The sequence below is a fragment of the Anaerosphaera aminiphila DSM 21120 genome (assembly GCF_900129925.1).
Classification (GTDB): Bacteria; Bacillota; Clostridia; order Tissierellales; family Peptoniphilaceae; genus Anaerosphaera; species Anaerosphaera aminiphila.
This window is the reverse complement of sequence record NZ_FQXI01000004.1, coordinates 1-115,343: the sequence shown is the minus strand read 5'-3', so window position 1 is coordinate 115,343 and position 115,343 is coordinate 1. Positions and strand designations below refer to the sequence as shown.

The window sequence follows — 115,343 nt, the reverse complement described above, 5'->3', positions numbered from 1 at the left end:
AATACTTGTAAAAGATGTGAAAGATTCCTATGATACAGAGCCCTTAATTGACGATGGAATGAAGACTACCGTAGACGAGGATATGGAAGTTTTAAATGACTATTATTCAATGGCTAAGAGTATGAACATATCAAATGTAGATAAAGAAGATGCAGCCAGAATTACTGCAGCAATTGCCAACGCACAGTATATAAAAATAAAATCTGATGTAGTGCAATCTGAAATATCTGATGCAATTGAAAAATTAAACATTGGAATTAAAGAAATTAGAGTGCCAATTATGAACGGTCGAGCTAAAGATAAATTTGGACCTAAAGAAGAAATGAAGAGATCAGAAGTGGCAAGTGTATTTGCAAAAATTTATGCAGGTGAAGAATCTACCGGAACATATTCCAGCTTTAAAGATGTGAAACAGACAGCATGGTATGCAGATGCAGTTGGATTTATGGAAAAAAATGAATTTATTGCGGGCTATAAAGACGGAGAATTTAAACCTGATAAATCTATTACTCGTGCAGAATTTGCAAGTGTCTTAGTTAAAGTGGCAGATTTAGAAAGAGAATCAAGTGCGGTTATATTTAAGGACATAAAGTCTAACTTCTGGGGAAAAGATGCAATAGACATAGTGACTTCTAACGGACTTATGAATGGGAGAAGTAAAGACAAATTTGCTCCAAATGAGCCTATTAACAGAGCAGAAGTGGCAACTGTACTAAATAAGTTGCTAGATAGAGAGCCTAATAAGGAGTTTATAGATAAATACAGCAAGAATCCTTTTAAAGACGTTGCCAAGACGTTCTGGGCATACTATGAAATAATGGAAGTTACAGGAAATTAAAAATATCTTAAAGAATTCTTAATATTTTAAAAACAATTAATTAATAAGTTTAGTGTATATTATATTTAAGGTGATAGTTGTGAAAGTTAAAGATTTCAAATTTATTAAAAGTAGCACAATTATAAATATAATTACTATTATTGGTTTGTTTTTATCTATATTTTTAATGTTTTGGGGATATAAAGCTGGACTCTTTACGTCTCAAGAAAGGCTTAATGCGTTTTTATTAAATCTTGGAACATTTGGACCCTTGATTTTTATATTGCTTCAAGTAGTTCAAGTGGTAATACCTGTAATACCCGGAGGTGTTTCCAGTATTGCCGGGGTTTTAATATTTGGACCCTTTAGAGGAACGATATATAACTATGTTGGAATAGTGACAGGCTCTTTTATAAATTATTTTTTAGCTAGATACTACGGAAGAGGTTTTGTTACAAATATAATTGGAAGTAAAAAAATGGATTCTTATACAAAGTATTTGTCAAAGGGAAAGAAATTTGATAACTTTTTTGCACTGGCTATATTTTTACCCATAGCACCTGATGATGTACTGTGCCTATTTGCAGGACTTTTAAACATGAATATAGTTAAATTTACATTGATAATATTGTTTTTAAAACCATGGAGTTTGTTAATTTACACTTTAGGTGGTAAATATTTTTTAACGAAATTTTTATTTAATTAAAGTAGGTTTACTTATTTGTTAAAAATGGTGTAAATAATTGGATAAGGGGTAACAATATAGAGTAAATAAAGATATGTAATATATAAATTTGGGAGGTATAAAATTGAAAAAAATAACTGAAACTGTACAAGCAGGAGATTGGAAAAACGAAAAACACGTACCTGTAATTCATGCAGAAAATGCAGGAGAAGAATTGGTAATTAAAGCTATGGTAGGTGAAGAAATAGAACATCCAAATACATTAGAGCATCATATTGGTTGGATAAAATTATTTTTCCAACCAGAGGGAGCAAAATTTCCAATAGAAGTGGGATCTTTTGACTTCAAAGCTCATGGTGAAGAAGAACTATTTACAAAACCTGAAGTAGAAGCACATATAAAGACAAATAAAAAAGGCACTGTATATGCAATAAGCTATTGCAATATTCATGGTCTTTGGGAAAATTCTCTGGAAATTTAATAAAACTTTAAATTATAAGAGCATAGAGTACTTATGTTAAAGTATTTATAAACCTTGCAAAAATTTGCAGGGTTTATTTTTTTTTAATATTTTACTGTTCTTTGTTTGATTATCATAAAATAATATTATTTTTAATGTGTCTCTGTAGCAAAGCTAATTTACTAAAAGTAAAAAAAATGATATAATAAAACGTCGAATGGTTAAAATTATTTAAGGAGTTTTAAATCTTTGATAAAATTTAGAAGTTTGTTAAATGATTCTTAATTATTATGCTGTATAATTGATTATTATAATTGAGGTATACATAATTTAACGGGAGGCTAAGAGTGGAGAAAGTAAAAAGTGTATTAGGAAAAGTTAAAGGATTCATAATTAGAAATAAAAAGAAAATAATAATAGTAGCCATAGTTTTAATTGCAGTTTGGTTTTTATTTTTTAGATCAAAGGGGAAAAGTGACTATACAGTAGTTTCCAAATCAGATACAGTTTCACTTACAAGAGAAGATTTTACAAGCTCAGTTAGTGAAACAGGAAAAGTAAAAAGTGAAAAATCAAATCCGATTTATCCGGAGAAGGCATTGCCAATTTCTGAAATAAACGTAAAGGTCGGAGATGTTGTAAGTGAAGGAGATGTTATTGCAAGACTTGATGACTCTACAATAAGACAACAAATTGCTCAAACACAAGCAACTATTGGAGCAACTAGTAAAAGTGCAGGAGCTCAAATAGACAGTGCAAAAACCCAACTAGATGGAGCACTAAAAAACAGAGAAAAGGGAACAGATGCTGCTATATCAGGAGCAGATAGTAGTGTTGACAGTGCCTATGATGCATGGCAATCTGCTGAAAAAACCTACCAAGATTTTAGAAAATCTTTAGATGAAAGATATAATGACGCATTAATTGCAGCAGAATCGTCAGAAGAAACAACAAATAGCGGAGTGCAGAGTGCAGAGTTAAACTACACACAAGCTCAAGAAGAACTAAGAGAAACACAAGACACAGCAAGTAAGAACAGAGAATGGGCTAGAGATGAACAAAGAACAGTAGATAGATTAGATGATGAAATTAAAAGTTTAGGAATGCAAGCTAAGAATACTAATACTGGTAGTGGTAATGTTGCAACTGGAGCTTTAGAAAGTGATGTTCCAACTTCTGGTACTAGATTAACAGATGCACAGACCGAATTAACAGAAGCTAAAAGTAAATTAGCAAAATATGAAGCAGCAGCAGAAGCGGCTGAAAATTCAATATCAACTTATGAGAGAAAAGTTGAACAAATGAGACTTGCACTAGAAACTGCAAGAAAAACTGAAGAAACAGATAAAAATAAGACAGAGAGAAATGAAAAGTCCAGAGAAGATCAACTTGAAACATATAGAAAAGCTGCTGAAAGCGCAAAGAATTCCTATGACAATGCACTTAAGAACTTAGAAGTTACAAGAGTTAGTTCTGAAGATCAAGTAAAGGCCTTGGAAAACAGTTTAAAAATTGCACAGGCAAGTGGAGATACTTCAACGAGCCAAGTAAGTCTTAAATATCTATATGAAGATCTTGATAAGACAGTAATAAGAGCACCTATCTCAGGTACTGTTACAGCAGAAAATATGGAGTTAGGACAAACTCCTACTGGTTCTCTATGTACCATTGAAACTGTAGATGATCAAGTTATTGAAAGTAGTGTAAAAGAATTTGACTTAAATAGCGTTAAAGTTGGAATGAAAGTTATAGTTACAAGTGATGCTCTTGGAAAGTCAAAACCTTTTGAAGGTAGAGTTATTTCAGTTGATCCAGCACCGGCACCAGCAGAAACTCTACCAACAGGAACTTCAGCCGGAAGTGCTAAAAATGTAACTTACAATACTAAGATAAAATTAGATACTCATTCAGAAGAGCTTAAACCGGGAATGACTATCAGAGCAAAATATATACTGGAAGAACAAAAAAATGTTTACTCAATTCCTACTACTGCTATTTATGAAAAAAATGGAAAAGACTTTATATTAGCAGCAACTACAAATAAAAAGGGAACTAAGTTAAAAGAAATAGAAGTAATAACCGGACTGGAAAATGACGTAGAGATAATTATTCAATCTGATAAATTAAAAGATGGAATGGTTGTAATAACTTCTCCGGATAAGTACAGCAGTGAACAGGAAGTTGAATTTGTAGATGATACACAAGTAGATATTTAAGCTTAGTAAAAAAAGCACTGGAGGTATAAATGAGTAAAGTCATTGAGATGAAAGACATAGTAAAAAGGTTTTATATTGGCCAACCAAATGAGCTTGAAATTCTACATGGAATTAACCTAACTGTAAATGATGGAGAATTTATATCTATAGTTGGAGCATCAGGTTCCGGAAAGTCTACTTTTATGAATATAATAGGTGTTTTAGATAGAGCTACTTCTGGTCATTATGAGCTGGCAGGTGTAAATGTGGCAGAGGCTAAAGACAGTGAACTCTCCCAAATTAGAAATAAAAAAATAGGATTTGTATTTCAAAGTTTTAATTTAATACCAAGGTCGAATGCTCAAAAAAATGTGGAACTCCCAATGATTTACGGCAAAGTTCCGGCAAAGGAAAGACATGAAAGATCTATGGAGCTTTTAAAACTTGTTGAAATGGACGACAGAGCTCACCATCAACCTAATGAGCTCTCAGGAGGTCAAAAACAAAGAGTTGCCATAGCAAGGGCAATGGCAACCAACCCTGATATAATCTTGGCAGATGAGCCTACAGGAGCTCTAGATAGTAAGACTGGTAGGGTTGTAATGGATCTATTTCACAGATTAAATGAAAATCAAAAAAAGACTATTATACTAATAACTCACAACAGAGAACTTGCTGATGAAACTGGAAGAATATTAACTATGAGAGATGGATATTTAGAGGAAGATTAATGGATATATTCGAGAGTATAAAGCTTTCAATAGAGGGCTTAAAGACAAATAAAATGCGTTCATTTCTTACAATGCTTGGCATTATAATAGGTATCGCTTCTGTTATTGGGATTATGACTATTGGAGATGCTATGAGTAACTTTGTAAATAGTGAGTTTTCTTCAATGAGTAATCAGTTTGTGATGCTGGTAAGTGAAAAAAATGATTCAGGTGGTACTACTAAAGAGTCAGACTTAATAAATGATACTATGATTGAAAATATTAAAACTAAATTTGGAAATAGAATAAGCGGAATAGAAATTTCCGGACCAACTTTTTCAGGGGAAATAAAAGATGAAAAAAAAGATGCACCTGTTAGAATTAACTCTTCAAGTGAAGGTGCTATGTCAATGAACAACTTAAAAATGCAAGCCGGAAGATTTTTAACTGAAGACGATGTATTAGAAGAAAAAGGCGTTGCAGTAATTTCCTCTGAAGTTGTAAAGGAAATCTTCGGTGGAGACTATGGAAAAGCTATAGGGAGTGAAATAGACGTAGATACTGACAGCAATGGGCTTCAAGTTTTTTCTGTAGTAGGTATTTATAAATATGAAACCAGTACAATGGAAAGCATGATGGGTGGGTCGGCTGATAAGCCAACTACTAATGTGTATATACCTGTTAGTACGGGAAATAGAATTAGTCCCCCTGAAATGGAAGGGTATCAAAGTGTAATGATGTCTGCAAAGGATAGTGGTGATGTAGCAGCTCTTTCGGAAGAAATAGAAAATTATTTAAATGAAAATTACTATGCTGAAAATGAAAACTACAACATAATGATTATGACAGCTGAATCACAACTTAGCAGTATAAACCAAGTAATGGGCACTATGAATATTGCAATAGGTGCTATAGCTGCAATATCTCTTCTAGTTGGAGGAATTGGAGTTATGAATATACTTCTCGTGTCAGTTACTGAGAGAACGAGAGAAATTGGAGTTAGAAAGGCACTTGGAGCTACTAACAGTAACATTAGAAGTCAATTTATTGTAGAGAGTATAATTTTATGTATAATTGGTGGAGCAATTGGAGTTATACTTGGAGGAGGGCTTGGATATGTGGGAAGTTCCCTATTCAAAGCTCCAACAACACCTTCAGTAACGGCAATAATGGTAGCAGTAGGATTTTCTACATTTATCGGGGTGTTCTTTGGATACTACCCTGCAAACAAAGCGGCAAAGTTAAATCCTATAGATGCACTTAGATATGAATAGTTTTATAAATGGACTGTGGTTTTATTTCACGGTCCTTTTATTATAAATTTCATCTAAATATTTGAAATGAACTAAAAATGTCAGATTTTTAAAAACTGTAAAGCAGAAATAAAATTTATTTAGTTTATTTGATAACAATGTGTTAAAGAAATAAATAACACTGTTTAAAGATGAAAATTTTGGAGGAAGATTAATGGATATATTCGAGAGTATAAAGCTTTCAATAGAGGGCTTAAAGACAAATAAAATGCGTTCATTTCTTACAATGCTTGGCATTATAATAGGTATAGCTTCGGTTATAGGTATTATGACAATAGGTGATGCAATGACAAACTTTGTAAACGATGAATTTTCTTCAATGAGTAACCAGTTTCAATTAATGGTAAATCCAAAGGGTGAATCTAATGAGTATAATCCTCAAGAATCAGATATGGTAAGTGATACTATGATTGAAAATATAGAGGAAAAATTTGGAAGTAGATTAGAGGCTATAGTTATTTCAGGACCAAGCTTTAGCGGAGAAGTAAAAGACGACAGGAAAGATGCTCCTATTAGAATTAATTCTACAAGTGAAGGCACTAAGTTAATTAACAATGTAAAAATGCAAGCCGGAAGATTTTTAACTGAAGACGACATATTAGAAGAAAAGGGCGTTGCAGTGATTTCCTCTGAAGTTGTAAAGGAAATATTTGGTGGAGACTACGGAAAGGCACTGGGAAGTGAAATAGACGTAGATACAGACGGCAACGGACTTCAAGTTTTTTCTGTAGTGGGTATTTATAAATATGAAACCAGCACTATGGAAAGTATGATGGGTGGAAATGCTGACAAACCAACAACTAATATATACATACCATATACTGTGGGAAATAGAATTAGTCCTCCGGAAAAAGAAGGCTATGAATACTTAATGATGTCTGCAAAAGACAGTAGTGATGTAGCAGCTCTTTCAAGTGAAATCGTAAAATATTTAAATTCAAATTACTATGCTGAAAATGATAACTATGAAACAACTGTATATACAGCGGAGTCAGAGCTTAGTACCATAAATCAAATGATGAGTACTATGAATATTGCAATAGGAGCTATAGCTGCAATCTCTCTTTTAGTTGGGGGAATTGGAGTTATGAATATACTTCTTGTTTCAGTTACTGAGAGAACGAGAGAAATTGGAGTTAGAAAAGCACTTGGAGCTACTAACAGTAACATTAGAAGTCAATTTATAGTAGAGAGTATAATTTTATGTATAATCGGAGGAGCAATTGGAGTTATACTTGGAGGAGGGCTTGGATATGTGGGAAGTTCCCTATTCAAAGCTCCAACGACACCTTCAATGACAGCAATAATGGTAGCAGTAGGATTTTCTACATTTATTGGTGTGTTCTTTGGATACTACCCTGCAAACAAAGCAGCAAAGTTAAATCCTATAGATGCACTTAGATATGAATAATTTTTAAAATTGGACTGTGAATTTGCTTTCACAGTCTTTTTATTTTTGGTGTATTAAAAAAGATTTCATTGTATAATATTTTAGAGGTGTAAAGATGGATGAAATAAAAATAATAATAACTGTAAACTTTGGGCTTGAAGCCGTTGTCAAAAGAGAACTTTTAAATTTGGGATATGACAACTTGACTGTAGAAGATGGTAGAGTTGAACTTGTTGGAACTCTTAGAGATATAGCTATTTTAAATTTAAGACTTAGAACTGCAGAGAGAATTTTAATAAAACTTGCTTCTTTTGAGGCGCTTACTTTTGAAGAATTATTTGATAAAACTTTTGAGTTGGACTGGAGAGAAATTATATCTAAAGATGGTAATTTTTTAGTTCAAGGTAGAAGTGCAAAGTCAAAATTATTTTCTGTTTCAGATTCTCAGAGAATTGTTGAAAAGGCAATAATTAAAAAACTTCAAACTAAGTACGATATAGAAACTTTTTCAAAAAGCGAAGAGAGATACAAGCTTGAAGTTGCACTTTACAAAGATATAGCAACTATAACATTGGACACCTCTGGAGACGGACTGCACAAGAGGGGATATAGAGAGATGGCTTATAAAGCTCCCATATCAGAGACTATTGCAGCATCTATGGTAATGCTCTCTTATTGGAATGACGAAAGAATGCTATGTGACCCGTTTTGTGGAAGTGGAACTATTCCAATAGAGGCAGCTATGATTGCAAAAAATATTGCCCCGGGAATTACCAGACACTTTGACAGTGAAAAATTTATGTTTATGGACGAAAATATATATAAAGAAGAGAGAGCCAAGTGTTATTCTGAAATAGACTATGATAAAAAACTACAAATTTTTGCAAGTGATATATCTTATAGAGCTATAAGTGTTGCAAAGGCAAATGCCGAAATTTTAGGACTGGAAGAGGACATAAACTTTTTTGTAAAAGACATTAGAGAATTGGATTTGCCAGATGACTATGGCGTTATAATTACAAACCCACCTTACGGAGTTAGAATTGGTGGCGATGAAACTGAAGAACTGGAAGTGGAGCTGGGAAAACTCTATAAGAGCATTCCAACTTGGTCACTTTATGCAATTTCTTCAGATGAGTCTTTTGAGAGAAATTTCGGGAAAAAATCAAATAGAAATAGGAAATTATACAATGGTAGAATAAAAACTTATTACTATCAGTACTATGGACCTAGACCATTAAAAGATTAAATAGGACAGGTTAATTTAAAAATTTTAAAATATGTTTAATCTACAATAAGTAAAATCCATATGTTATAATTTGTTAAAGGAGTTGATGATATGAGTTTTGTTTATAAAGAAGATATTTTTAACAATGCTAAACTTAATTCTCAAGCATTAAATAGCATAGCTGATTTGATAAGGGTTTTAAATGCTAATAATGAAGTTATTTTTGTAAACAAGGCCATGGACGAAGCTCTAAATTGCGAAGTGGGAAAATTTGGAGATTTTACTATAAGCTCTGATATTACTAGAAGAACTATAGAGACAGCAGAGATAATTCAAAGAGAAGAACTACTTTGTGGCAACTACTTTTCAGTGAAGTGTTCTCCAATATTTGGTGAATATGGAGAAATAGTAGGAGCGGTGGAAGTCTTTAGAAATATAACAATGCAAAAAAGTCTTCAAAAAGAAATTGTAGATAAAAATAAAGAACTGACAGAGGAAATGATAAGTGCTCAGAAAATTCAAAATTCTCTACTACCTGAACGAGGTTTTTTTAATAATATAAGCGTGGATTATTTTTATAAGCCATCAAATATTTTAAGTGGAGATATGTTTGATATTTTTAAAATAAATGAGGACAATATTGGAATATATATGGCGGATTCTGTTGGACACGGTTTCGCAGCATCAATGATTACAATGTTTATTAGGATTATTATTAGAAATATCTCCAGTTACAAATTACTGTCTCCTTCAAAGACACTTTCAGAGGTAGCAAAAAAATTTGCGACTTTAAATTTGGACATTGAACTTTATTTTACTTGTTTTTATGGAGTATATAATAAAAAATTGTCTAAATTTACTTTTTCAAATGCAGGGCATTTTCCGGCGCCAATTTTATTTCAGGAAGATGGAGAAATTGAATTGGAGTCTAGCGGATACCCTATAACCAGATATTTTAAAAATGTAAAATATGAAGATAATTCTGTAAAAATAGATAATTTTGACAAAATACTGTTAATGACAGACGGGGTTGTAGATGCACAAAACAAAAGGAAAAAAAACTATGGCTCAGATCAGGTTTTAAATATTATTAGGGACAATTCAATTGATGAATTAAAAATATTAGAAGATGACATAGATAATTTTATTAAGGGAAAGCAAAAAGATGATATGACAGCTTTGCTTTTAAAGGTGTGGTAAGGTGTTAACATTTATAGATGACTATTTAGACGAAGAATTACTAAGAAAAAATAAGGAATTTGTGAAAGAATCTGTAGATAAATTATTAAAAGACTATGAGGGCTTTTTAGGGTGGGTTGATCCTATAAAGCCTAATTTAAACATAGAGGAAGTTTTAAAAGTTACAGAGGAAATTAAAAAAGAGTATGACTGCGTTTTAGTTTGTGCAATAGGTGGTTCTTTTTTGGGCTCTAAGGCAATGATAGATGCCATTTATGGAGAGCTATATAATTTTAAAATAAGTCCGAAGATTATATTTATTGGAAATTCGCTATCTTCAGGTTATGTGGAAGAAGTATTTAAGATAATAAAAGGATACAATACTTGTATGGTGGTAATTTCAAAGTCCGGCACTACCATTGAAACCTCTCTTAACTTTAAAATATTTAAAGATTATTTTTTAAAAGAGTATGGGAACTATAAGGACAGAATATATGTAGTTACCAGTGAACACAAGGGATATCTTAGAAAGGCCACAGATGAAGAAGGATATAAGAGCTTTTTAATTCCCGAAGATGTTGGCGGCAGGTATTCCGTACTTACAAATGCAGGCTTAATACCAATGGCAATAAGTGGATTGGATATAAAAGAAGTCTTAAGGGGAGCAAATGACTTATACAATAAAATAAAAGATGTGAAATATGAAGAAAATCCCTGCGTGAGATATGCTCTGTGCAGATATTTACTCTATAGAGAAGATAAAAATATTGAAATACTCTGTTGTTATGATTCTAAATTTGAATATTTTTCAAAGTGGTATGTTCAACTTTTTGGAGAATCTGAGGGAAAGTCAAAAAATGCAATATTTCCAAGCTACTTAACTTACACTCAGGACTTACACTCTATGGGACAGTACATACAGGAAGGGCCTCAAAATATATTTGAAACAACTATAGATGTAGTATCTTATGAAAGTGATGTAGATGTAAATTTAATAAGTAAAGACTACACGGAGTTAAATGAGTGCAGTTTTAATAAATTAAATAAATTGGTAATGAAAGCTACTAATCTTGCTCACGAAGAGAATGAAGTTAAAAACTTAACAGTGCAAATAGATAGAGTAGATGAGTACAATATGGGACAGCTCTTTTATTTTTTTATGTTTAGTTGTGCAGTTTCGGCAACTTTATTTGGCGTTAATCCATTTAACCAACCTGGAGTTGAAAAATACAAAGATATATTAGAAGAGTTAGTGAGATAGAGTAGATATAAAATTAAAACTTAGAATACAAAAATCTTTTATTATAGAAAGATTTTTTTGTTTTTAGAGAAAATTTAATTATAAAAGTATTTAACTTATAAAAGAATGCTTGAATAAATTGCAACAAGTGGTATAATTAATTTTATGGCATGTTATTTTATTAACATTCTTTTGAAACTGAATTACCAAAAATGTAAGGGGGATTTTAAATGGATTTTATGATGGATAAGGAACACCTTCTACTAAAACAAATGTATGAAGCATTTGCAGAAACGGAAGTAAAACCTGTAGCTCAAGAAACTGACGCAACAGAACAAGTTCCTATGGATAATGTTAGAAAAATGGCTAAATACGGATTTTTCGGTATTCCATTTCCAAAGGAATACGGCGGACAAGGTGCTGACTACATTGCATATGCAATGGCAGTAGAGGAATTATCAAAAAAAGACGCTACAACTGGTGTTATAGTATCAGCTCATACATCACTTTGTGCAGCTCCTATTTATGAAAATGGAACAGAAGAACAAAAGCAAAAGTTTTTACCTGCACTACTAAAGGGAGAAAAAATAGGCGCTTTTGGATTAACTGAACCTGGTGCGGGAACAGATGCTGCAGGACAACAGACAATTGCTACATTAGATGGCGATGAGTACGTACTTAATGGAACAAAAATATTTATAACAAATGCTGGTATTGCAGATATATTTATAATAATAGCTATGACAGATAAAACTAAGGGAACAAGAGGAATTTCAGCATTTATCGTTGAAAAGGGAACTCCTGGATTTAAAGTTGGAGAACCAGAAGACAAAATGGGTATTAGAGGAAGTTCAACTTGTGAATTAATATTTGAAAACTGTAGAATTCCAAAAGAAAATTTACTGGGACGTGAAGGTAAAGGATATGGAATAGCTATGAAGACTCTTGATGGTGGACGTATCGGTATTGCTGCTCAAGCTCTAGGAATTGCTGAGGGAGCTATTGATGAAACTGTTCAATATGTTAAAGAGAGAAAACAATTTGGAAAGAGAATTTCTCAATTCCAAAACACTCAATTTGAACTAGCTGATATGAAAACAAATGCTGAAGCTGCACAACTATTGGTTTACAGAGCTGCTGATATGAAATTTAAGAAACAACCTTATGCACATGCAGCTGCAATGGCTAAGTTATTTGCTTCAGAAACAGCTTCTGATGTTACAAGACGTTGTCTACAATTATTTGGAGGATATGGATACACTAGAGATTATCCAATTGAAAGAATGATGAGAGACGCAAAAATTACAGAAATCTATGAAGGAACTTCCGAAGTAATGAAAATGGTAGTTTCATCATGGATGGGTGTAAATTAATCGGAGGTAGAGAATTATGAAAATAGTTGTTTGTATAAAACAAGTTCCTGATACAAATGAAGTAAGACTTGACCCTGTTACTAATACTCTTATTAGGGAAGGGGTTCCAAGTATTATAAATCCTGATGATAAAGCTGGACTAGAAGCAGCTCTTCAATTAAAAGATAAAGATCCTGAAAACACAACAATTACTGTTGTTTCAATGGGACCACCACAAGCAGATTTAGCTTTGAGAGAAGCACTTGCTATGGGAGCAGATGATGCTATTCTTGTAACTGATAGAGCATTTGGTGGAGCTGACACATGGGCTACTTCATGTACAATTGCAGGAGCACTTGAGCACTTAGAATATGATTTAGTAATTACTGGACGTCAAGCAATTGATGGAGATACTGCTCAAGTAGGACCACAAATTGCTGAACACTTGGGAATTCCGCAAGTAACTTATGCTGAAGACATTAAAGTTGAAGGCGACAGTGTAATAGTTAAAAGACAATATGAAGATAGATATCACATTATAGAAGTAAAAATGCCTTGCGTTGTTACTGCTATAACTGAGCTTGCACCTCCAAGATATATGTCAGTAGGTGGAGTTTTTGACGCATATCAAAAAGAAGTTACAGTTTGGGGTCTTGAAGATATTAAAGACAAACTAGACCTTGCTAACATTGGACTTAAAGGATCACCTACAAAAGTTAAAAAATCTTTCCCTAAACAAGGAAAAGGTGAAGGTGTAATTTTAACAGACTTAACTGCTGATGATGCGGCAAAGGCGATAGTAACTAAGCTTCAAGAGAAGTATATTATCTAATAAGGGAGCGTGTGATAAATGAGCAAAGATGTATTTGTATTTATAGAACAAAGAGATAATGTTCTACAAAAAGTAGGAATAGAACTATTGGGAAAAGCAAGAGAGCTTGCTGATGATCTTGGCCAAAATGTAGTTGCAATGCTTCTAGGTGAAAATATTAAAGATGAAGCTAAAGTTTTAATTAGCCACGGAGCAGATAGAGTTATCTATGTTGAAGATCCAATGCTTAAAGAATATGCTACAGAACCATATGCTAAGGCAACTTATGAAATTATTAAGGACAATGATCCTGAGATAGTTATTTACGGAGCAACGTCAATAGGACGTGACTTAGCTCCACGTTTAGCTGCAAGAATCCACACAGGACTTACAGCTGACTGTACAAAACTAGAAATAGACCCAGAGAGCAAAAATCTTTTGATGACTCGTCCAGCATTTGGTGGTAACTTAATGGCTACTATACTATGTGAAGACTTCAGACCTCAAATGGCAACAGTAAGACCTGGTGTTATGCAATCACTTGACAATGATGCTTCACGTAAAGGTGAAATAGTTGAAAAGAAGGTTGAATTTAAACCTGAAGACATGAACATTAAAATTAGAGAAATCTTAAAAATAGAATCAAAGAAAAAAGATATTACAGAAGCGAATATCTTAGTTTCCGGTGGACGTGGAATGGGTGGACCAGAAGGATTCCAACCTCTTGAAAAACTTGCAAAAGTTCTTGGTGCAGAAGTTTCTTCTTCAAGAGCTGCAGTTGATGCAGGATGGATAACTAAAGATCACCAAGTAGGACAAACAGGAAAGACAGTAAGACCTGAAGTGTACTTTGCAATGGGTATTTCAGGAGCTATTCAGCATTTAGCTGGTATGGAAGAATCTGACTTAATTATTGCAGTAAACAAAACTGAAGATGCACCTATTTTTGGAGTAGCAGACTTAGGTATTGTTGGAGATGTAAATGCAATAGTTCCAAAACTTACTGATGCAATTGAAAAAGAAAAAGCTGCTAAAGCTGAAATCTAAAACTTATAATTTAAGAGGGGAGAAATCCTCTCTTTTTTTATGGAAATAAATAGTATTTACAAAAGAATTGTAATGTATAATGTACTTGAGGGATGTTATGGAAGAAATAAAATTATCAGTTCACTCACTAATAGATTTTGTAATGAGAAGTGGAGATATAGACAACACTTTTACAGGAACTAGCAGAATGAGAGAAGGTCAGAAAATTCATCAAAAACTTCAAAGAGAATATGGAAAACACTATGAAAGTGAAGTAGTTTTAAAAAATGAGACAGATTATAAAGAGGTACACTTTGTAGTGGAAGGCAGAGCAGATGGAATTTACCATGGAGAAAATGAAGTTCTAATTGATGAAATAAAATCTACAACTAGGGATTTAAATGATTTAAAATACAACTCAAATCCACTGCACTGGGCTCAAGCTAAATGCTATGGATATTTTTACTGTGTAAAAAATTATATAACTGAAATAAAAATACAACTTACATACTACCAAGTGGAGACAAAGGAAATAAAGAAAATAGTAGAGAGCTTTAAAGTTGAAGAGTTAAAGGATTTTTACGAAGAACTGTTGGACTTGTACTTAGATTTTAGTATTATGATATTAAAATTTAAAAAGTTAAGAGATGAACATATTGAAGATTTAAAATTTCCCTTTAAAGAGTATAGACGTGGGCAGAGAAATATGGCAGTTGGAGTTTATAGGACAATTGAAGAGGGAAAAGAGCTGTTTGTTGAAGCGCCAACGGGAATTGGAAAGACAATGTCTACAATATTTCCTGCAATAAAGGCAATTTCCAGAGGACTAACTGATAAAATATTTTATTTGACAGCCAGATCAACTACCAAAGAAGCTGCAAGTAGTGCAATAACTAGATTATCTGAAAATGGACTTCAAATAAAGACGGTAGTCATAACTGCAAAGGATAAGATTTGTATAAATGATGAAGTAAAATGTAATCCAGTGGACTGTATTTATGCAAAGGGACACTTTGACAGAGTAAATAAAGCAATTATAGACATATATGAAAATGAAAACATAATAGATTTAGAGACTATTATAGAGTATTCAAAAAAACATAGAGTATGTCCAATGGAATTTCAATTGGATATGGCAATATATTCAGATATTGTAATTTGTGATTATAACTATGTATTTGATCCCGTGGTTTACTTAAGGAGATTTTTTGAAGGAACAGTTGAAAAATACACATTTTTAGTAGATGAAAGTCATAACTTAGTAGATAGAGGTAGAGATATGTACAGCTATGAGCTGTCTACTAATAAAATTGAAAACATAATAAAATTATTAGTTGAAAATAACTTTAAAATAGGCGATAGGCTTATAAAAATATCTGATGAGATAAGTGAACTATATAAACTTTCAAAGGGTAAAGACTTTTATATTCAAAATTATTTAAGTGAAGAGTTTTTAGATGAAATAATTGTTGCTATGAGGCTTATGGAGAGATTTTTGACTAGCAAAAAAGACAGTGACTTCTATGATGAAATGCTTGAACTATATTTTGACTTTTCAAAGTTTATAAAAATATCTGACTACTATGCAGAAAACTATGTAACTTTAGTTTTAGAAAGAGATGGAGACATTATTTTGAAAATGGTCTGTTTAGATACGGCGCCAATATTTAAATATATTTTAAAAAGAGCGGAGTCCTCTATTTTCTTTTCAGCTACACTTTCTCCAATTTCATTTTATGCAGAAGTATTGGGAGCAAAGGACTACTATGAATTGGTTCTTAGTTCGCCCTTTGATCCAAGTAATTTAAGTGTTGGGATAGTGCCAATATCTACAAGGTATCAGGACAGAGAAAAAAATTACAATAGAATTGCAAATGTGTTGGAAAACTACACAGCTAAAAGTGGGAATTATATGCTGTTTTTTCCCTCCTATAAATTTCTTGAGGAAGTTTACAACAGATTTAATAGAGAAGATAAAAATATATTAAAACAGGATTCAAGCTTAAGTGAAGTAGAGCGAGAAGAATTTTTAAGTAAATTTAAAGAGGGTTCAAATTTAACTGCCTTTGTAGTTTTAGGAGGAGTTTTTTCTGAGGGAATAGACTTAGTTGGAGAGAGATTAAATGGAGTTGCAGTGGTTTCGGTAGGTCTTCCGGGACTTTCAATAGAGAGAAATTTAATTAAAAAGTACTATGATGAAAGAGAAGAAAAGGGATTTGAATACAGCTATATATATCCGGGGATGAATAAAGTTTCTCAAGCTGCAGGCAGAGTTATTCGCAGTAAAGAAGACAAGGGTTCAGTGCTTTTAATAGACGATAGATTTTTAAAATTTCCCTATAGAAATTTATTGCCAAAGAGTTGGGGAAATATAAGTATTTTAAATTATTAGAGTTTTATAAGGAGGACATCATTGAAATTAAATAGAATGTTTGAAATGCTATATATACTCCTCTATAGAGAAGTTGTATCTGCAGCAGAATTTGCAGAGTACTTTAATGTTTCCACAAGGACAATATATAGATATGTAGATGAGTTGTCCCTTGCAAATATTCCGATTTATATGAAGAAGGGCAAAAATGGAGGAATATCTCTCCTGCCGGACTACACTTTAAATAAAGTATTTTTATCTGATGATGAAAAAAGTGAAATAGTGGCATCTTTAAGAGCATTTACAAATTTACAAAATGAGAAGAACAGTCAATCTACTATTAACAAACTGTTAGGGCTTTTTAAAAGTACCCAAGCTGATTGGTTGGAAGTGGACTTTTCAAGGTGGAAAGATAGAAAAATTTCAAAGGACACATTTGATTTAATTAAGTCAGCTATTATTTTTTCTGAAAAGTTAAAGTTAGACTACTATAATTTAAAAAATCAGAGAATAGTTAGAGTTGTAAGACCTATAAAATTGCTTTATAAGTCAATGGATTGGTACTTATATGGATATTGTGAAACCAGAGAGGACTATAGATTTTTTAAATTAAAGAGAATGAAAAGTGTAAGTATGACTGGAGAAAAATTCGAGAACAATCTAAAAGATACACTGCCTTTAAATTTAGATTATAGTGAAAACAAAGATGAAAAAATTGAAGTTATATTGGAAATAGATAGTGCACTGTCTTTTTATGTAGTGGAGGAATATGAAAACTATGAGCAAAACTCCAAGGGGAACTACATAGTATCTTTAAAGATTGGAGTTGATGAACTACTGTCTAATATTTTATCCTATGGAAGTTTTTGTAAGGTTCTATCTCCTGAATTTGTAGTGGACTTAGTGAGAGAAGAACTTAAAAATAATTTAAATAAGTATTTATAATATGACATTCTACTGTCTTAACACAATGATATATTTAACATAAATTAAATAAGGAGGCAGTAAAGTGAAATATGAAATTGTAAATTTAGAAGGTAAAACTGTAGTGGGGATAAGTGAAAAGACAGGGAACTCAGATCCAAGAGCAAGTGAGGTAATAGGAGGACTTTGGAGTAGGTTTATAGAAGAGGGAATTTATAAAAATATAGTAGAAAAGAAAAGCGAATATCCAATTTGTCTATATTCTAACTATAAAAACACAGACGTGTCAGGTGAAAAATTGGAATATGACTTTACTATTGGGTATGATGCGCCAAGTGAAAAAAATTTAAACTTTATTTCAAAAGTAATTCCAAGTGGAAAATATGCCAGATTTTTAGTTAGGGGAAATATGTCAACTGCAGTTTCAAAAGCATGGAGTGAAATTTGGCAAATGGACCTTGAAAGAAGCTATACAGGAGATTTTGAAGAGTATTTAAATGAGAGTATGGACAGTGCGGAAATAGCAATTTATGTGGCTTTAAAATAAGTTATAAAAACGCAAAAAATAAAAAAATAGAAACGTTGTCAAAAATAAAACTTTGAAATAATGCTTTACAGTGTGAAATAATTATAGTATAATAACTCCTAATTACCATAAAGCAACGGGAAAACCGGTATTTTTAAAAGTTTGTAGAGAGTCTCTGTTTGGTGAAAGGGGACAACTAAAAAAAATACGACTCATTTTCTCGCTTCATCTCTGAAGTCTATTAGGAGGTGACGGCTAATAACCGTTATAAAATTAAGAGCGATTGAAATTTATTTCAATAATGTGGGTGGTACCGCGATAATTCGTCCCAGAGAATACTAATTCTCTGGGCTTTTTTATTAGGAGGGAAGAATTAATGATAAAGATTTTTGACACTACTTTGAGAGATGGTGAGCAATCACCGGGTTGTTCCATGAATTTAAATGAAAAAATTCAAATGGCAAGACAACTGGAAAGACTTGGAGTGGATATTATTGAAGCAGGATTTGCCAGTTCTTCTCCGGGGGATTTTAAATCAGTTGAAGAATTATCCAAAGCCATAAAAAATTCCACAGTTGCATCTTTGGCAAGATGTGTAAAGAATGATATTGATGTTGCTTATGATGCTGTAAAATTTGCTGCAAAACCAAGATTGCACATATTTTTAGCAACTAGCGAAATTCACATGAAGTACAAACTTCAAATGAGTGAAGAAGAAGTTTTAGAAAAAGTAAAAAAGTATGTAAGCTATGCAAAAAGTAAGTGTGACGACATAGAATTTTCAGCTGAAGATGCCACTAGAAGCGATGTTGAATTTTTATGTAAAGTCTTTGCAGTAGCTATAGAGGCGGGAGCTACTACGATTAACATTCCAGATACTGTTGGCTACATTACGCCAAATGAATATGCTGACATTATAAAAAGAGTTAAAGAGGGAACTAAGGGGATTGAAAATATAGACATTTCAGTTCACTGTCACAATGACTTGGGACTTGCAGTGGCAAATTCACTTTCTGCAATAGAAGCCGGAGCAACGCAAGTTGAATGTACGGTAAATGGAATTGGAGAAAGAGCTGGAAATACAGCCTTGGAAGAACTGGTCATGGCACTAAAAACTAGAAGGGACTACTATAAAAAAGATACAAATATAGTAACTGAAGAAATTATGAACGCTTCAAACTTACTTGCACAAATAACAGGAGTGAAAATTAGTCCTAATAAACCAATAGTTGGAAAAAATGCATTTGCACATGAGTCGGGGATTCATCAACATGGAGTACTTAAAGAGAGAACAACTTATGAAATTATGGATCCAAAGTCTATAGGTTTAAATAAAAATTCTATAGTACTTGGAAAACACTCAGGTAAACACGCCCTTAAAGACAAGTTAAATGAACTGGGATATGAAGTAACGAGCGATGAACTGGAAAAATTATTTATTAAATTTAAAGAGTTGTCAGATTTAAAGAAAACTGTATTTGATGAGGACATTCGAGCAATAATGGTGCGAGAACTTCAAAATGTTGAAGATGGATATGAACTAGTAGACTACAATGCCTTTACCAGTGATGGAAAAGATTCAAAGACAGTTATTAAAGTAAAGAAAAAAGACGAGATAATTGAAATGGTGGGTTCAGGTAAGGGACCTATAGATGCAGCTTTTGACTGTATGGCAAAAATTACAGGTTCTGAAATAAAGTTAAAAGAATTTTCGATTTACTCAGTTACTCAGGGCAAAGACGCTCTAGGAGAAACAATTATAAAAGTTGAAAACAACGGAAGAACTTATGCAGGAAAGGGAATTAGCAGTGACATAATAAAATCGGGAATCCTTGCCTATATAAGTGCTGTAAATCAATTTAATGGAGGTGAAGTAAGTGAAGACGTTATTTGATAAAATTTGGGATGAACACGTTATTGTATCTAAAGATGAAAAAGACTTGTTGTATATAGATCTTCATTTAATTCATGAAGTTACATCACCTCAAGCTTTTGAAGGATTGAGGTTGAAAAATAGAAAACTTAGAAGACCGGATAGGACATTTGCTACAATGGACCATAACACTCCCACTATAAAAGAACACAGAAGTAATATTGGAGATGAACTGTCAGTTGAGCAACTCGACAGTTTGGAGAGAAATTGTAAGCAGTACGGAATTGAACTATATGATATGGACAGTGAGTATAATGGCATAGTTCACATGGTAGGTCCGGAAATGGGACTTAGTATTCCGGGAAAAACTATAGTATGCGGCGACAGTCACACGGCTACACATGGAGCTATGGGAGCAATTGCCTTTGGAATTGGAACCAGCGAAGTTGAAGAAGTATTTGCAACGCAGTGTCTGTGGCAAAAAAGACCAAAGACTATGGGAATTAAAATTACGGGAAAGCTTTCTGACAATGTATCTGCAAAAGATGTAATTTTACACCTTATAAAAAAATACTCAACTTCTTTTGGAACAGGTTATGCTCTTGAATTTTATGGAGACACTATAGAAAATATGGAAGTGGAAGACAGACTTACACTTTGTAATATGGCAATAGAAGCAGGTGCTAAATTTGGAATTATCAAACCTGATGAAAAGACTATAGACTATATAAAAAATAGAAAATACACACCAAAGGGAGCGGACTTCGAAAAGTATTTAGAATATGTAAATACACTTTTTACAGACAGTGAAGAATTATACGATGAGATTAAGGAAGTAGACGTTACAAATTTAAAACCTCAAGTGAGTTTTGGAACTAATCCTTCAATGACAGTTTCCATTGATGAAAAGTTTCCTGAAATTACAAGTGAAGAGCTTAAAAAAGCTTATGACTACATGGATTTAAAACCGAATATGACGGTGGAAGATGTACCAATTGAAGTTGTATTTATAGGATCTTGTACAAATGGAAGAATGCAAGATATGAGAATAGCAGCTGAGATTTTAAAGGGAAAAAAGGTTCATAAAAATATAAAGTGTATAGTAGTTCCCGGGTCAATGCCCGTTAAAAAACAGTGTGAAGCAGAGGGACTGGACAAGATATTTTTAGATGCGGGATGTGAATTTAGAATGCCGGGTTGTTCTTACTGTTTAGCTATGAATGAAGATAAAATTGAAGAGAAAGTTCACTGTGCTTCAACTTCAAATAGAAACTTTGAAGGAAGACAGGGACACTTGTCCAGAACACATTTAATGTCTCCATATATGGCAGCAAAGTGTGCAGTTGCGGGGAGGGTGGAAATTGAATAAAAAAATTAATACTGTAAAGTCAAAGGCAAGTGTAATTTTTAAAGACAACATTGACACAGACATACTAATCCCCAAAAACTTTTTAAAGACTACAAAGCGCACGGGATTTGAAGATGCACTATTTTTTCCTTGGAGATATGATGAATCCGGAATGGAAATAGAAGATTTTGAACTAAATAAAAAAGATAAAAAAGATAATTTAATTTTAATAGCAGGTGAAAACTTTGGCTGTGGTTCATCTAGAGAACATGCAGCATGGGCGCTACAAGACTATGGATTTAAAGTAGTAATAGCGGGCAGCTACTCTCCAATATTTTACATGAACTGGATTAATAATTTAAATCTTCCAATTGTATTAAGTAGAGAAGATAGAATTAAATTAATAGAAGAAGTAAATAAGGGAGAAGAAGTTACAGTAGATCTTGCCGAGGGAAGTGTAGCTTGTGGAGATGTAAAATTTCAATTTGATTTTGAAGAGGCATTTAGAGAAAAACTTTTAAAAGGTGAAGACAGTATAGAAGAAATATTGACACATCTTGATAAAATTGAAGAATATGAGGAGAAACACCGCCTATGAAAAAGAAAATAGCTGTATTAAAAGGGGATGGAATAGGTCCTGAAGTTGTAGATTGCGGCATTGAAGTCCTAAATAAAATTGAAGAAATTTCAAATGTGGAATTTGAATACAACTTTGCAAAAGTTGGAGGAGATGCCATTGACAACTATGACGATCCATTTCCAAGAGAAACTGAAGAAATTTGTAAAAGTTCAGACGCAATTTTACTGGGAGCAGTAGGCGGAAAGAAGTGGGATGAAATTGAATCGGAAAAAAGACCTGAAAAGGGACTTTTAAGACTTAGAAAATCTCTTGAAGTATATGCCAATTTAAGACCTTGTAAAATATACGACTCTTTAAAAGACAATTCTCCTTTAAAACCTGAGTACATTAAAGATGTGGACATTGTAATAGTAAGGGAACTAATGGGTGGAATATACTTTGGAAAGAGAGATACACTTATAGAAAATGGAATAAAAACGGCTTATGATGAAGAGAGATACAATGAAGTTGAAATAGAGAGAATTGCCAGATATGCCTTTGAAATGAGCAGACTTAGAAGAAAAAAAGTCACCTTAGTTGACAAGGCAAATGTACTGGACTCTTCAAAGCTTTGGAGAGAGGTAGTTCAAAAGGTTGCAGCAGAGTATAGTGATGTAGAGCTGGACTTTATGTATGTGGACAATGCTGCAATGCAATTAGTCAGAAATCCGTCATCTTTTGACTGTATCCTTACAAACAACATATTTGGAGACATACTATCAGATGAGGCAAGTCAAATTTCAGGATCTATTGGACTTTTACCTTCGGCAAGTCTGGGAGAAAAACTTGGACTTTACGAGCCGATTCACGGTTCAGCACCTGACATTGCCGGGAAAAATTTGGCAAATCCACTTGCTACAATACTATCTTGTGCAATGATGCTTAGGTACTCTTTTAAAATGGAAAGAGAAGCACTTATTATTGAAAGAGCAGTGGAAGAAGTGTTAGAAGAGGGATTTAGAACTTTTGACTTAGACAGTGAAAACTACTTGGGAACAAAAGAAATTACAAGAGAAGTGATTAAGAGAATAAAATGATTGAATATAAAAATGTATCATTTATTAGAGATGATAGGAAGATAATAGACAATGTGAGTTTTAAATTAAACAGTGGTGAAAACTGGGCAATACTTGGACCAAACGGCTCGGGAAAGTCTACACTTTTTTCAATGTTAATGGCATATACAGTACCCTCAAGGGGAAGCGTAAGTGCTTTTGGAACAGAGTTTGGAAGGGGAAATTGGAACACTGTAAAGAGTCAAATAGGAATAGTATCTTCTACAATGGACAGATTTGACGAGGTGTTAAATAAACAAAGTGTCTTTGACATAGTTCTGTCAGGGATAAAAAAGACCATAGGAATTTATGACGAAGTAAGAGAATTTGAATTTGAAAAAACTGTTGGCTATATTAAAAAATTTTCTCTAGGGAACTTGTCAGATAAAAAATATGGAAATTTATCACAGGGGGAGAGAAAAAAAGTACTGGTTGTGAGAAGTTTAATTTCAAATCCAAGAGTACTAATACTGGATGAACCCTGTGCATCACTTGATTTATATCAAAGAGAAAATTTGCTTAGAACTTTGGAAAAAATAGATGAGCAAACAAATTTAATTTATATAACTCATGACATTAATGAAATTATGGAATTTATAACAAATGTAATGCTGATAAAAGATGGGAAAATTTACAAATCAGGATTAAAAGAAGATGTTTTGACAAGTGAAAATCTGTCAGGACTCTATGATTTAAAGGTAGAGCTGGAATGGAACGGGAAAAGAGCTTGGGTTAAAGTAGAAGAATAATTTAGTAAGTGCTTAAGGAAGGTGATTGTGTGGAATATAAAGGAGCAGATATAATAATAAAAACACTTATAGACGAGGGTGTTGAAACTATTTTCGGATATCCAGGTGGTGCCGTAATAGATATATACAATGCTCTTTATGATTATAGAGATGAGATTAATCATATATTGACATGTGATGAAAGCGGAGCTGCACATGCTGCAGACGGCTATGGACGAAGCACGGGTAAAACCGGAGTAGCTTTGGCAACCAGTGGACCGGGAGCTACAAATCTTGTCACGGGAATTGCAACTGCCTTCATGGATAGTATTCCAATGGTGTGCATTACAGGAAATGTACCAACAAGTTTAATTGGAAAAGACAGTTTTCAAGAAATTTACATCACCGGAATAACAATGCCAATAACAAAGCACAATTTTGTAGTAAGAGACATAAGTGAACTACAAGATACTATAAGAAGAGCTTTTAAAATTGCAAATACGGGAAGAAAAGGACCGGTTCTTGTAGATGTTCCAAAGGATATAATCCTTAGCTATACAGAGTATGAGCCAAAAGAGAGATTGGAAATTCAAAAAAATGAAAGTTTTGATGAAGGTGAGTTGGAAAAACTTGCTGAACTTATAAATAAATCAGAGAGGCCGTTTATATACTGTGGTGGTGGGGTTACAAATTCAGAGAGCTATAAAGAGCTTAGAGATTTAATTAATAAAAATAAAATCCCTGCCTGTAATACACTTATGGCAATAGGTGTACTTGGATATGAAGATGAACTCAACTTTGGAATGGTTGGAATGCATGGCAGAGTTAGCAGTAATTATGCAATGGAAAATGCAGACTTAGTACTTGCCATAGGAGCAAGATTTTCAGATAGAGTTGCATTAAATACTAAACACTTTGCTCCCAATGCCAAAATTGTCCAAATTGACATAGACAAAAGTGAAATAGATAAAAATGTACTTGTTGACTTTGGAATAGTTGGAGATATAAAAGTAATTTTAAAGAATTTACTTCCTCTAATTGAAGAGAGAAACAGAAGTGAGTGGTTAGCCACTCTTAGAAAGTACAAAGAAAAAGACTATGTTCCCGAAGACAGCGAAGATGAAATAAAACCTCACCAAGTTATGAAGTACGTATCTGAAGTGCTGGGAGAGGACTTTATTATAGTTACAGACGTAGGACAACATCAAATGTGGGCAGCTCAGTACTGTGGAAAGACAAATCCAAGAAGTTTCCTTACAAGTGCGGGGCTTGGAACTATGGGATTTGGATATGGAGCTTCAATTGGAGCTAAACTTGCAAATCCAAATAGACCTGTAGTTTTAATAACGGGAGATGGATCTTTTCACATGAATATGAATGAAGTTACCACTGCTGTAAAGTATGGAATAAAAATTATAACTATTGTAATGAACAACAATAAACTGGGAATGGTTAGACAGTGGCAACACTTTTTATATAGTGACAGATATAGTCAGACAGACTATGACAAACAAACTGACTACGTTAAATTAGCTGATGCCTTTGGGGCCAAGGGGTATAGTTGCAGTAACATTGAAGAATTTAGAAATAGCTTTGATGATAGTGTAAAACAAAATGGTCCAACAATAATAGAAGTTAAGATAAATGAAGATGAAGTAGTTTTACCTATGATACCAGCAGGTGGAACTGTAGAAGACTTAATATTGGGGTGGTGAGATGGCTAGTTTTGAAGTTATAAGCATATTAGTAGAAAATAACGCAGGGATATTGGCGAGAATCTCTTCACTGTTTGCCCGAAGGGGATTTAACATAGAGACACTTACAGTATCGGCAACAGATGATCCGGATTTTTCAAGAATAACTTTAACAGTTATTGTAGAGAAAAATGAACTGCACCAAATTGTATCTCAAACTGATAAATTAGAAGAAGTTAGAGATATAGAAGTGCTGGATCAAAGAGAGTGTGTATTTAGAGAAATTGTACTTGTAAAGGTAAAGACAGACGAAACTAACAGAGCAGAGATTGCAGAAATTGCAAAGATATACAAGGCAAGTGTGGTAGACTTATCGCCAAGCAGTATGATAATTGAGTTGACAGGTAAACCTGTAAAAATCAATGCCTTTTTAAAAGTACTGGAAGAAGATTATGAGATAGTGGAAATTTGCAGAACCGGCGTAACTGGTATGAAGAGAATTTAGGGGGATATAAAAATGGTAAATAAATATTATGATAAAGATTGTAACTTAGAGATGTTGGCAAATAAGACAGTGGCAATAATGGGATTTGGAAGTCAAGGACATGCTCATGCACTGAACTTAAAGGAAAGTGGAGTTAATGTTATAGTTGGACTTGGTGAAAACAGCAAATCAAGAAAAGTTGCAGAAGAATTTGGAATAAAAGTATATAACGTAGAAGAAGCTGCAAAAAAAGCTGACATGGTTATGATGCTTGTACCAGATGAAATATCAGCAGACCTATATCATGAAAAAATAGAGCCAAATATGGAAAAGGGAAATACATTAATGTATGCTCACGGATTTAACATACATTATAATTTAGTAACTCCTCAAGAGGACATAGATGTAATAATGGTAGCACCAAAGGGACCTGGACATACTGTAAGAAGTCAGTATGAGTTAGGTCATGGAGTTCCTTCACTAATTGCAGTTTACCAAGATGCCACAGGACAGGCAAAGGAAAAAGCACTGGCATATGCATCCGGAATCGGAGCTGGAAGAGCTGGAATTCTTGAAACTACATTTAAAGAAGAAACTGAGACAGATTTATTTGGAGAGCAAGCTGTACTTTGCGGTGGCGTTACGGAACTTATGAAAGTTGGATTTGAAACTCTTGTAGAAGCCGGATATGAACCTGAAATGGCATATTTTGAATGTATACATGAAATGAAGCTAATAGTTGACATGATCAACGAAGGTGGATTTGCAGGAATGAGATACTCTATATCAAATACAGCTGAATATGGCGACTATGTAGCTGGAAAGAGAGTTATCACTGATGAGACAAAACAAAATATGAAAGAAGTTTTAAATGACATTCAAACAGGAAAATTTGCAAGTGACTTTATGACAGAGTTCTCATCTGGAAGAAAAATCAACTTCTTAACTACAAGAAGAAAAGAAAGTGAACATCAACTTGAAGAAGTTGGAAAAGAACTAAGAGATATGATGAGCTGGTTAAAAAAATAAAGGTTAAAAAATAGGGGAGTATTTATGAACTTAAGAAGTGATGATGTAATAAGAGGGGTAGAGAGAGCGCCTAACAGGAGTTTATTTTACGCCATGGGATATGTCAAAGAACAACTTGATAGACCCTTAGTGGGTGTAATAAGTGCCTTTAGTGAGATAGTTCCGGGACACGTCAACCTAGATAAAATGGTTGAAAGTGTAAAGACGGGAGTTTTAATGAATGGCGGAACTCCAATAATGATTCCATCAATAGGTGTATGTGATGGAATTGCAATGGGACATATTGGAATGAAGTACTCCCTTCCAAGTAGAGAATTAATAGCAGACAGCCTTGAATCAATGGCAATTGCCCACGGATTAGATGCACTGGTACTGGTTCCAAACTGCGACAAAATAGTTCCGGGAATGATTATGGGTGCACTTAGGTTGAATTTACCAACAGTACTTGTAAGTGGAGGACCGATGTTGGCGGGTTTAAATGGAGGAGATGAAATAAGTTTGTCTTCTATGTTTGAAGCTGTGGGAAGTTTTAAAGCGGGAATGATTACTGAAGAAAAACTATCTGAATTTGAACACAATTCCTGTCCAACTTGTGGAAGTTGCGCCGGAATGTACACAGCAAACAGTATGAACTGTCTTTCTGAGGCAATAGGCCTTGCACTTCCAGGAAATGGAACTGTTCCGGCAGTTTATTCTGAAAGACTTGCACTTGCAAAGAAAAGTGGAATGGCTGTAATGGATTTATTAAGAGAAGATATAAAAATAAGGGATATTATAAATGACAAGTCAGTTAAAAATGCTCTAGTTTGTGATATGGCTTTGGGCTGTTCAACAAATACTGTGCTTCATCTATTGGCTATAGCTCACGAGGCTGAAGTGCCACTGGACTTAAATTTAATAAATGAAGTAAGTGAAAGAGTTCCAAATCTCTGTCACCTTGCACCGGCAGGACCTACTCATATGCAAGAGCTATATTTTGCAGGTGGAATAGGAGCAGTGCAAAAAGAACTGACTAAGAGGGAATTACTTGACACCAGTTTAATAACTGCATCGGGAAAATCAGTAGGAGAAAATATTAAAAATTCTTTTATAAGGGATACTAATATTATAAGACCTATAGATAATCCATACAGTGAAACAGGTGGCTTGGCAATTTTATGGGGGAACATAGCAAAAAAAGGTGCAGTAGTTAAGAGAAGTGCCGTAGCAGATGAAATGCTTGTACACGAGGGACCGGCTAGAGTTTTTGACTGTGAAGAATTCGCCATTAAGGCAATTTACAGTGGAGAAATAAAAGCCGGTGATGTAGTGGTAATTAGGTATGAAGGTCCAAAGGGCGGCCCTGGAATGAGAGAGATGTTAAATCCGACAAGTGCCCTTGCCGGAATGAAATTGGACAAATCTGTAGCACTTATTACAGATGGAAGATTTTCAGGTGCATCAAGAGGAGCGTCAATTGGACACGTATCTCCTGAGGCAAGCGCCGGAGGAGAAATAGGAATAATAAAAGAAGGCGACATTATTGAAATAGACATTCCAAATTATTCCTTAAACTTAAAAATAACTGACGATGAACTAAATGCCAGAATGAAAACTTTTATTCCAAAGGAAAGAGAACCTATAAAAGGTTGGCTTGGAAGGTATCAAAAACTGGTTACCAGCTCTGACAAGGGAGCAGTATTGGAATAGTTTAATTAAAATATAATTTATTACCACTACTGTTTTAGAGACAATAGTGGTAATAGCTATATGATGGTAGTTAAATTATGTTGTGGCAACGTGCTAAAGGTGCTATAATTTATGATTAAGAAAAGTGGCGTAAAATTATTTACTTAAAAATGGAGGGGAATATGGATATTAGGTTTGAGAAGAGTTTAAAACTCAAAGAAAAAATTAAAGATGAAAACAAACTTGGATTTGGAACGTATTTTACAGATTATATGTTTCTTATGGACTATGATGAAAAAAACGGATGGAATGATCCAAGAATTGTCCCCTACGGAAATATAGAGATTCAACCTTCAGCAATGGGGCTTCACTATGGACAGACAATATTTGAAGGATTAAAAGCTTATAAAAATGATGGAAAAGTATATTTGTTTAGAGCAGATGAAAACTTTAAGAGAATGAATGAGTCAAATGATAGACTTTGTATTCCGCCAGTAGATGAAGAATTTATGATGGAAGCTTTAAAAAAATTAATAGATATTGAAAGAGATTGGGTTCCGGATTCAAAGGAAGCGTCGCTTTATATAAGACCTTTTATAATAGCTACAGAGCCAAAACTTGGAGTTCATCCAAGTGATTCATACTTGCTTATGATAATTTTAAGCCCAAGTGGACCGTACTACAAAGATGGTTTGGCACCAATGAAAATTTACGTTGAGGACAAGTATGTTCGTGCTGTAAAAGGTGGAATTGGAACTGCAAAGGCCGGAGGAAATTACGCAGCAAGTTTAAAGAGTCAAATTGAAGCTGAAGAAAATGGATATTTTCAAGTTTTGTGGATTGATGGTGTAGATAGAAAATACGTTGAAGAAGTTGGTTCAATGAATATATTTTTTGTAACTGACGATGGAATAATAACACCTGAATTAAACGGAAGTATACTTTCGGGAATAACCAGAAAGTCCATAATAGAACTCTTAAAAGCTGAAGGACAAAAAGTAGTTGAAAAGAAAATAGCAATAGATGAAATAATGGACCTTCACAAAAAAGGGAAGTTGCTAGAAGTATTTGGAACGGGAACTGCAGCGGTAGTAAGTCCTGTAGGAGAACTTTTTTACAACGGCGAAAAAGTAGTTATAAATAATGGAGAAATTGGAAAAGTGAGCCAACACCTATATGATGAGCTTACAGATATTCAATGGGCTAGAAAAAAAGGACCAGAGGGTTGGCAAATAGAAGTTTAAAAAAACGTGCTGAAAATTCAGCACGTTTTTTATGGATTTAATCATATGTAAATCCTTCGCCTTCTACTTCTGAGACCGGATATATAAACATAAAAGCTTTTTCGTCAATTGACCTTACAAATTCACGAAGTACAATATAGTCTTTTCTATCTACAACTGTTGTTAAAATTTTCTTAGGAGCACTTGAATAGCCTCCTTCAGCAGAGTAAATAGTACTGCCCCTAGTAATGTCGTTTAATATAAACTTATTTATTACATCTACATTATCTGAAATTATAGTTATATTGTACTTTGAGTTAAAGCCCTGTAACATTTTGTCAATAATTAAAGAGTTCATTGCAACCCCAAGTAAAGCATACATTCCCACTGTAGGTCCAAATCTAAGTATTGCCCCTATAGTTATAAATCCGTCTATTATTGCCAAACTCGTTCCAAAGGACAATCTTGTGTACTTTTCAATAATTTTTCCAAGGACGTCTGTTCCACCTGTTGAGGCCCCAGTATTTATTACCAATCCTACTCCTACGCCCTGTAGTAAAATTCCAAAAATTAAATTTATAAACAAGTCATCAGAAATTGGACTTGTAATTGGGATAAAAACTTCAAAAATTCTTAAAAATAGGGAGAGAATCACTGAAGCATAAATAGTATAGGCTCCAAATTCTCTGCCAATAAATATTATTCCGGTTACATTTAAAATTATATTTAAGAGTAAAATTATTAAACTAATGGGCAATTTTTTCAGGAAGGAAGAAATTAAAATTGCAAAGCCAGTAGCTCCTCCTGCAGCTAAGTTATTGGGAATCATAAAGAAGTACAACCCAAGACTTATAATAAAAACGCCCACTGTTATAATTAGAATTTTTTTTAAATTGTTAATAGAAAGAATATTTTTCGCTTTTTTTCTGTTCATAAAATCACCTATCTCTAATTATATTTCTATATTTGATTTTAAACAAGGTGCCAAAAAAATAAATATAGTAATTTAACACTTTAAAGGCGTGTTAAATATTTAAAACCCTGCTTATCTCCATAAACAGGGTTTGTATTAATGTTAAAAGATATTTTAATAGCACTTAAATTTTAAAATTATTTATTTTTATAAAATCCCAGTAAAAATACTAACAGACATACAATTAAATATACTCCAATGTAAAGTGGTGAGGAAATAATTCCACCAAAGAGTATAATAAGTGAGCCGATAATTGCAAATATTGGAGCAATAAGACCTCTTAGCTTACTTTCAATTTCACCGCTTTTATAAAAATTTAAAACTTTTAAATAGAGTAATATGTTTACGGCATTTCCAAATACTATGGCTATTTCTGAAACATCTCTTTCATTTAGCAAATTTAACTTTTGAGTTATATAGTGTATAAACATCCAGACAGTACAAATAAGTGCAAATATTATTGAAGATTTAATTGAAAGTCCATACTTCTCATCAACTTTTGCCACGCTTTTATTAAAGCAAATATTTTTTTCAGCAAGAGCTTGAGGCATTCTAATTCCCCCAAGTAGTACACCATTTACAACGCCCATAATGGCAATGGTTATAAATGTAATCATAATTTTAGCACCAAGATCTCCAAATATTAACTCTGAGACTTTGTATACGGAGTAGTCCTGCATAGTCATAATATAAGTGGGACCACATATTTTTGTAATTCCATAAAAGTAGAGTAAATAGGATATTAAAATTAAAATTGGAGCAGTTACCAGAGCCTTTGGCATAGTCTTTTGCGGATTTTTAACTTCTTGAGAAATAGAAGTTGCTATTGGCCAACCGTCAAAGGAAAATGCAATTGGTGCAAGGGAAGTAATCCAACTTATCCCCACAGACTTAGGTAGCACAAGTGGCACGCCTTGTGGAATTTCAGGAGGTGATCCCTTAAAAAATATTCCAACTATTGCAATAGTAAATAGCGGTATTAATTTTATTACTGTTGAAACATTTTGAAAGTATCCTCCCAATCTCTTTGAAACTGTATTTGTAAAAATTAATGTTATTAGCAGTAAATATGCAATTAAAAGCTGTACTTCTAAAGAAAGTGACACATTAAAAATCATAGAGCCAAATATAATACTTGCCCAAGATACTACAACTGCAATTGAAGGATAGTATATAAATGTTTGAAAGTATCCAAATCCCGAAGCGGTTTTTGAACTTATAAATTCCTCAAAATACCCTACAAAACCTCCCGTAGAAGTACTTCTAAATGCAAATTCAGAAAGGGATAGAGATCCAAAGATTATTGCTGTAGCGCCAATTAAAAGCACTAATAATCCCAATTTAACATTGCCTCCAGTGGCAATTAAAATATCATCGGCTTTAAAAAATATTCCAGAGCCGATTACGATTCCCACAATCATAGCTATAGCTGTGGGCAATCCGTAAGTCGTTTTATTCTTTTCCATATAGTACCCCTTAAAATTTAGTCTTATTAATTATATTCCTAAGAGTTTATAATATCAAATAATTGTTAAAAATTTTAAAAGTAAAAGTTGGTTTAGTGTTGAAATTTGAAGTTTCCAGAGTTACAGTATCTTTCTAAGCTTTGAATTACACCTCTATTTATGTTATATTTGAATAGATTAAAAAGATTGTGCGAAAGTGAGGCGAATGCAAATCCATGGAATATCAAGAATATAAAGAGTATAGAGAATATTTTAAAGACTTAATTGATAAAAAAGAAATAAAAGAATTAAAAGAATCTGTCTCAGAATTAAAAAATGTTGTAGATATAGCTGAAATAATTGAAGACATGGAAGATAAGGACATGCTCTTAGTGTTTAGGATGCTTCCTAAAGAAAAAAGTGCAGAAGTATTTTCATATATGGAGCTAAATGACCAACTTAGAATAGTAACTTCTATTACAGAGCCCGAACTTAACTCAATAATAGAAGAATTGAACTTTGACGACAGAATTGACATATTGGAAGAAATGCCGGCTAACGTTGTGACGAAAGTTTTAAAGAATACGCCAGCCAGCGAAAGAAAATTAATAAATGAATTTTTAAGATATCCTGAAGACTCCGCCGGCTCGATAATGACTATAGAGTATGTGAACTTTACAGAAGATATGACTGTTAAAGAGGCAATGGAGCACATAAAAGAAGTTGGAATGGACAAGGAGACCATCTATACCTGTTACGTTGAAAATGAATATAAAATGTTAATAGGGTTTGTGTCTCTTAGAACTATTGTAATATCTGATGAAGATAAGAAGATAAAAGATATAATGATAGAAGACGTAGTAAGTGTAAATACATTAGATGACAGAGAAGAAGTAGCAGATGCTTTTATAAAATATGGGTATATTGCACTTCCCGTAGTAGATGGCGAGCATAGACTGTGTGGAATTATAACATTTGACGATATAATGGATGTAGTTGAAGCGGAGACAACTGAGGACTTTCACAAGATGGCTGCAATTAATCCATCTGAAGATGAATACTTAGACCAAACACCTTGGCAACTTTCAAAAAACAGAATTCCTTGGCTGTTAATTTTAATGATTTCTGCTACATTTACAGGTGGAATAATTAATAGGTACAATTATATTTTAGTGGAGTATATGATTTTAAATACATTTATTCCAATGATGACTGACACAGGAGGGAATTCCGGTTCTCAATCTTCAACTACAGTTATTCGTGCACTGGCAACAGGGGAAATCGGACTTTCAGATTCAGTTAAAGTTATGCTTAAGGAAGTTGAAGTCGGACTTATTTGCGGTTCAATACTTAGTTTTGTAAACTTTTTAAGACTTATATTTATTGCAAAAACACCTGTAGTAATTGCAATATTAGTTTCATTTACAATGTTAATTACAGTAGTGTTGTCAAAGTTTTTGGGAGCTACACTTCCAATGCTTGTAAAGAGAGTAAATTTAGACCCTGCAATAATGGCTTCTGCACTTATTACTACTATAATTGACTCAGTAGTACTGTTAATATACTTTGGACTGGCATCAAAATTTTTACCGTTGTAATAAAAAATGAGGTGTAAATTATGAAAAAAATTAAAAAAAGTGAATTTATAACTACAGACTGGAGTGGCGGAACAACATCTGAAATTTATATTAGCCCAGCTGACGCCAGTGTTTCAAAGAGAAATTTTGACTATAGAATTTCTTCGGCAACTTGTGATTTAGATAAGAGTGTATTTACTGACTACAGTGGATTTACCAGATATATAACTCCCCTAGATGGAGATATGAAGATGATGAATTCAGAAGATGAAATCAACTTAAAACCCTATGAAGTCTATGAATTTAAAGGCTCAGATAGCGTAACAGGATATAGTAAAGTTAGGGACTATAACTTAATTATTAAAAGTGAGCTAGATGGAGATATGTACTCTCTTAAAGTAAACGGAATAAGAGAAGTTGAAAATAATTCTAAAGAAATGATAATATTTAACTTTAATTCAAAATTAATGGCAAATGGAAGTGCATTTGAAGAGTTTAGCGCTATATTAATCCAAAGTGAAGAAAAAGTAGAGTTAAGTGGAAGTGGAGATATTTTAATTTGTGAAATAAACTAAAAGACCAGCTTATAAGCTGGTCTTTTTTAAAAATTCTATTATATCATTTGACTCGTAAAGTGGTTTGTCACCTGCAAATAGGCAGGGAACTTGTCTTTTTCCGCCATGTTCAACTAAAAAGTTTCTAGCTTCTACATCAGTGTCAATATTTACAATGTCCACATTTTTAATATTATTTTCTTCCATAAATCTTTCAACTTTTACACAAAATGGACAAAATGTTCCAACAAATAATTTCAAATTTTCCATGTATTCCTCCAGCTTAAATATAAATTATTCTTTTACAAAATTTCTATATAGGTAGTTAATTATATCATTTGATTCATAGAGAGGTTTTTCTCCAATGAACAGACAGGGTGTTTGGCTTCTACCCCCAACTCTATTGAGGTAGTCTCTAGCTTCTTTGTCCTTATTGATGTCAACTATTTCTATATTTTGTAAATTGTGATCTTTTATAAAAAAAGTTACTCTTCTAGAGTATGGACAGTAAGTAGCAATATAAAGTCTTAATTTTTCCACAAAAATCCTCCTAACAATAATATAAATTATTTACCCACATTGATTTAGTTGAAACATTTAAAAAATAGCAATTCTTTGATATAATAAGAAAGATTAGAGGTGAAATTTATGTCTTTATTAGATAATTTATCTGAGAATTTGGATAATTTAAGAGAAAATGTAGGCGAAGTAGCTAAAAAAATACAATTTAACTCAAAAGAATTAAAGGAACAAACTCTCTTAAGGCTTGAAATTTCAAAAGAAGAGAGAAAACTTTCAGATTTATATAGAAATATAGGAGAAGCTTTTTATAGTGAGCACAACAAGCTGAGCAATTATACCAACAGCTATATTGAAGATGAGATATTGGAAATAGATAGGGTAGTTGCTAAAATAGAAGCTTTGAAAATAAAACTTGGCAGTGGCAGCACTGTTGAAAAGACAGAAGATTTTGAAAAAAGAGATACAGATAATATAGTATATATAGATGAAGAAGATTTGAAAAAATAATCTTTTGGAGGAAAAATGGAGAAGAGTAAGATAAAAGTTTTATCTACTGAACTTAGTTATATAGAACAGGGGGAGGGAGAACCCCTAGTAATACTCCATGGGTGGGGAGCAAATATAGAGTCTATTATGCCTATTGTAAATACTGCTCCAAAAAAATATAAGATTTACGCTTATGATGCTCCCGGATTTGGAGATAGTGATGAACCTGATGAAGTTCTTTCAACTTATGACTATGAAAAATATCTAGTTGAGTTTTTAAGGTTAAAAAATATATCGAAGGCAACGTTTATAGGACATTCCTTCGGTGGAAAAACTTTAAGTGTTTTTGCAGCAAATCATCCTGAGATGGTGGAAAAGTTAATACTAATAGATGCATCAGGTATAATACCAAAGAGAACTTTTAGTTATTATTTAAAGGTGTATTCTTTTAAATTACTTAGATTTATATATACTAAGTTATTTTTTTGGAATAGTAACACTGAGGGAATAAAGAAGTTCTATGAAAAATTTGGCTCAGATGACTATCAAAACTCTGATGGAATAATGAGAAAGACTTTTGTAAAGGTAGTAAATGAATCGACGAGAGAGCACTTTAAAGAAATAAAGGCTCCAACACTTATAGTTTGGGGCGAAAAAGACGAAGATGTGCCTCTATATATGGCGAAAATTTTTGAAAAAGAAATAAAGGATAGTGGACTTGTAGTGCTAAAAAATGCAGGACACTATAGTTATATAGATGATTATGGAACTTTCAGTGCAGTTATGAGTTCCTTCTTAGGATAGGAGAAGACATGGTAAAAATATATATAGCTGAGTTTATAGTATTTTGTATTACGTATTATTTTGGAGTAATAAGAAGTAATTACCCTTTGCATATGTTGCAACTTGAAGGATATGACAATACAGCTTATAAAAATTGGATAAGAGAAAACAAGGATAAAGTAAATAAATTTTGGTACAAAATAAATTTATCAGAAGGTGAGAGTCTTTTAAAATTAAAAAACCATTTGGCAAAGGTAAACACTGAAGAAAAGACTCCTCTTGTATGGACAGATAGGGCAAAGAGACTTTTTAAAATTCACAGAATACTAAATATTGTAATTTTAGTATTTATAGCGCTTATTACAAATATTACCTATGAAGCAACTAATAATTTTATCTTAACAGTATTAGTGTTAATTGCATTAGGAGTTTTATTATATTATTTTGAATACAGAGTAATTATACTTTCAAATAAGATTTCAATTCCAAGAGAAGAAAAAATTAATATGGGATTTTATACTTCAGCACAGGAGAAAATTAAAGGTTTAAAAAAAGAGTCAGGCTTAAAAGTCTTGGGTATTACTGGTTCTTTTGGAAAGACCTCAACGAAGGTAATTGCCGATGTAATTTTATCAGAGGGACTGAGAGTAAAAAATACCCCTTCTTCTTACAACACTCCAATGGGACTTTCAAAGGTAATAAACAATGAACTCACAGAGGAGAGCGAAGTTTTTATTGCAGAACTTGGTGCTTACAAAAAAGGTGAAATAGATGAAGTTGCAAGGCTTGTTCAACCTGACATAGGTATAATTACGGCAATTGGACCAACCCATATGCACTTATTTAAGACTATAGAGAACATAATGGCAACAAAGTATGAATTAATAGAAGACTTACCGGAAGACGGAGTTGCAATATTTAACTATGACAATGAATATGTAAGGGAATTGGCAGATAAAACTGAAAAGAAAACTATTAGATATGGAACTAAGGACATTGAAAAATTGGATGTCTATGCAAAAGACATTGAGGTAAGTGAAAAGGGCTCAAGTTTTACATTGGTAATAAGAGAGCTAGGAGAAGTGGCTTGTGAAAGTAAGTTGTTGGGAGTTCACAATATTTCAAATTTACTTGCAGCAGCTTGTGCAGCTTACGTACTTGGACTTAGCTTGGAGCAAATAGCATCTGGAGTAAAAAAGGTAGAACCTGTGGAGCACAGACTAAATATAGTAGATGGCGGAACAGGTGTAATAGTAATAGATGATGCTTTTAATTCAAATCCTGTTGGATTCAGAGCAGCTCTGGATGTAGTTAACGAGTTTAAAAATGGAAATAAGATAATAATAACTCCGGGAATGGTAGAGCTTGGAGATATGGAAGAAGAAGAAAACTATAAAATAGGTTTTGAAATTTCAAAAGTTTGCGATTTTGTAATACTGGTTGGCAAAAAGAGAACAGAGCCAATATATAGGGGACTGTCAGATTCAAAATACAATATGAAAAACGTATTTGTAGTTAACAGTTTAGCCGAGGCTACGTCAGTATCAGCTCACTTGACAAAAGTTGGAGATGTAGTGTTAATTGAAAATGACTTGCCTGATAACTACAGTGAGGATTAAGGAGAGTATATGGAAAATATAGCAGTTGTATTTGGGGGTAGAAGTGTAGAGCATGAAGTTTCTGTAATTACAGGAATGCAAATAATGGAAAATATGGACAAGACAAAGTATAATCCGATTCCACTATACATTACAAAAGATGGAAAATTTCTATCAGGAGAATCTCTAAAAGATTTTTCAAATTTTAAAAACAGTGATTTTTCTCAAGCTGTGGAAGTATTTTTTAAGGGCTATAATGGAGATAATAATTTATATACAGTGGCTTCTAAAAAATCAGGATTGTTTGGAAAAGAAAGTGAAGGATTGGAAGTTTATTCAAAGATAGATATTGTATTTCCAGCACTTCATGGAACTTATGGAGAAGACGGATGTTTTCAAGGGCTACTTGAACTAATATCTCTTCCCTATGTGGGATGTTCTGTAATGCCTGCAGCAGTGGGAATGGACAAGGTAATAATGAAAAAAGTATTTCAATCAGAGAATATTCCAATGACAGATTATTTTTACTTCTATAGGGAAGATTGGGAAGACAGGGAAAGAATAATAAATAAGGCAGAAGAACTGGGCTATAATTTATTTGTAAAACCGGCGAACCTTGGCTCATCTGTGGGAATAAACAAGGCTAAAAACAGAGAGAGCTTTATCGAGGCTGTGGAAGTTGCAATAAGATACGACAGAAAAGTATTAGTTGAAAAAGCTGTAGAAAATCCAAGAGAGATAAATGCGGCAGTTTTAGGCTATGAAAATGAAGTTATCGTATCTGCTTGTGAAGAGCCAATAGGTTGGAAAGACTTACTTAAATATGAAGATAAATACGTTTCAGGTGCAAAGGGCTCAAAGGGAATGAAAAATCAAAAGAAAAATCTTCCTGCAGATATCTCAGATGAACTTAGATTAAAAATTGAAGAATATGCAAAACTTGCATTTAGAGCAATTGATGCAATGGGAGATGCCAGAATAGACTTTTTATTAGATGGGGATAATATCTATGTAAATGAAATAAACACTCTTCCCGGTTCTTTGGCGTTTTACCTATGGGAAGAAAGTGGAATTTCCTTTAAAGAGCTAATTACAAAATTAATTGAACTTTCAAAAATTAGATATAACCAAAAATCTGAAAATATTACTTCATATGATTCCGACTTATTTAAAAATACTTCATATGGGGCAAAACTATAATGATAAAAGAGAAAATTTTTGAATCAATAAAGGATTTAGCTCCTATGACTAGAGAGCAAATCATGAAAAAATTTAATATTAAAAACAAAGAAAAATTAGATTTCAACAAGTTACTTAGAGAATTGGAAAAAAGTGGAGATCTTTATTTTGACGGGAAAAAATACATTCCAATTGACAACAAAAATTACCGAAAGGGAATAGTACAGGGTAATAAAAGAGGGTTTGGATTTTTACTTCAAGAAGATGAAGATATATTTATATCAAGTGATAATATGCGCTCTGCACTAGATGGCGATGAAGTTATTGTCAAAATGTCAGAAAATAAAAAAGGCGACAGTGCAGAAGCAGTAGTAATTGCTGTAGTAAAAAGAGCAAACGAAAAATTAGTTGGAACATTTCAAGATAAAAAGAGTTTTGGATTTGTAATTCCCGATGAAGATAAGTTTTCCTATGATGTATTTATTCCAAAGAAAGAAATGTCCGGTGCAAGAGACGGGCAAAAAGTAATAATAAAAATAGAAAAGTGGCCTGAAAAGAATAAAAAACCGGAGGGCAAAGTAATACAAGTCCTTGGATATGCAGATGAAAGAGGAGTGGACATACTAAGTATTGCAGCCAGTTTAGACTTGCCAATGGAATTTGACAAGAGAACTCTTAAGTTAGCTTCAAATATTCCAAATTCTGTAGTAGAAAGTGACTTAGAAGGAAGAGAAGATTTAAGAGCATTAAAGACATTTACAATTGATGGAAGAGATTCAAAGGACTTTGACGATGCAGTTTCTATAGAAAAACTGGACAATGGAAATTTAAGTTTGGGAGTTCACATTGCAGATGTATCTCACTATGTAAAAGAGGCCGATGAAATAGACAATGAGGCTTATAGAAGAGGAAACTCCATATACTTAGTAGACAAAGTAGTGCCAATGCTTCCTGAAGAACTGTCAAATGGAATATGTTCTTTAAATGAAGGCCTTGACAGACTTACACTCTCTGTAATTATGGAAATAGACAAAAAGGGAAAAGTGGTTAACAATAAGATAGTTGAAAGTGTAATTTGTTCTAATAAGAGACTTATATATGATGATGTGTCTGACTTTATTGAAGGTATTAGAGTTGATGAAAGTGTTCTTGGTTTAGAAGAAGAACTTAAGAGTATGGATGAACTTGCCAATATTTTGAGAAAAAAGAGAATGGACCGTGGAGCAATAGACTTTGACTTTCCTGAGGCTGAAATAATAGTAGATGAAAATGGCAGACCTGTGGAAATAAACAGGGAAGAACGAAGAGTTGCAAATAAATTAATAGAAGAGTTTATGTTAGTGTGCAATGAAACTGTTGCAGAGCAATATTTTTGGATGGAAATTCCCTTTTTATATAGAATTCACGAAGAACCGGAAGAGGAAAAAATAACTACACTAAATGCAGTTATACGACACTTGGGATATAAACTAAACACTCAAAATTTAGATTCAAAGAGCTTTCAAGAATTAATAGATGAAGTAAAGGGAAAAGACGAGAGTATTTTTGTAAGTACACTGGTACTTAGAAGTCTTAAAAAAGCCAGGTATTCCGAGGTTAGAGAAATTCACTTTGGACTTGCTGCCAAGTACTATTCTCACTTTACAGCTCCAATAAGAAGATATTCAGATTTGACAATACACAGAATAATAAAAGATGTTTTAAATAATAAGTTAACTGATGGTAGAGTTGACTATTTAAATTCAGTTTTACCTGAAGTAGCAAAACATGTATCTGCCACAGAGCGTACTGCACAAGAGGCAGAGAGAATGGTTGAATCTGTTAAGATGGCAGAATATATGGAAAGTAAAATTGGAGAGGAGTATCCTGCATTTATTTCTTCAATTACAAGTTTTGGAATGTTTGCTCAACTTGACAACACTATAGAGGGTTTAATTAGCTATCAGAGAATGAGCGAGTACTATGAGTTTAATGAAAATGAATATACGGCCGTTAGTAGAGACACAGGGAAAGTTTACAAAATAGGGGATAGAGTCAAAGTAAAAGTTGTAAATACAAATACGACTAGAGGTACTATAGACTTTGAAATAGCAGGTGATTAAATGGCTAAAAAAGTAGAAGGTGCTCTTGCCACAAATAGAAAGGCAAGACATGATTATTATATAGAAGATACAATTGAAGCAGGTATTGAACTAAAGGGAACAGAGGTTAAATCTCTGAGAAAGGGAAAGGCAAACATTGCTGATTCCTATGCAGAGATAAAAAACGGAGAAGTCTTTGTTGAAAATATGCATATAAGTCCCTATGAACAGGGAAATATATACAATGTAGATCCTCTTAGAAAAAGGAAGTTGCTACTTCATAAAGATGAAATAAGACGACTTGAAAGAGATATAATGACTAAGGGATATACTCTAATACCACTAAAACTCTACTTAAATAGGGGTAGAGTAAAAGTTCAACTAGCTGTGGCAAGAGGTAAAAAACTATATGACAAGAGAGAGGCTATTGCCAAAAAAGATTCAGAGAGAAGAATTAGGCAAGCTTTAAGAGATAACTAGAGTTGATTATATCAACTCTTTTTAAATATAGGCATTTAAGGGTATTAATAAAATAAGCATAAAAAATGACTATACTTATTACTATAGGAGGTAGCCTATGAATTTAATGGATACATATTTAAGCAGCTTAAACAATCAAGTAATGTTGGTTTTTTTAATATTGGCACTGGGATTTTTAGTTGGAAGAATTAAAATAGCAGGTGTTCAGTTGGGTGTTTCAGGGGTTTTAGTAGTTGCTCTGGTAGCCGGACACTTAGGCTTTACTATGCCAAGTGTAGTGGGAGATGTGGGAATAGTTTTATTTTTGGGCTGTGTTGGATTAGTTGCAGGCTCATCTTTTTTTAAAAATTTAAAGAGAAACTTTTTGGCCTTTGTTTGTACATCCCTGGGAGTTGTAATTTTAGGTGGAATAATGGTAGTACTTACAGTTAAAATTACAGGTATGCCCACTTCTCTGGCACTGGGAATATCTTCAGGAGCTCTCACATCTACCTCTTCTCTAGGCTCAACTATAGAGATAACAGGTGATGCAATAGCAAGTGTAGGTTATGGTATAACTTATATTTTTGGAACACTTTCAATAGTGTTATTTGTTCAGATAATACCAAAGTTATTTAAAGTAGATACTTCCAAAGAGTTAGAAAAACTAAGAGAATTTAACTTTGAGAGCAATAAAAAAGATACTTTAAACAAATTAATACTAATAGATAAAACCGGCATTTTTGTAGTCTGTCTTACAGTTGTTTTGGGGGCACTAATAGGAGGAATAGAGCTAAAACTTGGGCCAACATCTACATTTTCACTTAGAAATTCAGGAGGAGCATTAATTGCAGGACTTTTAATATCAAATGCAGGACATATTGGAAGAATATCTCTAGAAGCTCCGGTTCAAACACTAAAGGCACTAAGAGATTTAGGTATTTCGCTATTTTTAGCATACAATGGATTAAATGCAGGTCATGGATTTTTAGAAATTTTAAGTAAGTATGGATTTGTTATATTTATTATAGGGGCGATTATGAGTGTGGCAACTATAACGGTGGCATTTATAATTTCCAGATATATATTTAAGTTACCACTATTTGCAGCCCTAGGAGCGACCACAGGGGCGATGACGTCGGCGCCGTCACTAAATGTATTGGTGTCTATATCTGACGACAGCGTTACACCATACTACGCAGTCTGTCAGCCTATTGCAACTATAGCTCTAATACTGTTGCCGGAAATTGTAGTTTATATACTCAGCTAAAATATAGTTTTTTTAAAGGATTAAAGTAATGAAAATTTAATAAAAAAATGATTGACTTTGAATTCATTTGATAGTAAAATATATTGCTTGATTTTTAAAATTAAACATGTTATACTATTCAAGTAAATATTATCTGTATTTGGATCTAGAAGGGATAGGGATATGCCTATGAATGAAATGTTGTTAATCAAGAACGAATTAGAAGAAAACTTGGGTAAAAAAGTAATTGTTAAAGCTAACAAGGGAAGAAAAAAGTACATTACACAATACGGAGTACTTAAAGCAGTATATCCTAGTTTATTCTCTATTGACTTAGAAAACGGAGACGAAATGGCGACATCAACTTTTACTTATTCTGATGTGTTGACAAAAACAGTAAGAGTATTAATTCTGGAAGATGATGTTGAATATAAAGATGTAAAAAAGATTTCATAAGAAGGCCATAGGGCCTTTTTTTATTTAAGAATTTTTAAGCAGTTTAAATTTATAATTTGATTTGTTTTATCTTATGTTATAATTATTTTGAGGTATATTATGAAGACGAGATCATATGCAAAGATAAACTTATCTCTTGATGTAGTAAATAAAAGAGAAGATGGATATCACAATATAAAGACAATAATGCAAAAAGTTTCACTATATGATGAATTGGAATTTAACATAATAAAAAGTGGATTTGTATTAAATTCAGATTTAAAGGTTCCAGTTGAAGACAATTTGATTTACAAGTCTTGGAAGGTCATGTGTAATTTTGTGGGAAGAGAACTTCCAATAGAGATTACACTTAAAAAAAATATTCCAATGGCAGCAGGACTTGCAGGTGGGACGGGAAATGGAGCAGTAACACTTAAAGCCCTTAATAAGATATACAATTTAAATTTAAGTTTAGAAGATTTAAAAGAGATGTCTTTAAGCTTGGGGGCTGATTTTCCATATATGCTACAAGGTGGAACGGTACTGGCTGAGGGAATAGGTGAAGAATTTACAGAGCTTGCGCCTTTTGAAGGAGTAAGTGTTTTAATAGTAAACCCGGGATATGAAATTTCAACAAAAGTTGTATATGAAAATTTAAAAATTGATGAAAACAGAATTGATTTTAAGGGTATAGTTAACTGTATGGAAAATAAATCTATACTGAGTTTAAAGTCGCTTTTAGAAAATAAAATGCAGGACTATGTGTTTAAAGTGCATCCTGATATTAAAATTATAGTAGAAGAACTTTCAAAGTTGGGGGCGGTTTCGCTAATGAGTGGAACGGGAGCTTCAGTTTTTGGATTGTTTAACAACTGTGAAGATATGAAATATGCACATAGTATACTTGCAAAGAGGTATAAATATGCCTTTATGACTTGTACTGTTGGAGGATATGATGAAGTTTAGCAATGTGGGATTTATAGATGACTCCATTGGTGGAATATCTATATTAAACAGTATTGAATCTAAATTCAATGAAAATTACATAGTGATTTCTGACAATAAGAACTTTCCATATTCAATTAGAAGTTGGAAGGTTAAAGAGATGAGCTTAAAACTTCAAAGTGCAGTTGAAAAGAGATATATTAAAATTTTAGTGTCTACTAATCCTGCAATATCTCTAAATTTAAATAGGCAAGTAGACTATGAAATTATAGACGGCATAGGTGAAATGATGCACTTAATTAAAGAAGAAAATTCTAAGAACAAAGTGGTTCTTTCAAATAAGTATGTACTTAATTATTTAAAGGGTGAGGATATTGAAAATGTTCTGGACTCACAAATTTTAATAAATTCAATTCACGATGGAGATTTAAATACCTATATTACATCTACTTTAATTAGAGAATATGTAGGAGACAGTGAAGTGGTATTTGTAATGGATACTAATTTAAGTGTATTAAAATACAGATTTTTAGAATTGTATCCCAATGTTAAATTTTTCTTTTTAAGTGACTTTATATTAAGACAGTTAAAAGAAAAATTAGTAGAAGGCGATGAAAATGAAATCAAATGTTTTATAACAGACTATAGAATAGGATTTTATTCGGTATGTCGAAATTTATTTGGAATAGATGATATTAGAATGAGGAAAATAAAACTGTAAGTATATAAATTTATTTTAAGTAGCAGAGTCGTTATGGTATAATTGTTCGGAAAGTAATTAAAATTGCTGTGAAATTAATTTTGGCAATGATAAAGAGTCAAATTAAAAGTTTGAGCGGCAATAGCTGCTTTTTTTATAGGTGGATAGTAAATGGAATTAGATAGATGGGAAGAATTTGAAGATATTTTAAATGAGTTATATGATGAACTTCCGGAGAATATATTGTCAGGATTAAATGGAGGCGTTAGAATAGTTGACGAAGTGAACTATCATCCAGAAGATCCGGAAAACTTAGTTTGCCTAGGTGGATACAGGCGAGATATTTTGGGGAAGAGCATTTTAATATACTATGGCTCTTTTATGCAATTATATGGAAACTTTTCAAGAGAGGCATTAAAAGATAAATTAAGAGAAACACTACACCACGAGATTACACATCATCTGGAATTTCTGGCAGGTGAAAAAGACCTGGAAATAGAAGATGAGGAATTTTTAAGGAATTACAAGAGGAGAAAGAATGAATAAAATTCTAGGATATTTTTATAAAATACTGGGAACTGTTATAGATTATGTACTAAGAGCTGTGATATATGTTGTTAATATTTTAGTGACAGTATTTTCATCTTTTAGACAAGTATTTGGATTAATACTTTCAATGGGTGGATGTTTGTTTATTATGGTATTAATGAACCCGTGGTTTTTAGGGGCGCTACTGTCTAATCCTGTAATACTCAGTTTAATTGTGTTATCAATAGTAATTCCATTTATAGGAAAAATTGCTGAATCTTATTTAAAGTATATACACTTTATGGCAACGGAGTTCTTTTATGACAAAGCAGACTACCACTTATTGGGAAGAAAAGCTTCTTATGAAAAGATGGAAGACTATGGAGAAAAATACAGAAGAGACAGAGAAAGAGAAAGACAGAAAAAAGAAGAAGAGAGAATAAAAAGAGAAGAAGAAAAGCGAAAAGCTCAAGAAGAAGAGTGGAGAAAGAGGAATGAAAACAGTGGTGGGAGCTATTGGAGCTTTGGAGATTTTTCCGATTTTGAAGACTTCTTTAGACAGAGCCAAGGTGGATACTACAATCAAGGGCAGAATCAAAATCAAGGAAGCGGAGGCTATACTAGCCCATCGTCCTTTAAAGTACAATATGAAGAGGCCTGTGATATATTGGGAGTGCCATATACATCAGATAAGTATGAGATAAAACTTGCATACAAGAAAATGGCTAAAATGTACCATCCCGACATAAATAAAGATCCTGGAGCTACTGAAATGTTTCAAAAAATAAATAATGCCTATGAATTTTTAAGTGATTCAAATATTCAAAGGTATAAAAGTAATGTAAATAGCAATTAAAAAAACAGCCTAAGCTGTTTTTTTAATTGCTATTTATTTATATACTTGCAAAGTTATCAAAATATCCTTGGATGAAAACTACAGGAGTACCTTTATCTCCGGAGCCGGAAGTTAAATCACATAGAGAACCTAAAAGGTCTGTAATTTGTCTTGGAGTAGTTCCCAGTGTTTCACTTGTTCCAGTTAAGTCATTGTCTTTATTAGAAATTTTTTCTTTTAAAATTTCCTGTGCAGTTTCATCATCTACGTCTGATAGCTCAGTATCTGCAATATATTTTATTTTAATTTCATTTGGAGTGCCCTTTAAGCCTTCAGTATATGCTGGAGATACTACAGGATCTGCAAGTTCCCAAATTTTTCCAACAGGATCTTTAAAAGCTCCATCTCCATAAATCATAACTTCTATTTGTTTATTTGAGTAATCACATAATTTTTTTTGTAGAGCTTCTACAAAGGGTTGGCCATCTCTTGGAAATAATTTTATTGAATGGTCACTGGATAGGTTACTTCCAAGTAGACCATATTCACTATTATATCCGGAGCCGTCAACTGATTCTGTTAGAATTTCGTCAAGGCCATATACTTTATTTGCCCCTGCATCGATAAGTTCTTGCTTTACCATCTTTCTAGAGTGTACGGAACACACTAAAATATCCTTAGTGAATTTTAAAATTGTCTTAGGATTATTTGAAAAATGGATTTCGCAATTAGGTGCAATTTCTTTGTATAAATTTACATAATCAATTCCTGTAAATCTATGTTTTACTTCTTTTCCAAATAGTTCTGTGTACTCTTCTTCACTTAGAACTTCAGAATATGGATTTATGTCTTTTTGATATAGTATTCTCTCATCCATTAAACAGTTTCCCATTTCATCTGAGGGATAGGAAAGCAAAATGTGTATTTTTTTATTAGTTTGTGCAATAGCTCTTAATATTACAGAAAATCTATTTCTGCTTAGAATTGGAAATACTAAACCTATATCAGAATCAAATTTAGAATTTATGTCTTTAGCTATTTGATCTGTATCTGCATAATTTCCTTGACTTCTTGCAACGAGCGATTCAGTTACAGCAACTACATCTTGATCTCTCATTTGAATATTTTCAGATTCAAGTGCATCAAGCATCGAATTAAATACCACTTCAACGAGATCATCCCCACTTTTAACTATTGGAGTTCTTATTCCTCTAACAACAGTACCTATATACCTTTTCATTAGTACTTACTTCCTCCTAGTGTGCAAATTTATTTCAGATAGAAAAAAATCTATTTGAATATCATATTCTTCATGTGGCAATTTATCGACGAATTGTTCTTCAAATCCTATTCCAAGTTTTGGAATATCTCTTTGCAATGAGTCAAAAAATTTATCATAAAATCCGCCACCATAACCTATTCTATATCCACTTTTATCAAAGGCAAGCCCAGGAGTTATAATTAAATCTAAAATTTCTGGATTTGAAATATTTAATTCAGATTCTCTTGGTTCAAGTATTCCCATATAATTTTCACTTAGTTGTGAAAAATTATCAAGTTTGGAAATTTGCATTGTCTTTGTTTTCTTATCAACTACTGGAATATAGATGTTTTTTCCATCGGATATGGCTTTTTTTATAAAATCGTGGGTGTCTACTTCAGACTTATAGCTGACAAACACAAAAATATTTGTACTGTTCTTATACAAATCAAGATTTAGTAAATTTTCAGTTATTTTTCTTGAAGCATCTGTTATAAAAGCTTCGCTTAGACTGTCTCTTTTCTTTATGAGTTCTCTTCTAAGTTCTTTTTTATTCATTATCATCACCCCAACCAATAACATTATACACTACTTTTAAAAAAAATTAAAAAAAATATGAAAAAAACTGAGGAAACATTGAAAAAACAATGAAAAAAGCCTTAAAAACAACTGAATATAGAGCAAATTGTGAATTTATGTTGTAATTTGTAACTCTTTTGTAATATAATATGTAGTTGATAATTACAGTTAAAAATGGAAAGGAAATGTTATGATTGAATTTGAAAATGTGTACAAAGAATATTCAAATGGTGTAATGGCACTTTCAAATATTAATATATCAGTACCGAGAGGTGACTTTGTATTTTTAGTGGGAAATAGTGGAGCTGGTAAATCTACTATGATTAAACTGCTAATAAGAGAAGAAAAAGTAACTAGAGGAAAAATTCTAATAGGTGGAACTGATATAACAAAACTTAGAAAAAAAGACATTCCAAAATTGAGAAGAAATATATCTGTTGTATTTCAGGACTTTAGACTTTTAGATAAAAAAACTATATTTGAAAATGTAGCTTATGCCCTTGAAATTCAAGGTGCAAGCAAAAAAGAAATAAAAAAGAGTGTAAATGAGTCTCTTGAGATTGTGGGATTGTCTAATAGGGCACTTTCATATCCCGACGAGCTATCAGGTGGAGAATCTCAAAGGGTATCTATAGCAAGAGCAATAGTTAACAATGCTCCCATATTAGTTTGTGACGAGCCCACAGGAAATCTAGATACAGATACTGCATGGGAAATTATGAACGCTTTAATAAAAATAAATGAGAGAGGGACTACTGTTATAATGGCAACACATGCAGTAGGTATTGTAGATAAAATGCAAAAGCATGTAATTAAAATTGCCAATGGCTGTATTGCAACTGATGTTGAAAAGGGTGGCTATTATGAAAATAATTAGACAGGCTTTTAATATTATCAAGGAGAGCATTAAGGGACTTAGGAGAAATATGACTATGGCCTTGGCATCAACTGTATCTGTAGCTGCAATGTTGACACTTTTTGGTTTTGTATTTTTGTTAATATTAAATATAAATGGGGCAGTATATCACTTAGGAGGAGAACTGGATAAAGTTGTAGTTTACTTAGATGATGGACTTCCTGCAAATGACGTAAACAGTTTAATAAGTGAAATTGGATCAGATGAAAGAGTTAAAAAAATTCAATATACTTCAAAAGATCAAGCTTTGGATTCCTTTAAAGAGGGATTGGGAGAAAAGGCCTATATACTTGATTCGCTTCCTGAAAATACCTTGCCGGCTTCTCTAGTAGTGACATTAAAAGATCTGTCCTATGCAAGTGAAATGGCAAGTGAAATAAAAGAACATGAGGGAATTGAAAGAGTGGATTATCACTATGAACTAGTTCAAAAAATGATGGTATTTGAAAAGGGAATTAAGTATATTGGATATGCAATAGTACTAATACTACTACTGGTTTCCGTACTCATAATACACAACACTATAAAAATTGCCGTAACCAACAGGGAGCGGGAAATAAACATAATGAAGTATGTAGGTGCGACAAATTCCTATATTAAAGGTCCATTTTTAATAGAGGGCGTAATATTTGGAGTGGTAGGGGCACTGATTGCCTTTTTAATAGTTTACTATGGATATGAATTTTTATATGGAGAAGTAAATGTTAAAATTCAAAATTTATTTGGAATGAGTATTTCCACACCTGATAAAATCAGAAGCAACCTATCAGTAATATTTATATGTATAGGTGCTGGAATAGGTTACTTGGGTTCACTAGTGTCCACAGAGAGATTTTTAGATGTTTAGGAGTAAGTAAATGAAGAAATATAAAGTGCCTTTAGTTGTAGGCTTAAGTTTATTATTAGCGACACAAAGCGTATTTGCATCAAGTCAACTTGAAAAACAAAAAGAACAAAAACAACAAAAAAAGGAAGAAGTGACTAAAGAGCTAAATGAAAACAAAAAAAACATTGAAGAAAATAAAAAAACTGTAAAAAATGTTCAAAGTGAAATAGCTGATTTAGATGGAAAAATAATAGAACTCAGTTCAAGCATTTCCAGTTTGGAGTCAGAAATTGCAGTTTTAAATGAAGAAATTGAAAAAACTCAAGCAGAGCTTGTGCAAGCTGAAGAAAAATTAAAAGAAAAACAGGAAATCTTTGGTGAAAGAGTTCGTGCAATGTACATGGACGGAAAAGTGTCTTACTTAGAGGTTCTGTTAAATTCAAGAAGTATGGAGGATTTAATTAGAAACAATGAGATAATTTCAACAATAGCAAAGACAGATAAAGAACTTGTAGACTATATTGAAGAGCAGGTAAATATAATTCAACAGGCAAAGGAAAAATTAGATAGAGATAGGGAAACTCTAGTTGTATCTAAAAATAATCTCCAATCACAAAAAAACAGCTATGAAGAAGTTAGTAGCCAAAAGCAAACATATATGGCCTCTTTAGAAGCGGATATAGATGCCTATCAAAAAGCTTACGATGCAGCTCAAGCAGAAAGTGCTGCTCTTGAAAGTGAAATATTAAGACTTCAACAGGAAATAACCAGATCCAGTTCGGGGTCTTCACAAAATATTGATGTAAAGATGAATCCGGGAGCGAGATTGGCTTGGCCACTTCCAGGATATCACAGTTTATCATCTCAATATGGGACTAGACTTCACCCAATACTAAAGACATATAAAACTCATGATGGAATAGATATTCCGGCCCCAGGTGGAACACCAGTAGTTGCTGCACAAGATGGAACGGTAATAATGTCTAAAAGCATGAGTGGACTTGGAAATGTAGTAATGGTTGACCATGGGGACATAGTCACAGTTTATGGACACAATAGCGTTTTAAAAGCTAAAGTTGGGCAAAGTGTTAAAAAGGGCGATGTAATTTCTCTAGTGGGTTCAACTGGGATGTCTACGGGAAATCACCTTCACTTTGAAGTTAGAGTCAACGGGAAGACAACAAATCCACAAAACTATTTATAAAAAGAGGATTTTATGAAAGAAAAAAAGAAAATCAGTTTAATATTTGCCGTAATACTTTTAATTATAACTAATGTGGCAACTTTTGGATTAACGACTTTTGGAACTTCAATAGTAAGTGAAAATAAATACGTTAAACTAGATAATTTGGAGAGTATAGTAAAAGAAAACTACTTATACCCAGTCACAGATGAAGAATTAAAAGAAGGGGAGTTAAAGGGAGTACTTGCAGGATTAAAAGACCCTTACTCATACTATATGACTGCTGCAGAATATGAAAATACAACTCAGAGCTTAACAGGTAAATTCTATGGAATTGGAGTTGAAATTACAGCAGGAGAAGACAATTTAATAACAGTAATATCTCCGATAAAGGGCTCACCTGCAGAAAAAGCAGGGATAAAGTCAGGAGATAAAATAATAAATATAGAGGGAAATGACTACACTGCTGATAAGATAAACGATGCAGTAACTGCAATGAAGGGAAAAGAAGGAACAGAAGTTTCAATTAAGTTACTTAGACCCTTAGAAAACAAAGTCTTTGATGTAAAGATAAAAAGAGCAGAAATAAAAGATCCTACAATAATTTCTAAAAACATAGATGGAATAGGTTATATTGGAATTACACAATTTAAAGAAGAAACTGCAAATGACTTTAAAGAAAACTTAAATAGCTTAGAAAGTGAAAATATAAAGGGACTTGTAATTGACTTAAGGGGAAATCCCGGAGGGATAGTAGATCCTGCTGTAGAAATAGCAGATGCATTACTTCCAGAGGGAACTATTGTCTATGCGGAAAACAATAAAAAAGAAAGAGTCTTTGACTATAAATCAGATGCAGAGCACACAGAAGTTCCAATAGTAGTTTTAATAAACGAAGCAAGCGCATCAGCCTCAGAAATACTATCAGGAGCAATACAAGACCATAATAGGGGAACTATTATTGGGAAAAATTCCTTTGGAAAGGGAATAGGACAAAGTCAAATACCGTTTTTTAATGGAGATGGTATAGTTCTTACTACATTTGAATATTTTTTACCTAATGGAGAAAATATTCACGGCATAGGAATAAAACCTGATATAGAAGTTTCAGAGCCGGAGGAAATAGTGGGAATAGGTGTTGATTACTTGGGTACAGATACTCAACTTCAAAAGGCTTTAGACATTTTAAGTGAAGATAAAGAATAAAAGATAAATATTATACAAATTTAGAAATTGTTTATAGTTGAAATCAAACTGTAAACAATTTTTTTGTTTACATAATAAAAAAATTGGAATGATAAGAAACATTTTAAAATAGATTGACCTCCTTTAATTAGTTTGGTATTATGTATATGGTATACCAAACTAATTAAAGGAGGTTATTATGAAAATTTCAATTATTCAGTGTAGTTTAGTTTTTGGAGATGTAGAAAAAAATTTTGCGTTGATAGAAAAGAAAATTGTTGAAGCTGCAGGTGAAACTCCAGATGTAATTGTATTACCAGAGATGTGGAATACTTCTTTTTTCCCAAATAATGTAAAAGAAATAGCAGATATTGAAGGGAAAAGATCAAAAGATCTACTATCCAAGCTTTCAAAACAATTTAATGTAAATATAATTGGTGGATCCGTTGCAAATACAATAGATGGAGAGTTGTATAATACAAGTTATGTATATGATAGGGAAGGTAAAGAGATAGCTAGTTATAATAAAGTGCATTTATTTTCTCCATCAGGCGAAAATAAATACTTTAAATCGGGATCTGAACTTTGTATTTTCAAAATGGATGGTATTAAATGTGGCTTGAGTATTTGTTATGATGTGAGATTTCCTGAATGGATTAGAAAATCAGCACTAGAAGATATAGAAATATTATTTTTACCAGCTGCTTGGCCCGAAGTTAGAAATATGCATTGGGATACATTAAATAGAGCGAGAGCAATTGAAAATCAAATGTTTGTTGTTTGTGTTAATAGCTTGGGAATGACAGAGAATTCAAAATTTGGAGGACATAGTGCCATAATTGATCCTTGGGGTGAGTACATATTACATCCTGACGATGTTGAGGAAGTAAAAATAGGTGCTATTAATTTAAAAGTTATTGAAAATATTAGAAGTAGCATTAATGTATTTAGAGATAGAAGAAAAGATTTATACACTTTATAGGAGGTACTTTAATTTTGGAATTAAAAAATTTTAATTTAGATAGTGAAGTTATAGAATTTGGCTATGACAAGGTTTATATTATAGGATACGCTGGTAGAGATATTAAAAAGACTCAAGAACACATTGATGAACTTGAAAGGGAGCTAGGTGTTAAACCACCTAAAAAAATTCCTACTATATTTGAGTGCTCTAAAGAACTTGTAACTCAAAATATAGATTTAAAATTTGTAGATGATATGACTTCTGGAGAGTGTGAATACGTTATCTTAAAGAAAAATAATTCTATTTATATAGCATTAGGTTCTGATCACACAGATAGAAAACTTGAAAGTGTCAGTGTTCCAAAGTCTAAACAAGTTTGTTTAAAACCTATATCAAAAGATGTTTGGAACTATGATCACATAAAAGATCATTGGGATGAAATAGAGTTGAGATCTTATGTGACTATAGATGATAAAGAAATAGAATACCAGGCTGGAACGTTAAAAGATATATTGCCCGTAGAGACTATCCTTAGTGAATTAGAAAATAGAATAGGAAATGTTGATAATGCAATAATATTTTCAGGGACTGTGCCTTTAAAAAATAATTTTGTATATGGTTCTAGATTTAGGTCTGAGATGATAGATAAAAAATTAAACAAAAAAATAGATTTAAATTATAAAATTTCTGTAATTAGCGAGGAGGAAAGATAATGAAAAAAAATATACTTAAGATAATTGCTGTATGTACGATGGTTATTTCACTAGTAGGGTGTGGGAATAAAAATAGCAATACTTCTAAAACGGTAGACAAACAAAGTGGCTCAGAAGGAAATAAAATTGAGATTAAAATTGCCTGTGTCGGAAATGAAGAGCATCAATCCACAATAGCTGCAAACTTATTTAAAGAATTAGTTGAAAAAGAGTCTTCTGATTTTAAAATTGATGTATATCCAAATGCATCTCTAGGCGGAGAAAGAGAAGCGGCAGAAGGAGTTAAATTTGGAACAATACAAATGACAGTAGCTACATCAGACGGGACATTACCTGCATGGGTACCAGAAGTTCAAATTCTTTCAATTCCTTATTTATTTGAAAATTCTGATGAAGCATATAGAGCTTTGGACGGAATTATATCAGAAAAATTAAACCCACAATTTGAAGAAGCTGGCTTTAAACATTTAGCATTTGGAGAATTAGGTTTTAGACATTTTACAAATTCTAAAAAAGAAATAAAAAATGTTTCAGATATGGCTGGTTTATCAATTAGAGTTCAAGAAGCACCAATTTGGTTTGCCTTAATGGAAAGTTTAAATGCATCTGCAGTTCCTGTTTCATTCAATGAATTATATACTGCACTTCAACAAGGAATGGTAGATGGACAAGAGAATCCTATAGCAAGTATAGCAACTTCAAAATTTTATGAAGTACAAAAATATTTATGTTTAGATGGTCATACCTATGGCGCAGTAAGTATGATAATGAATCTAGATTTCTTTAACAAATTAACTGATGAACAGCAAAAAGTAATAGAAACCGCTTCAAAGGAAGCTGCTATAAAACAAAGAGAAGTTGTATCAGAACAAGAAGAAGGTTATTTACAAGAAATAAAAGATAATGGAATGGTTGTTACTGAACCTGAAAAGGCATCTTTTGTAGAAGCAACAAATGATATTTATAAAAAACCAGAGGTTGCAAAAATAGTTTCTCCAGAGTTTGTTGAAGAAGTTAGAGAATTTCTGAAGAAATAGGAGGAAGTCATGAAAATTTTAGAAAAAATTTTAAAGTTTGCTATGATAATAAGTACAGCAGTATTAGGTATAGTAACATTTCTTCAAGTTGTAATGAGATTTTTATTTAATAATCCTGTTGCTTGGGGGCAAGATGTAATACGATTAAGTTTTGTTTATTTAGTATTTTTGGGAGCTGCCTATTGTTTGAAAACTGGAGATCACCTTAATATTGATATAATTTTTAGCTTTCTTTCTAAAAAAGCAAGTATGTACTTAGAATTATTAATAAATATTATTTTATTATTATTTTTTATATTCCTAGTATATTTCGGTATAAAATTTACTCAAACAGGGTCAACACAATTAGCACCATATATTGGTATTCCAATGACATACTATTATATGGCTATACCAATTAGTGCAGTTTATTTAGTATTATATGATTTAGAAATAATAAAAAACAATGTTCTAAATATAAGAAAAGAAAGTAAGGAGGACTAATAAATGATTATTTTGATTTTATTTATATCGTTTTTATTAGGCCTACCTATAGCTTTTTCATTGGGAATAGTATCTTTAGGTCAAATTGCAGCAGATGGGTATCCTTTACTGGTAGTTGTGCAGAGAATGTTTACTGGTGTAGATAGTATTGCTTTAACTGCAATACCGCTATTTATCCTATCAGGAGGGTTAATGCTCAAAGGTGGAATGAGTGATAGACTTGTAAATTTTGCGGATTTGCTAATAGGTCATTTTCCAAGTGGGTTAGCTATGGTAAGTGTCTTGGCGTGTATGTTCTTTGCGGCTATAACAGGTTCTGCTATTGCAGCAACTGCAGCAATAGGAGGAATAATGATTCCTATTATGATAGAGAAAGGGTATGATAAAGAATTTTGTGCACCTCTCTTAGCCACAGGAGGTTCAATAGGCCCTATAATACCACCAAGTATTCCTTTGTTACTATATGGTGTTATGGCAAATGTCAGTGTGGCGAAGTTGTTTATAGGAGGATTTGTTCCTGGAATTTTAATGGGAATTGGCCTGATGGTTTACTCTTACTTCTTAGGGAAGAAGAAAAACTATATAGGAAGAGAAGAAAGAGCTCCATTAAAAGATATTTTAATTGCAGGAAAAGATGCAATATTAGCTTTAATTATGCCCATAATTATAATTGGCGGTATAATGACTGGATTTTTCAGCCCTACTGAGTCAGCAACTGTTGCAACATTTTATGCTTTGATAGTTGGTGTATTCGTATATAAAGAGCTAAAGCTAAAAGATTTGCCTGCAATACTATTAGATGCAGCTAAGTCAACAGGACAAGTGTTGTTGGTTGTGGCATTTGCTTCTTTATTTACTTGGGTAATTACTGTGAATAATATACCTCAATCAGTTGGAGCTTTTTTAAGTGATAATGTGAATTCGAAATTTATACTATTATTAGTTATTAATATAATATTGTTAATAGCTGGAACATTTATAGATACAACAAGTGCCATTGTAATATTTACTCCTTTGTTTTTACCACTTGCTGCTGCATTTGGGATTGATTTAATACACTTTGGATTAGTAATGGTTGTAAACTTGACAATAGGCATGTGTACGCCTCCGTTAGGTGTGTGTTTGTTTGTTTCAGGGTCTATAGCAAAGGTATCTTTAAAAGATCAATTAAGATATTTAATTCCAATGCTTATAGTTTTAATAATTGTTTTATTAATAGTAACTTATATACCTCAAACTGTATTATTTTTACCTAATTTATTTAGCTAATATAAAAGGAACATCAATCATAGGATTGTATATAACTCTTTGATTGGTGTTCTTTTAATGATATAATCAGTAATAATAATGTGGAATGGAGTTTTAAAATGCTAATCAAGCCAAAATCATATAAAGATATTGCATATGAAAAAATAAAAGAAAATATAATTACGGGAAATTATAAGCCTAATGAGGTTTTAAATGAAAGAGATTTATCTGAGAGTTTTGGTATAAGTAGAACGCCAATAAGAGAAGCTTTTCAACAACTGTCATATGAAGGGTGGATAATAAATGAGCCTTATAAAAAAAATGTAGTTAGAGAATTTACACTGGACTATATAATTCAAACTCAAAAAGTAAGAAGCTCTCTTGAAATATTGGCAGTGATGGAATGCATAGATAAACTAGATGATAGTGATATAGAAAAATTGGAAAAAATTGTCGAAAATCAAAAGAAAATAATAATAGAAGACAATTTTAATAAATATATACAGTTAGATAGAAAGTTTCATGAATATCTTTATTACTTGTCTGGAAATACAGTGCTTGTAAAAATTTCAAAAAATCTTAACGATGTAATTAGATATTTTGGATTAATCGCTCTTAATTATCCCAAGCGACAAGAAAGAACAATAAATGAGCACAACGCCATTATAAAAGCATTAAAGAACAGAGATGCTGATGGCGCAAGAAAAGCAATGGGACAACATATGACGAATACATTAAATGCAATAGAGTATAACTATAAAAAATAATAATAAAATGATGGACTTGGGATTTACAAGTCTGTTTTTTGTTGGTTAGAAAATAAAAGTGGTTGAGTAAAATAAAAGTGATGGTTATAATATAAATAGTAAATTGTAAAGAGGTGTGATTTTTTTAATGAAAGTTTCTATAATTCTTGCAGCCGGAGAGGGAACAAGAATGAAATCAAGTACTCCTAAAGTGCTACACAAAATTTTGGGAATACCTATGCTAGGATATGTAATTAACAGTGCGAAAGATTCCGATGTAGAAAAGATAAGTGTAATCATTGGACACGGTAAGGAAAAAATAAATGAGTATTTTCAAAATGATGACATAATTTTTAGAACACAGCCAATGGGGGAAAAAATTCCATATGGAACTGGATTTGCAGTTATGCAAGCTGATTTAGACTACAATGATGAAGATACAGTTCTAATATTAAATGGGGATACTCCTTTAATAAAATCTAAAACCTTGGACGGATTTATAAAATATCATGAACAAGGTAAGTTTTCATGTACAATTTTAACAGCTGATCTTGAAAATCCCTATGGATATGGACGCATAGTCAGAGATGGCGATGCACAGATATATAAGATTGTAGAGCAAAAAGATGCAAGTGAAAAAGAAAAGCTGATAAGAGAAATCAACTCTGGAATATTTGCCTTTAAAGGTTCAGATTTAAGAGAGGCACTTAGGTCTTTAAATACTGACAATGCACAGGGAGAACTTTACTTAACAGATATAATAAAGACACTATTTGATGAGGAAAAGAGAATTGGAGGATATAGACTTAGAGATAATAGAGAAATATTCGGTGTAAACTCCAGAGATCATCTTTCAATATGCACTGAAATAATGAAGGAAAGAGTAAATAGACAGTATATGCTAGATGGAGTCAGTATGATTAATCCGGATAGCGTAATTATTGAGCCCACAGTAAAAATTGGAAGAGATACTATAATATACCCAGGTGCAATAATACAAGGGGATACAAGTATTGGAGAAAATTGTACTCTATATGGCAATACTAGAATAGTAAATTCTAAAATTGGAGATGGAGTTACTGTAGACAACGCTCTAATAGAGGAGTCGGTTGTTGGCGACAATACTACGATTGGGCCTTTTGCTCACTTAAGACCTAATGCAAATGTAGGTGAAAATGTAAAAATAGGAAATTTTGTAGAAGTTAAAAACTCTAATTTTGGCAACGGTTCTAAAGCGGGGCACTTGGCATATGTTGGAGATGCAGATGTAGGTGAAAATGTAAATGTTGGCTGTGGCGTAGTATTTGTAAATTATGATGGGAAAAACAAACACAGAAGTGAAGTTGGAGATCATGCATTTATAGGTTCTAATGCCAATTTAGTTGCGCCGGTAAAAGTAGAGGACTACGGCTATATAGCAGCAGGTTCAACTATAACAAAAGATGTTTACGAGGGGCAGTTGTCTGTAGAGAGAGCAAAACAAATTAACATAGATGGATGGGTAGAGAAAAAAGGTTTTAAGTAATTTTCAGGAGGAATATTATGAATTCGTGTTTTGGAGATATTATTGTAGTTACAGGAAATTCAAATCCTAAGTTAGTAGATGATATTTGTAGTCATTTGGGAATTGAAAAGGGAGTATGTGATGTAAGAACTTTTTCAGATGGAGAAATTGCCATTGACATTGCAGAGACAGTTAGAGGGAAAGATGTATTTTTAATTCAATCTACATCAAGTCCTGTGAACAATAACTTAATGGAGAGTTTAATTTTACTAGATGCACTTAAAAGAGCTTCTGCGGGAAGAATAAACGCTGTTATTCCATATTATGGATATGCAAGACAAGATAGAAAGACCAGAGCCAGAGAACCTATAACAGCAAAGCTAATAGCGGATTTATTGACAGTTGCCGGAGCTGATAGAGTTGTAGCAATGGATTTACACGCTGGTCAAATTCAAGGGTATTTTAATATTCCAGTAGACCATTTAACAGCTGTGCCATATTTGGCGAGATATTTTAAAGAAATAGTAAAAGATGAAGAGTTTGTAATAGTATCTCCTGATTTAGGTGGAGTTACAAGAACTAGAACCTTTGCAAACGAATTAAATTTACCGATTGCAATTATAGAAAAGAGAAGACCTAAACCAAATGTTTCAGAGGTTATGAATATTATTGGAGACATTGAGGGCAAGAGCTGTATTTTAATAGATGACATAGTAGACACTGCGGGAACTATTTGTCAAGCTGCAAAAGCATTAGTAGAACATGGTGCAAAAAAAGTCTATGGATGTGCTACTCATGGAGTTTTATCAGGACCTGCCTTTGAAAGAATAGAAAACAGTGTAATGGAAAAATTCATTATAACAGATACAATTGCAATTGACAGAGAAGCGGCAGGAAGTAAAATTGAAGTAGTAAGTGTTGCTCCAATTTTTGCAAGTGCTATAAGAAGAATAAATGCAAACACTTCTGTAAGCGAAATGTTTGACAAGTAAAAGGTGATAGATTGTATATTATAGCTGGACTGGGAAATCCCGGTTCAAATTATGAAGGAACTAGACACAATGTGGGATTTTCTGCAATAGATGAGCTTGCCAGAAGATTAAATATAAGTGTAAATAGAATAAAATTTAAGGGCCTTGTAGGTGAGGGGAAAGTTGGCAGTGAAAAAGTCTACTTAATAAAACCTCAGACTTATATGAATAAAAGTGGAGAGTCAATTAGGGAAATATGTAATTTCTACAAGGTAGAGCCAAATAATTTAATAGTGTTAGTAGATGATATAGACATTGAATTTGCAAGTGTAAAAATAAAGAAAAGGGGTTCAGCCGGAACCCACAATGGACTTAAATCTATTATAAGCCAACTTCAAAGTGATGACTTTCCGAGAATTAAAATCGGAGTAGGCAGACAAAACACCAATGAAGATTTGGCAAGTTTTGTGTTAAGCGGATTTTCAAAGCAAGATAGAGAGAAGATAGACGAGACAATAGAAACTGCTGTAGATGGTGCAATTGAAATTATTGAAAATGGCATAGATTCAGCAATGAATAAATACAATAAAAAAGTATCAAAATAATTTATATAAATCGGGAAATTAGTTTGCTAAGTTCCCGATTTTAAAATTAAAGTGAGGTGGAGCAGTGGACTTTTTAGTAGATGTAATGCAAAATATGAAAAGTTATAGAGAAATTTTAGAGTTTATATCTAATAGACAGTATCCTATTTCAGTTTTTGGAATGACCGAAAGTGAAATAGGACATTTTTCCTATTGCATTAACAAAAATTTAAATAGACCTCTTTTAATTATTACTTCAAATGGACTTAAGGTTAGAAAAATATATGAAGATATAAAGAGCTTGGGAATTGAAGAAGTGTCAATATATCCTAAGCGAGAAGTGTTTTTATATGACAGGGACTTTAAAAGTTTTGACACTATGAAAACTAGAATAAAGACACTTTCAGACCTTAGTATGAATAGAAATAAAGTTACAGTTACTACTATAGATGCCCTGAGAGATAGAGTTTCAGATGTAAATTTGTTTAGAGACTATATATTAAATATAAGCCAGTCTGATGAATTAGACTTAAAGGACCTGGAGTCAAAATTAATTTTAATGGGTTATGAGAGATACTCACAGGTTGAAGGAGTGGGGCAGTTTTCCATAAGAGGTTCAATTGTAGATATATACACTCCGGAAAGTCCATATAGGCTGGAGCTATTTGATGTGGAAGTGGACTCCATAAGATCTTTTGACATAAGCACTCAAAGGTCGATTGAAAATTTAAAGTCCATAGAAGTAACTCCAGTAAGTGACATTATTTTAAGGGAAGAGTATAGAAAAGAAATAAGCAAGAATTTAAAAAGTGCATTAAAATCGTCAAAACTCAAGGGAGAGTATAAAGATAGACTGGAAGAAAAGTTTGGAAAGTATATTGATGCCCTAGAAGAAAATATGACAATAGCGAATCAAGATTTAATTTTACCTTTTTTAAATAATGAGTATTTAAATGGACTTTTAAATTACTTTCAAGAAGAGCCATTAATTTTAATAGAAGATCCCAATATATGTATTGACGGATTAAAGACCTTGGCTATTGAGCAAAAAGAAAATTTAATTGAGATGATAAGTCGTGGAGAAGCTCTAAAAGAACATGAAAATATAGAGTACTCTGTGGAAAAAGTTTTAGATATTGTACAAACTTCAAATACTATTACACTTAACAGTCTTACAATTGCACCTAGAGGATTTGAGTCCAAGGGAATTACAACACTGAGCATGAAGTCCGTAACGAATTATAGGGGCAAAATGAAGCTCTTTATAGAAGACTTGAAGAATTACATGTATAGAGGCTATAAAGTGGTTATTTTAGGTGGAAATGAGAGCAGAGCCGGTAGACTCTTTGACACCTTAGTGGAATTTGAAATACCTGCCAGATTTGAACTTAATAGAGACAGTAAAATAAAGAGTTCTGAGGTAGTAGTTACAACTGGAACTTTAAACGATGGATTTGAAATAGCAGATATAAAACTTGTAGTAATAAATTATTCTGAAATCTATGGTGAAAAAAAGGAAAAGAAAAAAACTTCTAAAAAGGCAAAAACTTTAAATTTTGAAGATTTAAGTGTGGGAGATTATGTAGTACATGAAAGTCATGGAATAGGTAAGTACATTGGAACACAGAGACTTGAAGTACAGGGGATAAAAAAAGACTATGTAGTAATAGAATATAAAGGTGAAGATAAACTGTTTTTGCCAATGGAGAGTTTGGACTTAATATATAAATATGTGGGTTCAGAGAGCAAAGCTCCAAAAGTAAATAAATTAAACAGTCTCGAGTGGAAGAAGACAAAGGCAAAGGCAAAGAAAAACGTAGAAGATATGGCAGAGGACTTAATTAAGCTCTATGCCAAAAGACAAGAAGCCAAGGGATTTGCCTTTAGTGAAGATACTGAGTGGCAAAGGGAATTTGAAGATGCCTTTGAATATGAAGAGACAGAAGGCCAGTTGAGATCTTCCGGTGAAATAAAAAAAGATATGGAAGAGCCCAGACCTATGGACAGGTTACTCTGTGCAGATGTGGGCTATGGTAAAACTGAAGTTGCAATTAGAGCAGCCTTTAAAGCTGTAATTGATGGTAAGCAAGTTGCCTTTTTAGTTCCAACTACAATACTTGCTCAGCAGCATTACAATACTCTTGTAGAGAGGTTTAAAGACTTTCCAATAAAAATTGCAATACTCAGCAGATTTAGGACCAAAGCTGAACAGAAAAAAGATATTGAAGATTTAAAAAAGGGATTTGTAGACATAGTAATTGGAACTCACAGACTTCTATCAGAAGACGTTAAGTTTAAAGATTTAGGGCTTTTAATTATTGATGAGGAGCAGAGATTTGGAGTAAGACACAAAGAGAAATTAAAGATGTTAAAGGAAAACTTAGACACCTTGACACTTACAGCTACACCAATACCTAGAACACTTCAAATGTCTATGATTGGAATTCGTGATATGTCAGTAATAGAAGAACCTCCGGAAGAGAGGTTTCCCGTTCAAACCTATGTATTGGAATACAATGACTTAATGGTCAGAGAGGCAATACTAAAGGAAATTGAACGAGGCGGGCAAGTTTACTTTGTCTACAATAGAGTGCAAAATATGGAGCATAAATTACAGGAGTTAAGACAGTTAGTTCCGGAAGCTACCTTTAATATGGCTCATGGTCAAATGAGTGAAAGACAGTTAGAAGATACAATGATATCTTTTATAAATAATGAATTTAATGTGTTACTTTGCTCTACAATAATTGAAACTGGAATGGACGTGCAGAATGCCAATACTATGGTAGTTTCAGATGCTAATAGACTGGGACTTTCTCAACTTTACCAATTAAGGGGTAGAATAGGGCGCTCAAATAAAATAGCCTATGCTTATTTTACCTATGAGCGAGATATTTCTCTAACTGAGATTGCTCAAAAGAGATTAAAGGCAATTAAAGAATTTACTGAATTCGGCTCCGGATATAAGTTGGCACTTAGAGACTTGGAAATAAGAGGCTCAGGAAGCATTCTTGGCTCTAGACAACATGGGCACATAGATTCCATAGGCTATGACTTGTATATTAAGTATTTAAAAGATGCAGTTTCAAGATTAAAAGGTGAAGATGTAGTTGAAGAGGATGATACTACAATAGATATTAAGCTGGATTCCTATATACCTAAGCTCTATATTACCAATGAAATGCAGAGGTTGGAAGTATACAAAAAAATTGCCGTAATTGAAAGTGAAGAGGACTATTCAGATTTGGTAGATGAACTAATAGATAGATTCTCCGACATACCTATGGCAGTGTCAAACTTAATGGACATATCTCTTTTAAGGCACAATGCCAAAGATGCAGGGATAACTTCTATTACCCAGAAGAACAACAACTATGAATTTAAAATATCAAAAAATTTAAATTTGGGAATAATAAATGAACTTCAAGATAACTTTAAGGATATTGTATTAGACTTGGGAAAAGAGCATGGATTTACAATTTCAAACTTAAAATATCCAATAGAAGATTTGAAAAAAGCCGTCAATATTATTAAATTACACAAAAAACTCACATCAAAAAAATGAAAGTAGTGTATAATAATATGAGCGTAAATTAAGGAAGGATGATATTTTGAAAATTTTTAATAAGAAAATAATAGCTTCACTGTCTTTAGGACTATTAATGTTTACTACTGCTTGTGGTAAGGGACCTGAGGGAGTAGCTGCAACAGTTAATGGAGTAGAAATACCAGAAGAAAAATATGTAGAGCTTTATGCAATGCAAAGAAATCAATATGTGCAAATGGCAGGTTCAGAAGATATTTTAAAGGAAGCGTATCCAAACGATGAATCAAAGACTATTGATGAAGCCATTAAAGAAACTGCTTTAAACAGTTTAGTGGAAATGGAAGTAATAAAACAAGATGCAGAGAAAAAGGGAATTAAAGTTGACGAAGCAAAAGTAAATGAAGCAGTAGAAAGTGTAAAGTCACAATATGGAAGTGAAGAAGAATTTAACAAAGCTCTAGAAGAAGCCGGACTTACTTTAAACTTCTTTAAAGAAGATATTGCAAATTCACTTTTATCAAATGATTATGCAACAAAAATTACAGAAGAAGTAAAACCTACTGAAGAAGAAATTAAAAAATACTATGATGACAATAAAGATAGTTTCTTTAAAGCCAAAGCAGCTCATATTTTAGTTGCAACTAAAGATGAAGCTACAAAGCTTAAAAAAGAACTTGATAAAGGCGCAGACTTTGCAAAATTAGCTAAGGAAAATTCAACTGATGAAAGTAATGCAGCTTCAGGTGGGGACCTTGGAGAATTTACAAATGGAACCATGGTTGAACAATTTGACAGCGCTGTAAAAGTAATGAAAGATGGAGAAATTTCCGATCCAGTACAAACAGATTTTGGATATCACATAATTAAATTGGAAAGTAAAACTCCTAGAACTTTTGAAGAAGCTAAATCTGAAGTAGAGCAAACAGTTGCTGAAGAAAAGTTTACAAATTACATTAACGACTTGCAAAAAGCTGCAAAAGTTAAAAAATATGTAAAGCCAACTGATGAAGTTGTAATTCCTGAAGAACTTCAACTAAAAGCGACACCAGCTACTGAAGAACCAGCTGAAGAAGCAAAAAATGAAGCGACAAATAAAGCAGAAAACAAACCTGCAAACGAAGTAAAAAATGAAACAGCTAACAAAACAGAAAATGCTGCAAATAAAAACACAGAAAAAAAATAAAATATTTAAATGTAGGCAGGCAAATTTATTTGTCTGCTTTTTTAATGTAATAAATTTAAAATAATAAATTTATTTTTGTAAAACTGCTTACTTTTATAATAATTATCTATATAGTATAATTCTAAAAGAGGTGTGTTATGGAAAAATTTAAAAACTATGGCGAAGTTCTTTATGATGAGCCTTTAAAAAAATATACTAGCTTTAAAACCGGTGGACCTGCAAATGTATTGTTAATTCCCAAAACTGAAAGTGATTTAATAGAGTCTATTAAAATTTGCAGAGAAAAGTCTTTAAAATACGTAGTTCTTGGAAATTGTACAAATGTATTAGTAGATGACAACGGATTTGACGGAATAGTGATAATGTTAAAAAATACTTTAAATGATATAAAGATAGAAGATAATTACCTGACTGCTCAATCCGGAGCAACTTTAAAACAAATTGCCAATAGAGCCTGTGAAAAATCTCTAACGGGACTTGAATTTGCCCATGGAATTCCCGGCTCAGTTGGTGGCGGAGTAATTATGAATGCAGGAGCATATGACGGGGAAATAAAGGACGTAGTTGAAAGTGTGAGAATGCTCGACGATAATTTAAATATAATAGAGTTAAAAAACAGTGAGATGAACTTTGGCTATAGAAAAAGTATAGCTCAAGAAAATAACTATATAATTTTAAGTGCAAAGTTTAAGTTAAAAGAAGGCAGCAGTGATGAGATAGTAAGTAAAATGGAAGAACTATCCAAAAGACGTGCAGAAAAACAACCGCTGGAACTTCCCAGTGCAGGCTCTACATTTAGAAGACCTGAGGGCTACTACGCAGGGAAACTCATAGACGACAGCGGACTTAGAGGATTTACTCATGGAGGAGCGGGAATCAGTGAAAAACACTGTGGTTTCGTAGTAAATAAAAACAATGCAACTTCTAAAGAAATTAAGGAAACTATAGAGATAGTTCAAAAAGTAGTCTATGATAATTTTAAAGTAAAGCTTGTAAGAGAAGTAAAATATATTTAAAAACTTAATAGAACAAAAATAGAAACTACTTAAAATAGTTTCTATTTTTAGTTTAAGTAGAGAAGTTGTTTTAAAATTTTATTGTCAATAAAATTCTGTGTTATATAATAGTAATAAGATTTACTAATAGGAGAATATATATGGAAATACTCGTAATTACAGGAATGAGTGGGGCTGGGAAGTCTCAAGCTTTAAATGTACTAGAAGACTTAGGATATTTTGCAATGGACAATCTTCCTCCGGCGTTGATTCCAAAGTTTGCGGAAATTGCCTCAGTTGCAAATTATGTAAGCAAGGTATGTGTCGTAGTAGACGTTAGAAGTGGGAAATTTTTTGACGACTTACTGTCCTCGCTTGCGAAATTAGAAGAAATGAATATAGATTATAAAGTAATGTTTTTAGAGGCAAGAGAAGATGTAGTAATAAAGAGATATAAGGAGCTTAGAAGGCCCCACCCTTTAAATCAATCTATAGTAAAGGGATACAAGGAAGAAAAGCAAATTTTAAAGAATATAAAGTCGAGGGCTGACTATTTAATAGACACCTCAGATTTAAGTAATCAAGAATTAAAAAAAGCTATTAGAGAAATATTAAAAATAGATAAAGAAGATGCTTTAAAAATATCTATTTGCTCCTTTGGCTTTAAAAATGGAATATTAAAAGATGCAGATTTAGTATTTGATGTTAGATTTTTGCCGAATCCATTTTATATTCCGGAATTAAAACATTTAGATGGAGAAAGTGAAGAGACAAAAAAATACGTTATGAGCTATGATGTTACAAAGGAATTTATAAATAAATGTGTAGATATGTTGACTTTTTTAATTCCAAACTACTTAAAAGAGGGAAAAACCGTGCTTGTAGTGGGAATTGGATGTACTGGTGGTTTTCACAGGTCTGTAGTAATTGCAAATGAAATTGGAAGAGTATTAAAGGCGCTTGGCAATAACGTAACGGTGACGCATAGGGACAAAGGTTGATATTATGGAAAAAAATCTTGTTGTAATAGGCGGAGGAACTGGAATTTCCGCATTGCTAAAGGGCATAAAAAAGTACACTTCAAAAATAACTGCAATAGTTACAATGACAGATGATGGAGGAGGTTCCGGAGTACTTAGAAAGGACCTGGGAATGCTTCCACCTGGAGATGTGAGAAACTGTTTAATAGCTCTTGCAAACACAGAGCCTGTTATGGAAAAATTGCTGCAGTACAGATTTGAAATGGGAAATTTAGAAGGTCAAAACTTTGGAAATCTTTTAATAGCTGCTCTTTGTGAAATATACGGCGGATTTGACAACGCTCTAATAGAACTGGAAAATGTGCTTAGAATTACAGGAAAAGTGGCACCTGTTACCTTCGAAAATGTTCACTTAGTAGCTGAATTTGAAAATGGAGATAAGTGTATTGGGGAGTCGACTATTCCAAAAATGTGTTCAAAACTAAACACTAAAATAAAAAATATGAGTTTGTTTCCAAATATTCCAAAGGCAAATTCCAAGGCCCTTGATGCACTTAATGGTGCAGATGTAATATTATTTGGACCTGGAAGTCTATACACTTCTATTATTCCAAATTTAATAGTAGATGGAGTAGTTGATACATTAAAAAGTGCTAAGGCAAAAAAAGTCTATATTTCCAATGTAATGACTCAAAGGGGAGAGACGGACGACTATACTATTAAAATGCATATAGAGGCTATAGAAGCTCACAGCTATAAGGGGATTTTCGACATGTGTATAGTAAACAGTGACAGTCCTGAAAAAGTTCTGTTGGAAAACTACTTGCACCAAGACGATTCTTCAAAAATAGATATAAAAGAAGAAGATGTAAAATTTTTAAATGAGAGATCAATTGAGCTGATAAAAGGAGATTTTTTAGAGTCAGATAACAACTATATCCGCCATAGTGGTTACAAGGTTGGAGAGGCACTTAAAAAATGCTCATTATTGTAAAAAATATAAAAAGATGATATCATTTATTTACTAAGAGTGGGAGTGAAATGATGAGAAAATATAGAAAAAGAGAGCACATTGAGAATTATCTTCGTACGACATATGTGGGTAATCCAATGTTTGAGGACGTATTTTTATATCACAATGCATTACCGGATATTGATTTTGATGAAATAGACACATCTACTATCTTTTTAGATAAGAAAATTAGTTTTCCATTGCTTATTAATGCAATAACTGGGGGAAATTCATTTTCAGAAGAAATAAATAATTCTCTAGCTGAAATTGCCAAGACATTTAATATACCTATGGCAGTGGGTTCACAGACTATTGCACTGGAAGATAAGGATACAATAGGTTCTTTTCAATGTGCAAGAAAAATTATTGGAGACGGAATCTTACTTGGCAATATAAATGGACACACTTCACTGGAAGATGCTAAAAGGGCAGTAGATATGATAGAAGCTGACGGTATGCAAATTCATTTAAATCCAGCTCAAGAGCTTTCGATGGAAGAAGGCGACAGAACTTTTAAGGACGTACTTTTAAATATAGAAAAGATTGTAAATGGCTTAGAAGTTCCTGTAATAGTAAAAGAAGTTGGATTTGGAATATCTAAAGATGTGGCTAAAAAATTATATTCCATAGGAGTAAAAAATATAGATATTTCAGGATTTGGCGGTACTAACTTTTTAGAAATTGAAAATCTCAGAACTCCAGATGAAGATATTTCAGAATTATTTGGATGGGGAATTCCATCGGCAATGAGTTTAATAGAGGTAAAGGCACTTGAATATGAAGATTTAACTATAATAGGTTCAGGTGGAATAAAAAATGCACTAGACCTTGTAAAGTGTATAGTAATAGGAGCTTCTATAGGAGCAATAAGTGGAGAGCTTTTAAGCTACTTAGTCCATGGCGGATATGAATATGCTCATCAATATATTGAAAATATAGTTTATAAATCCAAGATGATTATGCTCTTAACAGGTGCAAAAAATATTGAAGAACTTCAAAATGTAAACTATAGAGTAACGGGAAAACTTCGTGAATTAGTAGATTATGACAAGTAATTATATATATTATTTTAGTAACTGTTTAATAGGACAGTTACTTTTTTTATGGAAAGTATTGACAAATAAACTTGTCATATGTATAATAAATGTAAAGTTAAGTTGTCAAAAAGACTATTAAAGTTTACAATATGTAAAAGTAAGTAGGCAAAGGAGGTTTAATGTGCAATTAAAAAATAATTTAAAGATGTATAGAGCTAGAGAAGATATAAATCAACAGGAGATGGGAAAAAAAGTAGGAGTTTCAAGACAGACTATAAGTGCAATAGAGCGTGGAGACTACTCGCCATCTGTAACGCTGGCACTTGAAATAGCTAATTTTTTTGAAGTTGCAGTAGAGGAAATATTTTATTTAGTGGAAGAAAATTAGTTGTATTAAATAATGAATGTTATTTTGGAGGAAGAGATGAAAAAAGATAAAAAAATATTATTAAAATTTACAGTGGTGATTATATGTGCTTTTATAGTTGGAGGATTTTTTGGCGGATTTGCACATAATTTGCAAGATGTAAACTTAGGTGTACTTCTAACAGAAGAATATAGTAAAGTTTCCCCGTATATATTTTATGGGATAGTAGTAATTTCAGTATCATATTATGCGTATATTCTATCAAAAATTAAAAGTGGATTAAAGAAAATTGAATATGCTGATGATGAGCAATTTGAAGGTGAGTACAGTTTGTTGGAAAAGTATATAGAAAAATTAACTTACTCTTCATCAATAGCTTATGCAGTAATTTTTTCAATATATGCAACTTACTTTATAAGTGTTTTAAATTATATAGATGATATTTCCCTTATTCATATAGTAGCAATAACTGTAATATTTTTATTGTATGCGGGAATTACAATCTTTGTAAGCAGTAAAATAATGAAGACCATCAGAGAAATTAATCCTGAAAAAAATGGGAATGTACTGGATTTCAAGTTTTTAGATGAGTACTTGGCAAGTTGTGATGAAATGGAAAAGATGCAAATTTACAAGGCGGGTTTTGAATCCTATAGAAAGTTAAATTCAGCATTTCCAATTGCAATAGCTGCAATATTTATTATAGGGATAATGATAAAAGGCGGAATTTTGGCAATATTGTCTGTGACAGTACTTTGGGTAATGTTGATGATTTCTTATTTAATGGGGGCTAGAAAATAATGAGTGAGTTAAAAATAGATGAAAGGTGTAAGAGTACATTAAAGAAAATAATTCTGTTTTGCACAGTTTTATTTCTAGTTTCAGTAGTTGGAGCATATATCTTAGCAAGAGGTAACTGGGAATTAATAGAGGCACAAATTGCGCAGATGATGGAAGGCGTTATGGATAATTTAAATATTGAAACTAATAAAAATTTCGGATTATCTCTTTTTATAAACAATTTAAGAGCGGTTAGCCTTATGATATTAACCGGTTTTATTCCCTTTTTATTTATTCCCATTTTTATATTGGTGCTAAATGGAATAATAATAGGAGCACTTCCAATGTTAACAGGAACTAACTTTGTAAGTACCATGGTATTTGGCATTTTACCTCATGGAATATTTGAACTTTCAGCTATTATACTGGGTGCAAGTTTTGGAGTTATGATATGTTTAACTATAGTTAGGAAGATTATCGGAAAAAATACTGTGGAATTTAAAATTTTGTTAAAGTACATCTTAAAAAAATATGTATTTGTAATTATTCCGCTCTTAGTTATAGCGGCAATAGTAGAAGCTTATATTACACCAATAATTTTAATGAACACAATTTTTTAACTAATAATAGGTCGGACACCCGACTTATTATTTTAATTCTATTTATTTTGAGTATTGACCTTAATATTTACACGTGAGCCAACAGAATTTCCAATAAGAGCTCTGTTAAAGGCGTTGATTAAGTTTTCACTTGCTGAACTTAGCCAAAAAATCGGAATAAAATCATCTTCGCTTAAATTTAATTTTGCGTTTAAGTTTTTAATATCATCATAACTTAATGAAAAGGCAACTGCGTAAATTACTAGAATTTCTCTATCTTCTTCTGAATAGTTGCTAGCATCAACACTGTCAGTAACTATGGATTCGTAGAGGTTATTGTATAGGTCAAATTGTTCCTTTCCAAGCTTAGGCCTCTTTGAGAGAGTGGCTATGGCAAGTACTAAAAGGGCAACTCCCAGAACTGCGTTAATTATTGAAATAGGTGTTAACAATATTGAAATAAGAGATGATATAAATCCCATTAGGGAAACTAAAATAGAAACTGAAGAAAAAATAAAAGCAGGTGGTTTTCTATATAGCAGTCCCATTTCAATAAGTTCTTCTTGAACTAATTTTAAGTACTTATTAAAACTTGAGTTGTAGTCATTTGAAGATTCTCTTCTAGTTTGATTTAACTGATTAGTGCTAAAGCCAGTTCCGTCTCCCATACTAAATAAAAAATCATATAGGTAAGTTTCGTCATTTGAAAGAGAAGAGGAATTTCCAGTTTTTTTAAAAATGTAATTACTACGATCTTCTCCCTTGGAATTTAAGTAATTTTCCAAGCTTGAACTTATAATACCTCGCCTTTGCCAGTCAAGTACTGTTGAAATAATAAATCTCTCCGGCTGGTAGTTTCCCTTTACAAGAGTACCGGCTTGAGCGGAATTTAAGTGAATAAAAGTGCCAATGGTCTTGTCCTTTAGATTTATTGAATCAACTGACTTATATTTTTTATATTGAATAAATAACATTGCTCCTAAAACTAAAAAGCTTGAAATATTTAGTATATTAGCTTTAGTTTTAGTAAATGTAAAATTTCTTGCAGAATTTTTTTCAGCTTGCAGTGTACTTACTTGTGAAATAGAGTTATCAGTGTTTAAATACTTAACTGTACTGCCATTTGCATATGTATTCTTTGGAAATATTAAAATAATAAACAGAAATAAAGTTACAATTGTTTTTTTCATATAGCACCTCAAATAAATTATAACATAAAGTAATTAAAATATTTATAAGAGGGTATAATAAACTCAAGAGGGGGCTCATAAGATATGATATATGATTTAATAGTTTTAGGAGCAGGCCCAGCGGGGCTTACTGCAGGACTTTACGGGGCAAGAGGAAAACTTAAAACCCTAGTTATAGAAAAAGGATTAGAGGGAGGCCAAATTTCTACAACTACAGATGTGGAAAATTATCCAGGTACTCCAAATATTTCCGGATTTGAATTATCACATACAATAAAAAAACAAGCCGAGACTTTTGGTGCTGAATTTGTTTTAGATGAAGTAGTTGAAGCGGAGCTTGAAGGCAAAGTAAAAAAAATTAAGACAAAAGAAAATGAATACGAAGCAAAGACAGTTATAATATCTACAGGTGCTAAGTCAAGAAAATTGGGATTTGCAGGTGAAGATTTATTTGAGGGCAAGGGTATATCCTATTGCGCAACTTGTGATGCAGCATTTTACCAAGATTTTGACGTATATGTAATTGGCGGTGGCGATTCTGCCATAGATGAAGCACTATTTATTGCAAAATTTGCCAAAAATGTATATATAATTCACAGAAGAAATGAATTAAGAGCAAGTAAGTCTCTTCAAGATAGGGCGTTTAACAATGAAAAAGTACACTTCATTTGGAACAGTGTAGTTGAAGAGATAAAGGGCAACAAAATGGCAGAAGAACTTGTCATTAGAAATTTAGAGACAGGGGAACTTACAACTGTAAAACAAAATGGGGAGCCTTTTGGAATATTTATATTTGTTGGATATATACCTGAGACAAAAATTTTCGAAGGTCAAGTTGACATGGAAAAGGGCTATATAAGAACTGACGAAGAAATGAATACAAACATAGATGGTGTTTTTGCCGCAGGAGACTTGAGGATAAAGAGCTTAAGACAAGTGGTAACAGCAACAGCTGATGGAGCTATAGCTGCAGTTAATGCAGAAAAATATATAGCTGAACAAGAGGGAAATGAATATAAGTCCTTTGAAGAAAATAAATAAAAATATTAAAAAAACTCATCCTAGATTTTAGGATGAGTTTTTTTAATTATAAGTTTCTCCAGTCATAGTTTCAATTATCTTTACAACTCTAGTTGGAGTTTCAATTTTATAGGTTCCCGGTTTAAACTTGTAAAAGCATCCAAGGTCTTTGCACTGTTTGGAAAATGCATCTGCAGATTGTATTATTCCCAGTTTTTCAAGCTTTTTACCTACTGCATCTCCGGCAGCACCTTTACTGATTTCAACTTCATATTCTCTAGCTTGAGTATTTGTGAGCATTAATATAGTGTCTTTAATTTTAGAGTCCTTATTGACTTCATAAGTTCCCGATACAAATTTATTTTCAAGTCCCATATTGTGTACTAAAGTTTTAAAAGCATTTAAATCTTTCATAAGATTTTTATCTATTAGTTCTTTTCCAATATCATCTACTGTAGAATCTTGAGGAATAGTAATTTGAACTATAATTTTATCAATTGGCTCTTCAACAACAGGAAGTAAATTTTCTGTTTCCTCCTCATTGTAGAATAAATTTTTTATATCCAGATAAGTTTTATTTATCTCATCTCTGATAGTAAAGTTCGCATCAGTATTCGAAGTGTTTTGGAAGTATAGTGTATCTATTTTCCACTTTATTATAAATCCTAAAACAAGAACTACTAATAGAACTACAAGTATTCTAAAGATTTTAAAGAAAAAATCTGTTAATTTATTAAAAAAACTCAAAATAATCTCCTTTTTAATTAATAATAGTCATTATATAACATATGTCATCAAATTTGCAAAAATATTTAAAGAATCCAGGTTTAGGTGTTAGAATGTATATTGGTAGGAATTTAAAAGCAAAATAAAATTAGGAGTAATAATTTGATAGAGATAATAGTAAATGAAAATGATTCAGGACAGAGAATAGACAGATTTTTAAAAAAGTACTTTGAAAAAGCCTCCTTGTCCTTTATATATAAAAATTTGAGAAAAAAGAATATAACCTTAAATGGAAAAAAGGCAAAACCTGAGGAAATTTTAAATGCAGATGATAAAATAAGTCTTTATTTAAGTGAAGATACAATTTCTAAATTTAAAAAACAACCTGTGGACTTTAAGCAAAAGAAGTATCCTAAAATAATTTACGAAGATGAAAACATAATACTGTTAAATAAACCTGTGGGCGTTTTATCTCACAACGACAAGAGAGAATTTGAGACGAATATGGTAGATATGATGATAGATTATTTAATAGCAAGGGAAGAGTTTAATCCAAGAGTTGAAAAGACTTTTAGACCTGCAGTTATAAATAGACTAGACAGGAATACATCTGGAATTTTAATTGGTGCAAAAAACGCAGCTACACTTAGAAAGTTAAATGAAGCTATGAGATCAAATGAAATAGAAAAGTACTATTTAGCTCTAGTGTATGGGAAAACTCCAAAGCACTTTGAAGATGAGTCCTATTTAGTAAAAGACGGTGACAAAAATAAAGTTTCTGTTAGAAAAAGAGAAGATGAGGGTGCAAAATACTCTAAGACGGTTTTTGATACAATTACTTCAAACAAAGACTACAGCTTACTAAGTGTTAATTTAGTTACAGGTAGAACTCATCAAATTAGAACAGTGTTGAAAAATAAGGACTTTCCAATAGTTGGAGATACAAAGTACCCAAATGTGAGAGTAAATAGTTACTTTAAAAGAGAGTACTCCTACGAAAGTCAATTTTTGCACAACTATAAAATTGTATTTAAAAATTTAGGTGGAGATTTAGAATATTTAAGTGGAAAGAGTTTTTACTTAAACTTGCCTAAAGTTGAAGAAGATATTATAGGGGATGTTTTTGGAGATAGAAATATTTGGAGAATGGAATGAAAAAATTATATTTACTGGATTTGTCCACTGAAAATAGTGAACTATTTGAAATGGTGAGAGATAAACTTGAAAATTTAAAAAGAGTAATTTATATAGTTCCTACAAAGGCATCAATGGACTATAAAAAGCAATTGTTTATAAAAAAGTTAAATGGATTTTCAAATCTCAGTTTTTATACATTTGATGACTTTAAAAAAGCAAGAAACAATAAAATATTAATAGATGAGACTTTTAAAGGACACATTATAAAAAGAATACTAAAGCAGAAAAATTATAAAAACCTTTCTTATTCTTCAGGACTTGCCAGTGTACTATTGGATTTTATAAATAAGTCAAGAGAGTCTTTAATAGAGCCTGTAGATTTAAATAGTGTAAAAAGTGAAGTTTTAAAAGAAGTAGTGGATGTATATACCAGATATGATGATTTTTTAAACAAAAATAATTTAACAGACTTGGCGGATTTAAATGAACACTACAAAGTAGATGCAGATTTAATAATAGTAGATGAATTTTACTCTCTTAAAAAGACAGAGTATGAGCTAATAAGACAACTTTCAGAAAATATAGACACTGTAGTAAATATTCCCTATTTTTTAAAGGACTTAACAATTGCAAATAGTATGAAGGAAAGTCTTTTAGAGTTAAATTTTACTGAAATTGACTTGAGAAGTAATATCTCGATTTCAGAATTTTTAGAGGAAAAAATTAATTCTAAAGAGCTGTTTTTAATATCAGAAAAAAGTGAAGATGAAAATTTAAGAGAAGTATTTAAAGAAATAAAGAGAGATATACTAGAGGGAAGAGATGCAAGTAGTATTGCAATACTGCCCTTTAGTTCAGATGTAAACAAACTTTTAAAAGTTGCACACTTTGAAAATATGCCACTAAATTCACTGTACAACTTAAAAAACAAATCTCCAATAGTTGGAGAGTTTAAAGATGTTTTAAATTATTTTCAAATTCAAAATAGAGAAAATATTTTAAAGCTAGTAAAGTCAAATTACTTTAGAATAACTGAAACTTCTGAGGAAATGGAATATGAAATTGGAAAGTTGAAGTTTAAAAATTTAGATGAACTGTTAAATAGCATTTCAGTTAATATTGAAATAGAATCAAAAAACTTAGATGAATTTATGAAGTTAACAGAGCAACTTACAAATATTCCAAATAAAAACTTAAACTTTAAAGAGTATTGCAATATATGTAGGGAATATTTAAAAATAGCAGAGAATAGAGTACTGGAAAATCATGAGAAACTAGAGGACTCGGAGATTCTAAAGAGAGATTTAAGTGCCATAGATTTTTTGGATAAGAGTCTTAAGAAAGTTGAGATATATGACAATTACTTTTACAACAGCAGTTTTTCTAATTTTAGTGAAGTTATATTAAACTACATTGATGATGTAAACTACTCTAAATTTAACAGCTATGCGCCAAAGACTATGAAGCCAGGTCAATCTTTGGGAGTTAAATTTAATAAGACTTTTATTTGTGGCTTAAACTCTAAATATCCAAGTGTGGAAGAAAATAGCTTTTTGTTTTCAAATATGTCTAAAGAGGAAATAAAAAAATATTCTATTAAAGATGAAAATTATATATATGAAGAGGGACTTTTAATTATTTTAAATTTAATAGGAAATTCAAAGTCTACATGCATAGTTGAAGAGGAAAATAAGAGCATGTACTTTGATTTATTTGAGGGAATAAACCACATTGAAACCAAGCCTGAGAGTTCAAAGTTAGAACTGTCCTTAAAAGTACTGGAGAATTTAAACTTTAAAGATATTAAAGGTGAAGGTCTTTCTGAAAACTTTTTAAATTATGAAGAGCTACAGGGAAGAACGAAAAATACTTTGTTAAATGAAGAAGCCAAGTTAAGTGGAAATTCTCTCTTAAAGTTACAAAAGTCCATAGATGAAAAGGGGTTTGCCGTTTCTGACTTTGACAGATATGTAAATTGTCCATACAATTTTTTATACTCCAGATTAGTTGGAATAGAGGAAATGAAGAGAGAATACGAAGAAGAATTTTTTCTCGATATGGGAAATTTTTATCACAAAGTACTGGAAAAATATTTTAAAAACTATCCAAGTGAATTAAATGAAGATTATTTATCGCACTTAGTTAGAATTGAGCTCTTTGAAAATATATCTCCTGACCTTGAACTTAAAGGCTTAGATAAGATAAAGTATGAAAATGCTAAATATATATTGAAGAATTTTATAGAAATGGACTTATCTGAAAGGGAAAATTTTAAACCTACAGACTTTGAAGTTCCCTTTAAATTAAATATTGAAGACGTAAAAATAAATGGAAGAATAGATAGAATAGACAGTTTTGGAGAACTTGAAATATTAACAGACTATAAATTAAATAACAGCCCTTCTTTTAAAGATATTGCAGAGGGAAGAGCGTTTCAACTGCCACTATATATTATGTCACAAAAGGAAAAAGTTGTAGCTGCAAGATATGGAAGCATAAACAGCTGCACTTATAAAAATGTGTTGGTTAATTCTGATTATTTAGAGGAAAAGGGATTAAGTGATGAGGATTTTTCAAACTTAGTTGAAAATTCAAGAGATACTGTTTTAAAAATTAGCAGTGATATTAAAGATGGGCTCTTTCCAAGGGTGGAGTGTGAAGGCTGTGAATTTAGAGATTTGTGTAGGCAGGTGATACTATGAAATTAAATACTGTACAGGCAGAAGCTGTAGATACACTGGATTTAAACTTGTCTTTAAAGGCAGGAGCCGGAACTGGAAAGACAAAAGTTTTAACAGAGAGATTTATAAATATATTAAAAAACGGAAACTTAACAGATGGAGAAGAATATGGAGAAGTACTTTCAATAACATTTACAAATAAAGCTGCAGAGGAAATGAGAAATAGAATTTTAGAGGCACTTTCTAAAAACAGATCAGATGAAAAAATAGACAGACTCTACAGAAATTTTTCGGCAGCTCAAATTTATACAATACATGGATTTTGCACAATGTTAATTAAGAAATATCCCTTAGTTGCAAATGTGGATCCATTATTTAAAGTTTCAGAAGATAGAGAAGCTCTTACTCTTTTAGAGGAATCAGTTGAAGAAACTATTTTAAAATACAGTGAAGATGCAAGATTATATGAGTTAATGCTTGAAAAAAAGTATTTAAATTCAAATTCCCTAAGAGAATCACTAATTGCAGTATATTTTAAAATGCGAAATAAGAGCACAAATGTAGCTGAAATAAGGAAAAAGAATAGTGAGTATAATGACCTATTAAAAGAGACAGATTTTAAAGAATTAGTGGATATGCTTTTAAACTACAGTACTATAAATCCTGGAAAGAAGTTTATGAACTATTTTGAAAGTGAAAATATGAAAAACTTTTTGGAACGTCCAACTTTTGACTTATTAGATGAAATTGCCGGGAACTTGGGAACTTCAAAAAAAGTAGATCTTGAAAGAGAAGAAATAGAATTAGAAATACTAAAACAGAAAAAATCTCTAGAGAGGGAAAATTATAAGTGCTATGAACTAATAATAGAGATGTTAGATGAAATAATAAAAGTCTATGAGAATAAGAAACGAGAAAAATCTATTTTAGACTATGACGACTTGCAGTTAAAGGCCTTAGAAGTTTTAAAAAAAGGCTACGGAAAAGAATATAAGTATATTATGGTAGATGAATTTCAAGATACTAATTCTTTTCAAGTTGAAATTTTAAAGCAGCTTACAAATAACTTTTCAAAGGATAAGAATATTTTTATTGTAGGAGATGAAAAACAATCTATATATAGCTTTAGAGGTGGAAGTGTAGAGGAGTACAACAGCTTTGCAAAAGACTTAATAGCAAGTGGCGGAAGAGAAATTGCAATGGATATAAACTATAGAAGTTCAAATATTTTAATAGATTCTTTTAATAAAATATTTTCAAAAATTATGGGAGAAGGTTATGACCCTCTTAAGTCAAGCAGCGAAGGTGGAACGAAGGTAAAGGTACTAAGTTACTTTAACACAACTCAAAAAGCTGTGGCATCTTATATTAAAAATCTTGTAGATGCCGGAGAAAAACCTGAGGGGATAGCAATACTCTTTAGACGAAAGAAAAATATAGCAAAGTATGAAAGAGAACTTTTAAATCTGGGAATAAAAGTTAACAACACTGCTCAAAAATTTAGCGAGAGAGTTGAAATTAGAGATGTTTTAAGCTTGTTAAAGTGCATTTCTAATAAGAGAGATTACTTAAGCTTAATGTCCTATTTAAAAAGTCCAATGGTTGGATTAAATGAAAATTCCATTTATTTACTAAGCAGAAATTTACTTGAAAAAGGCGAAGTAGAGGAACTGGAAGTATTGGAAGCGGAGCAGAAGACTTTGCTTAAAAGTGGAATGGAGAGACTGAAAAGTCTTAGAGATTTTAAAGAAGTGCTTTCTCTTGGAGAAATAGTAGTAAAATCTATAGAGATAAACAGACTTTTTGAAACTTCAAATATATGTTTTGGAGAATTTTCCATAGACAGTTTAAATGAGTTAATAGATTTGGCCTTTGAATATGAAGATGATAAATCTGAAAGCCTAGAAGAGTTTATAAAGTATGTTGAAAATTTAGAAGTAGACGTTCCACTAAGAGAAGGAGCAGTAAATTTAATTACTATTCACAAGTCAAAGGGACTTGAATATAACACCGTAATAATGGGAGAAATAGACTTTGATTTTTCAAGGGCAAATTCCTATAACTTTATTCAACTGGGAAAGTGTGGACTTGGAGTAAAATTGGAAAATAGAGATGCCAAGTACAGTGAAATAATGCTGGAAAACAGGTTGGAAAACATTGAAGAGGAAAATAGAATATTTTATGTGGCACTTACAAGAGCTGTAAAAAATTTAATACTGCCAATTAATAGAGAAAATAAGGTTAAAAAGAATAGCTATAGAGCACTCTTTGAAAATTCGGGATTTGAAGAGTATGAAGAAGTTGAAGAGCAGTTAGCAGATGTAGATATTGATAAAAAACCTGTAGATAAAAGTTATTTAAAAGAAGCTTTAACTTTAAAAAGTGATAGTTTAATAAGAGAAAACTACATTGAAAAATTTAAAAGTTTAAAATTTTATTCAGCATCAAGTTATATGACATTTAAAAAGAGTCCAGAGCTATTTTATAGAAGTTATATTTTAGGAGAAGATGTTGAAGAGAAAAGTGAATACTCCGGAGAAATTCAAGTGCAAGCTGAAGAAGTTCAAATACTAAACCCAATGATAAGGGGAAATATAGTCCATAAGTATGTGGAACTTAATCCTGTAGATATAGATGAATTTATAAGAGAGGAACTTTTATACTATGGAGTACCTTTAAACGAAGAAATAGCTGATTTATTAAAAGTGCAATTTAAGAACTACGAAAATTTAATTAAAGGAAAAGCTTTATTTAAGGAGTATGAATTTTACTATCCTCTTAGAAATGGAGTAATAAACGGATTTATTGACCAAGTTAGAGAAGTAGATGGAGAAGTTGAAATAGTGGATTTTAAAACCGCCTATGACAACAAAGATGAATTAGTAGCACAGTATACACCACAGTTGCAAATTTATACAGAGGCTTTTGAGCAAATTAGCGGTGGAAAAGTAAGTAGGGCAAAATTAATTTTCTTATCAGATAACAGTGAATATGAAGTGGATATTTCAAGAGATGCATTAAAAAATAATGTTAAAGAATTTGAAGATTTTATAAATTTTGTTGAAAGTCATAATGAGTTGAAAGATTATATTAATAATGGGTATCAATTTAAAAGAGGTGATTAGGTGAAACAAAAATATGATGTAAGTGGAATGACTTGCTCAGCATGTCAGCTTGCAGTGGAAAAAAGTGTACACAAGTTGGAGGCTGTAAATGATGTAAGTGTAAATTTAATATCTAACACCATGTCTGTAGAATTTGATGATTCAAAAGTAAGCGAGAAAGACATTATAAAAGCAGTTGAATCAGCAGGCTATGGTGCTTCAATAAAAGGCGATAGTAAATCAGCTGGAAAGACTTCAGAAAGAGAAGACCCCTATGAACTAGAGTTATCCAAAATGAGAAAGAGACTGCTCTATTCTCTAATATTTATGGTTCCTCTAATGTATATAGCAATGGGATCTATGATGGGACTGCCACAGCTAAGTTTTTTAGTTGGAGATGAAAATGTCTTAATTATGGCGCTAACTCAAATGATATTGACAATTCCCGTTATGATTATAAATTCACATTTTTATAAGACAGGATTTAAGGCGCTGTTAAATAGGACTCCAAATATGGACTCTCTAATAGCAGTGGGTTCTTCGGCGGCTTTTGTCTATGGAGTTATGGTAATGTATAAAATGGCATATGGCTTTGGTCATGGAGACGTGGCAAGTGTGGCTCACTATGGCCACGATTTATATTTTGAATCTACAGCAATGATACTTGTATTAATAACTTTGGGAAAGTACTTCGAAGCCAGAGCAAAGAAAAGGACTTCAAGTGCAATTAACTCACTAATGGATTTAACGCCTCAATTTGCAACAGTGGAGAGAGACAACGAGCAAGTTGATATACCAGTGGAAGAAATTTTAATTGGAGATATTATACTAGTTAAACCAGGTAGTAATATACCTGTAGATGGTAAAATAGTTAGCGGTCAAACTACAATTGACGAGTCGGCACTTACAGGAGAGAGTATTCCCGTAGAAAAAAAAGATGGCGACAATGTAATGGCGGCGACTACAAATAAAACAGGATTTATAAAATTTGAGGCAACACACGTTGGAGAGGACACAACTATTGCCAAAATTATAGAATTAGTTGAAGATGCAAACACTACAAAGGCTCCAATAGCAAAGTTAGCAGATAAAATATCGGGAGTTTTTGTGCCGGTTGTAATAATTATAGCTATAGTTACATTTATAGTTTGGATGTTTACATCTGGGGACGTAAGTCTTGCAACTTCAATGGCAATTTCCGTACTTGTAATAAGTTGTCCATGTGCTTTAGGACTTGCTACACCAGTTGCCATAATGGTTGGAACTGGAAAGGGAGCAAAGCTTGGTATACTTTTCAAATCTGCCGAAGCACTTGAAAACTTACACAATACAGATGTTGTACTTTTAGATAAGACAGGAACTATTACGTCAGGAGAATTTAACGTAAGAGAAGTAATATCTAAAAAATACAGCGAAGAAGAATTTTTAAAAATTGCAGCTTCAATGGAAAGAGGTTCTGAACACCCTCTTGCAAAATCAATAGTAAAATATGCGCAGGACAAGGGCATAGAATTAGAAGAGGCAAAAAACTTTACAGCGCTTGCCGGACTTGGAGTAATTGCAGAAGTCAATGGCAAAAGTTATTTAACCGGGAATTTAAAACTAATGACAGACGAGGAATTTGACACTTCAGAGTATGAAGAATATATTGATGAATTTTCGGAAAAGGCATATACTTCAATTTACTTTGCCGATGAAGATTCAGTAATAGGAATAATTTCTCTATCAGATACACTAAAGGAAAATTCTCAAGAGGCAATTGAAGAATTAAAATCACTGGGAATTAAAGTTGCAATGGTAACAGGGGACAATAAAAAAACTGCTGAGACACTGGGAAGACAATTGGGGTTAGATGAAATATATTCAGAAGTACTTCCTGCACAAAAAGAGCAAATAGTTAGAGAACACATAGAAAAAGGTCAAAAAGTCTGTTTTGTAGGAGATGGAATAAATGACGCTCCTTCACTTGCGAGAGCAGATATTGGTGTGGCAATTGGAGCAGGAACTGACATAGCTATAGAGTCAGCTGATGTTGTATTAATAAAATCCAGTTTACTGGACTTAATAAATGCAATTAAACTTTCAAATGCAACTATAAAAAATATAAAACAAAACTTATTTTGGGCATTTTTCTATAATACAATAGGAATACCTGTTGCAGCAGGAGTGTTTTACTCAAGCTTTGGCTTAAAATTAAATCCTATGATAGGAGCATTGGCAATGAGTTTATCGTCACTATTTGTAGTTTCAAATGCTTTGAGGTTAAATTTCTTTAAGGGGATTTCAGCAAAGTAGGTTATAACTGGAGTAAAAAGGGTAACTTTTATTTAAGATAAAGGTTGCCCTTTTATTTAAATAGGGGTAAAGCTATGTTATAATTTAAGAGGAATTTATTGAATTATTATGTTAAAGGAGATAGTTATGGATTACAGAAAAGAATACGGTGAAAAATTAATTTCTGCTGAGAAAGCAGCTTCATTTGTAAATAGTGGAGATTACGTTGACTATGCTTGGGCAGGTCAAACTCCAGTGTCAATAGATAGAGAACTTGCAAAAAGAGCAGGGGAATTAGAAAATGTAGTTGTAAGAGGTGGAGTACTTTTAGGAGTTCCTGAAATATTTAAGGCTGATCCAAATGGAGATTCTTTTATTTGGTTTTCATGGCACTCTGGTGGAGCTGACAGGGGTAGAATAAATTCAACAGATGCTGCATTTTATAGTCCTTTAAGATATTCAGAACTGCCAAGATGGTATAGAGAAAACAGCAGAGTAGATGTTGCATATATAGTAGTGGCACCAATGAATAAACATGGATATTTTAATATGGGTCTTAATGCTTCTCACTTAATGGCTGTAGTTGAAACAGCAAAAAAAGTAGTAGTTGAAGTAAATGAAAACCTTCCAATAGCACTTGGCGGATTTGAAAATGAAGTTCACATTTCAGATGTTGACTTTATTGTAGAGGGAGAAAACCCTGAAATGCTTGAGTTGCCAGCAGGTTCTTTTGGAGAAGTAGATAAAAAAGTAGCAGAGCTAATCGTAGCTGAAATTCCAAATGGAGCATGTATTCAACTTGGAATTGGAGGAATGCCAAATGCAGTAGGTTCTCTAATAGCTGAATCAGACTTAAAGGATTTGGGAGTTCACACAGAAATGTTTGTAGATGCATTTGTGGACTTATATAACAGGGGAAAAATAACTGGAGCGAAAAAAAATATAGATAGATTTAGACAGACTTATGCCTTTGCAGCGGGAACTAAAAAATTATATGATTTTATAGATAATAATCCTCAGTGTATGTCAGCACCTGTTGACTATACAAATGACTCCAGAATAATTTCAAAGTTGGATAACTTTGTTTCAATAAACAACGCTGTAAATATAGACTTAGTTGGACAGGTTTCATCAGAGAGTTCAGGATATAAACATATTTCAGGAGCTGGAGGACAACTTGACTTTGTACTTGGTTCATATTTGGCAGAAGGTGGAAAGAGTTTTGTATGTCTATCATCAACATTCTTTAATAAAAAGACAAACAAAGAAGAGTCCAGAATAGTTCCAAACTTTGAAATGGGCTCAGCAATTACAGTTCCAAGACCGGTTACAAATTATTTAGTTACAGAACATGGAATATTTAATGCCAAGGGTAAGTCCACTTGGGAAAGAGCAGAGGGAATTATAAATATAGCTGCACCTCAATTTAGGGATGAATTAATATCTGAAGCAGAAAAAATGGGAATTTGGAGAAAATCAAATAGAAAATAGTTGGTAAAGAACTATTAAATAAAACCAGAGTAGAATACGTTTATCCTACTCTGGTTTTTAATTTTAATTATTTACTCTTTAAAAGTGTTTTATAAGAGTTTAACTCTTGTGTAATTTATTGAGCGGAATTTGCCTCAATTTTATTTCCCTCATCATTCATATTGTATCTAGTATTTGAGAAGAGTGTTTCTTCATTAAATTCTAAATCGTTTTCTAATACATATTTGGCAAAATCTGCAATTGTACAATTATCTTCTGAAAAATTTAAATATTTAACAGGTTTAGTAAATTCATACCTTCCATTTTTGAAAGTAATTGAATACAATTTTGACTCTCTCAATTGAAAACCATCTGCAGTTATATATATGGGTATAATTGGACTAGTAGTTCTAGTATTTAAACTTACAGTATTAGAACTTTTGTTCCAAATTACATCAAGATTTAGTGCATTTGCAATCATGCGAATAGGGACAAAAGTTCTGCCATTTTTTATTTTAGCGGAACCTCCGGAATATGAAATTCCATCCGAGGATACAATATCATCAGAAATACCTATAAATCTTCCATTTTCTTTATTTGTAAGCGTAGCATATCCCCTTTCAGCATAGATACTGTAAAAAGGTCCAGTAGATTCATAATTTTTATTAAATGTCACTTCAAGTCCTAAAGCTTCACCAATAAATCGTACCGGCACCATAGTTCTTCCATTTTCAATAAACGGAGCTTCATCAGATACTATTTCCTTGCCATCAACTAATATTCTTATAGATTGTTTGGCGTATGTAGTATTTGGAATTAAGGACATTAACATAATTATTAAAAGTGACTGGATTATAAAGTTTTTTTTCATATTGACATCTCCTTAAAAAGATTAGTATTATTAACAACTATATTGTAAGTATAGCAAATGGTTCAATATTTTCCCACAAATTAAAAAAGTATTAAAATAAATTAGATACAAAAGGCAGTTATAAAAACATAAAAGGGATAGAGCTTTAAATAAAACTCCATCCCTTTTTATCTGTTTAAAATCATATTTTAAACAGATAAAAGAAGTTCATCAATTATTTCTCGTAACTTTTCTTCACTTAAAGAGCCAACTTGAATTTGACCTATTAAATTTCCGTCTTGATCTACAAAAATAGTAGTTGGTACAGCTTGAATTTTTCCGTCTAAATAATTAGAAACGAAATCTTTATTTGGAATTACATTGGCAAATTGTACGCCGTTTTCAGCTACTAGGGACTTAGCTTTGTCAATGTTGTCACTTCTACCTTCAAAAGTGTCAGTTATAATTCCAATAATTTGAAAGTCTTCTTCATTGTATTCGCTTGAAACTTCAGCAAGCACCGGCATTTCCTCTATACATGGGCCACAAAATGTGCCCCAAAAATTAATCATAGTAACTTTTGAATCGTTAAATGCATAGTCTGAAATATCATTTCCATTTAAGTCTTTGGCATTAAAGGAAATGGAGTCAAAGCCCAGTTGATTAATATATTTATTAGTTTCTTCAGCGGTGTTCTCTTCAGCAATATTTTTTGTGTTGTTAGTTGAAGAATTGGTAGTGGGGGTTGTAGTTTTATTTTGTGAACAACCAGTTAATCCCAAAATAAAAACAAGTCCGCTAAAGAGTAGAACCTTTTTAAATTTTAAATTTTTCATATTTATAATAACCTCCAAGTTAAAGTATATTTATATTTTATTATAGATTAAAATAGTAAATAAGCAAACCAGGACATTTTAACTTTTAAATATTATATTTTTTGATATAAATATTTAAAATTGGGTACAGATGGTAGCGGAGGAGATTATGAAAGTTTTAATTACAACAGATTTATTTAAACCACAGATAAATGGAGTAGTGACTTCAGTTATAAACTTATATGATGAATTAAAAAAAATGGGCGTAGACGTAAAAATTTTAACGCTTTCTAGAACTGTGCACTCCTATAGGGAGGGAGATGTTTTTTATATTAGTTCTTTTCCTCTGAAAATATATCCCGACGTTAGAGCATCAGTTTCTATAAATAATGAAATTTTAGATGAGCTAATAGAGTGGAGTCCTGATATTATTCATACGCAATGTGAATTTTCAACACTGGTATTTGCAAAGATAATTGCAAAAAAAGTTCAGTGTCCAATAGTTCACACTTATCACACTATGTATGAACACTATGTTAGATATGTTATAAGATACGATAGAATGGCAAAAAAACTGGTATCAGTTGGGATGAAACAACTACTTAAAAAGTGTAGTGCCATTATAGCTCCAACTAAAAAAGTAAAAAAATCTTTAAAAAAATATGGAATGAACAGTAAAATTGCAGTAATTCCAACAGGATTAGATCTATCCGTATTTGAAGAAAAAATCAGCATAGAAGAGGTTGAAAAATTAAAGCTTAAATTTAATATACCAAGAGAAGATTTTATTATATTGGCTTTGGGAAGAGTAGCTGAAGAAAAAAATATTGACGAATTAGTAGATCACTTTGGAGAAACTTTTGAAAGAAAGGGTAATGTTACGTTTTTGATTGCAGGTGATGGACCTTATAAGAAAAAATTGGAAGAGAAAGTTCAGAAAATAGGATATAAAAAAATAATATTTACTGGAATGATACCTCCAACAGAAGTCTATAAAATATATCAATTGGCAGATGTATTTGTATGTGCATCAAATAGTGAGACTCAGGGTCTGACTTTTATAGAGGCTATGGCTAATTCTTTGCCACTAGTTTGCAGATATGATGACTGTCTTGAGGGAATGTTAGTAGACAATGTAAATGGCTTTTATTTTGAGAATAGAGAAGAGTTTACAACCGGTGTAGAAAAAATGATTGAAGATTCTATTTTAAGAGAAGAGTTTGGGGAAAGTGCAAAGAAAACTTCAATAAAGTATTCAAAGGAATTTTTTGCAAAAAAAGTAATGGTGCTATATGTAGAAGTGCTTTCAAATTACAGACACAAGCCTACACCAAAGAGAAATTATTATAAATTAAAGAGCGTTTTAGAAAAATATATTTAAATAAAAACACCTTGAAGTTAATTTAAATCTTTAACTTCAAGGTGTTTTTAGCTTTATATTAATTTAACTTGGTGGTAAATTTTCTTACCTTTTCTAATTAAAATTTTATCTTCTTTAAAATTATCTCCTGTAATAACGGTATCAAAAGATTTTACTTTTTCTCCATCTATGGAAATCCCATTTTGTTCAATAAGTCTTCTGCCCTCAGAATTACTTTTTATTAAGTTTAATTCTTTTAATAAATCTAAAATTCCCTTACCATCTTTAAATTCAGAACGTGATATTTCAGTAAAGGGAATATTTTCAGATTCAGCTCCACTTACAAAAAGGGCTCTAGATGCTTCTTTTGCCTTTTCAGCTTCTTCTTCGCCGTGAATTAACTTAGTTATTTCAAAGGCTAGAGTTTCTTTCGCTTCGTTAATTTGAGCTCCTTCTAATGCACCAAGTCTCTTACATTCGTCAGTAGGTAAAAATGTCAACATTAGTAAAAACTTTTCAACATCTCTGTCATCTATATTTCTCATATATTGGAATAGCTCATAGGGAGAAGTCTTTTCTTTGTCCAGCCAAACAGCACCTTTTTGAGATTTTCCCATCTTAACTCCATCTGCAGTAGTTAGAAGTTTAAATGTCATTGCATATACTTTGTCGTGTTCTAATTTTCTAACTAAGTCATATCCGCCAAGTATGTTTGACCACTGGTCAGAACCACCCATTTGCAGTTTTACACCATATTTTCTATATAAAACTAAGTAGTCGTAGGACTGCATTAGCATGTAGCTAAATTCAAAAAATGTAAGTCCGTCTGCCATTCTATTTTTATAGGAATCCAATGTGAGCATCTGATTTACTGAGAAGTGAACGCCTATTTCTCTCATGAAATCTAAAAAATTTAAATCTAGTAGCCAGTTTGCATTATTTTCTATAATTGCCTTGTCATCTTCAAAATCTAAAAAAGTTGCAAGTTGCTTTGCAAAACAATCGGCATTGTGATCAATAGTTTCCTTTGTCATAACCATTCTCATGTCAGAGCGTCCTGATGGGTCTCCAATCATAGTAGTTCCACCACCGAGTAGGGCAACGGGAACGTGGCCATGCCTTTGCATTCTCATCATAACCATTATTTGAATAAAGTGTCCAATAGTTAAACTATCGGCAGTGGCGTCAAATCCTATATAAAATTTAACAGATTCTTTACCCAACATTTCCTTTAATTCATCTTCATAAGTAGCTTGTTCAAAATAACCTCTTTCAACTAATTCGTCAAAGACATTATCATGTTCCAGTTTGTAGTTAATCATATTATAATACCTCCAAAAAATAAAAATAACTACGATTACGAAAGGACGCATTCGTGGTACCACCTTTCTTTGCTCGTAGCCTCTTACTGTTTAAGTACAGTTTACTTTAAGACTCAGGTATTGTAATTCAGTTTTAAACCTACTGTATACCTTCTATGTCTTTATTAAATTACGTATAATAATATACTATTATGCTTTTTTTGTCAAGAATTGCAAATATATTTCTAATATTATAGAAATTTTTATGTATATACATTATTATTAAGTTAGAGGTGTTGTAATGAAAGTTCTTTTGTTTAGAGATAGTGATTCTAAAATTGAAAAGTCAGGCGTGGGACATGCTATAAATCACCAAGAAGTTGCACTTAAAAAAGCTGGTGTAGAATTTACAAATGACTTAGATGACAGTTATGACTTAGTACATATAAACACAGTATTTCCAAAGTCCTATAAATTGGCCAAGAGCTCCCTTAAAAAGAAAATTCCGGTGGTATATCATGCTCACTCTACAGAAGAGGACTTTAAAAACTCTTTTTTATTTTCAAATCAACTAGCACCTCTATTTAAGAAGTGGATTATAAAGTGCTATACTACTTCAAATTTAATACTAACTCCCTCTGAGTACTCTAAAGACATATTGAAATCTTACGGAATAGAGAAGAGAATAGATGTTGTGTCAAATGGAATTGACTTAGACTTTTGGCATAAAAATTTAAATGACAGAAGTGACTTTGAAAAAAAATATGGCAGCAAAGACAAAAAAATAATTATATCTGTGGGTCTTTACATAAAGAGAAAGGGAATTTTAGAATTTGTGGAGTTGGCAAAAAGGTTACCTCAATATGAATTTTACTGGTTTGGATATACAGATTTAAATTTAGTTTCAAGTGAAATTAAAGAAGCTGTAAATTCTAATTTAGAAAATTTGCACTTTCCGGGGTATGTATTAAGTGATGAACTTAGAATGGTCTATGGAGCTTGTGACTTATATATTTTTCCGACATATGAAGAAACAGAGGGGATAGTGCTATTAGAAGCTCTGGCCAGTAGAGCTAAGACATTAATAAGAGATATTCCAATATATGAAAGTTCTTTTGTAGATGGAGAAAATATTTATAAGGCAAAAACAGTTGATGAATTTGAAAATAAAACAGTTGAAATACTGGAAGGTAAATTAAAAGACTTAACAGACGAAGGTTACAAAGTAGCTGAAAAGAAATCTATTGGAAAAGTTGGAGAAGAGTTAAAAAGACTCTATGGAGAAATTTTGCATGGTGGGAATTGATATAGTAAAAGTAGACAGAGTAGGAGAACTTTATTTAAAATACAAAGATAAGTTTTTAAATAAAGTTTTTAACGAGGAAGAAATAAAATACTTGGAGAAAAAGAACTTTAGAGCACAGAGCATTGCCGGAATGTATGCTACGAAAGAAGCTGTTTCAAAGGCATTAAATACAGGAATAGGGCAGACGAGTTTTAAAGATATTAAAATATTTCACAAAAATAACTCCCCCTATGCACAAGTAGATGATAATCTATTTAAAATAAGTATATCCCACGACGGCGGCTTTGCAATTTCAGTAGCTCTATTTGAGTCAAAGCTAGGAGATAATTTATTTAAGGGAACTCTTGGTAAAAGAGAAAAGGACGCTCACAAGGGTACATATGGCAAGGTTGGCATAATTGCAGGTTCAAAGGGAATGTGTGGCAGTGCGTATTTGTGTTCAAATTCAGCGTTTAAAACTGGCAGTGGATTGGTGTACAATATAGTATCTGAAAATATTTTAGATATTATGAGCATTAAGTTTATAGAGCCAATTGTAAAGTCTTTTGAGTATGATAGAGATATGCTGGAGTTTTTGAAGGGTTTAGATGCAGTGGCAATTGGACCGGGAATCGGACTTACAAGTTCCAATGAAAACATGTTAAGTGAAGTATTGGAAATTGACAAGCCAATGGTTGTAGATGCAGATGGTCTTACGCTCTTATCTAAAAATATTTCATTGTTAAAAAGTAGAACACCTTATACTACTGTTTTAACACCTCATCTTGGAGAATTTTCAAGATTGATAAAAAAAGATATTTTAGAAATAGAAGAGCAAAGGGAAAAGTTGGCAGTGGAATTTGCAAGAGAATGTAAATGCACATTGCTACTAAAGGGAAATAACACAATTGTAACAAATGGTGAGGACACATATATAAACAATACCGGAAATCCCGGAATGGCAACAGCAGGTTCAGGAGATGTTTTAACAGGCATAGTAGTGTCTTTACTTGGTAGAGGGTTTAAAACTTATAGGGCGGCTTCAGTTGGATGTTATATACATGGGCTGGCTGGAGATTATGCCAGAGATAAAGTGGGAGAGGAGAGTATGGTGGCAAGTGATATATTAAATAATATATCAAGTGCTATTGAGCAAATTATTTGACAAGCTCAGCTTAGTTAATTTATAATTAAGTATAATACTTTTAATCTCAAAAGGATGCGGTGGAATGTTAATAAAAAGAGGAGATATTTTCTACGCAGACCTTTCCCCTGTAATAGGATCAGAGCAAGGTGGAGTGAGACCAGTGGTTATTATTCAAAATGACGTTGGAAACAAATATTCCCCCACTATTATTGTAGCAGCTATAACATCACAACTAAATAAAGCGAAGTTGCCTACTCATATAAATGTTGACGCAAAGGGAGTTCCTTTGCCAAAGAATTCTGTCATTCTTCTAGAACAGATAAGGACTATAGACAAAAAGAGATTAAGAGAAAAGATAGGCAAGTTCCCAAACAGCATTATGATGGAAATAGACAGAGCTATAAAAGTCAGCTTAGATATTACTTAACAGGATAAGGTACATATTATATAGGCTTTCATATTTTGAAAGCCTATTTTCTGTGTAAAAATATGGTGATTCATAGTATAATGAACTGAGTTTAAAAATTAGTTATAAAAAAGGAGAGAGTATGTTTAGTAAATATAAAAATAAATTATTTTTAATATTGATATTTATTTCAATTGGAGTTTCATTTTACTTTGTAAATGGAAGACTCAAAGCTGAAAGTGTCTATAAAAATTATGATGTAGTTGCAGACTATGACGACTTTGCAAAAGTAGGTTACAATGATAATAAAATGCCGAAGGAATATTTTACAGAGCTGTCAAAAAATGGAGTAAATTCCATTTCAATAAATGAATCTACAATTAATTCGCTTAAGAAAAATCCGGAAATTCACATAGAAACTGAAATGAGTGGAATGGATTTAATTGTAAGAGGAGACTCTGAGTACTTAAACTTTATAGTTCAAGGATTAGAAGTATTAAAAGACAAGAGAAATGTTGAATATATTTCTGAAAGTGAAATAAAAATAGAGGGCAGACCGTCAGATGCAGTAACTTATAAATCTGATGCCTATGATATATTGCAAGAGAGAGTTGGCGACGATGGAGAAGTAGGTTCTATACTTGAATATGTGGGACTTGGCTTTGATGAAAATAGAATAAATACTATTAAGTCAATAGAGGGCTTAGATATTAACTTAAGACCTGTTTACTATAGTAGATATCAAGACTCCAGAAGTACTATGCAGAGATTTCAAAGTGCAGTTGAAAATTTAAATCCAACTCAAAGATATATAGTGTTTTCAGGTAAAGAAGCATATAAAAATACTGAAAAAGACAACAAAATACAAGATGATTTTGTAAATTGGATAAATACTAATGGGATTTCTCTGGGAATGATTGAGGCATCTAATCAAAGAGGACATTTGAAAACAGACGGAATAGACTCCATGGTAAAAAGAGAAGATGTTGGAAAGATTAGAGCATTTACCACATGGGATTATTTACAAAGTGAATATGACTACTTAATACCGGGACATCACAATGGAGAAGAACTTACAAATGTATATTACAGGGCAATTTCTGAGAGAAATATTTCTGTGGTATATTTAAAGCCGTTTATAAAGAATGATAAAGTTATAACTGAATCAGAAAATTATGGCAGAGTTATTGAAAATTTAAATAGTAGACTGGCACCAAAGGGATATAGTGTTGGAGATGTAAATCCAATAGGAAATTGGAATCCAGACAGTCATTTAAAAGTATTTATTTCAATAGGAGTTGTATGTGCGGCGATTATGCTACTTGGATTAATATTTCCAGTGGGAAGTAAGCTTAGCTTAGCTTTATTTATATTGGGAGTACTAGCAAGTATTGCATTTTTCGGAGTAGGTATTATGGAAGATACGGGAAACGTGTTATTTAACTTACTTGCAATAGTAACCTATCCTTCACTGGCTCTCTGTGTAGTAATAGAAAACTACAATCAGATTAAGAGAAAGAAAAAAGTTAAATCCTTGCCTAAAATTTACTTACATGGTGCAATGATTTTATTGGTTTCAATATTGATTACTATGGTTGGATCGCTTATGGAAATTTCCTATATGAGTGGAACTAATTATTTAGCGGAAATTAACATATTTAGAGGAGTAAAAATTTCACAATTACTTCCACTGGTAATTTCAGTATTTATATTTGCGGCATATGTTGGATTTGGACGTGAAAAAGTTGAAAGTCCTAAGATAAAGACAAATGAAATAGTAAAAGTATTTAATTTAAATGTAAAAATTTGGCAAGCTGTACTTGGTGCAGCAGTACTTGGAATTCTTGCGGTTTTTATATTAAGAGGCGGAAATACTGATGCGAAAGTTCCAGGAGTAGAGCTGTTATTTAGAAACTTACTTGAAAAATATTTGCCGGCTAGACCTAGAACCAAAGCTTTATTTATGGGATTTCCAGCAGTGTTTTTAATGATATATATGGGATACCATAGAAGGGGAGAAATATTTGCGATATTGTTGACTTTGTTTATAGCAATAGGACAAGCTGATATTGTAAATACTTTTTCACATATAAGAACTCCACTTTCAATGAGTTTTGTTAGAATAGTAATTGAATTTTTAATGGCTTGTTTACTTTCAGCAGTAATGCTAATAGTAGTGGATTTATTTAGGAAGGGATATGACAAATACATTGCAAAATAAAGAGAAAATTCTAGTTTCAGGATACTATGGATACAATAACATAGGAGATGAGGCCATACTAAAGGGCCTTGTAGACGGCATCTCATCAAAGTGTGATGCTGATATAGTTGTGTTGTCTAAAAATCCTGATTGGACTAGCTTTAAATACAATGTAAAAAGTGTAAATAGATCAAATATTTTTGAAATAATTAAGGAAGTAAGAGATTGTGACATGATTCTCTCAGGAGGGGGATCACTACTTCAAGATGTGACGAGTAAGAAATCAATACTCTACTATCTTGCAATATTGAGATTGGGATTATTGTATAAAAAAAAGACATTTATATATTCTCAGGGGATAGGACCTATTACACTAAAGAGAAATAGGTATTTAACAAAGAAAATATTAAACAAAGTTGACTTTATAAACGTAAGAGACAGCCAATCTGCAAGAGAGTTAAATGAACTGGGAGTAAATAGAGAAGTACTGGTTACTACAGATACGGTTTTTGGAATTAACAAGCCATCAAAAGATGAGGGCAAATTAATATTAGAGGGACTTGGAGTAAAAGAGGAAAAACTAAATATTGCCTTTACTATTATGAATTGGAAGAACTATGGTAGTAGAACTATTGAAGAAATAAAAAAGAGTATTGAAATATTACTTGGTAGAGAAGATGTAAATGTTATATTAATTCCTTTTTTTTATCACTTAGACTTGGAAGTAGAAAGAAAAATATATAACTCCCTAAGAGAAAAGTATGAAAATATTTATTTAGTAGAAGAGTACTTACACGTGGAAAGTTACTTGTCACTTGTGGGAAATATAGATATAATGGTTTCGATGAGATTACACGGTCTTGTATTTGGAACGCTAATGGGAGCTTATCCAATTGGAATTTCCTATGATCCGAAAATAGATGGATTTATGAAAGAATTAGATAGAGTTCAAAGACTATATGTGGAAAATTTCAAGGCGGAAGAAGTTGCAGAAGAAGTATTTTTTGCGATTTCCAATTTAAAGAGGTTAAGAGAAGAAACTAATAATCATCTGGGTAAATTTTATTCTTTAACAGATGAGCACAACGAGGCAGTAAGAGAAATACTTATGAGGTGAGATATGGATAAGGTCAGTATCTTTGGCGTAGATATATGCAATGTAAATTTTAATGAAGCTATAGATATAATTAAAGGTTTTTTAAAAGAAGATAAAATGCACACAGTTGTCACACCAAATACTGAAATAGTTATGGACGCTAAAAACAATCCTGAATTAAGAGAAATTTTAAATACTAAAGATTTATCGGTACCTGATGGAATAGGTCTCATATATGGAGCAAAAATACGAAAAAAACCTTTAAAGGAAAGAGTAACAGGCTTTGATATATCTATGAAGTTAATAGATATAGCCAGAGAAGAGGGATATAGTCTGTATTTGCTTGGAACAAAGCCGGAAGTAGTAGAAAAGGCATATTTAAATTTAAGGGAAAAGTATTCTGATTTAAATGTAGTGGGCTATCACCATGGATATTTTAAGGGAACTCATCTTGGAATAAAAGATCATGAAGAAGAAATAGAAGTAATAAGAGAAATAAATGAACTAAAACCGGATATAATTTTTTTGGGATTGGGGTATCCAAAGCAGGAACTGTGGATGGAAGAAAATGCTAAAAAATTAAAATCCAAACTAATAATTGGAAACGGCGGGGTAATAGATATATTGGCAGGGGAATCAAAAAGAGCGCCTGATATTTTTATAAAATTAAATTTGGAGTGGTTTTATAGATTAGTTACGAATCCATCTAGAATAAAGAGACAAATTGCAATTCCAAAATTTTTAGTTTCAATTTTGCTAGATAGAGATTCTGTTAAATAAGGAGGAATACTTTGAATATTGAAGAAAAATGTATAAATACTATTAGAATGCTTTCGGTGGATCAAGTACAAAGAGCTAATTCAGGACATCCGGGGCTTCCGCTAGGAGCAGCACCTGCGGCATATGTAGTTTGGAAAAATATGAATCACAATCCAAAGGATCCAAAGTGGATTAATAGAGATAGATTTGTGCTATCTGCAGGACATGGTTCCAGTATGTTGTACTCACTATTACACTTATTTGGATATGGTTTGGAAATTTCGGATTTAGAAAATTTTAGACAATTAAATTCAAAGACACCAGGTCATCCAGAGTATGGACACACTGCCGGAGTAGAAGCTACTACAGGACCACTGGGACAGGGTATTTCAGTTGCAGTGGGAATGGCAATGGCTGAAAGACACTTAGCTGCAATCTACAATAAAAACATTGAGATAATTAATCACCACACCTATGTAATTTGTGGAGATGGCGACTTAATGGAGGGAATATCCAATGAGTCATCTTCCCTTGCAGGAACTTTGGGACTAGGTAAGTTAATAGTGCTATATGATTCAAATAACATTACCATAGAGGGTTCCACTGACTTGGCATTTAGAGAAAATGTAATGCTTAGATATGCGGCATTAGGCTGGCAGGTATTGGAAGTTAAAGACGGAAATAGCATTAGAGAAATAACAGATGCTTTAAATGAGGCAAAGGCAGATGAAAAAAAGCCGACACTTATAAAGGTAGATACTAAAATTGGATATGGCTCACCAAGAGAAGGGCTTTCAAAAGCTCATGGAGAACCTCTGGGAGAAGAGGGTATTTTAGAAACTAGAAAGTTTTACGAATGGCCTGAAAAAGACTTTTATGTATCAGAAGATGTAAAGAGACACTTCGAAGAAATAAATAAAGACCTTTTATTTAAGTATGAAGAAAATAAGAGAGTTGAAAAGTTATATGAAAAAAATTATCCTGAAGAATATAAAAAATTAGTAAATTCTTTTAATAATAAATTTGACTTAGAATTTTTAGAAGATGAGGAATTTTATAAATTTGATAAAGATATGGCATCAAGAGCTTCCTCAGGTGAGGCACTAAATAGAATTGCTGAAAAATTTGACCTTATGTTTGGAGGAAGTGCAGACCTTGCACCTTCAAATAAATCACATATGAACAATTCCGGAAACTTTAGTGCAGAAACTCCAGAGGGAAGTAATATTAACTTTGGAATTAGAGAACATGCAATGACTGCAATAGTAAATGGCATTATGCTTCACGGCGGTTTAAAAAGTTATGGTTCAACATTTTTAGTGTTTGCAGATTATATGAAACCGGCTATAAGATTAAGTGCAATTCAACACTTGCCATCAATATTTATATTGACACATGACTCTATTGGAGTTGGTGAAGATGGACCTACACACCAACCTATAGAACAACTTGCCATGCTTAGATCTATTCCAAATAACATTGTATATAGGCCAGCAGACGCTTTAGAGGCTGCTGTAGGCTGGTCAGTGGCAATGAAATCTGATTCTACACCAGTTTGTCTAATACTTTCAAGACAGACTTTAAAGAACCTTGAGGGCTCTTCTATGGAAGCGCAAAAGGGTGCCTATGTAGTTAAGAGAGAAGAGGGAGATTTAGAAAAACTAATAATTGCAACTGGCTCAGAAGTCGGACTTGCTGTGGAAGCAGCTAAAGATGAAAAGGGCGTTAGAGTTATTAGTATGCCTTCAAGAGAACTATTTGAAGCTCAGTGCAAAGACTATAAAGAAAAAATTATACCTTTAAATTGCAAGAAGAGAATAGTTGTGGAAGCGGCTACTTCATTTGGTTGGGAAAAATATTCCGGTGATGAGGGGAAAATTTTATCTATAGATGAATTTGGAGCTTCAGGTCCAGGAAGCGAAGTATTTAAATACTTTGGAATAACTGTGGAGTCCATTAAAAAACTGTTAAATGAAATGTAAAAACAAATAGAAATGAAAAAAGTAGACATTTATAAAAATATGTCTACTTTTTTGGTTTTATATTAAAACTTTAATTACTACTTAGAAAATCCGGTATTTCACTCTAAGTTATATTTTTTCTTGTAATTTTCAATTAATTTTATAAATTCTCTGTCTTCTCTTAAAAAATTATATTCTTCTTCTGTTTCAAAGCCATTTACTATGGTGGGAACAAATTTCGAAATAAAATTTTCAGTGTCATTGTTTTTAGAATTTAAAAATTTATAAAATGGAGAATTTTCTGTATCCCAATTTTCTTCTAAAGATTTCAGCATACTTTTAATCAGCAATAGGGCAGCTTCTTTATTTTTTTCATGTATTTCTATTTCAAGATAAGGTGTGTAAGATATAAATTTCATTAAGTCAAACTCTGTATTTATATTTTTATATGAGTCTGCATATAATCTAGCGTCTTCAATTCTATTTTCTTTTAGAGCTATTTGAATCATAGTTAAAAGTACACTTTGAACATCGCTTACAGATTGTATTAATTCACTTGATAGTAATTTAGAGGCTTCACTAAAATTGTTTTTTTGAAAATATAATTTTGTTAAGTAAAAATTTTTATTTCTAGTATTTGGAATTGGAAGAGCATTAATTAGTTCTTCTGCTCTGTCGTAGTTTTCTTCCTGCATATACTTAGATATTACCATGGGAAGAGCTTCGCTTTTTATTGCAGAGTCTGTACTTTCAATTAACTTTTCATATATTAATTCTATTTTTTCTTTATAGTCAGTTTGATTTTCAACAACAAAAAGAGTGAGTGCTCCGTCTAAAGTTAAAGCTAAGTTTAAAATTAAAAGCTCACTGTTGGGATATTCTTTAATAATATCCATGGCATAATTAAAGGCAGTAGCATAGTTTTTCTTTTCTATAATTTCAAAGGTCTTATTTAAAATATTTGTAACTTCCTCCTTTGATAAGTCGTCTTTAAATGAGAGCAGTGTATTTAAGTCAGTATTTAAAAGTCTTGCAAGGGGTGGAAGAATTGTAATGTCGGGGTAAGTAACTCCACTTTCCCACTTGCTAACTACAGGGGTTGAAACTCCGAGAAAATTTGCAACTTGCTCTTGAGTATAGCCAAGTTCTAATCTCTTCATTTTTATAATTTCATTGATTTTCATATAATCACCCTTTCTAAGTAACTTTATTTTATCAAAGTAGTAAGAACCATACAATTGAATAGATATTAAATAATAGTTCATATAATTAACTGGGAGTTAAGCTTTTAATGTTGGAAGTTCTTTACTTTTCAGGTTAGTATAATTAAAATTGAGGAGAGGTGGTATTTTGATAAATATAGTTGGTCTTGGAGCGACAGACAAATACGGTCTAACTCTAGAGGCAGTTGAAATAATAGCTAATGGAAATAAAAACTTTGCAAGAACTAAAGAACACGAGGCAATGGAGTACTTTTCTGAAAAAGATATTGAGTACAGTACCTTTGACTACTTATATGAAACAAAGGCTTCTTTTGAAGAAGTCTATGATGAAATCGTTGATATTTTACTTAGAGAATCTAAAGATTGTGACATAAATTACTTTGTTCCGGGGAATCCCCTAATAGCCGAGAGAACTGTAGTGAAGCTCTTAGAAAGAACAGAGGACTACAATTTAATCATGGGAATGAGTTTTATAGAGCCAATGTTAAGAGCGGTAAAAAGAGACCCTTCAAGAGCTTTAATTCTACTAGATGGCGATGACTTTAACCCCTTATATATTAATGTTCACAGTGACGTCTTAATAACTCAAGTTTATAACAGGAGAATTGCAGTAGATTTAAAATTGTCACTTTCAGAGATATACTCCGATGAATACTATATATACCTTGTGACAGATGCGGGACTTAAAAGTGAAGATGTAAATTATATTCCAATTTTTGAATTAGATAGAGTTGACAATATAAACCATCAAACGGCAATTTATATACCCAGCTCAGAGGAAATAAAAAGTTTAAGTGATATAGTTACACTACTGGAAAAAAATGAGCTAGATATTAAGCACAGTGCCGGAAAAGATGAATTTGATAATTTCCTAAATAGTACTTTAAATATTTTAAATAAAATTATTGAAATAAATAGAGAGGGTTCTTACTATATTTATGAAATATTTGATGAAATGTACAAAAAAGTTGAGGAAAACAGGGATTTTCACAAATTAAGTGTGGAAAAAATAAATGACATAGGGTATAATTACAATAGTCTTGAAGAAATAAACAATAAAGAGTTTATCGACGAACTAATAGACAGTGATACAGAAGTTATTAAGAGAACAGTAGAGGTTATTGACAAAGTTACTTCTATTGGTTTTGTTTGGAATGACGTTGAAGGTGTTCTGGAAAAAGTAGCTGAAGAGTTAGACGAGTTAAAGTCAGCTTTAGAAGAAAAAAATCCAGTTGAAATATCTGAAGAAATGGGAGATTTAATTTTCACCTGCTTGAACTTGTGTAGATTTTTAAAATTAGATGTAAAAGATGTTTTAAATTCTACAGTAGATAAGTTTGTAAATAGATTTTCAATAATGAGTAAATTAGCATCGCAGCGAAATTTAAATTTAACAGCCTTAGATTTACCTAGTTTAGATAAATTATATAACGAGGCAAAGGAAATACTAAAGTCGATAAATTAATTATAAGGAGGAAATTAAATGAACAAATCAGAATTAGTAGCAAGCATAGCACAAAAGAGTGATTTAACTAAAAAAGACGCAGAAGTAGCACTTAATGGTTTTTTAGCATCAGTTGAAGAAGCATTAGCAAATGGTGAAAAAGTACAATTAGTAGGTTTTGGAACTTTCGAAGTAAGAGAAAGAAAAGCTAGAGAAGGTAGAAACCCTAGAAATCCACAAGAAGTTATTAAAATACCAGCATCAAAGGCTCCTGTATTTAGAGCAGGAAAAGCTCTTAAAGAAGCTGTTAATAAGTAAAAAATTGGGGAGCGGAGCTCCTCTTTTTAATTTAGGAGAATTAAGTGAGAGTAGATAAGTTTTTAAAAGTATCAAGAATTATTGTAAGGAGAACTGTAGCCAAGGAAGCCAGTGAAGCGGGCAGAGTAAAAATAAACTCTAAGGTTGTAAAACCCAGTGATGAAGTAAAAATTGGTGACATTTTAGAAATAGATTTTGGAAATAGGGCATTTAAGGCTAAAGTTTTAGAAGTAAGAGAAAACGTAAATAAGTCAGAAGCAACTTCTCTTTATGAAATATTGGAATAATTTTTTTACTTTATAAGAGATTGCTCTTGAAAAATAGTAGTTAAAATGCCATAATTAATTTGGAGGTTATTGATTATGAAACGAAAAAGAACCTTTCCTATACTTTTTTCAATAATTATATTTGCAGCGATGATTTATGGGGCTGTGGTAATAAGCAGGTCTATTTCGTTGAGAAGCCAAAAGGTATCTGAAATATCTGAAAATACTAGGGAAATAGAAACTTTAAAAAAGGATATTGAAGAACTGCAAGGTGAAATAGATAATTCTGAAACTCCAGAATTTATTGAAGAAGTGGCAAGAAAAGAGTTTGGCATGGTCAAACCGAGAGAAGTTATATATGTTGATAAGGATAAGAGTTCTGAAAAGGATAATCTTTTAGAATCGAATTAACGGGAGGAAGTTATTTTTATGGCATTAGCTGTAGGACAGATAGTTGATGGAGTAGTGACAAATATTTTAAAGTTTGGCGCTTTTGTTAATTTACCAGAGGGAAAAAGTGGATTAGTACATATTTCAGAAGTTTCTGATTCATATGTGGAAAATATTAATGACTTTTTAAAAAAAGGTCAGGAAGTTAAAGTAAAGGTATTGTCCATTGATGAAAAGGGAAAGATTGATCTTTCAATGAAACAAGCTCAAAAGAAGAGTACAAAACCTGCTGAATTTGAAAAGTCAAAACGAGATGATGATGCGTCTTTTGAAGATAAATTATCTAAGTTTTTAAAGGATTCAAATGAGAAATTTGAGCAAGCTAGGTCAAGAGAAAATTCAAAAATGGCCGGACAGAGAAGGAATAAATAGTAATTATAGGGTCATCTAGGATGACCTTTATTTTTTTGAAAAAATATATGTTGGGAAAAATATATGAATGTAGATAATAAGTTTTTAGATAATATAATACAATTTAATATGCTGGAAAAAAATGATAAAGTAATAGCTTGTGTATCAGGAGGAGCAGACTCGATATACCTGCTTCATAACTTATATGCCATAAAGGAGATGTTTAATCTCACAATTTTAGTTGCCCATGTGAATCATGGCATAAGGGATACGGCAAAAAGAGATGAAGACTTTGTATTAAAGACTTCAAAGGACTTGGGGCTAAAGGTAAAGACCATACAAGTAAATATGAATGAGTATGCCAAAGAGCATAAGTTGTCCAGTGAAGAGGCGGGAAGAAATTTAAGGTATGAATTTTTTAGAAAGCTCTCTAAAAAGCATGGTAAAATTTTTTTAGCACACAATGCAAATGATCAAGCAGAGACAGTTCTTCAGAGAATTATTAGAGGAACTGGAATTGAAGGGCTTAGCTCAATGAGCTTTGTTTCAGATGGGCTATACAGACCAATGTTAAATATTAGAAGATTTGAAATTATTAGCTATATTGAAGAAAATAAAATTAAATACGTTGAAGATGAGACAAATTACCAGACAATATATGCTAGAAATAAAATAAGATTAAATGTAATTCCCTATATAGAAGAACACTTTAACAGTGGATTTATTGATTCACTTTTAAGACTTTCTGAAATTTCAACAGAAAATTATCTATATGTTAAATCAAAAGTTGACGAGTATATAAAAAACAATTATAAAAACAGTGTTTTAAATGTAAAGGGACTTAAAAGTGAAAGAGATTATTTTACAAGTGAAGTAGTAAGACAATTTTTAAGGTTGGAATTGGGAAATATTGATGGACTTTCAAAGCAGAACATCTTAGACACTGTTGAAATTATAAAAAACAGTACATCATCAAGAGTTACATTGCCTAAAAATACAAGTATTGAAATTTCCTATGACAGTTTATTTATAAAGAGCGAAGATGAAGATGTTGAATTTGGTCCAATTGAATTAAGTGAGGGCTTAAATGATACAGAGCTAGGCAATATAAGGATAAAAAGTAACAGCTCTTATAGAGTAAGCGACAACATGATATCAATAGACCAAGAGAAGATAAAGGGGAAGTTGTATATTAGAAACAAGAGAAGTGGCGATAAATTTATGCCCTTTGGAATGAAAAACAACAAAAAGTTAAAAGATTATTTTATAGATGAGAAAATTGACAGAACCAAGAGGAATTTTGTTCCCATAATTTGTGACGATGAAAATATTATATGGGTTTCACCTTATAGATTAAGTGAAATGTATAGCGTAGATAGGAATACTAGAAAAATAATGAATATAATTTTGGAGGAAATAGATGAAAGAAATTGAAGAAATTCTCTATTCAGAAGAAGTAGTTATGCAAAAGTGTAGAGAATTAGGTGAGCGAATTACAGCAGACTATGAAGGAGAACTTTTAGTAGTAGGTATTTTAAAAGGAGCTGTACCCTTTATGGCAGAACTTATAAAGAGAATAGACTTGCCTATAATAATTGATTTTATGGACGTTTCAAGTTACGAGGGAACAACTACTTCAGGAGAAGTTAGAATTTTAAAAGACTTAGAGTTTAGAGTTGAAGGACGAGATGTATTAATAGTTGAAGACATTATAGACACAGGCCTTACACTTTCTTATTTAACAGAAGTACTAAAAAAACGAGGGGCTAAGTCAATAGAAATTTGTTCTCTACTCACAAAGCCAAAGAGAAGAAAAGTTTTTGTGGACACAAAGTACGTTGGATTTGAAGTAGATGATAAGTTTGTAGTGGGATATGGCATGGACTACAATGAAAAATATAGAAACTTACCTTTTGTGGGAATACTTTCTGAAGAAGTTTATAAATAAAAAATAATTAAGATGTGTTATAATAATATAATTAAGGAGTGATGCTATTTGAATAGGAAGACTGGTGGAGTAACTTTTTACCTGCTGTTAATAATGCTTGTATTAATAGGTATAAAAGTGTTTAATCCACCTGCTGAGAGTATACCGGAACAGTCAATGACGGGATTTGTTGAAGAAATAAATGAAGATAATATTAAATCTGTTAATTTTAATGGTGACAATGCAATTTATGAGACAAAGAATAATAAGTCCTATACAGCTGTAGTGCCAGAGTCTGGTCAAATGGATTTTTACAATAGTTATTTAAAAGATAAGGTAGATAGCAAGGAAATAAAAGTAACATATACTGCCTATGTAGAAACTCCATTTTATATAACTTGGATACCAAATATTATTTTAATTGGACTACTTGTATTTGTTTGGTTTAAATTTATGCAACAAAGTCAAGGTGGTGGTTCTAAGATGAACAACTTTGGCAAGAGCAAAGCTAAAATGGTAGACCATGAAGATGGTAAAAAAGTTACATTTGAAGATGTGGCAGGTTTAGTTGAAGAAAAAGAAGAACTTGGAGAAATTGTGGATTTTTTAAAAAGTCCTAAAAAATTCGTAGAAATGGGAGCAAGAATTCCAAAAGGAGTTTTAATGGTAGGGCCACCTGGAACTGGAAAGACATACCTTTCAAAGGCAGTTGCAGGAGAAGCTAAAGTTCCGTTTTTTACTATGAGTGGTTCAGATTTTGTGGAGATGTTTGTTGGTGTAGGTGCAAGTAGAGTAAGAGATTTATTTGAAAATGCCAAAAAAAATGCACCGTGTATAATATTTATAGATGAAATTGATGCTGTAGGTAGAAAAAGAGGAGCAGGTTTAGGTGGAGGACACGATGAAAGAGAGCAGACACTAAACCAATTGCTAGTAGAAATGGATGGATTTGGCTCAAATGAAGGCGTTATAGTAATGGCGGCTACAAATAGAGCAGATATATTAGACCCGGCTCTTTTAAGACCTGGTAGATTTGATAGAACAGTTTACATTGGACTTCCAGATGTTAGAGGAAGAGAAGATATATTAAAAGTTCACTCCAGAAATAAAAAACTGGCTGAGAATATTGACTTTAAAGTTATTGCAAAGAGAACTCCAGGTTTTACTCCGGCAGACTTAGAAAACCTAATGAATGAGTCAGCACTATTGGCAGCTAGAAGGGATGAAGATAAAATTTATATGGAAGATGTAAATGAAGCTTCAATAAAAGTTCAAGCTGGACCTGAGAAAAAATCTAAAATAGTTACAGAAAAAGAGAGAAAGCTCACAGCAATTCACGAGGCAGGTCATGCAGTAGTATCCAGATGTATTCCAAATTCAGATCCAGTTCACATGATTACAATAATTCCAAGGGGAATGGCCGGCGGATTTACAGCATATTTACCAGATGAAGATAACAGCTTTATAACGAAAAGGCAAATGGAGGGCAAATTAGTTTCTCTATTAGGTGGACGTGTAGCTGAAGAATTGGCACTAGATGATATATCTACAGGAGCTTCAAACGACATTGAAAGAGCTACGCAAATAGCAAGGTCAATGGTAACTGAATATGGTATGAGTGACAAACTTGGAACTATAAACTTTGGCTCAGAAGAAAATGAAATATTTGTTGGAAGAGATTTGGGAAAAGGCAAAGGCTATTCAGAAAAGACAGCAGCAGATATAGATGAAGAAATTGAAAGATTTATTAGTAAAGCCTATGAAAAAGCCAGAAAACTCCTTTCAGAAAATATGGATAAGTTAATAAGAGTTTCTGATGCACTTTTAGAAAAAGAGACAATAAGTGGAGAAGAGTTTGAAAAAATTTTTGAAGGTGAAGAAATTGAAAAGACAGAATATGATATAGACGAAAAAATAGAAGAATCTGACCTTTCAGAAGAAGCTAAAGAGATAATAAAAAAAACTGAAGAAGATTAAAGTATAGGGAGATGAAATTTATCTCCCTATTTTTTGGTTTAATAAGCATTTAAAAGTAATTATAAATTTACAATAAAAGAAATATACGTTAAAATTAATATAGTAAAGCATAATATTATAAGTGAACTTATACAAGGAGGAATTTTGTGGACGGGCAAAAGAAAAAGTTTAGCACTACACAGATATTGAAATTTATAGTCCCATCTATTTTAGGGATAATGTTTTTAATGTTTCCCTTTAGTTATGAAGGAGAAACGACAATTGCAGTTGCACTGTTAGCTGGAAAGTTAGTTGATGCACTAATGGATTACATACCAACTATGGTTTTAATACTAATAACAATTACAGGGGTTTTGACTTTAGTTTATAAGATTTGGGAACCTGATGTTTTAAAGAATAATTCATTTTTAAAAAGTATTTGTCATGCTTCAAATTTTTGGATAGCAATTAGACTAATGGGTTTAGTATTTGTATATATGGTCTATTTTAATATTGGGCCTGAATTTGTAAGGTCTGAAGATACTGGAGCTTTAATTTTATTTGACTTAATATGTACTCTATTTACTATGTTTTTATTTGCGGGGTTTTTCTTGCCGCTGTTAACAGACTTTGGACTATTGGAATTCGTAGGAGCTATGCTTACAAGAGTTATGAGACCTCTTTTCGGGCTTCCGGGAAGAAGTTCTATTGATTGTATTGCATCATGGGTTGGAGACGGAACAATAGGTGTTGCGCTTACTAATAAGCAATATATACAAGGGTATTACACAACTAAAGAGGCAGCAGTTATTGCCACCACTTTTTCAGCAGTATCCATTACATTTTGTCTTGTAGTACTATCTCAAGTGGACTTGGTGTATTTATTTGCACCTTATTATTTAACTATTTTAGTTGCCGGTATTGTTGCTGCACTTATTCTTCCAAGAATACCACCTCTTTCTAAGAAAAAAGATACATACTACAAAGGTGTAAAGAAAGATTTAGGTGAAGATATTCCGGAAGGTTACACTTCTAGAACTTGGGGTTTAGAACTTGCAGTAAAAAAGGCTGAAGAAAATTTTGACCTTAGAAATTTTATAAATAATGGGGTAAAAACCGTTTTAGATATGTGGCTTGGAGTTCTTCCATCAATTATGGCTTTTGGAACTTTGGGACTTATAATAGCAGAATATACACCTATATTTGAAATTTTAGGTAAGCCCTTTATTCCGATTTATCAATTTTTTAACATTGAGTACGCAGTGGAAGCTTCGAAAACAGTTATGGTTGGATTTGCAGATATGTTTATTCCATCTGTAATAGGAGCAACTATTCCCAGTGCGATGACTAGATTTATAGTTGCTACACTTTCAGTGACGCAACTGGTATATTTATCGGAGGCAGGCTCTGTAATTCTAGGATCTAAAATTGACATTGGATTTTTAGATTTATTTATTATATACATTGAAAGGACATTAGTTACACTGCCTATAATAATAGCAGCTGCTTATTTAATATTTTAAAAATTAAAAAAACTCTTCTCAAGTTTAAACTTGAGAAGAGTTTTTTTAATTTATATTACCCGTTCTATAGTCGGAATTATTTGACTTTGAAGACTTTGTAGATGTTTTAGGCTTTTCATTGTTGTTGTTTTTTGAATCGCTTTTTTTATCTTTATCAGAGTCATCACTGTCTTTTTTAGTTGATTTAGTTGTAGTGGATTCACTACCCCAGTATAGTTTATTTGTAAAGTGTGGCTCTGTACCTTCCACGAAGTAGTCCGATCGTCCGGATCCCTTTATATATTTCTTAACAACATTTTCAGGTTGTTCAAATTCTTTATTTTCAAGGTCTTCATGAATTGGTTGCATAAATTCTCTCCAAAGTTTTGCGGCAACAGAAGAAGGAAAACGCAAGTTTTGATTTTGTTCTTTCTGGTCTTTTCCTATAAATACACTACATACATAGTATGGAGTGTATCCCACAAACCAAACTTCTTTTTGTTGATTCGTAGTTCCGGTCTTACCTGCAATACTCATTTTAGAAAAGTTTGCACTGGTTCCTGTACTTGACTTAACTACATCCTCTAGGGCAGTAGTTAGGATAAAGGCATTTTCTTTTGACATTGCCTTTTTACCTTCATCTTTTTTCTCGTAAATAGTATCTCCTGAAGGAGCGACTATTTTATTTACAAATGTAGGCTTTTCATAAATCCCCTCATTGGCAAGTGGTGTATATGCTCCTGCCATTTCCAGTGGTGAAATTCCATTTGTCATACCTCCAAGTGCAAGTGCACTGAAGTTTGCATCATTTTCTCTATCTAGAGTAGTTACTCCAATGTTTTCTAAATTGTCCATAATCATTTGTGCTGCCTTTGGTTCGTCAACAGCCTTAGAAAAAGTGTTTTTTGTATTGGCAGCAGCATCTCTATCTGAGCCAATATCTCTTGCAACTTGTATAGTACCAACATTTGAAGAGTACTTAATTAAGTTTCTAATAGTAGTCCATCCTCTGTAAGAACCAACATTTTTAGGGTTCCATTTTTTATATGCTGGAGATATAGAGCCTATAGGTGCATCTTTATATACGTCTCCAATAGTTGCTCCGTCTTCAAAGGCTGTCATATATACGGAGATAGGTTTAATACTGGAACCGGGTTGTCTTGGTTCGTCAGCTCTATTTAAGTTGGCACTTCCTGATATTCCTCTACCACCAATGAGTCCTTTTACTTCTCCTGTGTGAGGGTCCATAATAACTGAGGCCACTTGTGGCTGAGGAATTCCCTCATCATTGATATAGTTTCCGGGAAATAAACTTGCATTAGAAACAGTTTCATCCATGTGTTTTTGAATTTCAACATTCATAGAAGAGTAAATTTTAAATCCTCCTGAATAGAGTTTGTTATTGGCATCTTCTTCTGAATAGCCCAAGTCCTTTAATATGGATTTGGTTTCTTCTTTTACTTCATCTACGAAAAATGAAGAAATTCCCTTTTCGTTCCTAGCTCCAAGATTTATAACGATAGGTGTGTTAAGAGCCTCGTCATATTGTTCTTGAGTTATATATTTTTGTTTTAACATCAACTGCAATATAAGAGTTTGGCGTTCTTTTGAAGTTGGATTAAAGACTGCTTTTACAGGCGTAACTTGGTTTTTTTGAATTTGAGATAAGTCAAAGGAATCTATTTTACCAAGTTCATGCAAACTGTTTGCAATATTTAAAACTTCTTCTGAATTTACAAATTCACTGCTAACAGGTGTTAAAATTAACTGTATATTTTCCAAATCATCTTCTGGTAATATAACTTCTGTATTATATGGAGAATATTTTTCAGGTCTATTGGTAATTCCTGCAACAAGTGCACATTCTGCTAAATTTAAGTCAGATACATCTTTGTTAAAAAAAGTTTTAGCTGCAGCTTGAACTCCAACAGTTCCCTTAGAGAAACCTGCCGAGTTTAAATAGGCCTCTAAAATTTGGTCTTTAGTTAGTTCGCTTTCCAATGCATAGGCATAGTATACGTCTGTTAACTTTCTCTCTAAACTCTTTTGAGATCCGGTGTATAGGTTTTTTGCAAGTTGCATTGTAAGTGTTGAAGCACCTTGTTGAAGACTTCCTGTCTTTATATCGTGAACTAGAGCTCCTGCGACTCTCTTAAAGTCAACGGCGTTGTGGCTATAAAATCTTTCATCTTCAATAGCTATTACAGCATGTTGTAAATCCTTTGGGATTTTTGAAAGCTCCACATATTCGGAAAATTCATTTAATACAAGGGTTTCAACTAATTGTTCATCATCAGAATATACTTTTGATGTTTCATTAATTTGACTACGGTAGTTTTCTGGGTCGATTTTTGGAGCATCTTGAAGTACTGCTAGTACATATGTCGCCGCAAATGTCCCCATTAATACAATAATCATTAAAATTATAATTAAAAGTATTTTAACAAAACTAGAAAAATGAAAAAAACTTTTTTTCCTACGTTTATGCGTTTTATTCATGAGTTAACCTCCTTAATCTTATTTATTATACCAGATTTTTCAAAGAAATATTATATTTTAATCATCTATTAATAAAAACTTTGAAATTGTAAAATGGCAATATTTAAAGTTTAACTAAATTAATTGTGAATTGAGTTTACTATAGTTTGGGTATATATTTCAAGGAAAATAAAAATTAAGTTTATTTAGAAAAATAAAGGGTAGAGTACTAACTAACATATAGTAGTATTAATGGGTTTAGAAACAAATTTTTAATACAGAAGACCTAAAAGTAAAGAGCTTAAAATTAAATAATAGTAGAAAATATGAAAATAGAAGATTTTTTATAGTAAGTATTATTGAAAAAAGTCTATATAAAACATATAATGGGACATGAATTTATAATTAGAGAAAATAGAGTAAAAAAGATTTGTATAAATAAAAAAACTCGAGGGAGAAAAAATGCTATTAGTTATTGATGTAGGAAATACCACCATAGTTTTTGGTGTTTACCAAAATGATGAATTAGTTCACGATTTTAGAATATCAACCGTAAAGACAAGAACTTCTGACGAATATGGGATGTTATTTTACAATACGCTTTCACATGCCAACATAAGTCCCAATGACATAGAAAATGTAATAATATCTTCAGTAGTTCCAAACTTAATGCACACAATACCTAGTATGGTAATAAAGTACTTTAATATTAGGCCTGTTGTAGTGGATCAGAGTTTGAAATTTGGATTAAATATAAAATATGACAATCCAAATGAAGTTGGAGCAGATAGAATAGTAAATTCAGTAGGTGCCGTTAATAAATATGGAGGACCTTGTATTATTGTAGATATTGGAACTGCAATGACATTTTGCGTTGTGGACCACGAGAACAATTATTTAGGTGGCTTGATATTACCTGGTATTGGAATTTCTGCTGAGGCACTGTTTATGAGGACTTCAAAGCTGCCAAAAATAGAGATAGTAAAGGCAAATAAGGTAATAGCTACAAATACTATTAATGCAATGCAAGCTGGGCTATACTATGGTTTTACATCTATGATTGATGGCATTATAGAAAAGATAGTAGATGAAATAGGAATTACTGTAGATGACATCAATTTAATTTCCACAGGCGGTTTTGCAAATTTACTGACTACAGATTCAAAATATGAATTTGTAATAGATAAGTTTTTAACTCTACACGGGTTAAAGATAATATATGATATGAACAAGGAAGATTTAATTGGAAGAAAAATTTAATGGGGCGGTACTGTCGCCCCTTGCAGGTTATACAGATATGGCCTATAGGGAAATATGTACACAGTATAATTCACATATGACTGTTACTGAAATGATTAGTGCAAAGGCTCTTTACTATGGAGATAAAAAGACGTCACAACTTCTTAAAATATCTCCAAGAGAAAAAAATGTAGCAGTTCAAATATTTGGAGATGATCCCGATATTATTGGATATGTAATTAAAAGTGAATTAAATAAGCTGGACTTTAAGGTAGTAGATATAAATATGGGATGCCCTGCTCCTAAAATTGTTAAAAACAACAATGGGTCGGCTCTTCTGGATCAACCGGAACTATGTTACGAAATAATGAAGCAGGCAGTTAGAAATTCTACAAAGCCAGTATCTATAAAAATCCGAAAGGGAATAAGAGGAGTTTCATCAATGGAGGTTGCAAAGCTTGCTGAAAAAGCGGGTATTAGTTTTGTTACAGTTCATGGAAGAACTAGAGAAGAGTACTATCGCGGAAGTGCAGACTGGAAATATATTAAGTCAGTGAAAGATGAACTTAAAATTCCCGTAATAGGCAATGGAGACATTTCAAACTATGAAGATGCCTTGGGAAAAATGGACTACTCAGGAGTAGATGGTATTAGTATAGGAAGAGGAGCCATTGGAAATCCCTTTATATTTGATGAAATCTATAAGAAATTTAACAACTTAGACTATGCGGAACCAACAAATAAAAAAAGAGTTGAAATGGCGCTTAAGCATTTAAAGTTAGAATGTGAATACAAGGGTGAAAAGCATGGCATTGTAGAGATGAGAAAACATTTTGTGGGTTATTTAAAGTCAATGAAAGGATCTAAGGATTTAAGGGATAAACTAAACAAATTGTCAAACCTTCCTGAAATAGAAGAGCTTTTAACTGGTTATATGGCTCAAATATAGGAATATACTTGACAATAATATATTATTTAACTATAATGATTTAGACTTTAGGTGTAGCTGAAAAGGTGTAGTACACCTTATTTTTTATATACAAGGGAGAGAAAAATAGTGGAAAAAGATATTTTTTTTACTGCTGAAGGTTTAGAAAAAATAGAATCAGAAATAGAATTTTTAAGAACTGTAAGAAGAAAAGAAGTTTCTGAAAGAATAAAAATAGCTTTGGGCTATGGAGATTTATCAGAAAACTCTGAATATGATGAAGCTAAAAATGAACAAGCTCAAGTTGAAGAAAAAATTGCAAAACTTGAGATGATGGTTAGAAATGCAAAAGTAATAGATGAAAAAGATATTACTACAGAAAAAGTAAATATAGGATGTAGGGTAAAGGTCAAAGATTTATCTGACAGTGAAGAAAATGAATTTTTAATTGTTGGGTCAGCAGAAGCAGATCCTTTAGATGGTAAAATTTCTAATGAAAGCCCTGTAGGTTCAAAATTAATAGGCTTAAAAATAGGAGAAGTTGCAGAAGTTGAAGCTCCTGTTGGAATAGTTAAGTATGAGGTACTTGGAATATCTTTATAGGAGGCAGATATGCAAAAAGCTGATGAGAAAAGACTAAATGAAATGCTTTTGCTTAGAAGGCAAAAATTAAAAGAGTTAAAAGAAGAAGGTAGAAATCCCTACGAAATATCTAAATATGACGTTACAGAATATTCTACTCAAATAAAAGACAACTTTGAAGAATTTGAAGGAAAGAAGGTTTCAGTGGCGGGACGTGTAATGAGTAAGAGACGTCATGGAAAAATTGCTTTTTTTGATATTCAAGACAATGAGGGAAGAATTCAAATCTTTGCTAGAAAAGATATTCTTCTTGAAAACTATGAAGAAGTTAAGGGATTTGATATAGGAGATATTGTAGGAGTTAAGGGAGAAGTATTTAAAACTGAAGCTGGAGAAATTTCAGTTAGAGCTGAAAATACTATACTGCTTTCTAAATCACTTCAAATTCTACCAGAAAAATTTCATGGTCTTAAAGATCCGGACTTAAGATATAGACAGAGATATGTTGACTTAATTGTAAATCCTGAAATAAAAGAAGTATTTATAAAGAGGACTAAAGTTTTAAAGTCAATTAGAAATTATCTTGATGAAAGAGGATTTTTAGAAGTTGAAACTCCTATCTTGGGCACTGTTGCCGGAGGAGCAAATGCAAGACCTTTTATAACTCATCACAACACTTTAGATTTAGACATGCAACTTAGAATAGCAAATGAACTGTATTTAAAACGCCTTGTAGTTGGAGGATTGGATAAAGTTTATGAAATGGGAAAGATGTTTAGAAATGAAGGAATGGATACAAGACACAATCCAGAATTTACAAATATTGAAATATACCAAGCCTATGTAGACTATGAAGAGATGATGAGAATAACTGAAGGGCTTTTTGAAAATGCAGCTCTTATTTTATATGGAACTACAAAAATTAACTACCAAGGAATAGAAATAGACTTAAAAGCTCCTTGGAAGAGAATTACAATGATAGATTCTATTAAGGAAATAACAGGTATAGATTTTAATGAAATTAACACAGATGAAGAAGCGATTGAAATAGCTAAGGCAAAGGGACTTGAAGTAGATAAAAATTGGACTAGAGGAAGAATTATAGCTGAAGTATTTGAAGAATTCTGCGAAAGCTCACTAGTGCAACCAACATTTGTATTAAAGCATCCGGTAGAAGTGTCTCCACTTGCAAAGAGAAGTGTTGAAGACCCAAGACTTACAGATAGATTTGAAGCATTTATTAACACTTGGGAATTTGCAAATGCCTTTTCAGAGCTAAATGATCCAATAGATCAAAAAGAGAGATTTGAAGCGCAAGTAAGAGAAAAAGAAGCTGGAGATGACGAAGCTCATCCAATGGACAGTGACTTTGTAAATGCTCTTGAAGTGGGGCTACCTCCAACAGGTGGTTTGGGAATAGGCGTTGACAGAATGATCATGCTGTTAACAGATCAACCAAGTATTAGGGATGTAGTATTTTTCCCAACAATGAAGCCAATAGGATCTGAAAAAGTAGAAGAAGATTAAAATTATTAAAGATATAAATTAAAAGGGTTGCTTAGCAGCCCTTTTTGAAGTTAGGTGATAATATTGAGACTTAGAAAAAAACACTGGGCAGTACCGGAAATGAAAGAAAATCCCTATGTATATTTTGAAGGTGAAGAATATAGAGGGAATTGGCAAGAAGTATTTCAAAATACAAATGGGATTCACATGGAAATTGGAGCAGGGAAGGGTCATTTTATTTCTGAACTTGCAAGGAGAAATAAGGATATTAACTATGTAATAATAGAACAAGATACAAATGCCTTTGTATACGCCTGTAGAAAGATACAAGAAGAAGAGCTGGAAAATGTTAGAGCACTTCCAATAAATGCAGAAAAAATTTCTCAATACTTTGATGAAGATGAGGCGAATAGAATATATATTAACTTTTGTAATCCTTGGCCTAAGAATAGACATAAAAAGAGAAGATTAACTCACCCTAGACAATTAGTGCAATATAAAAATATACTTGCAAATAATTCTGAGATATATTTAAAAACTGATGACAGAAGTTTTTTTGAGGAATCACTAGAGTATTTTAAAGAAAATTCTTTTCTTATTGAAAAATATGATTTTGATATGAAGTTAGAAGAATATCCTGAAAATATAGTTACAGAATATGAAGCTAAATGGAGAAATAAAAACATTCCAATATGCTATGGAGTTTTTAGAAATATAAAGTAAATAAGTGAAGTGGCTATTAGCTACTATTTATAAAAAACCTAAAATAAATCTATGATTTTTTGCAAATGATGTATAAAAATGCAAAAAGTTATAGATTTATTTTTTAAAGATAAGGTTTGTTTCCATAATTTTAAATGAAATTAAGATATTCAAAAGTCATGAATTTTACGCCATTTTATTAGCAGAAAAATAAATGAATAAAAAAATTAAAAAAGGTATTGACAAAAGAGTTGAAAATGAATATACTTATAAAGCTGTCAAAGAGACGGCAAAACTTTTTAAAGAGAAGTTTAAAAGAAATAAAAAAACTTTAAATAAAAAGTAAAAAAGATGTTGACATTAAAGAGTAGACATAATATAATAAATAAGCTGTTTTAAAGCAGCGAACAACCTTGATAATTAAATAGTGTAAGAGAAAGAATAAGCAAACAAGCAAAAATGCTTAGCGGAAATAAAGTCAGTGAGAATTGACTGAGCAAATCAAATTTTAATTGAGAGTTTGATCCTGGCTCAGGACGAACGCTGGCGGCGCGCCTAACACATGCAAGTCGAGCGATGAAAATTCGACAGATTCCTTCGGGATGAAGATGAATTGGATTAGCGGCGGACGGGTGAGTAACACGTGAGTAACCTACCTTTGACATGGGGATAGCCTCGGGAAACTGGGATTA

The 115,343-nt window shown here is 32.2% G+C and carries 104 protein-coding genes, 1 rRNA gene and 1 other annotated feature (1 of these 106 running past the window's edge); of the genes, 92 read left to right on the top strand and 13 right to left on the bottom strand.

What is annotated here, in order from left to right; all coding sequences use genetic code 11:
• The 26 genes from BUB47_RS04290 to BUB47_RS04165 form a co-directional block, all read left to right on the top strand.
• On the top strand, positions 1 to 838 hold the 3' portion of the coding sequence (locus tag BUB47_RS04290) for an S-layer homology domain-containing protein (protein ID WP_073184096.1). 743 nt of this gene lie to the left of the window's left edge; the window shows 838 of its 1,581 coding nt (coding positions 744-1,581); its start codon lies beyond the left edge, outside the window; the stop codon is at positions 836 to 838.
• Positions 839 to 917: 79 nt separating this feature from the next.
• Positions 918 to 1,523 (top strand): TVP38/TMEM64 family protein, encoded by a 606-nt coding sequence (locus tag BUB47_RS04285; RefSeq protein ID WP_234945630.1) that lies wholly within the window; start codon positions 918 to 920, stop codon positions 1,521 to 1,523.
• 103 nt (positions 1,524 to 1,626) lie between these two features.
• Positions 1,627 to 1,983, top strand: a complete 357-nt coding sequence (locus tag BUB47_RS04280; RefSeq protein WP_073184094.1) for a class II SORL domain-containing protein — start codon at positions 1,627 to 1,629, stop codon at positions 1,981 to 1,983.
• Between the two features lie 326 nt (positions 1,984 to 2,309).
• On the top strand, positions 2,310 to 4,178 hold the full coding sequence (locus tag BUB47_RS04275; RefSeq protein WP_073184092.1) for an HlyD family efflux transporter periplasmic adaptor subunit: 1,869 nt from the start codon (positions 2,310 to 2,312) through the stop codon (positions 4,176 to 4,178).
• 29 nt (positions 4,179 to 4,207) lie between these two features.
• The gene (locus tag BUB47_RS04270) at positions 4,208 to 4,888 is read left to right on the top strand and encodes an ABC transporter ATP-binding protein (RefSeq protein ID WP_073184090.1); all 681 of its coding nucleotides are present in this window, start codon (positions 4,208 to 4,210) and stop codon (positions 4,886 to 4,888) included.
• On the top strand, positions 4,888 to 6,141 hold the full coding sequence (locus BUB47_RS04265; RefSeq protein ID WP_073184088.1) for an ABC transporter permease: 1,254 nt from the start codon (positions 4,888 to 4,890) through the stop codon (positions 6,139 to 6,141). Before BUB47_RS04270 ends, BUB47_RS04265 begins: the two co-directional genes overlap by 1 nt.
• A 193-nt stretch (positions 6,142 to 6,334) precedes the next feature.
• Complete coding sequence (locus tag BUB47_RS04260) at positions 6,335 to 7,591, top strand: ABC transporter permease (RefSeq protein WP_073184086.1); 1,257 nt, start codon at positions 6,335 to 6,337, stop codon at positions 7,589 to 7,591.
• 94 nt (positions 7,592 to 7,685) lie between these two features.
• Complete coding sequence (locus tag BUB47_RS04255; RefSeq protein ID WP_073184084.1) at positions 7,686 to 8,819, top strand: THUMP domain-containing class I SAM-dependent RNA methyltransferase; 1,134 nt, start codon at positions 7,686 to 7,688, stop codon at positions 8,817 to 8,819.
• Positions 8,820 to 8,909: 90 nt separating this feature from the next.
• Positions 8,910 to 9,998 carry a SpoIIE family protein phosphatase gene (locus tag BUB47_RS04250; protein WP_073184082.1) on the top strand — a complete coding sequence of 363 codons (1,089 nt, stop codon included), beginning with the start codon at positions 8,910 to 8,912 and terminating at the stop codon, positions 9,996 to 9,998.
• A gap of 1 nt (position 9,999) precedes the next feature.
• Entirely contained in the window at positions 10,000 to 11,238 is a 1,239-nt protein-coding gene (locus BUB47_RS04245) for a glucose-6-phosphate isomerase (RefSeq protein WP_073184081.1), read from the top strand.
• A gap of 209 nt (positions 11,239 to 11,447) precedes the next feature.
• The gene (locus BUB47_RS04240; RefSeq protein WP_073184079.1) at positions 11,448 to 12,590 is read left to right on the top strand and encodes an acyl-CoA dehydrogenase; all 1,143 of its coding nucleotides are present in this window, start codon (positions 11,448 to 11,450) and stop codon (positions 12,588 to 12,590) included.
• Positions 12,591 to 12,606: 16 nt separating this feature from the next.
• On the top strand, positions 12,607 to 13,401 hold the full coding sequence (locus BUB47_RS04235) for an electron transfer flavoprotein subunit beta/FixA family protein (RefSeq protein ID WP_073184077.1): 795 nt from the start codon (positions 12,607 to 12,609) through the stop codon (positions 13,399 to 13,401).
• A gap of 18 nt (positions 13,402 to 13,419) precedes the next feature.
• Positions 13,420 to 14,427: an electron transfer flavoprotein subunit alpha/FixB family protein gene (locus BUB47_RS04230; protein ID WP_073184075.1), complete on the top strand. Its 1,008-nt coding sequence runs from the start codon at positions 13,420 to 13,422 to the stop codon at positions 14,425 to 14,427.
• A 97-nt stretch (positions 14,428 to 14,524) separates the two neighbouring features.
• A complete protein-coding gene (locus tag BUB47_RS04225) occupies positions 14,525 to 16,798 on the top strand; it encodes an ATP-dependent DNA helicase (protein WP_234945629.1) in 2,274 nt (757 codons plus the stop codon).
• A 21-nt stretch (positions 16,799 to 16,819) separates the two neighbouring features.
• Positions 16,820 to 17,722 (top strand): helix-turn-helix transcriptional regulator, encoded by a 903-nt coding sequence (locus BUB47_RS04220; RefSeq protein ID WP_073184072.1) that lies wholly within the window; start codon positions 16,820 to 16,822, stop codon positions 17,720 to 17,722.
• A gap of 64 nt (positions 17,723 to 17,786) precedes the next feature.
• On the top strand, positions 17,787 to 18,248 hold the full coding sequence (locus BUB47_RS04215; RefSeq protein WP_073184070.1) for a GyrI-like domain-containing protein: 462 nt from the start codon (positions 17,787 to 17,789) through the stop codon (positions 18,246 to 18,248).
• A gap of 106 nt (positions 18,249 to 18,354) precedes the next feature.
• Positions 18,355 to 18,561 (top strand) — a binding site (T-box leader).
• 42 nt (positions 18,562 to 18,603) lie between these two features.
• On the top strand, positions 18,604 to 20,121 hold the full coding sequence (locus BUB47_RS04210; RefSeq protein ID WP_073184068.1) for a 2-isopropylmalate synthase: 1,518 nt from the start codon (positions 18,604 to 18,606) through the stop codon (positions 20,119 to 20,121).
• The gene (gene leuC / locus BUB47_RS04205; RefSeq protein ID WP_073184066.1) at positions 20,105 to 21,469 is read left to right on the top strand and encodes a 3-isopropylmalate dehydratase large subunit; all 1,365 of its coding nucleotides are present in this window, start codon (positions 20,105 to 20,107) and stop codon (positions 21,467 to 21,469) included. The genes BUB47_RS04210 and leuC overlap by 17 nt, the downstream gene beginning before the upstream one ends.
• Entirely contained in the window at positions 21,462 to 22,046 is a 585-nt protein-coding gene (leuD, locus tag BUB47_RS04200; RefSeq protein ID WP_200779475.1) for a 3-isopropylmalate dehydratase small subunit, read from the top strand. The genes leuC and leuD overlap by 8 nt, the downstream gene beginning before the upstream one ends.
• Positions 22,043 to 23,104, top strand: coding sequence for a 3-isopropylmalate dehydrogenase (gene leuB, locus BUB47_RS04195; protein ID WP_073184065.1), 1,062 nt, complete (start codon positions 22,043 to 22,045; stop codon positions 23,102 to 23,104). Before leuD ends, leuB begins: the two co-directional genes overlap by 4 nt.
• A complete protein-coding gene (locus tag BUB47_RS04190; protein WP_073184063.1) occupies positions 23,101 to 23,871 on the top strand; it encodes an ABC transporter ATP-binding protein in 771 nt (256 codons plus the stop codon). Before leuB ends, BUB47_RS04190 begins: the two co-directional genes overlap by 4 nt.
• A gap of 29 nt (positions 23,872 to 23,900) precedes the next feature.
• Positions 23,901 to 25,565 carry a biosynthetic-type acetolactate synthase large subunit gene (ilvB, locus tag BUB47_RS04185; RefSeq protein ID WP_073184061.1) on the top strand — a complete coding sequence of 555 codons (1,665 nt, stop codon included), beginning with the start codon at positions 23,901 to 23,903 and terminating at the stop codon, positions 25,563 to 25,565.
• Between the two features lies 1 nt (position 25,566).
• Positions 25,567 to 26,049: an acetolactate synthase small subunit gene (gene ilvN / locus BUB47_RS04180; RefSeq protein WP_073184059.1), complete on the top strand. Its 483-nt coding sequence runs from the start codon at positions 25,567 to 25,569 to the stop codon at positions 26,047 to 26,049.
• A gap of 12 nt (positions 26,050 to 26,061) precedes the next feature.
• The gene (ilvC, locus tag BUB47_RS04175; RefSeq protein ID WP_073184058.1) at positions 26,062 to 27,057 is read left to right on the top strand and encodes a ketol-acid reductoisomerase; all 996 of its coding nucleotides are present in this window, start codon (positions 26,062 to 26,064) and stop codon (positions 27,055 to 27,057) included.
• A gap of 24 nt (positions 27,058 to 27,081) precedes the next feature.
• Positions 27,082 to 28,746 carry a dihydroxy-acid dehydratase gene (gene ilvD / locus BUB47_RS04170; RefSeq protein ID WP_073184056.1) on the top strand — a complete coding sequence of 555 codons (1,665 nt, stop codon included), beginning with the start codon at positions 27,082 to 27,084 and terminating at the stop codon, positions 28,744 to 28,746.
• Between the two features lie 161 nt (positions 28,747 to 28,907).
• Complete coding sequence (locus tag BUB47_RS04165) at positions 28,908 to 29,969, top strand: branched-chain amino acid aminotransferase (protein ID WP_073184054.1); 1,062 nt, start codon at positions 28,908 to 28,910, stop codon at positions 29,967 to 29,969.
• 37 nt (positions 29,970 to 30,006) lie between these two features.
• On the opposite strand, the gene BUB47_RS04160 is transcribed toward BUB47_RS04165, so the two are convergent.
• Positions 30,007 to 30,882, bottom strand: a complete 876-nt coding sequence (locus tag BUB47_RS04160; protein ID WP_073184052.1) for a YitT family protein — start codon at positions 30,880 to 30,882, stop codon at positions 30,007 to 30,009.
• A 176-nt stretch (positions 30,883 to 31,058) separates the two neighbouring features.
• Positions 31,059 to 32,387 carry an APC family permease gene (locus BUB47_RS04155; RefSeq protein ID WP_073184051.1) on the bottom strand — a complete coding sequence of 443 codons (1,329 nt, stop codon included), beginning with the start codon at positions 32,385 to 32,387 and terminating at the stop codon, positions 31,059 to 31,061.
• 215 nt (positions 32,388 to 32,602) lie between these two features.
• On the opposite strand from BUB47_RS04155, the gene mgtE reads away from it, so the two are divergent.
• Both mgtE and BUB47_RS04145 read left to right on the top strand, forming a co-directional pair.
• Positions 32,603 to 33,964 carry a magnesium transporter gene (mgtE, locus tag BUB47_RS04150; RefSeq protein WP_073184049.1) on the top strand — a complete coding sequence of 454 codons (1,362 nt, stop codon included), beginning with the start codon at positions 32,603 to 32,605 and terminating at the stop codon, positions 33,962 to 33,964.
• Between the two features lie 20 nt (positions 33,965 to 33,984).
• The gene (locus tag BUB47_RS04145; protein ID WP_073184047.1) at positions 33,985 to 34,518 is read left to right on the top strand and encodes a HutD family protein; all 534 of its coding nucleotides are present in this window, start codon (positions 33,985 to 33,987) and stop codon (positions 34,516 to 34,518) included.
• Positions 34,519 to 34,527: 9 nt separating this feature from the next.
• On the opposite strand, the gene BUB47_RS04140 is transcribed toward BUB47_RS04145, so the two are convergent.
• On the bottom strand, positions 34,528 to 34,767 hold the full coding sequence (locus tag BUB47_RS04140; protein ID WP_073184045.1) for a glutaredoxin family protein: 240 nt from the start codon (positions 34,765 to 34,767) through the stop codon (positions 34,528 to 34,530).
• A gap of 24 nt (positions 34,768 to 34,791) precedes the next feature.
• Positions 34,792 to 35,037 (bottom strand): glutaredoxin family protein, encoded by a 246-nt coding sequence (locus tag BUB47_RS04135; RefSeq protein WP_073184043.1) that lies wholly within the window; start codon positions 35,035 to 35,037, stop codon positions 34,792 to 34,794.
• Positions 35,038 to 35,145: 108 nt separating this feature from the next.
• Here BUB47_RS04135 and BUB47_RS04130 point away from each other — a divergent pair, with 108 nt between their 5' ends.
• The 12 genes from BUB47_RS04130 (at position 35,146) to BUB47_RS04075 (ending at position 46,318) form a co-directional block, all read left to right on the top strand.
• Entirely contained in the window at positions 35,146 to 35,526 is a 381-nt protein-coding gene (locus BUB47_RS04130) for a hypothetical protein (protein WP_073184041.1), read from the top strand.
• Positions 35,527 to 35,541: 15 nt separating this feature from the next.
• Positions 35,542 to 36,309 carry an alpha/beta fold hydrolase gene (locus BUB47_RS04125; protein WP_073184039.1) on the top strand — a complete coding sequence of 256 codons (768 nt, stop codon included), beginning with the start codon at positions 35,542 to 35,544 and terminating at the stop codon, positions 36,307 to 36,309.
• An 8-nt stretch (positions 36,310 to 36,317) separates the two neighbouring features.
• On the top strand, positions 36,318 to 37,907 hold the full coding sequence (locus tag BUB47_RS04120; protein WP_073184037.1) for a UDP-N-acetylmuramoyl-tripeptide--D-alanyl-D-alanine ligase: 1,590 nt from the start codon (positions 36,318 to 36,320) through the stop codon (positions 37,905 to 37,907).
• 9 nt (positions 37,908 to 37,916) lie between these two features.
• Positions 37,917 to 39,086 (top strand): D-alanine--D-alanine ligase family protein, encoded by a 1,170-nt coding sequence (locus tag BUB47_RS04115; protein WP_073184035.1) that lies wholly within the window; start codon positions 37,917 to 37,919, stop codon positions 39,084 to 39,086.
• Entirely contained in the window at positions 39,086 to 41,167 is a 2,082-nt protein-coding gene (gene rnr, locus BUB47_RS04110; protein WP_073184033.1) for a ribonuclease R, read from the top strand. Before BUB47_RS04115 ends, rnr begins: the two co-directional genes overlap by 1 nt.
• Positions 41,168 to 41,626, top strand: a complete 459-nt coding sequence (gene smpB, locus BUB47_RS04105; protein ID WP_073184032.1) for an SsrA-binding protein SmpB — start codon at positions 41,168 to 41,170, stop codon at positions 41,624 to 41,626.
• 97 nt (positions 41,627 to 41,723) lie between these two features.
• Positions 41,724 to 42,875, top strand: a complete 1,152-nt coding sequence (locus BUB47_RS04100; RefSeq protein WP_200779474.1) for an aspartate-alanine antiporter-like transporter — start codon at positions 41,724 to 41,726, stop codon at positions 42,873 to 42,875.
• 168 nt (positions 42,876 to 43,043) lie between these two features.
• The gene (locus BUB47_RS04095) at positions 43,044 to 43,310 is read left to right on the top strand and encodes a Veg family protein (RefSeq protein WP_073184114.1); all 267 of its coding nucleotides are present in this window, start codon (positions 43,044 to 43,046) and stop codon (positions 43,308 to 43,310) included.
• Positions 43,311 to 43,409: 99 nt separating this feature from the next.
• Positions 43,410 to 44,255: a 4-(cytidine 5'-diphospho)-2-C-methyl-D-erythritol kinase gene (gene ispE, locus BUB47_RS04090; protein ID WP_073184030.1), complete on the top strand. Its 846-nt coding sequence runs from the start codon at positions 43,410 to 43,412 to the stop codon at positions 44,253 to 44,255.
• Positions 44,245 to 44,955: an aspartate/glutamate racemase family protein gene (locus BUB47_RS04085; RefSeq protein ID WP_073184028.1), complete on the top strand. Its 711-nt coding sequence runs from the start codon at positions 44,245 to 44,247 to the stop codon at positions 44,953 to 44,955. Before ispE ends, BUB47_RS04085 begins: the two co-directional genes overlap by 11 nt.
• Before the next feature lie 150 nt (positions 44,956 to 45,105).
• Positions 45,106 to 45,480, top strand: coding sequence for a metallopeptidase family protein (locus BUB47_RS04080; protein WP_073184026.1), 375 nt, complete (start codon positions 45,106 to 45,108; stop codon positions 45,478 to 45,480).
• Entirely contained in the window at positions 45,473 to 46,318 is an 846-nt protein-coding gene (locus tag BUB47_RS04075) for a J domain-containing protein (protein WP_073184024.1), read from the top strand. Before BUB47_RS04080 ends, BUB47_RS04075 begins: the two co-directional genes overlap by 8 nt.
• Before the next feature lie 37 nt (positions 46,319 to 46,355).
• Here the strand turns inward: BUB47_RS04075 and BUB47_RS04070 are convergent, their stop codons facing one another.
• Together BUB47_RS04070 and BUB47_RS04065 are read right to left on the bottom strand one after the other, a co-directional pair.
• Positions 46,356 to 47,537, bottom strand: a complete 1,182-nt coding sequence (locus BUB47_RS04070) for a coenzyme F420-0:L-glutamate ligase (RefSeq protein ID WP_073184022.1) — start codon at positions 47,535 to 47,537, stop codon at positions 46,356 to 46,358.
• A 6-nt stretch (positions 47,538 to 47,543) separates the two neighbouring features.
• Positions 47,544 to 48,116: a 5-formyltetrahydrofolate cyclo-ligase gene (locus tag BUB47_RS04065; protein WP_159430533.1), complete on the bottom strand. Its 573-nt coding sequence runs from the start codon at positions 48,114 to 48,116 to the stop codon at positions 47,544 to 47,546.
• Between the two features lie 211 nt (positions 48,117 to 48,327).
• Between BUB47_RS04065 and ftsE the strand changes: the two genes are divergently transcribed.
• The 22 genes from ftsE (at position 48,328) to BUB47_RS03955 (ending at position 71,018) form a co-directional block, all read left to right on the top strand.
• Positions 48,328 to 49,014, top strand: coding sequence for a cell division ATP-binding protein FtsE (gene ftsE, locus BUB47_RS04060; protein WP_073184018.1), 687 nt, complete (start codon positions 48,328 to 48,330; stop codon positions 49,012 to 49,014).
• The gene (gene ftsX / locus BUB47_RS04055) at positions 49,001 to 49,900 is read left to right on the top strand and encodes a permease-like cell division protein FtsX (RefSeq protein WP_073184016.1); all 900 of its coding nucleotides are present in this window, start codon (positions 49,001 to 49,003) and stop codon (positions 49,898 to 49,900) included. The genes ftsE and ftsX overlap by 14 nt, the downstream gene beginning before the upstream one ends.
• 10 nt (positions 49,901 to 49,910) lie before the next feature.
• On the top strand, positions 49,911 to 51,083 hold the full coding sequence (locus tag BUB47_RS04050; RefSeq protein ID WP_073184014.1) for a murein hydrolase activator EnvC family protein: 1,173 nt from the start codon (positions 49,911 to 49,913) through the stop codon (positions 51,081 to 51,083).
• Between the two features lie 12 nt (positions 51,084 to 51,095).
• Entirely contained in the window at positions 51,096 to 52,268 is a 1,173-nt protein-coding gene (locus tag BUB47_RS04045; protein ID WP_073184012.1) for a S41 family peptidase, read from the top strand.
• Positions 52,269 to 52,446: 178 nt separating this feature from the next.
• On the top strand, positions 52,447 to 53,229 hold the full coding sequence (locus BUB47_RS04040) for a carbon-nitrogen family hydrolase (RefSeq protein WP_073184010.1): 783 nt from the start codon (positions 52,447 to 52,449) through the stop codon (positions 53,227 to 53,229).
• A gap of 14 nt (positions 53,230 to 53,243) precedes the next feature.
• Positions 53,244 to 53,924 (top strand): DUF2848 family protein, encoded by a 681-nt coding sequence (locus BUB47_RS04035; protein ID WP_234945628.1) that lies wholly within the window; start codon positions 53,244 to 53,246, stop codon positions 53,922 to 53,924.
• Positions 53,924 to 54,961 (top strand): TRAP transporter substrate-binding protein, encoded by a 1,038-nt coding sequence (locus tag BUB47_RS04030; protein ID WP_073184007.1) that lies wholly within the window; start codon positions 53,924 to 53,926, stop codon positions 54,959 to 54,961. The genes BUB47_RS04035 and BUB47_RS04030 overlap by 1 nt, the downstream gene beginning before the upstream one ends.
• A gap of 9 nt (positions 54,962 to 54,970) precedes the next feature.
• Positions 54,971 to 55,444 carry a TRAP transporter small permease gene (locus tag BUB47_RS04025; protein WP_073184005.1) on the top strand — a complete coding sequence of 158 codons (474 nt, stop codon included), beginning with the start codon at positions 54,971 to 54,973 and terminating at the stop codon, positions 55,442 to 55,444.
• A gap of 3 nt (positions 55,445 to 55,447) precedes the next feature.
• Positions 55,448 to 56,713 carry a TRAP transporter large permease gene (locus BUB47_RS04020; RefSeq protein ID WP_073184003.1) on the top strand — a complete coding sequence of 422 codons (1,266 nt, stop codon included), beginning with the start codon at positions 55,448 to 55,450 and terminating at the stop codon, positions 56,711 to 56,713.
• 98 nt (positions 56,714 to 56,811) lie between these two features.
• Positions 56,812 to 57,459, top strand: a complete 648-nt coding sequence (locus BUB47_RS04015; RefSeq protein ID WP_073184001.1) for a GntR family transcriptional regulator — start codon at positions 56,812 to 56,814, stop codon at positions 57,457 to 57,459.
• A 127-nt stretch (positions 57,460 to 57,586) separates the two neighbouring features.
• Positions 57,587 to 58,963 (top strand): bifunctional UDP-N-acetylglucosamine diphosphorylase/glucosamine-1-phosphate N-acetyltransferase GlmU, encoded by a 1,377-nt coding sequence (gene glmU, locus BUB47_RS04010; RefSeq protein WP_073183999.1) that lies wholly within the window; start codon positions 57,587 to 57,589, stop codon positions 58,961 to 58,963.
• 17 nt (positions 58,964 to 58,980) lie between these two features.
• Positions 58,981 to 59,934 (top strand): ribose-phosphate diphosphokinase, encoded by a 954-nt coding sequence (locus BUB47_RS04005; protein WP_073183997.1) that lies wholly within the window; start codon positions 58,981 to 58,983, stop codon positions 59,932 to 59,934.
• 11 nt (positions 59,935 to 59,945) lie between these two features.
• Positions 59,946 to 60,518 (top strand): aminoacyl-tRNA hydrolase, encoded by a 573-nt coding sequence (pth, locus tag BUB47_RS04000; RefSeq protein ID WP_073183995.1) that lies wholly within the window; start codon positions 59,946 to 59,948, stop codon positions 60,516 to 60,518.
• 64 nt (positions 60,519 to 60,582) lie between these two features.
• On the top strand, positions 60,583 to 64,062 hold the full coding sequence (mfd, locus tag BUB47_RS03995) for a transcription-repair coupling factor (RefSeq protein ID WP_073183994.1): 3,480 nt from the start codon (positions 60,583 to 60,585) through the stop codon (positions 64,060 to 64,062).
• Between the two features lie 46 nt (positions 64,063 to 64,108).
• Positions 64,109 to 65,227 (top strand): peptidylprolyl isomerase, encoded by a 1,119-nt coding sequence (locus tag BUB47_RS03990; RefSeq protein ID WP_083529062.1) that lies wholly within the window; start codon positions 64,109 to 64,111, stop codon positions 65,225 to 65,227.
• Between the two features lie 137 nt (positions 65,228 to 65,364).
• Complete coding sequence (gene murB / locus BUB47_RS03985; RefSeq protein ID WP_073183992.1) at positions 65,365 to 66,243, top strand: UDP-N-acetylmuramate dehydrogenase; 879 nt, start codon at positions 65,365 to 65,367, stop codon at positions 66,241 to 66,243.
• 140 nt (positions 66,244 to 66,383) lie between these two features.
• Positions 66,384 to 67,223, top strand: a complete 840-nt coding sequence (gene rapZ / locus BUB47_RS03980) for an RNase adapter RapZ (protein WP_073183990.1) — start codon at positions 66,384 to 66,386, stop codon at positions 67,221 to 67,223.
• A 4-nt stretch (positions 67,224 to 67,227) separates the two neighbouring features.
• Positions 67,228 to 68,196 (top strand): gluconeogenesis factor YvcK family protein, encoded by a 969-nt coding sequence (locus tag BUB47_RS03975; RefSeq protein WP_073183988.1) that lies wholly within the window; start codon positions 67,228 to 67,230, stop codon positions 68,194 to 68,196.
• Between the two features lie 50 nt (positions 68,197 to 68,246).
• Positions 68,247 to 69,269, top strand: coding sequence for a type 2 isopentenyl-diphosphate Delta-isomerase (fni, locus tag BUB47_RS03970; RefSeq protein WP_073183986.1), 1,023 nt, complete (start codon positions 68,247 to 68,249; stop codon positions 69,267 to 69,269).
• Positions 69,270 to 69,432: 163 nt separating this feature from the next.
• Positions 69,433 to 69,639 (top strand): helix-turn-helix transcriptional regulator, encoded by a 207-nt coding sequence (locus BUB47_RS03965; protein ID WP_073183985.1) that lies wholly within the window; start codon positions 69,433 to 69,435, stop codon positions 69,637 to 69,639.
• Positions 69,640 to 69,675: 36 nt separating this feature from the next.
• A complete protein-coding gene (locus tag BUB47_RS03960; RefSeq protein ID WP_073183983.1) occupies positions 69,676 to 70,419 on the top strand; it encodes a DUF3169 family protein in 744 nt (247 codons plus the stop codon).
• Positions 70,419 to 71,018 (top strand): stage II sporulation protein M, encoded by a 600-nt coding sequence (locus tag BUB47_RS03955; protein WP_073183982.1) that lies wholly within the window; start codon positions 70,419 to 70,421, stop codon positions 71,016 to 71,018. The genes BUB47_RS03960 and BUB47_RS03955 overlap by 1 nt, the downstream gene beginning before the upstream one ends.
• A 38-nt stretch (positions 71,019 to 71,056) precedes the next feature.
• Here the strand turns inward: BUB47_RS03955 and BUB47_RS03950 are convergent, their stop codons facing one another.
• Entirely contained in the window at positions 71,057 to 72,187 is a 1,131-nt protein-coding gene (locus BUB47_RS03950) for a DUF2207 family protein (RefSeq protein WP_073183980.1), read from the bottom strand.
• Between the two features lie 87 nt (positions 72,188 to 72,274).
• Here BUB47_RS03950 and trxB point away from each other — a divergent pair, with 87 nt between their 5' ends.
• Positions 72,275 to 73,228, top strand: a complete 954-nt coding sequence (trxB, locus tag BUB47_RS03945) for a thioredoxin-disulfide reductase (RefSeq protein WP_073184110.1) — start codon at positions 72,275 to 72,277, stop codon at positions 73,226 to 73,228.
• Between the two features lie 42 nt (positions 73,229 to 73,270).
• Here trxB and BUB47_RS03940 read toward each other — a convergent pair whose 3' ends face one another.
• Entirely contained in the window at positions 73,271 to 73,954 is a 684-nt protein-coding gene (locus tag BUB47_RS03940) for an endolytic transglycosylase MltG (RefSeq protein WP_073183979.1), read from the bottom strand.
• Positions 73,955 to 74,095: 141 nt separating this feature from the next.
• Between BUB47_RS03940 and BUB47_RS03935 the strand changes: the two genes are divergently transcribed.
• From BUB47_RS03935 to BUB47_RS03915, 5 genes are all read left to right on the top strand, one after another.
• Entirely contained in the window at positions 74,096 to 75,088 is a 993-nt protein-coding gene (locus BUB47_RS03935; RefSeq protein ID WP_073183977.1) for an RluA family pseudouridine synthase, read from the top strand.
• Positions 75,085 to 77,772, top strand: coding sequence for a PD-(D/E)XK nuclease family protein (locus BUB47_RS03930; RefSeq protein WP_073183975.1), 2,688 nt, complete (start codon positions 75,085 to 75,087; stop codon positions 77,770 to 77,772). Before BUB47_RS03935 ends, BUB47_RS03930 begins: the two co-directional genes overlap by 4 nt.
• Complete coding sequence (locus BUB47_RS03925; protein ID WP_073183974.1) at positions 77,769 to 80,876, top strand: UvrD-helicase domain-containing protein; 3,108 nt, start codon at positions 77,769 to 77,771, stop codon at positions 80,874 to 80,876. The genes BUB47_RS03930 and BUB47_RS03925 overlap by 4 nt, the downstream gene beginning before the upstream one ends.
• Complete coding sequence (locus BUB47_RS03920) at positions 80,877 to 83,150, top strand: heavy metal translocating P-type ATPase (protein WP_073183972.1); 2,274 nt, start codon at positions 80,877 to 80,879, stop codon at positions 83,148 to 83,150. It abuts the gene before it with no gap.
• A 126-nt stretch (positions 83,151 to 83,276) separates the two neighbouring features.
• Positions 83,277 to 84,620 (top strand): butyryl-CoA:acetate CoA-transferase, encoded by a 1,344-nt coding sequence (locus tag BUB47_RS03915; protein WP_073183970.1) that lies wholly within the window; start codon positions 83,277 to 83,279, stop codon positions 84,618 to 84,620.
• 115 nt (positions 84,621 to 84,735) lie between these two features.
• Here the strand turns inward: BUB47_RS03915 and BUB47_RS03910 are convergent, their stop codons facing one another.
• A complete protein-coding gene (locus BUB47_RS03910) occupies positions 84,736 to 85,470 on the bottom strand; it encodes a copper amine oxidase N-terminal domain-containing protein (protein ID WP_073183968.1) in 735 nt (244 codons plus the stop codon).
• A gap of 188 nt (positions 85,471 to 85,658) precedes the next feature.
• On the bottom strand, positions 85,659 to 86,285 hold the full coding sequence (locus BUB47_RS03905) for a TlpA family protein disulfide reductase (RefSeq protein ID WP_073183966.1): 627 nt from the start codon (positions 86,283 to 86,285) through the stop codon (positions 85,659 to 85,661).
• Positions 86,286 to 86,433: 148 nt separating this feature from the next.
• On the opposite strand from BUB47_RS03905, the gene BUB47_RS03900 reads away from it, so the two are divergent.
• Positions 86,434 to 87,645 carry a glycosyltransferase gene (locus BUB47_RS03900; protein WP_073183964.1) on the top strand — a complete coding sequence of 404 codons (1,212 nt, stop codon included), beginning with the start codon at positions 86,434 to 86,436 and terminating at the stop codon, positions 87,643 to 87,645.
• Positions 87,646 to 87,698: 53 nt separating this feature from the next.
• Here the strand turns inward: BUB47_RS03900 and tyrS are convergent, their stop codons facing one another.
• Complete coding sequence (gene tyrS, locus BUB47_RS03895) at positions 87,699 to 88,946, bottom strand: tyrosine--tRNA ligase (RefSeq protein WP_073183963.1); 1,248 nt, start codon at positions 88,944 to 88,946, stop codon at positions 87,699 to 87,701.
• 280 nt (positions 88,947 to 89,226) lie between these two features.
• On the opposite strand from tyrS, the gene BUB47_RS03890 reads away from it, so the two are divergent.
• The 7 genes from BUB47_RS03890 (at position 89,227) to tkt (ending at position 97,800) form a co-directional block, all read left to right on the top strand.
• The gene (locus BUB47_RS03890; protein ID WP_073183961.1) at positions 89,227 to 90,231 is read left to right on the top strand and encodes an LTA glycolipid anchor biosynthesis glycosyltransferase, IagA/BgsA family; all 1,005 of its coding nucleotides are present in this window, start codon (positions 89,227 to 89,229) and stop codon (positions 90,229 to 90,231) included.
• Positions 90,218 to 91,375 carry an NAD(P)H-hydrate dehydratase gene (locus BUB47_RS03885; protein WP_073183959.1) on the top strand — a complete coding sequence of 386 codons (1,158 nt, stop codon included), beginning with the start codon at positions 90,218 to 90,220 and terminating at the stop codon, positions 91,373 to 91,375. The genes BUB47_RS03890 and BUB47_RS03885 overlap by 14 nt, the downstream gene beginning before the upstream one ends.
• Before the next feature lie 64 nt (positions 91,376 to 91,439).
• Positions 91,440 to 91,784, top strand: coding sequence for a type II toxin-antitoxin system PemK/MazF family toxin (locus BUB47_RS03880; RefSeq protein ID WP_073183957.1), 345 nt, complete (start codon positions 91,440 to 91,442; stop codon positions 91,782 to 91,784).
• 121 nt (positions 91,785 to 91,905) lie between these two features.
• Entirely contained in the window at positions 91,906 to 93,984 is a 2,079-nt protein-coding gene (locus BUB47_RS03875) for a DUF5693 family protein (protein WP_073183956.1), read from the top strand.
• Positions 93,962 to 95,080, top strand: a complete 1,119-nt coding sequence (gene csaB, locus BUB47_RS09885; RefSeq protein WP_073183954.1) for a polysaccharide pyruvyl transferase CsaB — start codon at positions 93,962 to 93,964, stop codon at positions 95,078 to 95,080. Before BUB47_RS03875 ends, csaB begins: the two co-directional genes overlap by 23 nt.
• Before the next feature lie 3 nt (positions 95,081 to 95,083).
• A complete protein-coding gene (locus BUB47_RS09880; protein ID WP_073183953.1) occupies positions 95,084 to 95,839 on the top strand; it encodes a WecB/TagA/CpsF family glycosyltransferase in 756 nt (251 codons plus the stop codon).
• Positions 95,840 to 95,850: 11 nt separating this feature from the next.
• Positions 95,851 to 97,800 (top strand): transketolase, encoded by a 1,950-nt coding sequence (tkt, locus tag BUB47_RS03860; RefSeq protein WP_073183951.1) that lies wholly within the window; start codon positions 95,851 to 95,853, stop codon positions 97,798 to 97,800.
• A 98-nt stretch (positions 97,801 to 97,898) separates the two neighbouring features.
• On the opposite strand, the gene BUB47_RS03855 is transcribed toward tkt, so the two are convergent.
• Entirely contained in the window at positions 97,899 to 98,963 is a 1,065-nt protein-coding gene (locus BUB47_RS03855) for a helix-turn-helix domain-containing protein (protein ID WP_073183950.1), read from the bottom strand.
• Between the two features lie 166 nt (positions 98,964 to 99,129).
• Here BUB47_RS03855 and BUB47_RS03850 point away from each other — a divergent pair, with 166 nt between their 5' ends.
• The 9 genes from BUB47_RS03850 (at position 99,130) to BUB47_RS03810 (ending at position 107,237) form a co-directional block, all read left to right on the top strand.
• On the top strand, positions 99,130 to 100,467 hold the full coding sequence (locus tag BUB47_RS03850) for a MazG nucleotide pyrophosphohydrolase domain-containing protein (RefSeq protein WP_073183948.1): 1,338 nt from the start codon (positions 99,130 to 99,132) through the stop codon (positions 100,465 to 100,467).
• Positions 100,468 to 100,485: 18 nt separating this feature from the next.
• Positions 100,486 to 100,764 (top strand): HU family DNA-binding protein, encoded by a 279-nt coding sequence (locus BUB47_RS03845; protein WP_073183946.1) that lies wholly within the window; start codon positions 100,486 to 100,488, stop codon positions 100,762 to 100,764.
• Positions 100,765 to 100,808: 44 nt separating this feature from the next.
• Positions 100,809 to 101,051 (top strand): RNA-binding S4 domain-containing protein, encoded by a 243-nt coding sequence (locus BUB47_RS03840; protein ID WP_073183944.1) that lies wholly within the window; start codon positions 100,809 to 100,811, stop codon positions 101,049 to 101,051.
• A 75-nt stretch (positions 101,052 to 101,126) separates the two neighbouring features.
• Positions 101,127 to 101,441, top strand: a complete 315-nt coding sequence (locus BUB47_RS03835; RefSeq protein WP_073183942.1) for an FtsB family cell division protein — start codon at positions 101,127 to 101,129, stop codon at positions 101,439 to 101,441.
• 18 nt (positions 101,442 to 101,459) lie between these two features.
• Positions 101,460 to 101,852: a S1 RNA-binding domain-containing protein gene (locus BUB47_RS03830; protein WP_073183940.1), complete on the top strand. Its 393-nt coding sequence runs from the start codon at positions 101,460 to 101,462 to the stop codon at positions 101,850 to 101,852.
• Positions 101,853 to 101,915: 63 nt separating this feature from the next.
• A complete protein-coding gene (tilS, locus tag BUB47_RS03825; protein ID WP_073183939.1) occupies positions 101,916 to 103,265 on the top strand; it encodes a tRNA lysidine(34) synthetase TilS in 1,350 nt (449 codons plus the stop codon).
• On the top strand, positions 103,252 to 103,779 hold the full coding sequence (gene hpt / locus BUB47_RS03820) for a hypoxanthine phosphoribosyltransferase (protein ID WP_073183937.1): 528 nt from the start codon (positions 103,252 to 103,254) through the stop codon (positions 103,777 to 103,779). Before tilS ends, hpt begins: the two co-directional genes overlap by 14 nt.
• Positions 103,780 to 103,827: 48 nt before the next feature.
• Positions 103,828 to 105,735: an ATP-dependent zinc metalloprotease FtsH gene (gene ftsH, locus BUB47_RS03815; protein ID WP_073183935.1), complete on the top strand. Its 1,908-nt coding sequence runs from the start codon at positions 103,828 to 103,830 to the stop codon at positions 105,733 to 105,735.
• 146 nt (positions 105,736 to 105,881) lie between these two features.
• Positions 105,882 to 107,237, top strand: coding sequence for a YjiH family protein (locus BUB47_RS03810; protein ID WP_073183933.1), 1,356 nt, complete (start codon positions 105,882 to 105,884; stop codon positions 107,235 to 107,237).
• A 45-nt stretch (positions 107,238 to 107,282) separates the two neighbouring features.
• Here the strand turns inward: BUB47_RS03810 and BUB47_RS03805 are convergent, their stop codons facing one another.
• Positions 107,283 to 109,715: a transglycosylase domain-containing protein gene (locus tag BUB47_RS03805; protein ID WP_073183931.1), complete on the bottom strand. Its 2,433-nt coding sequence runs from the start codon at positions 109,713 to 109,715 to the stop codon at positions 107,283 to 107,285.
• 441 nt (positions 109,716 to 110,156) lie between these two features.
• Between BUB47_RS03805 and BUB47_RS03800 the strand changes: the two genes are divergently transcribed.
• The 7 genes from BUB47_RS03800 to BUB47_RS03775 all read left to right on the top strand — a co-directional run.
• Positions 110,157 to 110,954, top strand: a complete 798-nt coding sequence (locus BUB47_RS03800) for a type III pantothenate kinase (protein ID WP_073183929.1) — start codon at positions 110,157 to 110,159, stop codon at positions 110,952 to 110,954.
• On the top strand, positions 110,938 to 111,882 hold the full coding sequence (dusB, locus tag BUB47_RS03795; RefSeq protein ID WP_073183927.1) for a tRNA dihydrouridine synthase DusB: 945 nt from the start codon (positions 110,938 to 110,940) through the stop codon (positions 111,880 to 111,882). Before BUB47_RS03800 ends, dusB begins: the two co-directional genes overlap by 17 nt.
• 108 nt (positions 111,883 to 111,990) lie before the next feature.
• Positions 111,991 to 112,464 carry a transcription elongation factor GreA gene (gene greA / locus BUB47_RS03790; protein ID WP_073183925.1) on the top strand — a complete coding sequence of 158 codons (474 nt, stop codon included), beginning with the start codon at positions 111,991 to 111,993 and terminating at the stop codon, positions 112,462 to 112,464.
• A gap of 9 nt (positions 112,465 to 112,473) precedes the next feature.
• Positions 112,474 to 113,970, top strand: coding sequence for a lysine--tRNA ligase (gene lysS / locus BUB47_RS03785; RefSeq protein ID WP_073183923.1), 1,497 nt, complete (start codon positions 112,474 to 112,476; stop codon positions 113,968 to 113,970).
• Between the two features lie 63 nt (positions 113,971 to 114,033).
• The gene (trmB, locus tag BUB47_RS03780) at positions 114,034 to 114,672 is read left to right on the top strand and encodes a tRNA (guanosine(46)-N7)-methyltransferase TrmB (protein WP_073183921.1); all 639 of its coding nucleotides are present in this window, start codon (positions 114,034 to 114,036) and stop codon (positions 114,670 to 114,672) included.
• Between the two features lie 193 nt (positions 114,673 to 114,865).
• Entirely contained in the window at positions 114,866 to 114,997 is a 132-nt protein-coding gene (locus tag BUB47_RS10170) for a hypothetical protein (RefSeq protein ID WP_268761871.1), read from the top strand.
• A gap of 162 nt (positions 114,998 to 115,159) precedes the next feature.
• Positions 115,160 to 115,343 (top strand): 16S ribosomal RNA (locus BUB47_RS03775); the annotation flags it as partial.

Coding starts and splice junctions, on each gene's coding strand:
- smpB (WP_073184032.1), top strand. CDS start 41,168: ATGGCTAAAAAAGTAGAAGGTGCTCTTGCCACAAATAGAAAGGCAAGA.
- BUB47_RS04075 (WP_073184024.1), top strand. CDS start 45,473: ATGAATAAAATTCTAGGATATTTTTATAAAATACTGGGAACTGTTATA.
- BUB47_RS03960 (WP_073183983.1), top strand. CDS start 69,676: ATGAAAAAAGATAAAAAAATATTATTAAAATTTACAGTGGTGATTATA.
- BUB47_RS04240 (WP_073184079.1), top strand. CDS start 11,448: ATGGATTTTATGATGGATAAGGAACACCTTCTACTAAAACAAATGTAT.
- BUB47_RS04020 (WP_073184003.1), top strand. CDS start 55,448: ATGATTATTTTGATTTTATTTATATCGTTTTTATTAGGCCTACCTATA.
- BUB47_RS04125 (WP_073184039.1), top strand. CDS start 35,542: ATGGAGAAGAGTAAGATAAAAGTTTTATCTACTGAACTTAGTTATATA.
- BUB47_RS04030 (WP_073184007.1), top strand. CDS start 53,924: ATGAAAAAAAATATACTTAAGATAATTGCTGTATGTACGATGGTTATT.
- BUB47_RS03875 (WP_073183956.1), top strand. CDS start 91,906: ATGTTTAGTAAATATAAAAATAAATTATTTTTAATATTGATATTTATT.
- ilvN (WP_073184059.1), top strand. CDS start 25,567: ATGGCTAGTTTTGAAGTTATAAGCATATTAGTAGAAAATAACGCAGGG.
- glmU (WP_073183999.1), top strand. CDS start 57,587: ATGAAAGTTTCTATAATTCTTGCAGCCGGAGAGGGAACAAGAATGAAA.
- BUB47_RS04005 (WP_073183997.1), top strand. CDS start 58,981: ATGAATTCGTGTTTTGGAGATATTATTGTAGTTACAGGAAATTCAAAT.
- ilvC (WP_073184058.1), top strand. CDS start 26,062: ATGGTAAATAAATATTATGATAAAGATTGTAACTTAGAGATGTTGGCA.
- murB (WP_073183992.1), top strand. CDS start 65,365: ATGGAAAAATTTAAAAACTATGGCGAAGTTCTTTATGATGAGCCTTTA.
- mgtE (WP_073184049.1), top strand. CDS start 32,603: ATGGAATATCAAGAATATAAAGAGTATAGAGAATATTTTAAAGACTTA.
- BUB47_RS03890 (WP_073183961.1), top strand. CDS start 89,227: ATGAAAGTTCTTTTGTTTAGAGATAGTGATTCTAAAATTGAAAAGTCA.
- BUB47_RS04235 (WP_073184077.1), top strand. CDS start 12,607: ATGAAAATAGTTGTTTGTATAAAACAAGTTCCTGATACAAATGAAGTA.
- BUB47_RS03925 (WP_073183974.1), top strand. CDS start 77,769: ATGAAATTAAATACTGTACAGGCAGAAGCTGTAGATACACTGGATTTA.
- BUB47_RS04050 (WP_073184014.1), top strand. CDS start 49,911: ATGAAGAAATATAAAGTGCCTTTAGTTGTAGGCTTAAGTTTATTATTA.
- BUB47_RS04100 (WP_200779474.1), top strand. CDS start 41,724: ATGAATTTAATGGATACATATTTAAGCAGCTTAAACAATCAAGTAATG.
- BUB47_RS03930 (WP_073183975.1), top strand. CDS start 75,085: ATGAAAAAATTATATTTACTGGATTTGTCCACTGAAAATAGTGAACTA.
- BUB47_RS04225 (WP_234945629.1), top strand. CDS start 14,525: ATGGAAGAAATAAAATTATCAGTTCACTCACTAATAGATTTTGTAATG.
- rnr (WP_073184033.1), top strand. CDS start 39,086: ATGATAAAAGAGAAAATTTTTGAATCAATAAAGGATTTAGCTCCTATG.
- BUB47_RS04250 (WP_073184082.1), top strand. CDS start 8,910: ATGAGTTTTGTTTATAAAGAAGATATTTTTAACAATGCTAAACTTAAT.
- BUB47_RS03880 (WP_073183957.1), top strand. CDS start 91,440: ATGTTAATAAAAAGAGGAGATATTTTCTACGCAGACCTTTCCCCTGTA.
- BUB47_RS04130 (WP_073184041.1), top strand. CDS start 35,146: ATGTCTTTATTAGATAATTTATCTGAGAATTTGGATAATTTAAGAGAA.
- BUB47_RS03905 (WP_073183966.1), bottom strand. CDS start 86,285: ATGAAAAATTTAAAATTTAAAAAGGTTCTACTCTTTAGCGGACTTGTT.
- ftsX (WP_073184016.1), top strand. CDS start 49,001: ATGAAAATAATTAGACAGGCTTTTAATATTATCAAGGAGAGCATTAAG.
- ilvD (WP_073184056.1), top strand. CDS start 27,082: ATGAACTTAAGAAGTGATGATGTAATAAGAGGGGTAGAGAGAGCGCCT.
- BUB47_RS04040 (WP_073184010.1), top strand. CDS start 52,447: ATGAAAATTTCAATTATTCAGTGTAGTTTAGTTTTTGGAGATGTAGAA.
- BUB47_RS04190 (WP_073184063.1), top strand. CDS start 23,101: ATGATTGAATATAAAAATGTATCATTTATTAGAGATGATAGGAAGATA.
- BUB47_RS03800 (WP_073183929.1), top strand. CDS start 110,157: ATGCTATTAGTTATTGATGTAGGAAATACCACCATAGTTTTTGGTGTT.
- BUB47_RS04230 (WP_073184075.1), top strand. CDS start 13,420: ATGAGCAAAGATGTATTTGTATTTATAGAACAAAGAGATAATGTTCTA.
- BUB47_RS04155 (WP_073184051.1), bottom strand. CDS start 32,387: ATGGAAAAGAATAAAACGACTTACGGATTGCCCACAGCTATAGCTATG.
- BUB47_RS09880 (WP_073183953.1), top strand. CDS start 95,084: ATGGATAAGGTCAGTATCTTTGGCGTAGATATATGCAATGTAAATTTT.
- BUB47_RS04045 (WP_073184012.1), top strand. CDS start 51,096: ATGAAAGAAAAAAAGAAAATCAGTTTAATATTTGCCGTAATACTTTTA.
- hpt (WP_073183937.1), top strand. CDS start 103,252: ATGAAAGAAATTGAAGAAATTCTCTATTCAGAAGAAGTAGTTATGCAA.
- BUB47_RS04015 (WP_073184001.1), top strand. CDS start 56,812: ATGCTAATCAAGCCAAAATCATATAAAGATATTGCATATGAAAAAATA.
- BUB47_RS03855 (WP_073183950.1), bottom strand. CDS start 98,963: ATGAAAATCAATGAAATTATAAAAATGAAGAGATTAGAACTTGGCTAT.
- BUB47_RS03950 (WP_073183980.1), bottom strand. CDS start 72,187: ATGAAAAAAACAATTGTAACTTTATTTCTGTTTATTATTTTAATATTT.
- BUB47_RS03830 (WP_073183940.1), top strand. CDS start 101,460: ATGGCATTAGCTGTAGGACAGATAGTTGATGGAGTAGTGACAAATATT.
- BUB47_RS04120 (WP_073184037.1), top strand. CDS start 36,318: ATGGTAAAAATATATATAGCTGAGTTTATAGTATTTTGTATTACGTAT.
- BUB47_RS04070 (WP_073184022.1), bottom strand. CDS start 47,537: ATGAAAAGGTATATAGGTACTGTTGTTAGAGGAATAAGAACTCCAATA.
- BUB47_RS04080 (WP_073184026.1), top strand. CDS start 45,106: ATGGAATTAGATAGATGGGAAGAATTTGAAGATATTTTAAATGAGTTA.
- BUB47_RS04210 (WP_073184068.1), top strand. CDS start 18,604: ATGATAAAGATTTTTGACACTACTTTGAGAGATGGTGAGCAATCACCG.
- BUB47_RS04065 (WP_159430533.1), bottom strand. CDS start 48,116: ATGAATAAAAAAGAACTTAGAAGAGAACTCATAAAGAAAAGAGACAGT.
- BUB47_RS03910 (WP_073183968.1), bottom strand. CDS start 85,470: ATGAAAAAAAACTTTATAATCCAGTCACTTTTAATAATTATGTTAATG.
- BUB47_RS03885 (WP_073183959.1), top strand. CDS start 90,218: ATGGTGGGAATTGATATAGTAAAAGTAGACAGAGTAGGAGAACTTTAT.
- BUB47_RS04115 (WP_073184035.1), top strand. CDS start 37,917: ATGGAAAATATAGCAGTTGTATTTGGGGGTAGAAGTGTAGAGCATGAA.
- fni (WP_073183986.1), top strand. CDS start 68,247: ATGAGAAAATATAGAAAAAGAGAGCACATTGAGAATTATCTTCGTACG.
- BUB47_RS03845 (WP_073183946.1), top strand. CDS start 100,486: ATGAACAAATCAGAATTAGTAGCAAGCATAGCACAAAAGAGTGATTTA.
- BUB47_RS04270 (WP_073184090.1), top strand. CDS start 4,208: ATGAGTAAAGTCATTGAGATGAAAGACATAGTAAAAAGGTTTTATATT.
- BUB47_RS04140 (WP_073184045.1), bottom strand. CDS start 34,767: ATGGAAAATTTGAAATTATTTGTTGGAACATTTTGTCCATTTTGTGTA.
- tyrS (WP_073183963.1), bottom strand. CDS start 88,946: ATGATTAACTACAAACTGGAACATGATAATGTCTTTGACGAATTAGTT.
- BUB47_RS03975 (WP_073183988.1), top strand. CDS start 67,228: ATGGAAAAAAATCTTGTTGTAATAGGCGGAGGAACTGGAATTTCCGCA.
- lysS (WP_073183923.1), top strand. CDS start 112,474: ATGCAAAAAGCTGATGAGAAAAGACTAAATGAAATGCTTTTGCTTAGA.
- BUB47_RS03835 (WP_073183942.1), top strand. CDS start 101,127: ATGAAACGAAAAAGAACCTTTCCTATACTTTTTTCAATAATTATATTT.
- BUB47_RS03955 (WP_073183982.1), top strand. CDS start 70,419: ATGAGTGAGTTAAAAATAGATGAAAGGTGTAAGAGTACATTAAAGAAA.
- BUB47_RS04095 (WP_073184114.1), top strand. CDS start 43,044: ATGAATGAAATGTTGTTAATCAAGAACGAATTAGAAGAAAACTTGGGT.
- BUB47_RS10170 (WP_268761871.1), top strand. CDS start 114,866: ATGAATAAAAAAATTAAAAAAGGTATTGACAAAAGAGTTGAAAATGAA.
- BUB47_RS04255 (WP_073184084.1), top strand. CDS start 7,686: ATGGATGAAATAAAAATAATAATAACTGTAAACTTTGGGCTTGAAGCC.
- BUB47_RS04165 (WP_073184054.1), top strand. CDS start 28,908: ATGGATATTAGGTTTGAGAAGAGTTTAAAACTCAAAGAAAAAATTAAA.
- BUB47_RS04145 (WP_073184047.1), top strand. CDS start 33,985: ATGAAAAAAATTAAAAAAAGTGAATTTATAACTACAGACTGGAGTGGC.
- ispE (WP_073184030.1), top strand. CDS start 43,410: ATGAAGACGAGATCATATGCAAAGATAAACTTATCTCTTGATGTAGTA.
- BUB47_RS03915 (WP_073183970.1), top strand. CDS start 83,277: ATGGATTACAGAAAAGAATACGGTGAAAAATTAATTTCTGCTGAGAAA.
- BUB47_RS04260 (WP_073184086.1), top strand. CDS start 6,335: ATGGATATATTCGAGAGTATAAAGCTTTCAATAGAGGGCTTAAAGACA.
- leuB (WP_073184065.1), top strand. CDS start 22,043: ATGAAAAAGAAAATAGCTGTATTAAAAGGGGATGGAATAGGTCCTGAA.
- BUB47_RS04265 (WP_073184088.1), top strand. CDS start 4,888: ATGGATATATTCGAGAGTATAAAGCTTTCAATAGAGGGCTTAAAGACA.
- BUB47_RS03900 (WP_073183964.1), top strand. CDS start 86,434: ATGAAAGTTTTAATTACAACAGATTTATTTAAACCACAGATAAATGGA.
- BUB47_RS03805 (WP_073183931.1), bottom strand. CDS start 109,715: ATGAATAAAACGCATAAACGTAGGAAAAAAAGTTTTTTTCATTTTTCT.
- BUB47_RS04160 (WP_073184052.1), bottom strand. CDS start 30,882: ATGAACAGAAAAAAAGCGAAAAATATTCTTTCTATTAACAATTTAAAA.
- ftsE (WP_073184018.1), top strand. CDS start 48,328: ATGATTGAATTTGAAAATGTGTACAAAGAATATTCAAATGGTGTAATG.
- csaB (WP_073183954.1), top strand. CDS start 93,962: ATGACAAATACATTGCAAAATAAAGAGAAAATTCTAGTTTCAGGATAC.
- BUB47_RS04085 (WP_073184028.1), top strand. CDS start 44,245: ATGAAGTTTAGCAATGTGGGATTTATAGATGACTCCATTGGTGGAATA.
- rapZ (WP_073183990.1), top strand. CDS start 66,384: ATGGAAATACTCGTAATTACAGGAATGAGTGGGGCTGGGAAGTCTCAA.
- tilS (WP_073183939.1), top strand. CDS start 101,916: ATGAATGTAGATAATAAGTTTTTAGATAATATAATACAATTTAATATG.
- BUB47_RS04025 (WP_073184005.1), top strand. CDS start 54,971: ATGAAAATTTTAGAAAAAATTTTAAAGTTTGCTATGATAATAAGTACA.